The sequence below is a fragment of the Sediminicoccus sp. BL-A-41-H5 genome, from assembly GCF_050632405.1.
Taxonomy (GTDB): Bacteria; Pseudomonadota; Alphaproteobacteria; order Acetobacterales; family Acetobacteraceae; genus Roseococcus.
Genome location: NZ_CP192601.1, coordinates 1654335 through 1763476, shown reverse-complemented (window position 1 = coordinate 1763476; position 109142 = coordinate 1654335). Strand labels below are relative to the sequence as shown.

Sequence of the window (109142 nt, the reverse complement as noted above, 5' to 3'; positions counted from 1 at the left end):
CCCTTCACCGATCCCATGGCCGATGGGCCGATCATCCAGCTCGCCGGGCAGCGCGGGCTGAAGGCGGGTGCGACGCTGGCCGGCACGCTCGCCATGGTGCGCGACTTCCGCGCCGAGGATGACGCGACGCCCGTGATCCTCATGGGCTACCTGAACCCCATCCTCTCCTACGGCGCGGATCGCTTCGTCACCGATGCGGCGGCGAGCGGCGTGGATGGCCTGATCGTCGTGGACATGCCGCCCGAAGAGGCGGAGGTGCTGGCCCCGGCCGCGATGGCGGCGGGCATGGACATCATCCGCCTCGTCGCCCCCACCACGGATGACGCGCGGCTGCCGCTGGTGCTGAACGCCTCCTCAGGCTTCGTCTATTACGTGGCGATCACCGGCATCACCGGCACGCGCAGTGCGGACCCGGAGGCGCTGCGCGCCGCCATCCCGCGCATCCGCGCCCATACCGACCTGCCCATCGCCATCGGGTTCGGCGTGCGCACGCCGGAGCAGGCGGGCTTCGCGGCCAAAGTCGCCGATGGCGCGGTGGTGGCGAGTGCGCTGATCGATACGCTCGCCAAGTCGCTGGACGAGCAGGGCCGCGCCAAGCCGGACAGCGTCCGCCAGGTGCTGGACCAGGTGCGCGAACTGGCCGCCGCGGTCCGGGGCTGAGCATGGCCCTGGCGGCCCCCCACCCGATCGGGGGGGCGCTTTGGAACTGACCCTTCCGACCCTGGTCGCGCTGCTGCTGGCGGGCGCCGGGATCGGCCTGGCCGGGGGGCTGCTCGGGATCGGCGGCGGCGTCATCGCGGTGCCGGCACTGCTCGAAATCCTGTCCCATCTGCCGGTGGAACAACGTCTCCCGCTCGCCATCGGCACAGCGCAGGGGGTGATCCTGCTCTCGGCCATCACGGCCGTGCACGCGCATGCGCGGGCGGGCAGCGTGGAACGTGGTCTGCTGCGCGCCTGGCTGCCGGCGATGATCCTCGGCGGGCTGGTGGGCGTATTCGCCGCACCCTTCGCGCCGGTGGTGCTCTCGCTGCTGGTCTTCGCCGCCCTGGCCGCCGGGCTCGCCACAACGCTGGTGCTGGGCTTGGGCGTGCCGGCGGAGGGGGGCTTGCCGCGAACCCCCTGGGGCTGGCTGCCGCCCGGCCTGATCGGGTTTGCCTCGGCCGCGCTGGGGGTGGGGGCAGGGACCTTGAGCGGGCCTGTGTTCGGGCTCCTCGGCATCGGGCTGCACCGCGCGGTGGGGGCGGGCGCGGTGTTCAACCTGGCCATCTCGACCCCCGCCACGCTGGCGGCCCTGGCGGGCGGGCCGTGGTCGATCGCCGCGCTGGGGCAGGTCAGCCTGCCGGGTCTCGTGCTGCTGGCCGCGCCGGCCATGCTGGTCGCACCCGCCGCGGCCCGGCTGAGCCGGCGCCTGCCGCAACGCGCGCTGGCCTGGGGTTTCGGGCTGTGCCTCTACGCGATCGCCGCCCGTGTCGCTTGGCGGGCACTGGTGGGCGTTTGAACGCCGCTACCCGCCCACGAACTCGCTCGCCTTGTAGCCCTGCGCAAACAACAGGCCCCGAAGATCCCCATGCTCGATGCGGTGCCGTGCCGCCGCGGCCACGCTGGGCTTGGCGCGATAGGCGACACCCATCCCCGCCGCCTGGATCATCGCCAGGTCATTCGCGCCATCGCCGATGGTCGCGGCCTCGGTCAGCGCCAGCCCATGCGCGGCGGCGAGGCGCTTCAGCGTGGCGAGCTTGGCGTCGCGGTCCAGGATGGGCTGGCCCACCTGGCCGGTGAGCTTGCCGTCTTCGAGCAAGAGCGTATTGGCGTGGTGCTCATGGAACCCCACCAGCTCCGCCACGCGGCCCGTGAAGAAGGTGAAGCCGCCCGAGACCAAGGCGGTGCGCGCGCCATGATGGCGCATGGTCGCCACCAGCTCGCGCGCGCCCGGCATGAGCTCCGTGGCCTTCCAGGTTTCCTCGAGCGCCGAGGCGTCCAGGCCCTTCAGCATACCGACGCGTTCGGTCAGCGCCTGCTTGAAATCGAGCTCGCCATTCATCGAGCGGGCGGTGATCTCGGCGATCTTCTCCTTGAGGCCGGCGAAGGCCGCGATTTCGTCCAGCGTCTCGGTGGTGACGATGGTGCTGTCCATGTCGGCCAGCAGCAGCTTCTTGCGGCGCCCGGCGCGGGGTTGCGCGATGAGGTCCAGCGCTGCCTCGCCCAGCGCGCCGCGCACGGCGGCGATGGCCTGTTCGGCAGCGAGTGCCTGGAAGGGCAGGTCAGCTGCCTCGTCCTCGGCGAGCCATTCCACGGCGTCGCAATCCGCGCCAAGCGCCATCAGGGCGGCGCGGGCGGCGTTCACATGGGCAGGTGCCAGGGCACCGGGCGGGGCGATCAGGGTCAGGACATGGGGCATGGCGGCCGGACCATGCCGGGGGCGCGCGCATGACGCAACCGGACCCCGCGCCTCTGCGGAAGGCCCTGATCATCGCGGGGCCCACCGCCTCCGGGAAATCCGCGTTGGCGCTGGAACTGGCCGAGCGCTTCGGCGGCACCGTGATCAATGCCGACGCCATGCAATGCTATCGCGAGCTGCGCATCGTCACCGCCCGCCCGCCGCCGGAGGATGAAGCGCGTGCGCCGCATGCGCTTTACGGCGTGCTGCCGGCGGCCGAGGCGGGCTCCGTCGCCTGGTGGCGCGAGGCGGCGCTGGCCGAGATGGCCAAGGCCCGCCTGCCCATCCTCTGCGGTGGCACGGGGATGTATTTGCGCGCCCTCACCCAGGGGATTTCGATCCTGCCGGAGGTGCCCGCCGAAGCCCGCGAGGAAGCCCGCGCCCGCTTGGCGGCGTTGGGCTCCGAGCAGTTGCATGCGCAACTCCACCCCGAGGATGCGGCGAAGCTTCGCCCCTCCGACAGCCAGCGCATCGCGCGCGCGCTGGAGATCTTCCTCGCCACCGGGCAGAGCCTCGCCGCCTGGCACGGCGCCGCCCCCCGCCTGCCGCCCGCCCGCTACGACTTCCGCGCCATCCTGCTGACACCCCCGCGCGAGCAGCTGCACCCGGCCATCATCGCCCGCTGGGCCATCATGCGCGCGCAGGGCGCGCTGGAGGAGGTGGGCGCTCTGGTGGACCAGGGGTTGGACGCCCGCCTGCCCGCCATGCGCGCCCATGGCGTACCCGAACTCGCGGCCGAATGGCGCGGCGAGATCAGTCGCGCCGAGGCCGACCGCCGCGCCATCGCCGGCACCTGGACCTATACGCGCCGGCAAGCGACCTGGTTTCGGCACCAGGAATTGGTGGCCCCCTCAGCGACGCATAGGATCAATGCGCGAATTGCGGGTCTGACGCAACTTTCAGAAAGAAATCACCCCGAAATCTTCGCGTTTCTTCAATCTGGCGGTTGACGCGCCGGGTCCAGGCCCGTAAGCCTCCGCCGTCAGATCACAAGAGAGTGCCATGTCCACGACCGCAGCCCCCGCCGCCGACACCGCCCTGCAAAGCGGCGCCGAGGTCGTCCTCCGCGCGCTGAAGGACCAGGGCGTGGATGTCATCTTCGGCTATCCGGGTGGCGCCGTCCTGCCGATCTATGACGCGCTGTTCCAGCAGAATTCCATTCGCCACATCCTGGTGCGGCACGAGCAGGCGGCGGTGCACGCGGCCGAGGGTTATGCACGCTCCACCGGCAAGGTCGGCGTCGTGCTCGTCACCTCCGGCCCCGGCGCCACCAATGCGGTGACGGGCCTCGTGGATGCGCTGATGGACAGCATCCCGGTGGTCTGCCTCACCGGCCAGGTGCCGACGCACCTGATCGGCAATGACGCCTTCCAGGAAGCCGACACCACCGGCATCACCCGCCCCGCCACCAAGCACAACTACCTGGTGAAGCGCAGCGACGATCTCGCCCGCGTCATGCATGACGCCTTCTATGTGGCGAAGTCCGGCCGCCCGGGCCCGGTGGTGATTGATCTGCCCAAGGACATCCTGATCAAGCCCGCCCCCTATGTGGAGGCGCCGGCGCCGAGCGCGCCGCACCGCAGCTATCGCCCGGTGACGCAGCCTGACGCCGCACGCATCCAGGAAGCGGTGCGCCTGCTGAAGCAGAGCCATCGCCCCGTGATCTATGCGGGCGGCGGCGTCATCAATTCCGGCCCCGAGGCCTCGCGCCTGCTGCGCGAGTTCGTGCACCTGACGGGCATGCCCTGCACCAACACGCTGATGGGCCTCGGCGCCTTCCCGGCCACCGATCCGCAATTCATCGGCATGCTGGGGATGCACGGCACCTACGAGGCGAACCTCACGATGCATGGCTGCGACGTGATGCTCAACATCGGCGCCCGCTTCGATGACCGGATTACCGGCCGCCTCGATGCCTTCAGCCCCGGTTCGAAGAAGATTCACGCCGACATCGACCCCTCCTCCATCAACAAGAACGTGAAGGTGGACGTGCCGATCGTGGGCGATGCCGCCGCCGTCCTCGCCGCCATGATCGAGTGCTGGAAGAGCGACCCGACGCCGGTCGCGAAGGAGGCGCAGCTCGGCTGGTGGCGCCAGATCGACGAGTGGCGCAAGCGCGACTGCCTCGCCTATGTCCAGCAGGGGCCGATCATCAAGCCGCAGCACGCGGTCAAGCGCCTCTACGAGATCACGAAGGAGCTGGGCCGCGAGACCTTCATCTCGACCGAGGTGGGCCAGCACCAGATGTGGGCCGCGCAGTATTTCGGCTTCGACAAGCCGAACCGCTGGATGACCTCGGGCGGGCTCGGCACCATGGGCTATGGCCTGCCGGCCGCGATGGGCGTGCAGATCGCGCATCCCGATGCGCTTTGCATCGACATCGCGGGCGAGGCCTCGATCCTGATGAACATCCAGGAGATGGGCACGCTCGCGCAGTATCGCCTGCCGGTGAAGGTGTTCATCCTGAACAACGAATACATGGGCATGGTGCGCCAGTGGCAGGAGCTGCTGCATGGCGGCCGCTACTCGGAATCCTACAGCGATGCGCTGCCCGATTTCGTGAAGCTGGCCGAGGCGTTCCACGCCCGCGGCCTGCGGGCTGAAACCAGCGACCAGCTGGATGACGTGATCCGCGAGATGATCGCCCATCCCGGCCCGGTCATCGCCGATATCTGCGTGGCCAAGGACGAGAACTGCTTCCCGATGATCCCCTCGGGGGCCGCGCATAACGACATGATCCTGGGCCCGGGGCAGGAGAAGAACGCGGCCGCGGTCACCGATGCTGGCAAGGTGTTGGTGTAGGGCGCGCGATCGCTCTCGCAGGGAAATTCGGGCGCCGCGCGCCATGCGGTGCGCCCCTCAAGTCTCGGATGGATGACGGATGTCTGGAACGAATACGCGCACGGCCACGATCGCTGTGCTGGTGGAAAATGAGGCCGGCGTGCTGGCCCGCGTCATCGGCCTCTTTTCCGGCCGTGGCTACAACATCGACAGCCTGACCGTCGCCCCCGTGGATGACGAGGGGCGCCTCTCGCGCATCACCATCGTCACCTCGGGCACCGAGATGGTGATCGAGCAGATCAAGGCGCAGCTCGACCGCCTCGTCCCCGTGCACCGGGTGCATGACCTGACGATGGAAGGCCCGCACCTGATGCGCGAACTGGCGCTCATCAAGGTGGTGGGACGCGGCGAGCAGCGCGTCGAGGCGCTGCGCCTGGCCGATGCCTTCCGCGCCCGCGTGGTGGATGCGACGACCGAGAGCTTCGTCTTCGAGATGACCGGCAATGCCGACAAGATCGACGCCTTCTGCGGGCTGATGCGCCCGCTTGGCCTCAGGGAAGTTTGCCGCACGGGGGCGGTTGCCATCGCGCGCGGCACGGCGCACATGGCGGCGTGATTTTTTTCTATCTGGACTGACAGCGAAGAGGAGCGCCCAAGATGCGCGTCTATTACGATCGTGATGCCGATGTGAACCTGATCAAGGCGAAGAAGGTCGCCGTGATCGGCTTCGGCTCCCAGGGCCATGCCCATGCCATGAACATGCGCGACAGCGGCGTGAAGGAGGTCGTGATCGGCCTGCGCCCGGGCGGTTCGTGGAAGAAGGCCGAAGCGGCCGGCTTCAAGGTGATGTCGCCGGCCGATGCCGCCAAGTGGGCCGATGTCGTCATGGTGCTGACGCCGGACGAGCTCCAGGGCGACCTCTACCGCGAGCATCTGCACGAAAACCTGCGCCCCGGCTCCGCGCTCGCCTTCGCGCATGGCCTGAACGTGCATTTCAACCTGCTCGACCCGCGTCCGGACATTGACGTGTTCATGATCGCGCCGAAGGGCCCCGGCCACACGGTGCGCGGCGAATACCAGAAGGGCGGCGGCGTGCCCTGCCTTGTGGCCGTCGCGCAGAACCCCTCGGGCAATGCGCTCGAGATCGCGCTCTCCTATGCGTCCGCCGTCGGCGGCGGCCGTTCGGGCATCATCGAGACGACCTTCAAGGAAGAGTGCGAGACCGACCTCTTCGGCGAGCAGGTGGTGCTCTGCGGCGGCCTGGTCGAGCTGATCAAGGCCGGCTACGAGACGCTGGTCGAGGCCGGCTACGCCCCCGAGATGGCCTATTTCGAGTGCCTGCACGAGGTGAAGCTCATCGTGGACCTGATCTACGAGGGCGGCATCGCGAACATGAACTACTCGATCTCCAACACGGCCGAGTACGGCGAATACGTGACCGGCCCGCGCATCATCACCGCCGAGACCAAGGCCGAGATGAAGCGCGTTCTGGATGACATCCAGACCGGCAAGTTCGCCCGCGACTGGATGCTGGAGAACAAGGTCAACCAGGCGAGCTTCAAGGCCACCCGCCGCCGCCTGGCCGAGCACCCGATCGAGGAAGTGGGCGCCAAGCTGCGCGCCATGATGCCCTGGATCACCAAGGGCCAGCTCGTGGACAAGGCGCGGAACTGAGCCAGAGGCTCAGTTCGCAAGCTCCTCGGCGATCTGGCGCGTGCGCCCGATCGCCGTCGAGACCTGGCCGATGGCCCTCTCGATCTCGCTGATCCGGCCATCGGCGTCTTCCATCGCGGCCAGCGCGCTGCCCATCGTGTTGGCCATGCCGGCCGAGACGGCCCGCTGTTCCTCCACGGCCGCGGCCGTGATCCCCACGCTCTCCGTGATCGTCGTCATCGAGCTGCGGATGCCGGAGACGGCGCCAGCCACGCTCTGCGATGTCGTCTGAAGGCCGTCGATCTCCGTCCGGATCTGCTCCGTCGCGCGGGCCGCCTGCAAAGCCAGGCTCTTCACCTCCGAGGCGACGACGGCGAACCCCTTGCCCGCTTCACCGGCGCGCGCGGCCTCGATGGTCGCGTTCAGCGCCAGCAGGTTGATCTGGCTCGCGATGCTGCGGATCAGGTCCACGATGCCGGTCATCGCCTGGGCCGCTGCGGCGAGCTCATCCGCGCTCTTCGCCACCTGCACGGCCTGGTCCAGGCCCGAGGCCGCCGCCTCGCGCGTGCGCGCCATGGTCTGCGCGATCTCGCCGGTCGAGCTTGCCAGCTCCCCGCTGCTCGCCTCCGCATCGCGCAGGTTCCCCACCGTGGCGGCGGTGGCGGCGGACGCCCCCGTGGCCGATTGGGTGGATTGCCCGACCGCGCCCTCGATCTCGGCGATCTGCTCGCGGAGGTTCTGCTGCATCTTGACCTTGCGCGACGCGTCCACCGCGAACTTCACGACTTTCGTCACCTGGCCCTTCTCGTCCACGATCGGGTTGTAGGCCCCCTCGATCCAGACGACGCGCCTGTCCTTGGTGATGCGGCGGAAGCGGGCCGCGCGGAACGTGCCGGTTTGCAGCGCCTCCCAGAGCGCGGCGTAGTCCGGCAGGTCCGCCTCGCCCGGCGGCATGAAGATCCGGTGGTTCTGGCCGACCACCTCGGCCTCGGTGTAGCCCATGACCTCCAGGAAGATCGGATTGGCGCGCAGGATCGTGCCGTTGGTGGCGAACTCGATCACCGCCTGGCTGCGGTTGATCGCCGCCAGTTGCGCTGCGTAATCGAGGTTGAGCAGGCGGTGCCGAGCATCCGCCCATTCGACGACGAAGCCGAGCCTGGCGCCCTTGTCGGAGAGGGGGGAGACCAGCAGGTCGAACTTGCGCGTACCGACCGTGATGGTGGCCGCATGCGGCTTGGCCAGCGCGGCCAGCATGCCGCGTTGATGCGCCGGCTTCTTGTGGAAGATGTCGATGTTGCTGCCGATCAGCCGGTCCGGGTCGAAGCGCGGCAGCTCCCGCTTCAGCTCGGCCGCCGCCTCTTGCATCAGGGACATGGCGGCGGGGTTGACGTAGGTGATGTTCAGCTCGGGATCGGCGAGCATGACACATGCGCCCAGGGCTTCCAGGACAGCGATCTTGGGTGCCGCATTCTCGACGGCGGGCGCTCTCAGGAACATGCTCGTTTCTCCGGCATCGTGCAGCCCGCGAGGGCTGACCCCGCCCGATAGGCGGACGACGTAAAGAAAGGGCTAACCGGCGCCGGCTAGCGCACCCTGATCTGGACCACATCCGGGTCCACCCCCGCCACCATGCCCGCATTCACGACGCGGATGCGCCGCGCCGCGATGCCCTGGCCCATGATCGCGCGCCGAACCGCCGCAGCCCGGGCGCGAGCGATCCCGAACGCCATCCGTTCGGCGTGGCTGGTGATGGTGACGATGGCGCGCGGCTCTGCCCTCAGGCGTTCCAGGATCGGGGCGAGTTCCGCGTATTGGTCCGCGTCGAGCCCCGTAACGCCGCGCGCGAAGCGCAGCAGCACCTGGCGGCGGTCGGGCTCGGGCAACTGGATCAGGGACGTCCGCGACAGGGGCCGAGGCAGCGACGCATCGCGTTTCGCCGGTACCGCGAGAGAAGGCGCGAGGAAAAGGCCGGCGGCCATGGTGCCGGCGATGAGCCTGCAAGGCATGGGAAACTCCGGGCGTGTGCAGACCAACACCCGGAGGCGGGGGCGGTTTCCCGCCCCCACTGGAATTACCGCTGGCCGCGGTCCACGCGGACCTCGACGCGCCGGCTCTCCAGGCTTTCGAAGCCTGGGGTGGCGCCGCGGTAGAGGATGCGGATGCGGTTCCGCGGCACGCCGTTCTCGACCAGCGTGTCGGCCACCACGCGCGCCCGCAGGCGCGAGAGGATCATGTTGGCCTCGGCCGAGCCGCGCGGGTCGGCATAGCCCACCACCAGGACGGGCACCCGCGGGTTGGCCTTGATATAGGTGGCGACTTCGGCGAGGGCGACGCGCGCCGGCTCCTCGAGGAATGCGGACCAGGCCTCGAAGAAGATCGGCAGGGCGCGGTTCGGGTCCACCTGCGGGGCGGGCGCGGCGGGGGCCGGCGCGGGCGGGGCGGCGGTGACGGCCGGGGCCGGGGTCTCGGCGCAGGCGGCCAGGGCCAAGAGGGCGGCGCCGAAAGCGGCTGGGGTGAGGCGGCGGGACATGGGCTCTTCTCCTGGATCGTCCGGCGAATCGGCGGCGGTCCCGTGTCTTTTGCTACAGTGGCGCGCCGCTGTCACCGCTTGACCCCGTCCGCGCGCCGTTGAAGCTGTGCCTCATGAGCAAGACGCCCGCCCCCGACCCCGTTTCGCCCCATGTCATGGCGCCCGGAACCACCTATCCGCGCGACCTGCGGGGCTATGGCGCCAACCCGCCCGACCCGCGCTGGCCCAATGGCGCGAAGCTCGCCCTCTCCTTCGTGCTGAACTACGAGGAGGGCGGCGAGAACACCGTGCTGAACGGCGATGCGGGCTCCGAGCTCTATCTGCATGAGGTGCCGGGCGGCAGCCCCACGCTGGGCGAGCGCAACCGCACGGTGGAGACGCAGTTCGACTACGGCGCCCGCGCCGGCGTCTGGCGCGTCATGCGCCTCTTTGCGCAGCGGGGCCTGAAATTCACCGTCTATGGCGTGGGCCGGGCGCTGGAGCTGAACCCGGAGGTGACGCGCGCCTTCGCGGCGGCGGGCCACGAGGTGGCGAGCCATGGCTGGCGCTGGATCGATTACCATGGCATGCCTGAGGACGAGGAGCGCGCCGAGATCGCCCGCTGCGTCGAGACCATCGAGCGGCTGACCGGCAGGCGCCCGGTCGGCTGGTACACGGGGCGCATCAGCCCCAACACGCGCCGCCTCGTCGCCGAGCATGGCGGCTTCCTCTACGACAGCGATTCCTACGATGACGACCTGCCCCACTACATCGAGGTGGCGGGCAAGCCGCAGTTGATCATCCCCTACACGCTCGACGCCAACGACATGAAATTCGCAGTGCCGCCGGGCTTCGGCGATCCGGATGGCTTCGAGCGCTACCTGCGCGATGCGGTGGAGATGCTGCGGGCGGAGGGGGCGGCCGGCGCGCCCAAGATGATGAGCGTGGGCCTGCATTGCCGGCTGGTGGGCCGGCCCGGGCGCGCCGCCTCGCTCGCCCGTTTCCTGGACCACTTGGTGGCCTGCGGCGATGTCTGGGTAGCGACGCGCGAGGAGATCGCGCGGCATTGGTGGGCGACACATCCGCCGAAATGAGGGAAGGGGGGCAGTGCCCCCCTTCGGAGGCGACTAATCCTCGTCGCTGAAGCGATGCGCGAGGCCGGCGAGGGCCGCGCCGATCATCGGCGCCACCCAGAAGAGCCAGAGCTGGTGCAAGGCCGTGCCGCCCAGGACGATGGCCGGGCCGGTGCTGCGCGCCGGGTTCACCGAGGTGTTGGTGACCGGAATGCTGATCAGGTGGATCAGCGTCAGCCCCAGGCCGATGGCGATGGGCGCGAAGCCAGCCGGCGCCCGCTTGGAGGTGGAGCCCAGGATGATCATCAGGAACATGAAGGTCATCACCAGCTCGGTGACGAAGCCGATGGCCATGCTGTAGCGGCCGGGCGAGGCATCGCCATAGCCATTGGCGGCGAGGCCCTTGCTGACATCCCAGCCCGGCGCGCCGGAGGCGATGGCATAGAGCAGCATGGCGGCCAGGATGGCGCCGCCCACCTGGGCGACCATGTAGGGGATCGCCTCGTCGGCGTCGAAGCGGCCGGCGCAGACGAGGCCCAGCGTCACCGCCGGGTTCAGGTGGCAGCCCGAGACATGGCCGATGGCATAGGCCATGGTCAGCACGGTGAGGCCGAAGGCGAGGGCCACGCCCAGCAGGCCGATCCCCACCTCGGGAAAGGCCGCGGCGAGCACGGCGCTGCCGCAACCGCCGAGCACGAGCCAGAACGTCCCCAGAAATTCAAAACCGAGCCTTGTCGGCATACCATGCCTCCTCGTGGATTATTCGTCCCAGCCGGGACCACGCTACACGTCATTCACGCCCAGAGAGAAGAGGGCATGTAAATGGCTGATTCCGCTACTCGGTGATACGCTCGATCCGGTTCACCCGCACCACCTCGCGCCAGCGGGCGACTTCGCTCTGCACATGCTGCACGAAACGCTCGGGCGGACCGCCCTCCGGCCGCGCGCCGAGATCCTGCATCCGGGCCTGAACCGCCTCATCCGTGAGCGCCATGTTGAGGAGCTGGTTGAGGCGCGCCACCACGGCCGGCGGGGTGCCGCGCGGGGCCATGTAGCCGAACCAGGGCTCGATCACCGCATCGCTCATGCCCGCCTCCTCCAGTGTGGGCACATCGGGCAGAGCCGCGTCCCGTGTGCGGCCGCTGACGACGAGCGCGCGCAGTTGCCCGCCGCGGATGGCGCCGATCAGGGTGGGGGTGTTCTCGAAGAACATCTGCGTGTCGCCGGAGATCACGGCCTGCATGCCCGGCGCGCCGCCGCGGAAGGGAACGTGTGTCATCTGCAGGCCGAGGCGGCCGTTCAGGAACTCGCCCAGCAGGTGGTTTGAGGCGCCGAAGCCGGAGGAGGAGAAATTGACGCGCGGCCCCTCCCGCTTCGCCCAGGCGACAAACTGCTGGAAATCGCGCGCCGGGTGGTCGGGGCGGACCACCAGGGCGTTCATCACGCTGGCACTCCAGAAGACCGGCACCAGGTCGCGCTCGATGTCGAAGGGCATGCGGGCGTAGATCGCGGCGTTGATCGCGCAATTGCCGATGGTGCAGGCGCCGAGCGTATAGCCATCCGGCGCCGACTGCGCGGCCGCCGCCATGCCGATATTGCCGTTGGCACCGGAGCGGTTCTCCACCACCCAGCGATGCGGCAGATCGCGGCTGGCGCGCTCGGCCAGGATGCGGGCAATGAGGTCGGTGGCGCCGCCCGGCGGGAAGGGGAGGATGATGCGGACCGGCCGGTCGGGCTGCCATTCCTGGGCCTGGGCGGCGGGCAGGGCGAGCATCAGGGCGCAGATCGCCATCAGGCTGCGGCGCATGGTGTTCCTCCGGTTTTGTTGCCGTGCAGCTTGGCCGGCCTCGCGCCCCGCGTCCATCGCCGATATCCCCGGCTTGATCCGCCCCCCGTCGCACCCTATGCTGATCCGATGGCGATGATGACCGCATGCGTGATGCTGTCCGCCGGGCTCCTGGCTCTCCAGGCCCGGGCGCTTCCGCTCGCCCTTCTTCCGCTTCGACTTTCCCGCCCCTGGGTGTGACACGCGGCCGCGCTCGGCCCGCACCACTCAGGGGACCCTGAACCATCAGGGGCATGCACCGGAAAACGTCGAACCTTCACGAGATCGCCATGAGCATCAATCATCCCTCCTTCGGCAAGCTCGAAGCCGGCCGCATCATCATCTTCGACACGACACTGCGCGACGGTGAGCAATCGCCCGGCTTCTCCATGAACCTGGACGAGAAGCTCCGCATGGCCGAGGCCCTGCATGAGCTGGGTGCCGACGTGCTGGAGGCGGGCTTCGCCATCGCGAGCCCCGGCGATTTCGAGAGCGTGCAATCCATCGCCAAGCGCTTCTCCAAGGATGGCCCGGTCATCGCGTCCCTGAGCCGCGCGAACGCGGCCGACATCCTGGCCTCCGCTGAGGCGACCAAGCCCGCCGCCCGTCCGCGCATCCATATCGTGCTCGCGACCAGCGACCTGCACATGCGCGTGAAGCTGCGCATGACGCGCGAGGAGGTGCTGGAGCGCATCACCGAGAGCGTGAGCCTGGCCCGCAACCACGCGGCCGATGTCGAATGGTCCGCCGAGGACGGCTCGCGCTCCGACCTCGACTTCCTGTGCCGCTGCGTGGACACCGCCATCAAGGCCGGCGCCACCACCATCAACATCCCCGACACGGTGGGCTATTCGCTTCCCGCCGATATGGGTCTCATCTTCTCGACCCTGATCAACAAGGTGCCGGACGCGGACAAGGTCATCTTCTCCGCGCACAACCACAATGACCTGGGCCTGGCCGTCGCCAATACGCTGGCCGCCATCCAGGCGGGCGCGCGGCAGATCGAGTGCACCATCAACGGGATCGGCGAGCGCGCGGGCAATGCGAGCCTGGAAGAGGTCGCGATGGCGCTGCGCACCCGGCATGACGCGCTGAAGCTTCGCACGGGCATCGAGAGCAAGCGCATCCTGCGCACTTCGAAGCTGCTGGCCACCATCACCGGCTTCGATGTGCAGCCGAACAAGGCCATCGTCGGCCGCAACGCCTTCGCGCATGAGAGCGGCATCCACCAGGATGGCGTGCTGAAGGATGCGAGCACCTACGAGATCATGACGCCGGAATCCGTGGGCTGGACCACGAATTCCATCGTGCTCGGCAAGCATTCCGGCCGTGCCGCCTTCCGCGACCGGCTGAAGACGCTGGGCTACGAGGTGGGCGACAACCAGCTGAACGACGCCTTCAAGCGCTTCAAGGATTTGGCCGACCGCAAGAAGGTCGTCTACGACGAGGATATCGCGGCCCTGGTGGATGACGAGGTCGGCCGCGGCAATGACCGCATCAAGCTGACCGGCCTCAACGTCTCGACCGGCATGGGCACCAAGCCCATGGCGACCATCGCGCTGGATGTGGATGGCGAGCGTCGCGACGGCATGGCGATGGGCGATGGCGGCGTGGACGCCACCTTCAACGCCCTGCGCGCCGCTTTTCCGCATGAGGTGAACCTCAAGCTCTTCGCCGTGCAGTCCGTGACCGGCGGCACCGACGCCCAGGCCCGCGTGACCGTGCGGCTGGAAGAGGCCGGCAAGCTGGTGGACGGGCAGGGGGCCGACACCGACACCATCGTCGCCGCCGCGCGCGCCTATGTGCATGCGCTGAACAAGCTGCTGGTGAAGCGCGAACGGACCGAGCCGCCGCCGGTCGCGGCCATGGCGGCCTCGGGCGACTGAGGCCGGGAGCCGGGGCAGGGGGGGCTGAAGCGGGGCCACCGCTTGCCCCGGGGGGCGCTTGGCGCTACGCCACTTCCTCACTCCCCCCTCCCCCACCCGCTGGAAGGCACTCGCATGTTCTCACGCCTGTTCGGCTTCCTCTCCGCCGACATGGCCATTGACCTCGGCACCGCGAACACGCTCGTTTACGTGAAGGGCCGGGGCATTGTGCTGAACGAACCCTCCGTCGTCGCGATCTCGGACAATCGCGGCCGCAAGCAGGTTCTGGCCGTGGGCGAGGAAGCGAAGCAGATGCTGGGCCGCACACCCGGCAACATCGCGGCCATCCGCCCGCTGCGGGACGGCGTCATCGCCGATTTCGAGGTGGCGGAGGAGATGATCAAGCACTTCATCCGCAAGGTGCACAACCGCCGCAGCTTCACCTCGCCCCTCATCATCGTCTGCGTGCCCTCCGGCTCCACCGCCGTCGAGCGCCGCGCGATCCAGGAGAGCGCCGAGAGTGCCGGCGCCCGCAAGGTGCTGCTGATCGAGGAGCCGATGGCGGCCGCGATCGGCGCTGGCCTGCCGGTGACTGAGCCTTCGGGCTCCATGGTGGTGGATATCGGCGGCGGCACCACGGAGGTGGCGGTCATCAGCCTGGGCGGCATCGTCTATGCGCGCTCTGTCCGCGTCGGCGGCGACAAGATGGATGAGGCGGTCATCAGCTATATTCGCCGCACCCATAACCTGCTGATCGGCGAAAGCTCGGCCGAGCGGATCAAGATGGAGATCGGCGCCGCGGCGCCTCCCTTCGACGGCGAGGAAGGCCCGCTGACCGAGGTCAAGGGCCGGGACCTGATGAACGGCGTGCCCCGCGAGGTGGTCGTGAGCCAGCGCGAGATCGCCTATGCGCTGCTGGAGCCGGTCACGCAGATCGTGGACGCGGTGAAGGTGGCGCTGGAGAACACGCCGCCTGAGCTGGCTGCCGACATCGTGGACAAGGGCATCGTGCTGACCGGTGGCGGCGGATTGCTGTACCGGCTGGATGAAGTGCTGCGCGATGCGACAGGTCTGCCCGTTGTGGTGGCAGAGGAGCCGCTGAACTGCGTGGCCATGGGCACCGGCCGCGCCCTGGAGGAGCTGAAGCGGCTTCGCCAGGTGCTCACATCGATGTACTAAAGCTCTGGACTCCCGTTCCGAGTCCTGCTGACTGGTCCTGAGCCATATCGGTGCCACGGGGCATGATGTCGCCGTGTGCCAAGTCCTGATCCCCCAAGGGGCGGAGCTGCCGTGATCCGTCTGAGTATCCCGTTGCGACAGGCATTGGCCCGGCTGTCCCTGCCGGTGCTGATCGCTGCTGCGTTCGGGATCATGCTGCTGGGAAAGGCGGATGCCGTTCTGATCGAGCGCGCGCGAATGGCGCTGGCCGACGCGCTTTCGCCCATCTGGAGCGCCGTGCAGGAGCCCGTCTCGGCGGTGCGCGGCGGGGTACAGGAAGCCCAGGCCCTGTGGAACATGCGCGCCGAGAACGCCCGCCTCACCGAGGAAAATGAGCGCCTGCGCCGCTGGCAGGCCACCGCGCTCGCGCTGGAGGCCGAAAACGCGCTGCTGCGCCGGCAGCTCGCCTGGGTGCCGGACCCCGCGCCGCAATTCCGCACCGCCCGCGTGGTGGCCGATGCCGGCGGCACCTATGCCCGCGCCGTGCTGCTGGCGACCGGCCCGCAGCACAATGTCCGCAAGGGGCAGATCGCGCTGGATGAACGTGGCTTTGCCGGCCGCGTGACCGAGGTGGGCAGCCGCTCGGCCCGTGTCCTGCTGGCGACCGACATCAACAGCCGCGTGCCCGTGACGCTGGAGGGCAGCCGCGCGCGCGCCATCATGGTCGGCAACAACACCGCGCGCCCGCGGCTGCAGCATTGGCCCGAGGGGATGCTCCCGCGCGAGGGTGATCGCGTGGTCACGAGCGCCCAGGCCGGTGCCTTCCCGGCCGGCCTGCCGGTCGGCGTGGTGCGCTGGACCGAGAGCGGGGCGGTCGAGGTTGAGCTTTTCGCGCATCTGGAGCGGCTCGACGTGCTGCGTCTTTTCGATTTTGGGCTCTCCGGCATCCTGCCGCCGGAAGCGGTCGCCCGGCCCGAGCCGCGCGGACGGCGCTGAGGCCATGGTCTCCAAGGGCCGGCCGGAGCCGCCCATGGGCCTGCTCCGCCGCCTCGACGCGGCGGCGCGGGCGGGGTTTCCGGGAATGTTCACCGCCCTGCTGATCATCTTGGCCGCGGTGCCGGTCGGGATGCCGGGGATCGTCGCCGCCGTGTCGCTGCCCTGCATTTTCTTCTGGACGATCTTCCGCCCGGCTGCCATGCCCGCGCCCGTGGTGTTCGCGCTCGGCCTCCTGCAGGATCTGCTCTCCTTCGCGGCGCTTGGCACGGGCGTGCTGACGCTGCTGATCCTGCATGGCGTGACGCTGCGCCTTCGCGACATCCTTGCGCGGCAATCCTTCCTGGCGAATTGGCTGGTCTTCTGCGGTTTTGCCGCCTGCGCCGTGGCGTTGGGCTGGGCCTTGCAAGCGATCCTTGGCTGGATGCTGCCGCCGGCCGCGCCCGGCCTGCACCAACTCGGCATCGCGGCTGGGCTCTATCCTGCACTGGCCTGGGTGCTGTCCCGCGTGCACACGGCGATGCAGCGCGCGGAGACGGCGCTATGACCCAGGCGAAGGGGGTCTTCATCGAAGCGGCCGGCCGCAGGACGGCCGGCCCCCGGCGCTTGAGGGCGCAATGAAGTTTCCGCGCATCTTCCGTCGGACCAAGGGCGGCATTGAGAACTTCTCCATGCGCGGCGTGAAACGCGAGGAGGAGGAGCGCCGCGGCGTCTTCACCCGGCGCGCGCTGCTGCTGGGCAGCGTGCAGCTCGGCGCCTTCGGCTTCCTCGGCTACCGGCTGCACAAGCTGCAGGTCGAGCAGGGCGAGCGCTATGCGACCCTGGCGGAGGAGAACCGCCTCTCCGCCCGGCTGATCTCCCCGCCGCGCGGGCGTGTGCTGGACCGCAACGAGCGCGTGGTGGCCGGCAACCGCCTGAACTGGCGCGCCCTGCTGGTGGCCGAGCACACGGCCGATGTGGGCGCCACGCTCGAGACCTTCAGCCGCATCGTCCCGCTCGCCGACCACGAGCGCGCCCGTGTGGAGCGTGACGTGCGCCGCCGCCGGCGCTTCGTTCCCGTCATCGTCCGCGAATTCCTGACCTGGGAGGAAATGGCGCGCATCGAGGTGAATGCGCCCGACCTGCCCGGCATCCTGATCGACGTCGGCACCACGCGCATCTATCCGGAGGCGGAGCACCTGGCCCACATTGTGGGCTATGTGGCGCCCCCCGCCGAGCGCGACATGGATGGCGACCCCCTGTTGCAGCTGCCCGGCATCCGCGTCGGCCGTGCCGGCATCGAGCGCCACCACGACCAGGTGCTGCGTGGCCGCGCCGGCGCGGTGCAGCTCGAGGTGAACGCGGTCGGCCGCGTGATCCGGGAGCTGGACCGCCGCGAGGGCATGCCGGGCCAGGACATCGAGATCAGCGTCGACGCCGAGCTGCAGAAGGCGCTGCGTGGCAAGATCGAGGAGGGCACCTCGGTCGTCGTCATGAACGCCCGCAACGGCGAGGTGCTGGCCATGGCGAGCCAGCCGAGCTTCGACCCCAATGTCTTCAACTCGGGCGTGAGCAGCGCGCAGTGGCGGCAATGGACCGCGAACCGCGCGACGCCGCTGATCAACAAGGCGACGAACGGCCTCTATGCGCCGGGCTCCACCTTCAAGATGGTGGTGGCGCTGGCGGGGCTCGAGGCGCGCGTGATCACGACGGGCGAGCGCATCAGCTGCCCCGGCCATTTCGATCTGGGGGACAGCCGCTTCCATTGCTGGAACCGCAACGGCCACGGCGCGGTGGACATGCGCGCCGCCATCAAGGTGAGCTGCGACGTCTACTTCTACGAGCTCGCCAAGCGCCTCGGCATCAACCGGATCGCCGCCATGTCGCGCCGCTTCGGCCTGGGCGTGGATCTCGACATCGAGTTGCCGGGCGCGCGGCGCGGCCTGGTGCCCACGCGTGAATGGCGCGAGGCGCAGGGGCGGCCCTGGGCGCTGGGTGACACGGTGGTGCACGGCATCGGCCAGGGCTTCTACCAGCTGACGCCGCTCAGCCTCTGCACCATGACGGCGCGGCTCGCCACGGGGCGCGCGGTGCAGCCGCATCTCACGCGCAGCATCGGTGGTCGCCCGGTGCGCGGCAGCCGGCACGAGGATTGGCCGAGCATGGGTATTCCCGATCGCGACATGCGCCTCGTGCGCGAGGCGATGTGGGCGGTGGTGAACGAGCAGGGCGGCACGGCGCTGACCTCGCGCCTGCCCGGCGGCTACGGCATGATGTCGGGCAAGACGGGCACGACGCAGGTGCGGCGCGTGACGCGCGAGCAACGCGAACGGGGATTCAACGTCAGCCAGGTGCCGCGAGAATGGCGCCCGCACGCGCTCTTCGTCGGCTATGCCCCGCACGACAATCCGCTTTATGCGGTGAGCGTCATCGTCGAGCACGGCACCTCGGGCTCCGGCACGGCGGCACCCTTGGCGCGGGACGCGCTGGTCGAGACCTTCAATCGCTTTCGCCAGGCCCCGCCAGGGCCGCGCGTGGCGGATACGGGACGGCGGACGTGATGGAGGAGCGGCCGACAAGCGCGGTTGGCCACGCTCTCGCGCGTCTCCCCGGCATCCGGCCGCAAGGCGGCGTCCGGCCCCTGAGGGCAAAATAATGTCCACCGTCTTCGAGAAGCGGCTGCTCACGGGCGATCGCGGTGCCGGAATCCTGCAGAAGCTCTGGCAGATCCCATGGCTCTTCGTACTGCTGCTCTGTGCGGTCGGCAGCATCGGCTATGTTGCGCTGTATTCGGCCGGGAGCGGCAATCCGGATCTCTATGCCACCAAGCATGCGCTGCGCTTCGGCTTCTGCCTTGTGCTCATGCTTTGCATCGGCTTCGTGGACATCCGGCTGATCGCGAAGCTGGCCCCCGTCGGCTACATCGTCGGCGTCGGCCTGCTCGTGCTCGTCGCGCTGCATGGCGAGGTGGGGAAGGGCGCGCAGCGGTGGGTGGATCTGGGACCGCTGCAGCTGCAGCCCTCGGAACTGATGAAGATCATGCTGGTGCTCGCGCTGGCCGCGTGGTTCCACCGGGCGAGCTGGGATCGCGTGGGCAATCCCTTCTTCCTGGTGATCCCGGCCATCCTGGTGCTGGTTCCGGTGGGGCTGATCTTCAAGCAGCCCAATCTCGGCACCTCGCTGATCACCGCGGCGCTGGGCGGGGCCATGTTCTGGGCGGCGGGCGTACGCTGGTGGAAATTCGCGGCCATCATCGGGGCGGCCGTGGCCGCCGCCCCCATCGTCTACGACAACCTGCGCGACTACCAGCGGGCGCGCATCACCACCTTCCTCGATCCCGAGAGCGACCCGCTGGGTGCGGGCTACAACATCATCCAGTCGAAGATCGCGCTGGGCTCCGGCGGTCTCTGGGGGAAGGGCTTCCTGCAGGGGACGCAGGGCCACCTGAACTTCCTGCCCGAGAAGCAGACCGACTTCATCTTCACCATGATCGCCGAGGAATTCGGCCTGGTGGGCGCCATGGGCACGCTCGCGCTGCTCATGGGCATCGTCGCCTTCTGTTTCCTGGTCGCGCTGCGCTGCCGCCACCAGTTCGGCCGGCTGCTCGCGATCGGGCTCGGGATGAACTACTTTCTCTATATTTTCGTGAACGTCGCCATGGTCACGGGCAGCATTCCTGTGGGCGGCGTGCCGCTTCCGCTCATCAGTCATGGCGGCAGCGCCATGCTGACCACCATGATCGGGTTCGGGCTTCTCATCAGCGCCTGGGTGCACCGGGACGCCGAATTCGGCCCGGCGCAGGATTGAGGACCAATCCGCGCCGGCGCCGTGGGCTTACTGCGCGGTGCTGGCGCGCTGCAGATAGGCGAGCAGGTCGTTCAGCTGCTGCTCATTGCGGATGCCCGCGAAGGACATGGAGCCGCCGGGAACCACCGCCTTCGGGTCCGTCAGATAAGCGCGCAGGTTGGCCTCGTTCCAGGCCAGGCCTTCACCCGCCTTGGTGCGCATCGGCGCGGAATAGCGGAAGCCTTCCACCGCGCCCGCGGCCCGATCCCAGACGCCGTAGAGATTCGGGCCCACGCCGTTGCGGCCGCCCTGATTGATCGTGTGGCAGGCCCGGCACTGGTTGAACACCCGCTGCCCGGCATCCGCATCCTGCGCCATCGCGCCGCTCATCGGCGCCAGCGTCAAGGCAGCCGCCGCCATCATCCAAACCCGCATCAGAACATCCTCCATGCACGTGTGCTGCCGTGTTTAATGGGCATTCCTGACCTTCGTGCAATACCCTGGACATGCTGGCAAGTTCTTACTGGAAAAGGACCGGGCGGGGATGGACGGGCCACGGCATCCGTCGGATCACGGGCGGCGCATTCCAGCGGAGGCATTGATGCGGCCCGACACGACGACGCAGCGCCAAGGGGGGCGGTGATGGGTGAATTCTTCGCCTCGGGCCGCGTCGCGGACCTGATCCTGCTGATGCTGGCGCTGGAGGGCGTGGCGCTGGGCACCTATCACCGATGGACAGGGCGGGGCATCGCGTTGCGGAGGCTTCTGCCCTTCCTGCTGGCCGGGGCGGCCTTCGCCCTCAGCCTGCGCGCAGCCTTGACGGGGGCCGGCTGGCCCCTCGTCGCACTGCCGCTGATGGGTGCCTTCGGCGCCCATCTCTGGGACATCGCCGCGCGCTGGCGGCGATAGCCGGCCTTATTGGCCGCCGACCTGACGCAGATAGGCGATCACGTCGCTGATGTTCTGCGCATTATCCTTGAAGCCCGCGAAGGACATGGTGCCGGCCGGAACGACCGCCTTGGGGTCGGCCAGGTAGGCGCGCAGATTGGCCTCGTTCCAGACCAGGCCCTCGCCGGCCTTGGCGCGCATCGGCGCGGAGTAGCGGAAGCCCTCGATGGAGCCGGCCGCGCGGCCATAGACGCGGTAGAGGTTCGGGCCCACGCCGTTGCGGCCGCCTTCATTGGCGGTGTGGCAGGCGCGGCACTGGTTGAAGAGGCGCTGGCCGTTCTCGGCATTGCCGGCGGGCGCGTCCTGCGCCAGGGCGGCCAAGGGAGAGAGGGCCACAAAGGCGGCGGCAAAGATGATGGAGCGCATGCGCGGGAGTCTCCTCGGTGTGGGGCGTGGCCAAAGCCTAGCCAGCGCGTTGGAATAACGCCCCGAATTCGCCAGAGACAACTTTCGGTTGGATGACGTTTGCGCAACGGTCCTTGTGGCGTCAGCGCCACGCGCGGCGCACCCGCAGGAAACCGCGGTAGCCCAGCTCCAGCAGGGGCGCCACCACGGGCAGCGCCGCGATCCGGCCCAGCCAGGCCCAGCCGGGCAGGGCGCTCCAGAGCGCTGCGAAGGCGGCCGCTCCGCTGGCCATGCTGCCATCGGCGCGCCGCACATGCATGCGGGCCAGTGCCGCCTCGCGCGTCAGGCCTGGGGCGAGCGGCGCATCAGGCCGCGAGACATCCACGAAGCACAGCGCCTCCGCCCCCTCCGCGCGGCGATAGGCCGCGATCTCGCGCGAGCAGACCGGGCAGGCGCCGTCGTAATAAACCTCGGTGCGGGCGGTTTGATCCATGCCGCGCAGATGGTGGGCTTGCCGCTTCCCGCAACCGGGCGATATGGCGCGGCATGCAAAGCTACCCTGACTGGCTGATCGCCGAACTCCGCTCCGACCATGCCGGCGAGACCGGCGCCGTGATGATCTATCGCGGCATCCTGGCCTTCTGCCGGGACGAGACCCTGCGGGACTTCGCCCAGCGCCACATGGCGACCGAGCAGGGTCATCTCCGCCTGATCGAGGAGGTGCTACCGAAGCACCAGCATTCCCGGCTGCTGCCCATCTGGCGCGTGGCGGGCTGGATCACCGGGGCCCTGCCGGCGCTGTTCGGGCCCCGCGCGGTCTATGCGACCATTGATGCCGTCGAGACCTTCGTGGACCACCACTACCAGCAGCAGCTGGACCGCCTGGATGCGGAACAGATCTTCCCCGAGCTGCGTGCGATGCTGGCGCGGTGCCAGGAGGAGGAGGTGCATCACCGCGACGAGGCGCGGGAGATGCACGGCGGCGTGGTGGGCGCCCTGGTGCGCGGCTGGGGCAGGCTGGTCGGCTTCGGCAGCGAGGCGGCGGTGCATGCGGCGCGGCGCATCTGAGGCGTGTCGGGGCTGATCGCCTATCTCACCCTCGCGGCTTCCGCCTTCGTGGCGGCCACGGTTTTTCCCCTGCAGTCCGAGGCGGTTCTGGTGGGCCTCATGCTGGCGGGCGAGCAGCCGGTCTGGGCGCTGGTCCTGGTCGCCAGTGTCGCGAACACGGGGGGCTCGGTGGTGAACTGGTGGCTGGGCGGCGTGATCCACCGCTACCGGGACCGGCGCTGGTTCCCGGCCTCGCCCGAGAGGCTGGCCCGGGCCGAGGGCTGGTATCGCCGCTGGGGGCACTGGTCTCTGATGCTGAGCTGGGCGCCCATCATCGGCGACCCTCTGACGGTGATCGCCGGCGTGCTGCGCGAGCCACTCTGGCGCTTCCTGATCCTGGTGGCCCTGGCCAAGACCGGCCGCTACGTCACCCTGGCGCTGATCACGCTGGGCCTCACCTGAAGATTGCCTTGGGCGCGGCAAGTGTCACATGATGTTGACATGCTCCAGCGCTCTCCCGACTTACGCCCCCATGCCATCATCATCGGCTCCGGCTTCGGCGGCCTGGCCGCCGCGGTGCGGCTCGGTGCCAGGGGCTACCGCGTCACCGTGCTCGAGAAGCTCGATGGCCCGGGCGGGCGCGCCTATGTCTACCGGAAGGATGGCTACACCTTCGACGCGGGGCCCACGATCATCACGGCGCCCTATATCCTGGAGGAGCTCTGGACGATCTGCGGCCGCAAGATGTCGGACGACCTCGACCTGCGCGCGATCGACCCGTTCTATAAGATCCGCTTCGACGACGGCGAGAGCTTCGCCTGCACGGCCGACCTGGATGCGATGCGCGCAGAGGTCGGCCGCATCTCGCCCGGGGATGTGGAGGGCTTCGACCGCTTCATCCGTGACAGCGAGGCGATCTACAAGGTCGCCTTCGAGGAGTTGGCGGACCAGCCCTTCCACCGCTTCACCACCATGCTGCGCGCCATTCCGAACATGCTGCGGCTGGGCGGCTACCTCACCGTGCACCAGAAGGTCGCGACCTACTTCAAGAACGAGAAGCTGCGCATCGCCTTCAGCTTTCATCCGCTGCTGATCGGCGGAAACCCCTTCACCACGACCGCCTATTACTGCCTGATCGCCCATCTTGAACGGCTGCACCGCGTCCATTACGCGATGGGCGGCACGGGTGCCGTGGTGCGGGGCCTTGTCGGCCTGGTGGATCACGTCGGCGGCACCATGTGCTACAACGCCGAGGTCGCGCAGATCACGGCGGAGCAGGGCCGTGCCACCGGCGTGCGCCTGGCCTCGGGCGAGCACATCGCCGCGGATGTCGTCGTCTCCAATGCCGATGTGGCGTGGACCTACAGCAAGCTGCTCTCTGAGACGCCGCGCAAGCGCTGGACGGACCGCAAGCTGGGCCGCGCGCGCTACTCCATGTCGCTCTTCGTCTGGTATTTCGGCACGACCAGGCGCTTCGAGGATGTCTACCACCACACCATGGTGCTGGGGCCGCGCTATCGCGGATTGCTGAAGGACATCTTCACCACCAAGCGCCTGGCCAAGGATTTCAGCCTCTACCTCCATCGCCCGACCGCGAGCGACCCGTCGCTCGCGCCACCCGGATGCGATGCCTTCTACGTCCTGGCGCCGGTGCCGCACCTCGGCAGCGGCACGGACTGGCGCGCGCAGGCCGAGCCCTATCGCGCCGCCATCCAGAAGCGCCTGGAGGAGACGGTGATGCCGGGGCTGGGTGACGTCATCGCCACCTCGCACATGCTCACGCCGCAGGATTTCCAGGACCGGCTGTCCTCGGTGAATGGGGCGGCCTTCTCGCTGGAACCCCAGCTCTTCCAAAGCGCCTGGTTCCGCCCGCACAACAAGAGCGAGGAGTTGGAGGGGCTCTACCTGGTGGGCGCGGGCACGCATCCCGGTGCCGGGGTGCCGGGCGTGATCTCCTCGGCGCGGGTGCTGGACGAGATCGTGCCCGATCCGGTTCCGTTGCGTCAGCCCGCGTAGCCTGCCGTCGCCGCGCGCCGCGCGCGGAACTGCAGCGCCACCTTGCGCTGGTGGTACAGGATCAACGAGATGCCCGTGACGAGCGGGATGGACCAGAGCCCTGGGTGCAGCGCGAGTTCAGGGAAAATCCGCACCGAGCCGAAGGCGAAGAAGGCCGTGTAGACCGAGATACCAGCGCCGACGAGCGCCTTGATATGCTCGTCCAGCCAATCCTTCTCGCCGCGCACCGGCTTGTAGAGGAAGCGCAGGTTGGTCCCCGCGGTGGCGAGACCCACCACCGTCAGCCCGATCATCAGGAACTGGCCGATGAGCCAGCCCTGGATGGCGCAATTTACCGCCGCCGCGATCAGGATGTACTGCAAGGCGATGTTGAGCGGCGTCAGGTTCTTCGCGTGGTCGCGCCGGTTCTGCACGCAAAGCCAGCCATACCAGGCGAGGTTGATGGTGAGGATGCCCATGTGCAGCATCAGCCAGCCGAAGATGCCGCGGATGAAGGGCGCGTCGAACATGCCCTCCAGATGCGGATGCGTCGCCATCGGGTCGGTGATGGTGAGCAGGCTCATGCAGACCGCGAAGCTGCCGGTGAAGAGCATGCAGATGGTGAAGACCTTGCCCCAGCGCTTATGGTTCACCCCGCCTTTGCGGCCTGCAACCGGCACCCAGAAGGCGATGGCGCCGATGCTGCCGGTGATGATGTGCAGCGCGATAAGCACGTGGAAGACATCGAGCATGGATGGGCGACCCTGACCTTCACAATGACAATGCGACTTGACACATAGGCTTGTAAAGCGGGAACGTCATGTTGTTCGCGCGCGTCGGGGATGGCTTTGAATGGTTTCAGAATCAGTGCTTTATGAGCCCCCGCGCCCGAAGCCCCTCTCGCCCGTCCTGGCCCTGATCCGCGCCGCGGCGCGCGGCGACGGCGATCTTCTGAGCCTGCTGCCGGCCGAGGCCTATCGGATGGCGATCGGCCCGCTCGGCTATTCGCGGCGCTCCATCGTCATCGTGAATGCGCCGGAGCTGGTCCGCACCATCCTCTACGACACCAAGGACATCTTCCCGAAGAATGACCTGATGGTGGATGCGCTGGAGCCGCTGGTGGGCAATTCCATCTTCGTCTCCAGCGGCCCCGAATGGCGCCGCCAGCGCGCGATGATCGACCCCGCCTTCTCCATGATGCGCGTGAACCGGGCCTTCGCGCCGATGCGCGCCGCCGTGGATGATTGCGAGGCGAAGCTGGACGAGGAGGGCAACCTCTTCTCGCTCGATCTGCTGATGAGCCATCTGACGGCGGATGTGATCTGCCGCACCGTCTTTTCGACCTCGCTCGCGACCCAGACGGCGCATGATGTGTTCGAGGCCTTCACCGTCTTCGAGCGCAGCGTGGCGCAGGTGGAGTATCGCCGCCTCATCATGGACCCGGCCTTCAAACCGGTGGCGCAGAAGCCCGCGGTGCTGGAGGCCTGCGCCAGAATCCGCGGGCATCTGGGCGACCTGGTGGATACGCATCTCGCCGAGGGCCACAGCTTCGATGACATCGCGACGGCGGTGATCGCGGCGCGCGACAGCTTCGACCAGAAGGCTTTCACGCGGAAGGAATTGCTGGATCAGTTGGGCGTGCTCTTTCTGGCCGGGCACGAGACCTCGGCCAGCGCCCTCACCTGGGTCTTTTTCCTGATCGCGACCCAGCCCGATGTGGTGCGCCGCATCCGCGCCGAGGTGGCGGAGGTGGTGGGCGATGGCGAGGTGGAGTTCGAGCACACGCGCCGCATGCCGTACATCATGAACGTCTTCCGCGAGACGCTGCGCCTCTACCCGCCCATCACCTTCCTGCCGCGCGTTGCGCTGGAGGACACCATGCTGGGGGAGCGGCGCATCAAGCGGGGCGCCATGCTGATGGTCGCCCCCTGGATCCTGCACCGGCACGATCTCTACTGGCGCAACCCGCATGTCTTCGACCCCGACCGCTTCCTGCCCGAACGCAAGGAGGAGCTGACGCCCGGCGCCTATCTGCCCTTCGGCATCGGCCCGCGCGTCTGCGTGGGTGCCGCCTTCGCGCAGACGGAAGCCGCGCTGATCGTGGCGCGGCTGATCCGCCGCTACGACTTCCATCTGGAGGAGGCGGACAAGGTGCGCCCGGCCGCGCGCCTCACCACGCGGCCAACGAAGCAGATCATGTGTCGCGTCACACGCGCGGGACAAACCTCGTGACCCGCGCCGGATGACGCGGACGGTCCTGCTCACGCTGGGCCGCCTGCCCAAGGCGCTCGACATCGCGCGCAGCTTCGCGATGAACGGCTGGCGCGTGGTGATCGCGGAGCCCTTCAAGCGGCATCTGGCCGGCGCCTCCAACATGGTGGCGAAGAGCATCCAGGTCACGGCGCCCGCCATCAGCAAGCGGCGCTACCTGGAGGAACTCGCCGCCATCGTGGCCGCCGAGGGCGTGGAACTGGTCGTGCCCGTCTCGGAGGAGACGATGCATGTCACCTTCCTGCGGGAATTGGTGCCGGATCACGTCCGCATCTTCACCATGCCTCCGGACGCGTTGCTGCCAGCCTATGACAAGCACGGCTTCATCCACCTCGCCGAAGCGGCGGGCGTCAGCGTGCCCGAGACGCATGCCATCGGCACGGCTGGCGCCGATGCCCTCGCCGCCGGCGGCCCCGTGGTGGTGAAGCCCGTGCATTCCTGCTCCGGCCGTGGGGTGCGCATCCTGCCCGCGGGCGGCGCCCTGCCCGATGAGACGGGGAGCGTCGTCCAGCGCTTCATCCCGGGTGAGGTGCATTCCTCCTGCTCCGTGGCGCATGAGGGGCGGGTTCTCTCCACCGTGATCTATCACGGCTCCCTCTTTTCCGGTTCCGTCGCCATCGCCTTCGCGCGCCTGCGGAATCCGGCGCTCTTCGAGGCCTGGATCGAGCGCTTCGTCGCCCATGTGAACTGGACGGGCTTCATCTCCTTCGACTTCGTGCTGGATGAGCATGGAATTCCGCACGGCATCGAGTGCAATCCACGCACGACGAGCGGCCTGCACTTCTTTGAGACGGCGGATATCGCGCCCGCTATCCTGGAAGCCCGGCCGCCGCGCCACCGCGCTGCGCCGCAGCTCCAGCAGTTCTATTCCTGCCTGACCGAGACGCAGAAATCCGTCCTCACGCCGCGCAAGTTCCCGCACAACCTGAAGGCTTTGCTCACCACGCCCGACGTCACCTGGGATGCCCGCGACAAGCGCCCTTTCCTGACGATGACCTGGACCTCGTGGGAGATCATCCAGCGCGCGATGAAGGCGGGGACGACCTTCGGCGAGGTCGCGACGCTGGATGTGGGCTGGTACGAGGGATAGAGCGTCATCGCCTCTGGTCGCTTCACCAGAGGCGTGCATCAGTCTCTCGACAGTTTTTAACCCAAGGCCGCGATCACCCGCCGCGCCACTTCCGTGGTGCCGTCTCGCCCGCCAATGTCGGGTGTGCGCAGCCCTTGGACGAAGGCCTGGTCGACCGCTGTGCGGATCTCGCCCGCCGCCTCACGCAGCGCCTGGCCACCGCCGCGCATCGCCAGCCATTCCAGCATCATCGCCCCCGAAAGGATCATCGCCGTGGGATTGGCCAGGCCCTTGCCCGCGATGTCCGGCGCCGTGCCGTGGCTCGGCTGGAACACCGCATGCTTCGCGCCCAGATCGGCCGAGGGCGCGAAACCCATGCCACCGATCAGCCCCGCCGCGAGGTCGGAGAGGATGTCGCCGAACATGTTCTCGGTCGGCAGCACGTCGAAATCCCAGGGGCGGCGGATCAGGTCCAGCGCCATCGCATCCACGTAATGCGCGTCGAACGTCACGGTCGGGTATTCGACCGCGACTTCGCCGAAGACCGCGCGCAGCCAGGCGAAGGCGCGGAAGACATTGGCCTTGTCCACCAGCGTGACGCGCCCCGGGCGCCCAAGCCGCGCGGCGCGCTCGGCGGCCAGCTCGAAGGACATGCGCGCGAGGGCAAGCGAGGTCGGGCGCGTCAGCCGCAGCGTCTCCTCGGCCATGTCAGGGGTGACAAGCCCCTGGTCCTTGGAGAAGAACAGACCCTCGGTGCTCTCGCGCAGGATCACGAAGTCGATCCTTTCCGCGCGCGGATCGCGCAGGGGCAGCGGCACGCCCGGAATGGCGCGGATCGGCCGCACGCCGCCGAAGAGGCCGAGGCGCATGCGCAGCGTGATCTGCGGCGCCAGCTCCGTCCCATCGTCCCGGCGGATCCCCGGCCAGCCCATCGCACCCAGCAGGATCGCATCCGCATCCCGCGACCGCGCGAAGACCTCCTCCGAGAGGTCTTCGCCCGTGTCGCGATAGGCCATGGCGCCGGCCCGATGCGCGGAGAAGCGCAGGCCGAGCTTGTGGCGCCGGTCCACCGCCTCCAGCACGGCGAGGCCCGCTTGCATGACTTCCGGCCCGATTCCGTCGCCACCCAGGACCGCGATCTCCAAGCTGTTCATCGGCTTGCCCTTCCCCTCAACCTGTCGCCAAGCTACGCCCCTCCGAAGGGGCGGCAAGCCCCATCGCCTGGAGGAGACACCGATGATCGCATCCCGCCGCGCCCTGCTGGCGGCGCCCGCCTTGCTGCCGCTCACCGCGCGTGCCCAGGGCGCCTGGCCTGATCGGCCGGTGCGCATCATCGTGCCCTTCCCGCCCGGCCAGGCGGCGGACACCTTCACGCGCCTCGTGGCGGAGCAGCTCTCGCAGCGCTGGCCGCAGCGCGTCGTGGTCGAAAATCGCGGCGGCGGAGCGGGTGCGCCGGCGCTGGAGGCCGGGGCGCGCGCCGCACCCGACGGCTACACATTGACCGCCGGCACCTCGGGCACGCTCGGCGTCAACCCTTCGGTGCTGCAGCGACTGCCCTATGACGCGGAGCGCGACTTCGCCGCCGTCAGCAACATCGCCATGGTGCCCCTGCTGCTGGTGGCGCACCCGAGCTTCCCGGCCCGCACCGTGCAGGAGATGGCGGCCATGGTGCGCGCCAAGCCCGGCGAGGTGAACATTGCCTCGGCCGGGCCGGCCACCAGCCAGCACATGGCCACCGAGCTGCTGCAGCTGCGCACCGGCCTGCGCTTCAACATCGTGCATTACCGTGGCTCGGGCCCGGGGATGGCCGACCTGCTGGCCGGCAATGTGCCATTGATGATGGACAGCGTCGCCAGCGCGCTGCCGCAGATCCAGGGCGGGCGGGTGCGTGCGCTGGCCGTGGCGCAGCCGCGCCGCGTGCCCCAGTTGCCCGATGTGCCGACCATCGCGGAAACCCTCGCGCCCGGCTATGAGGCGGCGGGCTGGAGCGGCCTCGTGGCGCCGGCCGCGACGCCGGCGGAAATCGTCCGCCGCATCTCCGCCGATGTGGGCGCCATCCTGCGCGAGACGGCGATGCAGGAGCGTTTCCTCTCGATGGGCGCCATCGCGGACCCCGGCACCCCCGCTGAGTTCGCCGCCTTCATCCGCGCCGAGATCGTGAAGTGGCGTGAGGTGGCGCGCGCCGCCAATGTCAGGCTGGACGGATAGAACATGATCCGCCGGAGCGGGATCGCTGAAGCGGTGGATCATCCGGTCGGCAAGGTCAGATCGTGATCCCGCTGCGACGGATCACGATCTGAACCTCAACGGGCGTCCAGCAGCCGGTCGATGTCGAGCGTGGAGCGCCGGCCCAGCTCGGCGCCGCGCTCGGCCAGGAAGGCGTTCATCGCGCGGCGCCCCTCATCGCGCAGCATGGTCAGGAAGGGCCACTCGGCGTTGAGCTTCGAGGATGCGCCGAGCTCGGCCACGCGGTCCGAGCGGACGAGGTGCAGGCGCATGCTGGCCCAGTGCCGCGCTTCCGGGTCATCGATGCGCGCCGCCGCGCGCCGCAGCAGCGCGATCATCTCCAGCTCCTTGAGCAGCACCGCGTTGAAGGAAACCTCGTTCAGCCGGTTCAGGATGTCGCGTGCCGCGCGCGGGATGCCCGGGCGCTGCACCGGATTGATGCCGACCAGGATGGTGTCGTCCGAGACGCATTCGCGGATCAGCGGCGTCATGGTCGGGTTGCCGGCAAAGCCGCCATCCCAGTATCCATCGCCCTCGATCTCCACCGCCTGGAACATCTGCGGCAGGCAGGCGGAGGCCATGAGCACCTGCGGGCTGATCTCGGCATTGCGGAAGACCCGGCCACGCCCGGTGCGGACATTGGTGGCCGTGATGAAGAGCTTGATCGGCGCTTCCGAGAGGCGCCCGAAATCCAGGTTCTCCGCCAGGATCTCGTCCAGCGGGTTGGCGGCGGCGAAGGGCGTGTCATAGGGGGAGAACAGGCGCGACATCACGTCCATCGCCACATAGGCAGGCGAGGAATCGAGCGTCCAGCGGTCCAGCATCATGTCGAGGGGGCCGCGCTTGAGAGGGCTGAATGTCGCGGCGCGGGAAACACTGCGCCAGAATTTCTCCAGCGCCTCCCGCGCGCCCAGCGCCCCATCCACCGCATGGCCATGCGCCAGCACGGCCGCGTTCATCGCACCCGCCGAGGTGCCGGAGATCGCCTCGATCTTCAGCCAATCCTCCTCCAGCAGGCGGTCGAGCACGCCCCAGGTGAAGGCGCCGTGGCTGCCGCCGCCCTGCAGGCCGAGATCGATCAGCAAGGGGTCGCGCCTCGCAGCCGGCGCAACGGCGGGGGCGGGCTTGGCGTTCGGGGATCGGGCCATGAAGTCCTCGTGTCAGGCGGGGCCGGGGTCGCGGCCGGAGAGCAGGTCGGCCACCCAGCGGGAGCGGGGGAATTGCTGGCAGATGGTGAGTGCGGCGATCAAGACCGGAACGCCGATGAAGGCTCCTGGAATTCCCCAGAGGAAGGAGCCGAGGAAGACCGCCAGCAGCACCATGAAGGAGGAGACCGCCAGCGTCTTTCCGGCCAGCAGCGGCTCGATATAGCTGCCCGAGACGGTCTGGATCAGGTTGAGGCTGACGAAGACCACCAGCGCCACCTCCCAGGAGGCGAATTGCAGGATGGCGAAGATCGTCGGGAAGAGGGTCGCCACCAGCGGCCCGATGAAGGGAATGTAGTTCAGCACGAAGGCGATGACGCCCCATTCGGCCGCGAGGTCGAGCCCCATGAAGCTCGCGAAGCCCCAGACGCAAAGCCCGGTGACGACGCTCATGATGCTGCGCACCAGCATGTAGACGCGGAACTTCTGCGCGGTGAGTGCCGCGGCGCGCAGCAGGGCGGCGGGCGTCTCGCCCGGCATGCGGGCGATCTGACGCTGCACCACTTCCACCTCGAGCAGGCCGAGCACGAGGAAGACCACGGTGACGATGGTGAAGCTGACGATGCCCTGAAGCTGACCCGTCACTTCCTGCGCGATCCGCACCAGCCAGCGTGTGTTGAAATTCTCGGCGAAGACGCTGGCGACTTCGATGCCCTGCGCCGCCAGGAAGGCGAGCTTCTGCGCGTAGAGGGCCTGCAGTTGCGCGGAATTGGCGACGACCCATTGCGCCACGCCCCCGAAGGCCCAGGCGATCAGCAGCGCCATGCCGACCAGCGTGACCAGCGCCACGGCCATGGTGAGAAGCATAGCGACCGGCCCGGTCAGCAGCCCGGCGAGGCGCCGTTGCAGCGGCCAGACCAGCGCGATGGCAAAGACCGCGAAGAGGATCGGCACGACGAGCGACTGCGCCAGCACCATGGCGCCCGCCACCAGGATCGCCGCGCATAGGCCGAGCAGCATGGGAGGCTCCTTCCGGCCGCGGGAAGCCGCCGGCCCGACGAAGGTTTGTATCGCATGGCTTTTTCGCGCTGCACAACAAGCGCGCAACAGGCTGGGATGCTGGGTTCAGCGCGGGGACGGACTTTCCTGGCGCCAGCCGGTTCATTGAGGCATAGTGATGAAATAAATTCCACAATAACAAGGAGACCCGACATGGGCGTGGAATTCGCCGCCGAACGCCGGCTGCTCAGCGAGGAGGAATTCGCTCCCGTCGTCAGCAGCCACTACCCCGAGCTCGCCGCCCTGGCGCATGAGGATCTGGTGGGCCTGGCGCGCTGGCTGCGCGGCCAGCATGCGCGCGCGCGGGACATCATCCGCGGCCGGCGCCGCGTCCATCGTGGCAAGACCGAGGCGCGCGGCACGGCGGGCGAGACGGCGAGCGACCGCGGCCTGCTTGAGAAGAAACAGGTCTTCGCGCGCGGGCTGAAGCGGGTGAATGCCCGCCTGGCCGCGATCCGCGCCGAGGCGAAGCGGGCCGAGGCGACGTCGGCGCTGCAAGCCGCGCTGGCCCGCCGCCAGGCCACGCAGCCGCAGCATCCGGGCGCGGGCGCCACGCCGGCCGCCGGCGCCGCCTCGTTGCCCAACCGGAAGCGGCGCGGCATCATCACCGGGGGGCGCGTGGGCAGCGTCTCCCAGGCGGGGCGCGACGCACAGGCGGCACGGGACGCGCGGGGCTGACGCCCCTACTGCATGAACCAGCCATGGCTCACCACCAGCGACTGGCCGGTGAGCGCGTTGGAGCCGAAGGCGGCGAAGAACAGCGCCGTCTCGGCCACATCCTGGACCGTGGTGAACTCCCCATCCACGGTCTCCTTCAGCATGATGTTCTTCACCACCTCCGCCTCGGAGATGCCGAATTCCTTGGCCTGCTCGGGGATCTGCTTCTCCACCAGCGGCGTGCGCACGAAGCCCGGGCAGATGACATTGGCGCGCACGCCGTGCTTGGCCCCTTCCTTGGCCACGGTCTTGGCGAGGCCGATCAGCCCGTGCTTGGCGGTGACATAGGGCGCCTTGAGCTGTGACGCCTCCTTCGAATGCACCGAGCCCATGTAGATGATGCTGCCGCCACCCGGCCGCGCATACATGTGCCGCAGCACCGCGCGCGTGGTGAGGAAGGCGCCGTCCAGGTGGATGGCGAGAAGCTGCTTCCACTTGTCGAAGGGGAATTCCTCCAGCGGCGAGACGACCTGGATGCCGGCATTGCTGACCAGCACGTCAATGCGGCCGAAAGTCGCCAGCGCCTCGGCCACGCCCGCTTCCACCTGCGCCTCGTTCGTCACGTCCATCGCGACGCCGATCGCGCGGTCCTGCCCGCCCATTTCCAGCGCGGCCGCATCGGCTGCCGCCTTGTTGAGATCGGCGATGACGACCTTCGCACCTTCCCGCGCGAAAGTGGCGGCGATCTCCTTGCCGATGCCGCTCGCAGCCCCGGTCACGATGGCGACCTTGTCCTGCATCCGCATGGTCAGCTTTCCTTTCCCGGGTTCAGGTAGTCATGCACCACCCGGCCGAGGCCGAGCGTCAGGTCGGCCAGGATATGCGTGGCCGAGACGATCTCCAGCACGGGCAGTTCGGCCACCGGCGCCAGCGCATGCGGCATGAGGGAGAGCGCGCCGGGGCCGCTCCAGGCGCCCTTCAACGTGACATCCTCCAGGGCATATTCCACCAGCTCGCAGATGCGGGGCGTGCCATCCACATGCGGGATGATCTTCAGCAGGAAATTCGGCGTGAGCATGGAGGCCAGCACCGCCGCATGGTCCGCCGCGCGATGCTTGAAGCCCATGGTGCCGGTGGCGATCCGCACCGGCCCGTAGTCGAGCGTGCCGATAAGCGTATCCACCTCCGCCTTCAGGCGCGGCTCGGCCAGCTTCTTGGGGAAGCCCCAGAGCTCGCGGCCACCGGCGATCGGCCCTTCGTCGTTGAGGAACATGCAATGGGTGTAGCCACCCTGCCGGCCCTGAAAGGAGACGGGGATCACCTGCCCGCTCTCGGTATAGTCGCCGAAGCCGGTCGAATCGGGCATGCGGATGAACTCGTACTTCACCAGCGGCGCCTCCACGACCAGCGGCGCGGGTACGAGCGCCCGCAGCTTCTCGGGGTCGGTGCGGTAGGTGATGATGAGGTATTCGCGGTCCACGAAGCGATAGGGCCCGGGCGGGTAGGCGGGGCTCGTCAGCGGCATGGCGAAGGCCTTCGCCCGCACCTCGTCCTCATTCATGGTCAGACCTCTCCCTGGTCGGTGGGGGCGCGGGGCGGGATGTCCTGCGTGTGGCGGAAATCGAAGGCCTGGAAATGCAAGTCGCCCGGCGGGCGCTGGAAGATCTCGGGGTGGCTCAGCGCCAGCTCCGCATCGGCGCGGCCCGTCTGCCAATGCTCCACCATGCTGCGGCGGGAGAAGTTGTAGTCCTTCGAATCCGCCTCATAGGAGGGTGAGCGGTAGATGAGCTGCACCACGTTGTAGACCTTCCGGTCGGCGAATTCGCGCAGCATCTGCGCCTCCTCGCTCTGGCAGGCCTCGGGCGGCACGTCGCGCAGCAGCACGGAGAGCGCGCCGCGGATGTTCTGCAGGCGCTTCAGGTGATCCGTGCTGGCGCGGGTGCGGCTGGAGAACTGGATTTCCTTCTGCCGCACCGCGACCTCCGTCAGGTCGCGCGGCAATTCCCCGCGCGCACTCCAGAGGTCCACCTGGAAGGCCAGCGTGTCGCGCCGCTTGCGCGCCTCCACCAGCCATTGCAGCGGCGTGTTCGAGACCAGGCCGCCATCCCAATAGAATTCGCCATCAATCTCGACGGCGGGAAAGCCAGGCGGCAGCGCGCCGCTTGCCAGGATGTGCTCGGCGCGGATCGTGTCGGTCTCGGTGTCGAAATAGGTGAAGTTGCCGGTGCGGACATTCACCGCGCCGACGCTGAAGCGCATCCCGCCCGCGTTGATCCGGTCGAAATCCACCATCTCTTCCAGCGTGGATTTGAGCTTGCCCGTGTCATAGAAGCTCGTCGCCCCATCGCTGCCGGGAAACTGCGCGAAGGGCGGCGGGAAGCGTGGCTCGAAGAAGCCGGGGGCGCCCGTCACCAGCGCCTGCGCGGCGCCCCAGCGGTCCATCGCCTGGTGCAGGATGTTGCCGGCCTTGGGCGGCGTTTCGCCGAAGATGGCGCGCGAGAGGTTGGAGATGGGGCGCTCGGTCACACGCTCCCAGAAGGCGTGCAGCCGCGCCACGCGCGTCTCGGGTGGGTTGCCGGCGATCAGCGCCGCATTCACCGCGCCGATGGAGATGCCGACCACCCAGTTGGGCATCACGCCTGCCCCGGCCAGCGCTTCATAGACGCCGCCCTGATAGGCGCCAAGCGCGCCGCCGCCCTGCAGCAGCAGAGCGACACAGGCGAAGCCCTGGGGTGTCGGCACGGCCTGGATTTTGGGGGCGGTCGGGGATTTGCGCTTCCGGCTGGGCGCAGCGGCCATGGGGTCATCCTTGCCTGCGTGGGCAAGTATTGAGCCACGCCCTGCGGCGGATGTCACGGCATGATCCGGGTCAGTCCCGTGACAGCTGGCCTGACTCGCGTGCGGCATAGACATCGCCGCTATTGGCCTCGGCCGGCAGGTCGGAGAGCCATTGCGCCATCGCCTCCGCACCCACCGCGTGAGGGAAGACCCATGCCATGCTCTCGCCAAGGCAGGCGTTGAAATGGCTGAAGCCAAGGGTGGAAAGGCGCTCCAGGCTTGTTTGCGCCACGCCACGCTGGATGGTGGTGAACTCGAAGGACAGCGCGCGCGGCGCGTGGGACAGGCCGGCCAGCACCTCCGCCTCCCAGCCCTCGACGTCGATCTTCACGAAATCGGGCATGCCGTGGGCTGCGATCAGCGCATCCAGCGTGGTGCGGGGCAGGGCGATTTCCGCATCCCAGACCTGGCCTTCCCAGCCCGGCGCGCCATCCGCGGCGGCGATGAAATCCGTGCTGGCGGTGGCGACGGTGGGGTTGGCGCTGTTCAGGCGCAGCACCGCCTCGCCCTCGCTCGCGCCGATCAGGGTCTGCACGAGGGTGAAGCCCGGCGTGCCGCTGAACATCAGGCGCAGCGCGCGGGCCAGGCGGGGCTGCGGCTCCACCGCGACCACGCGCGCGCCAAGGCGCAGGAAGCTGGCCGCACGGTCCCCCACATGGCAGCCGACATCGAAGGCGAGGCCGCCCGGGCCGAGGAAGCGCTGGTAGAAGCCGTCCAGCACGGGCCGCCGCTCGGGCGCGTGATAGAGGCGCAGGCTGCGCCCGATGGCGGCGGCGTGGCTCACGGGTGGAAGACGAGCGCCGCACCAGCCGCATGTGCGGGCGGCACCATCAGCGCGCCGCCGGGCAGCTCCACCAGCGGCAGATGGGCCAGCAGGCGGCGCACGGCGGCGTTGCCGTCGCTGGTCTGCACCCAGAAGCCCGCCATGAAGGGCAGGTCAGGGATCGCGACGCCCGGCAGCGTGGCCGGAAGATCCTCCGGCGCGGAGATCGAAACCCGCGTCTCCATCGCCGGCGCCTGCGGGCCGGCGACACCCGCGCCGCCCGGGAAGCGCAGCAGGAAGCCGCCCGCGCCGCGCGGCTCGATGACGAGGCCGGTCAGCTTGGACAGGCGCGCCGCCGTCACCGCGGGCTCCGCGCTTACCAGCAGCAGCTCGGTCAGCGCCACCGCCTGATTGGCGTGGTCCATCCAGCGCTCCTGCCAGATCAGCCCGGGCGTGTGGTGGGTGATGAGCTGAAGCCGCCCCTCCGGCGCATCCGGATAGGGCAGGCGCGAGAATTTCGCGCGCGGCCCGTCGGGCTTGTCCACGGGGCGCTCCAAGTGGGCGACGCCGGGGATGGGAATGCCCGCGCGCCGCATGCGCGCGAGATTGGCCTCCGCGTCGTCCATCCCCATGGCGAGGATGTGCAGCCCCTCGTAGCGGGCGATGAACTTCGACAGGCCGTTGTCGAAGCGGCCTGGCTCCAGGATCGCCAGCAGCTCGATATAGCCGTGCTTCAGGAAGGCGCAGCGATTGCCGGTGGCGTAGAGCTCGACCGGCGCATCCGGCGTCGGCCGTCCCGATTGCTGCGCGATGGGCGAGAGCGAGAAGCCCAGCGCCTCGAACTGCGCCGTCATCGGCCCGAGATTTTGCGCGCAGATGCCCACATGGTCGAGCGCGAGGGCGGTGCTGGTCATGCCGGATTCTCATATTTGGGCAGGAGCCATTCGGCAGGTTCGGCCATGGCGCCCCGATACCACTCATCCACGAGGGGATGCGCCCGCACCGCCGCCATATAGGCCTGGCTCGTCGCCGAAAGCTCCGGCTGCCAGGTGAGGAAGCGCGCGACCACGGGGGCGTACATCACATCCGGGATGGTGAAGGCGCGGCCCATCAGGAAGGGGCCGCCATGCGCGGCCAGCGCCTCGGCCCAGATGGCCTCGATGCGGGCGATGTCGGCCAGCGCGCCCTCGGTGCGGCCCCGGCCGGGGAAGGTGCGGCCCAGGTTCATCGCCATGGCCATGCGCAGCTCGCGAAAGCCCGCATGCATCTCGCTCGCGATGCTGCGGGCATGGGCGCGCGCCTTCCGTTCGGCCGGCCAGAGGGCAGGGGCGAACTCCGCGCAGTATTCGGCGATGGCGAGGCTCTCCCAAATGCGTGCACCCTGGTGCTCCAGATAGGGCACGAGGCCGCTGGGCGAGTTTTCCTGCACGGCGGGGCTGCCCTTGCCGCCGGTGCCCGCGAGCGGGAGGACCACCTCCTCCACGTCGAGCCCGGCCAGCTTCACGGCCAGCCAGCCGCGCAACGACCAGGAGGAATAACGGCGATTGCCGATGAAGAGGCGACCTTCGGCCATGATGCAGTCCCTGATTCCGTCCAGGCATTTTCGCATGCAAGCGAAAGGCTGGCGACACCCCCGCGCCACCCGTTACCAAGGCGCGTGATCCGTCCGCTCGCCCTGCTCCTGCTGCTGATGGGCCCTGCGCTGGCGCAGGATGTCCCGGCCGCCCGCCGCGCCGCCGAAGCCGAGCGCGCCGCCGCCGCCCAGGCCGCTGAGCGCGCAAGGGAGGCAGCGGCACAGGCCCAGCAATTGGCGTCCGAGCGCATCGCCGGCGCCGCCCGTGTGCAGGCCGCCGAGCGCGCGGCGCTGGCCGCCGGAACTCGCGCCGAAGCCGCCCGCCGGGCCGAGGCGGAGGCGCGGACCGAGCAGGAGCGCATCGCGGCCGAACTCGCTCCCCTCATGCCGCTGCTGATGCGGCTCGCCGCGCAGCCCGCGCCCATCCTGCTCGCCGCCCCCCTGCCGCCAGCCGAGGTGGCGATGGGCCTCGCTGCCCTGCGCGCCATGCTGCGCGAGGCGCAAAGCATGGCCGAGGCGCTGCGGGCGGCCGAGGCGCGGGCGGCGGAGGAAGCGCGACGCTTCGCCGAGGAGCGCCGCCAGCGCGGCTTGGCCGAGGCCGAGGCGCGCCAGGCCTCGATCCAGCTCGACCGGCAGCTCGATGCGGCACGGCAGCAACTCGCCGAGCGTAGCGCCGCCGAGCGCGCCGCCGCCGCCCGGGCCGAGGAGGCGGTGGCGCGCGCGCAAAGCCTGGAGGAGGCGATGGCCCGCCTTGAGCGGGAGCAGGCGCGCCGGGCCGAGGCCGAGCGGCGCGCGGAGGCACGGCGGCAGACCGCGGCCGAACGGCGGCTTGCCGCCCGTCGCCCGGCCGAGCCGCCGCCGGAGCCCGCGCCCGTGCCCGTGCCTTCGGCCGGCTCGTCCCAGCCCGTCGCCGGCCGGCTGGTACGCGGCTTCAACAGCCCGGGCGAGGGCGGGCCGGCGAAGGGCCTGACCTTCGCCGCCTCGCCTGGCGCGCGCGTCACCGCGCCCTGTGGTGGCAGCGTCGCCTTCGCGGCGCCCTTCCGCAGCTATGGCCGCATGGTGATCCTGGATTGCGGGCAGGGGCAGCATCTGGTGCTGGCGGGGATGGAGCGGCTGGACGTGTCAGCCGGCCAGCGCGTCCAGGCCGGTGAGCCGCTCGGCGTCCTGCCCGGCGCGGGTAGCCCCACCCTCTATGTCGAGCTGCGGCGGCGCGGCGAGGCTGTGGACCCGCGCCCGCTGGTGCGCGCGGGCGCTTGACGGCTCCGGCCGGACGGGCCATCCGCCACCGAAACCACAAGGATCGCCCCATGCCGCAGCCCGCCCACCCCGCCGCCGTGAACGGCCTCACCCTCGCCCAGGCGGAGGCCATCGCTGATGCCGCCCTCGCCAAGGGGCGCGAGATCGGGCTGCTGCCGCTCTGCGTCGTCGTGCTCGATGCGGGCGGGCATGTGAAGGTGACCAAGCGCGAGGATGGTGCGAGCCTGATGCGGCCCGAGATCGCCATGGGCAAGGCCTATGGCGCGCTGGCCATGGGTTTCGGCACGCGTGAACTGGCGCGCCGCGCCCAGGCCATGCCGGGCTTCACCAATGCCCTCTCCGACCTGACGGGCGGCCGCGCCGTGCCCGTGCCGGGCGGCGTGCTGGTGCGCGACGCGGCGAACATCCTGCTGGGCGCCGTCGGCATCTCGGGCGACGCCTCCGCGCAGGACGAGGTCTGCTGCATGGCGGGCATCGAGGCCGCGGGGCTGGTGCCCGACAACGGCGACCCGGCCTGAGCTTCGTCCAGCGGCTGATTCACGTCTTTGGTGATCTCACCAAAGACGATCAGGCGCCTACCTGTCCGGCTGCCCGGGCGCGAATCCGCCGCCATCCGTCGGGCGCAGCGCCTCGAACATCTCGGTGACGGCAGAATAATCGCGATAGCCGCAGCGCGCGAGCGGCACCGCCGCCAGCGTGTCGAACCGGCCATCGCGCAGATAGGCGTCGGCGATGTGCACGCCCACCACTTCGCCGATGATCATCCAGCCCTCCAGCGCGCGGCCCGAGGCATCCCTCAGCTGAAAGGACTGCGCCACGCGGCATTCGAGCGAGGCGGGCGAGGCCGCGACGCGCGGCGCCTTCACGATGCGGCAGGGCGCCGTCTCCAGCCCCGCCGCCTCGAACTCGCTCTCGCCTGCCGCCAGCGCGCCGGAGGAGATGTTCATCGCGTCGAAGAGCGGCCGGGTGCAGAGGTTGAACACGAACTCGCCGGTCGCGATCGCATTGGCCGCGCTGTGCTTCATCGTCTCGCTGGTGAAGCAGAGCATGGCGGGGCGGGAATGCACCGCGTTGAAGAAGCTGTAGGGCGCCAGGTTGGGCCGCCCCTCGGCATTCAGCGTGGAGATCCAGCCGATGGGGCGCGGCGCCACGATGGCCTTGAAGGGATCATGCGGCAGGCCGTGGCCGAGGCGCGGTTCATAGAACATGGCAAGTCTCCAAAACTGGCAGTGCGCCCGCAATCTGGCCCCGGGCGCGACGCCTGGGAAGCGGGTTGCGCGGAGCGGAAATCGGGCCCATCTCCTCGCCGCGCCAACTGGTGGCGCGAATCCGCGTTAGGCTTGGGGTGGCTTCTCCCGAAGAGACGCTCTGGAGGACGATCCGTGTTCAAGGTTCTGTACCGCTTCTCGGGCCACAACTACGCGACGCGCATGGAAGGCGGCGGGAAGTTCTCCGAGGGGCAGCTGCAATTCCTCACCATCCCGCGCGTCGGCGAGCATGTGCAGATCCTCGACCACAAGAGCATGTCGGTCGCCAATTCCCGCACCATCGATCCGCAGCACAACGGCACTTATGTGGTGGAGCGCGTGACGCACAGCCTCGTTGAGAACACGAACGAGATCGTGCTCAGCCTGCGCCGCGACTGGTGACGAGCCCCGCCTCGCGCGCCTTGATCTGCATCGCAAGGAATTTCGAATAGATCCGGCACTGGGCGAGGCTGCCGGCGGTGAACCACAGCCCTTCCTGCGCTGTCGGCCGCCACATGTTGCGGAGTTCTCCGCCTTCATCGAAGCCCCAGACGGGGCCCGCGCGCTCGGCCACCGCATCGCCCAGATAGGCGCGCACCGTCTCCTGCTGGTTCTTGTAGCCGGTGGCGAGCACAAGCAGTTCCGTCGGCACCACGCGCCCATCCTTCATGCGAAGCCCCTCGGGCACGAAGCGGTCCACATCGGCGTCGTGCACCAGGCCGATTTCGCGCCGGGCTATGAGGTCCGAGCAGCCGACATTGAAGTAGTAGCCGCCGCCGCGCTCCAGGTACTTCATCTGGAAGCCCATCGAGCCCTCGTCATTGTCCAGCCGGAAACCCACGGCGGCCAGCGAATCCAGCAAGGGCTGGTCAAGCTTGCGCGAATGCGTCGTGGCGCGGCGATAGGCCTCGCACAGCACGGGATAGGGCATGGCGGTCGCCAGCAGGTCGCAATCGCGGATCGGCAGGCCTTCCGTGTAGATGGCATAGACGCGCTGCGCTTCCGCGAGGCTCACGATATAGGTCGGACTGCGCTGGATCATGCTGACCTTGGCACCCGAGGCGTGCAGATCCTGCGCCACGTCATGCCCGGAATTGCCGGTGCCGAGCACGAGCGCGGGCCGGCCCTTCCACTCATGCCCCGCGACATACTCGCCCGAATGCATCACGGTGCCGGCGAAATCCTCGAGGCCCGGCAGCTTCGGGCGGATTGGGATGCTGCTGACGCCGGTCGCGAAGACGATGTGCCGCGGCCGCATCACGCGCATGCTGCCATCGGCGCGCTTCAGCATCACCTCCCAGGCGTCGCCGACGCGCTGGCCCGAGACCAGCTCGGTGCCGGTCCAGAAGTTCAGCTCCATCGCCTCGACATAGAACTCGAACCAGTTGGCGAGCTTGTCCTTGGGGATGAAGACCGGCCAGGTGTCGGGGAAGGGCAGATAGGGAAGGTGGTTGACCGAGGTCTCGTTGTGCAGCGTCAGCGCGTGGTAGCGTTTGCGCCAATTGTCGCCGATGCGCGCGGCGCGATCCACGATCAGCGTGTCCACGCCCATCTGGCCGAGGCGGGCCGCGATGGAAAGGCCGGCCTGGCCGCCGCCCACCACCAGCACCGCCGGGTCACGGTCTTCATAGGCGCGGGCGCGGTTGCGCTTGTCGAGCCAGTTCTCGCCCCCGAATTCGCGGCTGTAGTCGGGCAGTTCCACCTGGCCTTGCCCGGTCATCTCCTCCAGCGCGGTGAGCAGCGTCCAGGCCCGGCCCTCGACCAGCCGGGCGACGCCCGAGCCCGCGCCATGTTCCGCATCGAAGGCGAAGATCACCTCCAGGCAGTCCACGCCGGCGCGCTGCACGCGGCGCGGGGCCGATCGGGCCGGGTCGAGCCGGAAGTTCTTCGCCCGCGCGCCCTGGAGGGCCTTGGCGATGGCGGCGGTGCCGGAGGTGGTGCGGATATCCCAGCCGAAGGCCAGCAGGTCCCGCCAATGGCCATCGGGCTGGAACACGGCGCCGAGATCGCCCGAGGCGAGTGCCGCCTCGAAGGCGCCGAGCCAGGCGGTGGCGCTGGCGGTGTGGTCCATGGCGTTCATGGCATTCTCTCCCTCGTTGGAGAGGAAGCCCACAGGCTTGAGGGCGTCGCGTCAAGCCGCGCGGCCCCGGCTGTGCCTCCACCAGCGCCGCGAGCTGTTGCATCTCGCGGCGCATCGGCGGTGTTCAGCCGACTTCGAGCAGTTCCACGTCGAAGACGAGCGTCGCGTTGGGGGGGATCACGCCGCCCGCGCCACGCGCGCCGTAGCCGAGCTCGGGCGGCAGGACCAGGCGGCGATGCCCACCCACCTTCATGCCGACCACGCCGCGGTCCCAACCCTGAATCACATGGCCTGCGCCCAGCGGGAAGCGGAAGGCCTCGCCGCGATCGCGCGAGCTGTCGAACTTGCGGCCCTTGTTCTCGGGCGCGGCGGCATCAAAGAGCCAGCCGGTGTAGTGCACCGCGACGGGGCGCCCGGCAGTGGCCTCGGGGCCCGTGCCCAGCGTCACGTCGGTGAAGAAGTCGGTCATGTGGAATCTCCAGGTGGGGCGGGGGCCAGCTTCAACAGCGAATGGGCCCCCGCGCGGAGGCCTGTATCAGCGCGGCGCTATTTCGGAAATCAGCAGCTGCGCCGGCACGCCGGAGCCGCGGCCGTAATGGCCGATCCAGATATCATACTGCCCGGATTGCGGGCGGGTGAAGACGATGCCCGGATCCGTGCCGCGGAAGTCGTCGTTGCAGATCCACTTCCCGTCGGGAAGGTTGATCACGAGCGTGACATCCGTGCGCGCCGTGGCCGAGATGTAGAGTGGCAGCCCACCGCCCGCGCGATAGTTCAGGCGCACATCGGGCGGGGTCGCGATGGAGCCGACGCAGCCCGGGCCACCGATGCGCTCGGCCGGGATGTTGCCGCCGGCGGTGATGTTCACGACCGTCGGATCGGGCGCGAAGTTGAAGTTGAGGTTCAGCGTGCCGAAGGATGGGCGGCGGTTCACATCCTGCGCGACGACGCTGCCCGCTGTCATGGCGAGGGCGGCGGCCGCGATGGCCAGGGCGCGTGGAAACATGGAAGGGGCTCCCTCGGGGTTGTTGGCGAGCGGTCGCTGTTGTTGGCAAGGCGAGCGTCCATCGCCGCGCGCGATCTTGCAAGACGAAGCTTGCCGCCCGGTGAAGGGCGGGCCAGCTTCAGCGCGCCTCGCGCCGCCAGGCGAGGATGGCAACGCCCAGCAGCAGAGGCAGCATGAGCCAGGGCGGCAGCAAGGGGAGGGCCGCGATGCCGGTGACGGTGTGGTCCTCGCGCTTGCGCAGCCCGATCCAGCCTGAGCCCTGCGCGTCCCGCCCAGCGGCGACGGCGCGAATCTCTGGCAGGCTCGTGCCCTCGCCCACCCAGCGTGCGGCGCCGCCCGTGGCGTTCACCACCGCCTGCAGCCGCGTGGGATCGGAGCGAAGATCGGCGAATTCGGGCGGATTGGCGGGCATGGCGGCGGCGAAGGCCTGGCGGCGGCCGTCACTGACCTGCCAGAGGCCCGGCGACTCGGCCGGCGCCTCGGTGCCGGCGCGGCCGCCCGTGCCCGGGTTGAGCGGCACGCGGGAGCTGGTGCCGTCGGGCGCTGTGATCGTGACCTCGGGTGGAGCCGCGGCATCGAGGCTGCGGCGCGCGATGAAGAGGCGCCCGGCTTCGATTCGCGCCGTGAGGTCCTCCTCCTCCAACTCCGGTTCGCGCATCAGCCAATGCGCGGTGCGGCGGAGCAGTTCCTGTTGCGGCCCGCCGCCATCATGTCCGCGCGACCAGAGCCAGATATGGTCGGACAGCATCAGCGCCACGCGCCCTTGGCCCACGCGGTCCAGGATGAGCAGCGGCGCGCCGCCGGCCCCTTCCATCAGCGTCGCCCCCGCGCGCGGGTCTGTGCGGATCGTCCGGTACCAGCGGCCCCAGCTTGGCTCCGCCGTTTCGGTGTTGCCGCCGGGCATGCCCTCCGTCACTGGGTGCCGCGCGCCGGCGCCGCTGATGCGCGGGCGATAAGCCTGCTCGATGATGGCTTGCTGCGGGTTCAGGGGACGCGCGGGCAGCACCGCGCCCAGAGGTGTCGCAGCGAGGCTGGTCGGGCCCACGAATTCCGGGCCGACCGAGAGCAGCAGCGCGCCGCCAGCGCGGACATATTCCGCGATGTTGCGCATGTAGCTGGGCGGCAGGATGCCGCGATTGGCGAAGCGGTCGAAGATCACGAGGTCGAATTCGCGCAGCTTCACCTGGAAGAGCTCGCGCACCGGGAAGGCGATCAGCGCGAGTTCGTTCAGTGGCGTCAGGTCATCCTTCTCGGGCGGGCGGAGGATGGTGAAGTGGACGAGATCCACGCCCGGATCGGCCTTGAGCAGGCGGCGCCAGGTGCGTTCGCCCGCATGCGGCTCGCCCGAGACGAGGAGCACGCGCAGCCGGTCCCGCACGCCATTGAGCGCGACGACGACGCGGTTGTTGACGTCGCTCACCTCGCCCGGTCGCGTCTCGGCGACGAGGTCGATCACGGAGGGGCCGGCGCGTTCGATGGGGAGCGTGATGCGGTGCTCGCGCCCGATGGGTACGGCCTCGGTGATGGGGGCGGCGCCGTCGCGGCGGAGTGTCAGTTGCGCAGTGCCTTCCCCGCCGCCGCGCACGCCCAGGTCCTCGATGATGAGGCGCAGTTCGACCGTGCGGCCGACGATGCCGAAGCCCGGCGCCTCGATCAGGCGGATGCGGCGATCCGTCTCGCCTGCGCGGCCGGGCATGAGGAGATGGAGCGGCACGCCCTCGCCGGGTGCCCAGGCTCCATCGGCGGGCACGTCATGCACCTGTCCGTCGGAGAGCAGCAGCACGGCGGCGAGGCGCGCGGCCGGGATGTCGGCGAGCGCGCGTTCCAGCGCGGCGAAGGCGCGGGTGCCCTGGTTGCCGCCCTCGGGGATGTCCACCACCCGGAGTTCCACGTCCCGCATGCGGCCGATCCGCGCCTCGATCTGCCGGCGCGCGGCCTCGATGCCAGCGGCGTGGGTGCTGGCCGCGCGCGTGCTGTCGCTGCGGTCCACCAGCAGCAGCGCGATGTCTGGCCGCGTCTCGCGCGTTTCCTCGACGAGGCGCGGCTGCGCCAGCGCGCCCAGGATCAAGGCGAAGGCGAGCGCCCGCCACCAGACGCCCCGCGCGCGGCGCAGTGCGGCCGGCAGCAGCGCGAGTGCGCAAAGTGCCGCAAGCCCGCCCAGCAGCCAGAGCGGCAGGATCGGCGCGAAGTCGAAGGCGAGCGAGGTATTCACGAAGAAGCCCTCACGATGCGCGAAGCCCCATCAGGTTCATGACGCCCTCCCAAGGTTCCGCCCCCCGGCAAGGCGTGCGGCTCCGCCGCGCGCCCCGCGAAGTCCCCCCAGGCACAAGCGCCCGGCCGGGGCCCCGCGAAGACGCGCAGCGGCTTTGTGGGGAACGCAGTCGGGGCCCCCGCGAAGACGCCGAAGGCGGGTTCGTGGGGAGCATCAGTTTCCGAGCCTTTCCAGGATGGCCGGCACATGTACCTGGTCGCCCTTGTAGTTGCCGGTGAGCGCGTACATCACGAGGTTCGCGCCGAAGCGATAGGCCAGGATGCGCTGGCGCGCGCCACCCGGCACCGCCGCGTGCAGGTTCTGCCCGCGCGCATCCACCGCCCAGGCCCCCGCCCAGTCATGCCCGCCGATGACGACGGGCGAGACGCTGTCATTGGCGCGGTCCTGCTCGCGGCTGACCCAGACCGTGCCGCCGGCGAAGCGGCCGGGCAGTTCGGCCAGCAGGTAGAAGGCGCGGCGCAGGACGTGTTCTTCGGGCACGGGCATGAGCGGCGGGATGGCGAGGCCCTGCGTCACGCGGCGCAGAGCCTGGCGCGCACCGGGCGCGAAGCCCTCGCCTGAGCCCTCGTCGCGCGTGTCGAAGAGGATGATGCCGCCGTTGCGCATGAAACCGTTCAGCGCCGTGGTCGCCGCGGGGTCCAGCGCGGGTGCGTCGGGCCGTACCGCGAAGTAGAGCAGGGGGTAGAAGCTGAGGTCGTCGCGGCCCGGCGTCACGCCCATGGGCTCGGCCAGGGTGGCGGCGGTGCGGCGGTTCACGAAGTCGGACAGGCCGACCAGCCCCTGGCGGGTGGTTTCGTCCAGCGCCGCATCGCCGGTCAGGACATAGCCGAGGCGGGTGACGAGGGCGGATTGCCCATCCTGCTCCTGCGCGATGGCGGGCGCTGCGACCAGCAGCAGGGCGAGTGCGGCGGCGCGGGCCGGCAGCAGCAGGCCCCGCAGCCGGAGCGAGACCAGCAGGTCGGCGGCCAGGATCAGCAGGGCGGCGGCCAGCAGCCAGGGGCCGAGGTCGCGCTCGGCCGGGATGGTGGCGATGCTGCGCAGCGTGGTGCCGGCGGGCGGCTGCGCGTGCAGCGTGGGCGCGGGCAGGGTCTCGCCCAGGTTCACGGCGCGGCGATAGCCCTCGCCGCCCGCCGTGCCATACCAGCCGGGTGGGTGGCGCGCGGAGATCACCACCTCGCCCGTGGCAGGCAGGGGCTGCGCGCCGGGCGGCGGCGGCACGGCGCGGCCGAAGCCGTCCAGAGCCTCCAAGGGCGCCAGCATCGCCTCGCCTTCCGTCCCCGCCACGCCGCCCGAGAGGGCAACGAGGCGACGCAGCATCTGGACGAAGAGGCCGGAGAGCGGCAGGTCCGACCATTCGGCGGTGGCCGTCACGTGAAACAGCACGATCCGCCCCGCGCCGCGCGTCTCTGCCGTCACCAGCGGCGTGCCGTCCGCGAGGCGCGCCCAGACGCGTTCGGCCAGGCGCGGCGAGGGTTCGGCCAGCACCTGGCGCTCGATGGTGACCTCGGCCGGCACGGCGAGGCCGGCGAAGGGCGAGCCCTCGGGGAAGGCGGCCAGGCGCTGCGGCTGCTCCCAGGAGAGGGAGCCGCCCAATTGCCGCTCGGCGCGGAGTTGCACGGGCAGCAGCGGATCAGGCCGCTCGGCCAGGCGCGCGCCGGCGAAGCGGATCAGCAGGCCGCCCTGCTGCACGAAGCGTGTGAGGGCGGCGAGCTCCGGCCCCTCGGCCACCGGCCGGTCTGCCAGGATGAGCACGGAGATGGGGCGTGCCAGAAGGCGCTCCACATCGCCGCGCCGCAGCTCGGCGAAGGGGTTGAGGGCGCGCTCCAGGTAGAAGAGGTCGCCGATCAGGGGCGCGTCCGCGCCTTGCTCGGCGCCGGGCAGCAGACCCACGGGCCGGCGGCGGAAGCGCTCATCCAGCAGGACCACGGCGCCGGGGCCGTTCTCCTCGGCGAGGTCGAGGCGATGGACGCGGTTGCGGATCTCGGTTGGCAGTTCCAGCACCGCCTGCGCTTCTGTGGCGCCGGCGCCAAGCGCGAAGCTGGTGCGGGCGAGCGCCCGGCCATCCTGGGCGCGGGCGATGAGGTTCGCCTCGCCCGGGACCAGGACGGGGGATTGGCGGAGCGTGGCGATGAGCCGGTCGCCCTCGGCGCGGGGCGGGGTGAGCAGCCGGACCGGGCGTTCCTCGGCGCGGGCGAGGGTGAGGTTGGGGCCGAGGCGCGCCATCAGGGCGTCGGCCGCCGGTCGGTCGTGATGGGCGAGGCCGTCCGAGAGGTAGAGCGCGGAGAAGCGCCCCGGTTCGTTGCGCGTCCAGGCTTCGAGGGCGGCCAGCGCCGCGGCGCGCTCCGGTGGCCAGGCGCGCGGGCGGAGCGCGGCGAGGCGGGGGGCGAGGTCGCCCACCGGCATGGGGCCGATGACGCGGGGCGGCGCGGCGCCCTCGCCGGGTGCGGTGGTGAGCAGCGCACCCGGCCGACCCTCGCGCCCCGCCCGCTCCAGCTCGGCCTGGGCAATGGCGATCCGCAGTGGCCAGTCGGGGCCGGAGGCCCAGCCATCATCCACCACCAGCAGCAGCGTGCCCGCCCCCCCGGCATCGCCGCCCGGCCCCAGCACGGGGCGGGCGAGGCCCAGGATGAGCAAAACGGCGGCGGCGATGCGCATCAGCAGCACCCACCAGGGCGTGCGGGCGGGCGTTTCCTCGGCCAGCGGCAGATCGCGCAGCAGCATGGCGGCGGGGAAGTCCATCCGGCGCGGCTGCGGCGGCGTCACGCGCAGCAGCCACCAGAGCAGCGGCAGGGCCGGCAGGGCGAGCAGCAGCCAGGGGGCGGCGAAGCTGATCATTGCGGAGCCAGCGCCTGCCACAGCGCCAGCAAAGCGGCATGCGGCGGATGGTCGGTGCGGTGCGTCGAAAAGCCCCAGCCGGCGGCGCGGGCCATGGTGGCGAGGCCCGCGCGATGCGCGGCCAGGCGTTCGGCATAGAGTGGGCGGATGGTCTCCACCCGGGGGATCAGCAGGGGCGCCTCGCCCTCCAGCCCATCGAAGCGGATGCGCCCGGCATAGGGCAGGGTTTCCTCGGCCGGATCCATCACCTGCAGCATCTGGCCGCGCACCGGCCGCGCCGCGAAGCTGGAGAGCGCCGCCTGGATCTCGGGGATGGGCTGCAGGAAATCACCGATCATGACGAGGCGCGCATGGCGCGGCACGGAGAGATCGGGCGTTTCCTCCGCCTTGCCGCGCAGCAGCGCCATGGCCAGGGCCGGCAGGGCCGCGCGGCCCATGAAGGCACGGCGGTCCCCCTGCAGCAGCCGCACCCGCTCGCCACCACGCAGCAGCAGGGACGCCAGCGCCAGCAGCAGCAAATCTGCCCGCTCCGCCTTGGTCTCCAGATCACGCCCCGAGCGCCATTGCATGGAAGCGGAGGGATCACGCCAGAGCAGCACGGTCTGTGCCGCCTCCCATTCCGTCTCGCGCACGAAGAGGCGGTCCGCCTTGGCGCTCTGGCGCCAATCCACGCTCGTCGCCGCATCGCCCGTCGTATAGGGCCGGAATTGCCAGAAGGCGTCGCCATGGCCGGAGCGGCGGCGGCCATGCACGCCCTGCATCACGGTCGCTGCAATCCGCTCGGCCGCCACGATGAGGGGCGGGAGACGTGCGGCGGCCGCTTCTGCGCGGGCCGGGGTCGCCAGCTCAGCCAAGGCTGGCCTTCAGCTCGGCGATCACATCGGCGAGCTTCACGCCATCGGCGCGCGCGGCGAAGGAGAGCGCCATGCGGTGGCGCAGCACGGGCGCGGCCAGCGCCAGCACGTCATCCAGGCTGGGCGACAGGCGGCCATCCAGCACGGCGCGGGCGCGGGTGGCCAGCATCAGTGCCTGCGCGGCGCGCGGGCCGGGGCCCCAGGCCAGGTTCTCCCGCACGCTGGGCAGGCCGTCGGCGCTGGGGCGCGCGCCGCGCACCAGCTTCATGATGGCACCCACCACCTGCTCGCCCACCGGGATGCGGCGGATGAGTTGCTGTGCGGCGATCAGCTCCTGCGCCGTCATGGCGGGCGTGGCGCGGGCCTCGCTGGCGCCGGTGGTGGCGAGCAGCATGGCGCGCTCGGCCTCCTCGCTCGGGTAATCCACCTCGATCTCCAGCAGGAAGCGATCGAGCTGGGCTTCCGGCAGGGGGTAGGTGCCCTCCTGCTCGATCGGGTTCTGTGTCGCCAGCACGTGGAAGGGCTCGGGCAGGGCCATGACCTGGCCGCCGATCGCCACCTTGTGCTCCTGCATGGCCTGCAGCAGGGCGGACTGGGTGCGGGGCGAGGCGCGGTTGATCTCGTCGGCCATCAGCAGCTGGCAGAAGACCGGGCCGGGCAGGAAGCGGAAGGCGCGCTTGCCGTCGGCGCCTTCCTCCAGCACCTCGCTGCCCAGGATGTCGGCCGGCATCAGGTCCGGGGTGAACTGCACGCGGCGCTCGTCGAGGCCCATCACCGTGCCCAGCGTCTGCACCAGCTTCGTCTTGCCCAGGCCGGGCACGCCCACCAGCAGCACATGCCCGCCGGAGAGCAGGGTGATCAGCACCTGATCCACCACCTCCTCCTGGCCGAAGATCACGCGCCCGATGGAGGCGCGCGCCTTCTGGAGGCGGGCGCCCAGGGATTCGATCTCCTTCATCAACGAATTGCTGTCTGCCACTTCACCCATGTGGTTGCTCTTCCCATATTGACGAGGTGCGGGGGGCGATGCTGCGCTGGGTGTCATCGCCGAACCACACGGTGGATTGCCAGGGAAGACTATGCCGCCCCATCGCCGGATCAAAGCATCGAAAATGACACCCGCCCCGGAATGGGCGCGCCGGAGTGATGTTTCCGTGAGCAACCCACCATGCGATGCCCCGCAGCGGCCGCCGGCTGGCGCGAAGCGCGACTGCGGCAATCTGGACATGCGGATCGCGCGTGACGGCACCTGGTTCTACAAGGGCAGCCCGATCGGCCGGAAGGAGCTGGTCTGCCTCTTCGCCAGCGTCCTCAAGCGTGAGGAAGACGGCAGCTACATGCTGGAGACGCCCGTGGAACGCGGGCGTATCGAGGTCGAGGACGCGCCCTTCATCGCGGTCGAAATGGTCTGGCGCGATTGCGAATGCGGCGGCGCCGTCCGGCAGTGCCTGAGTTTCCGCACCAATTGCGACGAGGTGGTGCCGGCCAATGCCGAGCATCCGATCCGCGTGCAGCTCTGTCCCCGCACGCGCGAGCCGCGGCCCTACATCATGGTCCGTCCGGGACTCGAGGCGAAGATCAACCGCGCCGTCTTCTACGAGATGGTCGCCCTCGCCGTCACCGAGACGGTGGATGGACGGGACCTCATGGGCGTCTGGAGCGAGGGCGTCTTCTTCCCGATCGATGAGGCAGTGGCGGACCCCGTGCTGGCGGCGGAGTGAACGCCGCCTCGCTCCGCGCGCGGCTGAGCCACCCTGGTTTCCTCGATTCCCTGCCGCCCACCACCAGCGATGACGGCGTCCTGCCGGGGGGGAGCGCGATCAAGCCGGCGGCCGTGCTGGTCCCGCTCATCCTGCATGACGACGCGCCGTCCGTGCTGCTCACGCATCGCGCGGCGCATCTCACCAATCACGCCGGACAGGTGAGCTTTCCCGGCGGCCGGATCGAGCCGGGCGAGACGCCGGAGGCCGCGGCCTTGCGCGAAAGCGCCGAGGAGATCGGCCTCGATCCGCGCCTGCCGCAACTGGCGGGGCGCATGCCCAGCCACCGCACCGGCACGGGGTATGAGATCACGCCCATCATCGGCCTGCTGGAGCCGGGCTTCACCCTGACACCCGACCCGGCCGAGGTCGCCGCTGCCTTCGAGTTTCCGCTGGCCATCCTGCTCGACCCCGCCGCCCCCCGCCGCGAGCGGAAGGAGTGGAAGGGGCGCATGCGCGAATACTGGGTCTGGCCACATGGCGAATATTTCATCTGGGGTGCCACGGCCACGATCCTGGTGAACCTGGCGCGCGGCCTCAGGGAGGCCTGATGGCCGTTCTCCTGGAGTTCTCGCTCTTCGCGCTGCCCTTCCTGGCCTACCTGGTCTGGTGGCGGGTCTCGGGGCGGAAGCCGGGCCATGAGCCCTCGCGCCGGCTGCTCGTGCTGGCCGCGATCGGCGTGGCATGCGGCGTGGCCGGGGCGCTCTATTATGGCCTCTCCCGCAGCTTCGAGCGCGGTGAGACCTACGTCCCGGCGCGGATCGAGGGGGGCGTGATCACCCCGGGCGAGGGCGTCTCGCGGTGAGCCTGCCCGGCTATCTCCGCGCTGAGGGTCCGCAGCGTGTCTTCGCCGCCCTGCATGGCGCCCGCGCGGTGGGCGGCTGCGTGCGGGACGAACTGGCCGGCCTGCCGGTGCATGACCTGGACATGGCCGCCCCCTTCCCGCCGGAGGTGATCGCCGAACGGTTGGCGGCAGCCGGATTCCGTGTCTTCGAGACGGGGTTGAAGCACGGCACCGTGACGGCGGTGCTGGGCGGCTCGCCCATCGAGGTCACGTCGCTGCGCCGCGACGTGGCCACGGATGGCCGCCACGCCGAGGTCGAATGGACCACCAACTGGAATGAGGACGCCGCCCGGCGCGACTTCACCATCAACGCGATGTCCATGGGCGGGGATGGCGTGCTGCACGACCCCTTCGGCGGCCAGGCGGACCTCGCCGCGCGGCGTGTGCGCTTCGTTGGGGAGGCGGACCAGCGCCTGCGCGAGGATTACCTCCGCGCCCTGCGGTTCTTCCGCTTCCAGGCGCGCTATGGCGGGCCGGTGCCGGATGCCGAGGCGGTCCGCGCCATCCGCGCCGCCGTGCCTGGCCTCGCCCGCCTCTCGGCCGAGCGGGTCTGGAGCGAGATCAAGCGCCTGATGGCCGCCCCCGACCCGCGCGAGGCGCTCAATCTGATGGCCGAGATCGGCGTGCTGCCCGCCGTGCTGCCCGAGGCGGGCGCGGCCGCGCGGCTGGACTTCGCGCTGGCGCGCGGCGTGGCCGATGTGATCCTGCGCATCGCGCTCCTGCTCCCGGTCGGCACCGATCTCACGGCGCTGGCGTCCCGGCTGCGCCTCTCGGGCGAGGAGGCGGCACGCCTGCGCGCGCTGCACGCCATCGCCGAGGCGCCCGCGCCATCCGAGCGCGATCCGGACGCGCTGCGGCGCTTCACCGCCCGCGCGCGCATCCGAAGCGAGGCCGCAGGGCCTTCCGAAATCCTGCTGGTGGCGGCCGCCGCGAACCCCGGCGCCGACTACACCGGCCTGCTCGACGCCATGCCGCCCGGTCTCGGCCCCGCCTTCCCCTTGCAGGGGCGCGATGCGCTGGCACTCGGCCTGCCGCGTGGCCCACGCATCGGGCAACTGCTCGCCGCCGTACGGGACTGGTGGCTCGCGGGCGGCGCCCGGGCGGATCACGCCGCCTGCCTGGAGCGGCTCCGCCAACTGGCCCTCCGGGAAACTTCCTGATAGCGGGTCGCCGCATGAGCAAGCCCGCCGCCTCCCTCCCGCTGATCCGCCGCTTCTGGCGGGAGCACCTGTTCGAGCAGAAAAAGCGCCTGGCGCTGGCCGTGCTGTTCACCATCGGGCTCGCGGGCATCACGGCGCTCTATCCCATCATCATCCAGCAGAGCTTCGACAAGTTCGGCCAGGGCGACACCAGCGTCCTCTGGATGCTGCCGCCGCTCATCATCCTGGTGACGGCGCTGCGCGGCGGCTTCATGTATCTCCAGCAGATCACGATGCAGGGCGCCGTGCTGCGCAGCATCGAGCATCTGCAGAACAGCCTCTTCGTCGCACTCACCCGGGCCGACTACGCGACGGTGGCGGCCGAGGCGCCGGCGCGGCACGCCAGCCGCTTCACCACGGACGCCACCCAGATCCGCGAGGCGCTGACGCGCAGCGTGAACGGCATGGGCGATGTGCTGACCATCATCGGCCTCGTCGCCTCGATGATCTGGCTCGACTGGGAATTGGCGCTGATGGCGGCCCTGCTCTACCCCATCGCCGCCTGGCCGATCATCACGCTCGGCAAGCGCATCCGCCGCGCCTCCTCCGGCATGCAGGACCGCGTGGGCGAGACGAATGCCCTGCTGAACGAGAGCTTCGCGGCCGCCCGCGTGGTTCGCACCTATCGCCTGGAAGCGCAGGAGGAGAGCCGCGCGCAGAAGGCCTTCGCCGAGCTGCGCGCCAGCCTCTACCGCATCACCTCGACGCGCGCCCGCGTGGACCCGATCCTGGAGGTGCTGGGCGGGATGACCGTGGCGCTCGTGCTGGCCTTCGTCGGCTGGCGCGTCTCCAGCGGCATGGGGACGGTCGGCGAATTCACCGGCTTCGTCGCCGCCGTGCTGATCGCGGCGCGGCCGGTGCGTTCGCTGGGCTCGCTGAACGCGGCGCTGCAGGAGGGCCTGGCCGGCCTCGCCCGCGTGTTTTCCATCATGGACGAGAAGCGGACCATCACCGAGGCGCCGGACGCCGTGGCGCTGCCCGCCGGGAAGGGTGAGGTGGTCTTCGACCGCGTGGCCTTCCGCTACGCCGGGAGCGCGGCCAGCGCCATCACGGAGCTGAGCTTCACGGCACAGCCTGGCCAGACGGTCGCCCTGGTCGGCCCATCGGGCGCGGGAAAATCCACCGCCATCACCCTGCTGCCGCGCCTCTTCGACGCGACGGGCGGGCGCATCACGCTGGATGGCGCCGACCTCAGCGCGCTGAAGATCGCCTCGCTCCGCGACTCCATCGCCTATGTGGGGCAGGAGGCGGTGCTCTTCGACGACACGGCCTTCGCCAATATCGGCTGCGGACGCCCGGGTGCGACGCGCGCCGAGGTCGAGGAGGCCGCGCGCGCCGCCCAGGCGCATGGCTTCATCGCCGCCCTGCCGCAGGGCTATGACACGCCGCTCGGCCCCTCCGGCGGGCGGCTCTCGGGCGGGCAGCGCCAGCGCGTGAGCCTGGCCCGCGCCCTGCTGCGCAACCCGCGCGTGCTGCTGCTGGACGAGGCGACCAGCGCGCTGGACGCCGAGAACGAGGCCGCTGTGCAGGCCGCGCTGGAGACGCTGCGCGCGGGCCGCACCACGCTGGTGATCGCCCACCGCCTCGCCACCGTGCAGAAGGCGGACCGCATCGTGGTGATGGAGGAAGGCCGCGCCATCGAGCAGGGCACGCATGCCGAGCTGATGGCGATGGACGGGCTCTACGCCCGGCTGGTGCGGACGCAGGCCTTCGTGGCTGAGTGACGATGACTGCGAGAGGGCGCTGCCCTCTCGCGCTCTCCCGCCAAGAAACTCGTTTCTTGGATCTTCAGGCGCTAGGCCGCGACGATCCCCTCAGCGCGGGCCATCGCCACCCAGTGGTCACGGAAGCCGGCCACGAAACGCGCGAAGTCCGGGCCATAGAGCGCGGGGCTGCGCGGCGTCGAGGCGAATTCCGCAAGCCGCGCCTGGATGGCGGGCGTGGCCGCGATGGGCGGCACGGCGGCGATGATGCGCTCGGCGATGGCAGGCGGCAGGCCGCGTGGGGCGCTGATGCCGATCCATTGCGTGTGAGTCGCCTGGCCATAGCCCAGCTCCGCCAGCGTCGGCACATCGGGGAAGCCCGGCACGCGCGCCTCGGCGGAGGTGGCGAGCATGCGCAGCGAGCCGTCGCGCAACTGGCCGACCAGCGTGGTGATGGGCGCGTTCAGGCAGTCGGTCTGCCCGGCCATCAGGTCCTGCAGCGCTGGCGCCGTGCCGCGATAGGGGATGTGGTCAAGCTGCGTGGCCCGCGCCGCGCGCGCCACTACGGCGCCCGTGATGTGCTCGGCCGAGCCGACTCCGGACGAGCCATAGCGCACGGGGCGCGAGCGTGCGGCCTCCAGCAATTGCGCCATGCTGGTGAAGGGCGAACGCCCCAGCACGACGGTGACCGTCGGCGCCTCGGCCAGCATGGCGAGATGGGTGAAATCGGCCACCGGATCATAGGGCATGCTGGGCAGCACGCCCGGCGCGAAGCCGAAGGGAATGGCGTGGGAGATGGCCAGGGTGAAGCCATCCGGCGCGGCCTTGGCCACCACATCGGCGCCCAGCGTGCCCGAGGCGCCGGTGCGGTTCTCGACGACGACGGAGGTGCCGAGCGCCTCGCCCAGCGGCGCGGCGTAGAGGCGGCCGATGGCATCCGCGAGGCCGCCCGCCGGGAAGCCGGCCACGAAGCGGATGGGCTGGCGGTTGGGCCAGGCGGCGGTCTGGGCCTGCGCGGCGGTCGCGGCCAGCAGGGCCGGGGCAGCAAGGAAAAGGCGGCGTTGCATCAAGTTTGGGCTCCTGGAGGCGGCATTGCCTGCCCCGCGCGCCGTCCTGCCTGTCTGAGCGGGGCGCTGGGGCATTCGCGGCAAGGGGGGAGCAAGCGGCATGCCGCCGGGCTAGGATGGCGCCATGCCTCCCCCGCCCGACTCCCTCATGGCCCGGCTGCTCGATGGGCCGATGGCCCCCGGCCGTCTCGCCTGGATCGGCCTGCGCCCGGCGCGCCGCGCGCCTGTGCATGCGGTGGAGGTCGCCACGCTGGCGCCCGGCCAGGGCCTGGACGGGGATCGCTGGAAGGGTGCGATCACGGGCGGGCGGCAGGTGACGTTGCTCGCCGCCGCGCATCTCGCCGCCATCGGCGCCTTCCTGGGCCGCGCGCCGCTGCCGCCGGAGGTGCTGCGGCGCAACCTCGTGATCGAGGGCGTGAACCTGTTGGCGCTGAAGGGCCGCCGCTTCCGGATCGGTGATGCGCTGCTGGAATACAGCGGCGAATGCCACCCCTGCTCGCGCATGGAGGAGGTCCTGGGCCCCGGCGGCTACAACGCCGTGCGCGGCCATGGCGGCATCACCGCGCGCGTGATCGAAGGTGGGGCGATCCGGCTGGGCGATGCGGTCGCCCGCGTGGAATAGGCGCTACTTCGCCGCCACGCCCTTGGCGATGGGCGGGATGAACTGCGCTTCCGTGTCCCAGGGAAAGAGGATCCAGGTGTCCTGGCTCACCTCTGTCACGAAGGTGTCCACCAGCGGCTTGCCGGCCGGCTTGGCGTAGATCGTCGCGAAATGGGCGCGGGGCAGCATGGCGCGCACCACCTTGGCGGTCGTGCCCGTATCCACCAGGTCATCGATGATCAGCCAGCCCGCGCCATCGCCCGCGGCGGCGGGCGGCTTCTTCACCTGCGGCTCGCCCTTCGTCTCCTCGTCATAGGTGACGATGCTCACCGTCTCGATGATCCGGCATTCCAGCTCGCGCGCGATGATCGCGGCCGGGATCAGCCCGCCGCGGGTGATGGCCACCACGCCCTTCCAGGGGCCAAGCTCCAGCAGGCGCCAGGCCAGCGCCTTGCTGTCGCGGTGCAGCTGGTCCCAGGTGACGGTGAAATAGCGCTGCGCCATCAGAACATCCTTCCGCCATCGGGCACGTGAAGATCGGGCTTGAGCAGGACGACCGCGCCATTCTCATCGGGCACGCCCAGCACCAGCACCTCGCTCATGAAGGGGCCGATCTGGCGGGCGGGGAAATTCACCACCGCCACGACCTGCCGGCCGATCAGCCGGTCCGGCGAGTAGTGCACCGTGATCTGCGCCGAGCTTTTCTTCACGCCGAGCGCGCCGCCGAAATCCACCCAGAGCTGGATGGCCGGCTTCTTCGCCTCCGGGAAGGGCTTGGCCTCCACGATGGTGCCGACACGAATGTCGATCCTCTCGAAATCGAGGTAGGTGATCGTTTCCATGGGCGGGCGCTATCGCATTTCCGCCCGGGAGGCGAGAGGGGGCCGGGTTCCCTGAAGAGCCGGGTTCGGCCAGAATAGACGCGAAACGTTTTGCCTGTTCGAGGAAATGTCCTGATGCGCGACTTACACGCCCCCGGCCGCAGCCCTGTCATCGCGGCGCGCGGGATGGCCGCCACCTCCATGCCGGCGGCCACGCTGGCCGCGCTCGACATCCTCCGTTCGGGCGGCAATGCCATGGACGCGGCCATCGCCGCCGTCGCCGTGCTGGGCGTGATCGAGCCGCAGAGCACGGGCATCGGCGGCGACTGCTTCTGCCTCTACAGCCCGGCGGGATCGGGCAAGGTCTATGCCATCAACGGCTCCGGCCGGGCGGGCCAGAACTACTCGATGGAGAAGCTGCACGCGGCCGGCGTCACTTCGCTCGTGGACACAAGCCCGCATGTGGTGACCATCCCGGGAGCGGTTTCGGCCTGGGAGGCGCTGAACGCCGCGCATGGCCGCAAGGGGCTGGATGCGCTACTGCAGCCGGCCATCCGTTTCGCCGAGGAGGGCTTCCCCGTGCTGGAGCGGGTGGCGGCCGACTGGGCCGATGCCAAGGGCAAGCTGGCGGCGAATGAGGCCTCCGCGCGCCACTACCTGAAAAACGGCGCCGCCCCGGTCGAGGGCGACATGATGCGCTTCCCGGCGCTGGCCAAGACGCTGCGCGCCATCGCCGCCAAGGGGGCGCGCGGCTTCTACGAGGGCGAGGTCGCGGCCGACATCGTGAAGAGCCTGAACGCACTCGGCGGCATGCAGACGGAGGAGGATTTCGCGAACGCGCTGCGCGGCGCCGAATTCGTCGAGCCGATCAAGCGCGCCTGGAAGGACATGGAGATCTACGAGTGCCCGCCCAACGGCTCGGGCATCGTGACGCTCATGATCCTCGGCATGCTCGAGACCTTCAAGGCGCCGGAAGCCGGTCCCATGTCGGCCGAGCGCCTGCACCGCCACATCGAGGCCGCGCGCCTCGGCTATCGCGACCGCGACACCTGGATCGCCGACCCGACCCAGGTGGATGTGCCGGTCGAGACGCTGCTCTCCGACGCCTATCTGCACGGCATGGCGAAGAACATCAGCGACGCCAGGGCGATGGCTGAACTGCCCTGGTCCGACACGCTGATGCCCAAGCACAAGGACACGGTCTATCTCTGCGTGGTGGATGAGGAGGGCAATGCCTGCTCCTTCATCAACTCGCTGTTCAAGAGCTTCGGCTCGGGCATCCTGGCCGAGGGTTCGGGCGTGATGCTGCAGAACCGCGGCTTCGGCTTCCGCATGCAGGAGGGGCACCCGAACTGCATCGCGCCGGGCAAGCGCCCGATGCACACCATCATCCCCGGCATGGCGATGAAGAATGGCCGCGCCGTCATGCCCTTCGGCGTGATGGGCGGGCATTTCCAGCCCATGGGCCAGACGCTGCTGCTCTCCAACATGTTCGACTACGGGATGAACCCGCAGGCCGCGCTCGATGCGCCGCGCCTCTTCCCCGAGGACGGCAAGATCCAGGTCGAGCGGCACATCCCGGCCGAGACGGTCGCGAAGCTGAACGCGCTCGGCCATGTCTGCGAGCCGATCGCGAAGCCGCATGGCGGCGGCCAGGCGATCTACATGGACCATGAGCGCGGCGTGCTCATCGGCGGCAGCGATCCCCGCAAGGATGGCTGCGTTTTGGGGTATTGATTTTTCCGCCCTCAAGCGCCGGGCGCCGCCTCCGGCAGCTTGGCTGCGCGCCTCAGGCATGGCGCGCTGGGCCAATAAGTCAGTCGCCGCGCGCCGGCCGCTTTGCGGCCGGATCCTGTGAAGGCGGCTTGCATTCTGGGAAGTGGAGACTGTCTTGACCGAGCCCTGTGATCTCACCGCCCTTGAGGCCCGCCGCATGATCGGCGCGAAGAAGCTCTCCGCCGTGGAGCTTCTCGATTCCTGCCTCAAGCGCATCGATGCGGTGAACCCCGCCGTGAACGCGATGACGGCGATGGATGCCGACGCCGCCCGCGCCACCGCCAAGGCCGCCGATGCCGCCACCATGAAGGGCGGGAAGCTCGGCCTGCTGCATGGCCTGCCGCTCGGCATCAAGGATCTGGAAGCGACGAAGGGCCTGCGAACCACCTGGGGCAGCCCGCTCTTCGCCGACCATGTGCCCGATCATGACGAGGGCATGGTCCGCCGCCTGCGCGAGGCGGGCGGCAATGTGCTCGGCAAGACCAACGTTCCGGAATTCGGCCTGGGCGCCAATAGCCGCAACGTCGTCTGGGGCGCCACGGGCAACGCCTTCAACCCGGTCTACAACGCCGCCGGCTCCTCCGGCGGTTCCGCCGTGGCGCTGGCCACCAACATGATCCCGCTCGCCTCGGGCAGCGATACGGGCGGCTCGCTCCGCAACCCCGCGGCCTTCAACGGCATCGTGGGCTACCGTCCCTCCAGCGGCCTCGTCCCCAGCGAGCGGCGCGGCCATGGCTGGTCGCCCCTGCCCATGCTGGGCCCAATGGCGCGCAACGTGCCCGACCTCGCCCTCATGCTCGGCGCCATGGCGAGCGACGATGTGGCGGATCCTCTCGCCTACAGCTTCCCCGGTGTCGCGATGCGCGAGCGGCCGGAGCTCTTCCACCCGGTCCGCTCGGCCGACCTCGCTTCCATGAAGCTCGCCTTCACCGAGGATTTCGGCTTGGCGCCGACCGAGAGCATCGTCCGCCGCGCCTTCCGGAAGGTGGTGGCGGCCGTGGCGCCGATGTTCGCCCGCGCGGTGGAAGCGACGCCCGACGTGTCGGGCGGTGACGAGGCCTTCGAGGTGCTGCGCTCGGTCAATGTGCTGGCCGCGCATGGCGAGAAGGTGGACAAGACGCCGCATCTCTGTGGCCCCAACATGCACGCCAATGTCGAAGAGGCGCGGCGCTATACCTTCGCCGACAATTCGGCGGCGCTGACGCGGCAGACGCAGATCTACCGCAACTTCCAGGCCTTCTTCGCCGAGCATTCCGTGCTGATCAGCCCTGCCATCTGCTGCTCGCCCCGGCCCTGGCGTGAGCTGTATCCGGCGCTGATCGACGGCAAGCCGGTGCGCACCTATTTCCACTGGCTCAGCCTCGCCTACTACGTGACGCTGACGGGCCATCCGGCGATGAGCCTTCCTGTGGGCGTGGACGAGAAGGGCTTTCCCTTCGGCCTGCAGATCGTGGGCCCGCGCGGCGGCGATGCCGTGGTGCTGCAGGTGGCCGCCGCGATCGAGGCCGCCTTCGCGGGCGATGCCGAATTCGGCCGGCCGGTGCCCGATGTGGCGGCGCTCGCCAAGGCGCCGCCCATTGCCGGCATGGAAGCCTTCAGGACCTGGGACTGAGGCGCGCCTACCAGTAGGCGCGGCGCGGCGGGCGATAGCCGCCGTAATACACCGGCCGGCCGTAATAGGGCCGACCATAGGCGGGGCGCCCGTAATAGGCCGGGCGGCTCGGCTGGCTGGCCGCGACGCCGACGGCCACCGCCGCCACGGCGGCGCCGGCGGCGAGAAAGCCGGTGGCGACCGGGTCATAGCGGCCATAGGCGTCGGTGCAGGCGGTGAAGCCGAGAAGGCCGGTGAGGGCGAGGGCAGGCAGGAGCTTGCGCATCGTCAGGGCTCTTTCCAGAGCATCAGCCTGGCGTTTTCGGGCGCCGGGCCGGGAGGGGGGTCCTTGGTCCTCTGGCGTGCAGGAAACAGCCGCTCCGTGGCGGGAGCGGGGAGCAATCAAGGCATTTCCGCCACAAGCATGGCGTGATTGCCTTGGATGGCGGGGCGCCTCGCGCAAGTTTCCTCCGCGCGCACCAGAAAGCGCCCCGAGGCGAGCGCTCTATCCGCGCGCGCCGGAGAAGGCCCCGAGGCGGGCGCTCTATCCGCGCGCGCCGGAGAAGGCGTTGAACGTTTGCAGCGTGTAGGTGTCCTTCACGCCCTTCACGCTCTGCACCCGCTCGACCACGAAGAGGCCGATATCCTGGTCGGGCTCCAGGTAGAATTTCCCCAGCAGGTCATATTGGCCGGAAACCGAGTGCATCTCGGAGAGTTCGGGGATGTTGTCCGCCATTTCGCGCGCCACGCGATAGGCCTGCCCCATCTCGCATTTCACCATGACGAAAATCGCGCGCATGCCGCCGGCCTCCCGAAGAGTGCCTCAACATGGGCGAGGCGCCGGCGGGCGTAAAGGCACTGCACCAGACGGCCTGGTTTGCTAGAGAATTTCGATGAGCCGACCAGCATCCGCCCAACCTTGATGGGAACGCAGATTCTCCTGCTGCTGATGGGCAGCGTGGCGCTGCTGGTCTGGGGCGTGCGGATGGTCCGTACCGGCGTGCTGCGGGCTTTTGGCGCCCCCCTGCGGCGGCTGCTGGCCGGGGCCGCACGGCAGCGCGCGGGGGCCTTCGCGGGCGGCGTCCTGGCCGCGGCTGCGCTGCAATCCTCCACCGCCGTCGCCGTCATCATCGGCGGCTTCGCGGGGCAGGGGCTGATCGGCACGGCACCCGCGCTCGCCGTGCTGCTGGGCGCCGATGTCGGCACCGCGCTGGCCGCGCAACTCCTCGCGGCTGATGTGAAGTGGCTCTGGGCCGTGCTGCTGGCCTTGGGCGTACCGCTTTTCCTCACCGCCAACGGCGAACGCCGAAAGGGCGTCGCACGGCTGATGATCGGCCTCGGCCTCGTGCTGCTGGCCCTTTCCCAGATGGGGCTTGCCGCCGTGCTGCTGCGCGAATCGCCCACCGTGCGCCTGGTGCTGGCGACATTGGGGGCGGAGCCGCTGCTGGCCTTCCTGCTCGCGGGATTGCTGACCTGGCTGGTGCATTCGAGCCTCGCCATCGTGCTGCTGGTGATTTCGCTCGCCGCCTCGGGGCTGGTCGGGCCTGGGCTCTCGGTCGCGCTGGTGCTCGGGGCCAATGCGGGCGGGGCGGCGGCGCCCTTGCTGGCGCTGGTGGGTTCCGGCCCGGCGGCGCGGCGCGTCGCGCTGGGCAATCTGGGCATGCGCGGCGGCGTCGCCGTGCTGGCGCTGCCGCTGGCCACGCCGCTGGGGCAGGGGCTGGAGTGGCTCCTCGCCGCGCCGGGCCTGCGTGTCGGCATGGCGCATCTGGGCTTCAACCTGCTGGTTGCGCTTGTTTTCCTGCCTCTGGTCGGCCTCGTGGCGCGGCTGCTGGAGCGCCTGCTGCCCGCTGCCGCATCTGGCCCCGATGCGGATCAGCCCCGTCACCTCGACCCGAGCGTGCTGGATTCCCCCGCCGAGGCTCTGGGTTGCGCCATGCGTGAGGCGATCCTGTTGGGCGAGCGGGTGGACGCTATGCTGGCGCAATCCTGGGCCGCCATCGAAACCGGCGAAGATGAGCGCATCCGCGCGGTCGAGCGTGCTGATGACGCGGTGGACCGGCGGCACGAGGCGATCAAGCTCTATCTCGTCCAGGCCTCGCGCGCCGAGATGTCCGCTGAGGAAAGCACCCTGGCCGTGGGGATTCTCGGTTTTGTCATGAACCTCGAGCATGTGGGTGACATTCTCGACAAGAACCTGATGGAACTGGCGGCCAAGCGCGGCCGCCTCGGCCTCTCCTTCTCCGAGGAGGGGCTCGAGGAACTGCGCGCGCTGCATGCCCGCATCATGGAGACGATGCGCCTCGCCCTGAACGTCTTCACCACGCGGGACCTCGGCCTCGCGCGGCGTCTCTTCGCCGACAAGGCGGGGCTGCGCGCATTGGAGCGCGAGGCCGCGGGGCGGCATTTCGACCGGCTGCGCGAGGGCCGCTCGGAATCGCTGGAGACCAGCGCCATTCATCTCGACATGATCCGTGACCTGAAGCGCATCCATGGCCACTTGACCGCCGTCGCCTATCCCATCCTGGAGGCGGCGGGGGAGCTGGCGGAGAGCCGGCTCCGGGCGAGATCGGAATGACCCGGGCGCGGGCTCGGGCCGGGTTGGACTGCCCAGGATTGCGGCATCGGCCGCGCCATGCCCTGCTATGCGCGGCCGGCGGTGCGTTACACCCGGTTGCAGGAGGAGTTAGATTGCCCTGATGGACGCTCTCGATCCCAAGCCCGACCGCGGTGGTCCCGCGCAGCCCCTCCTCGCCGTGAAGGGGCTGGTCAAGCATTTCCCGCTGAAAGGGGGGCTGCTCGGCCGCACCCAGGCGGTGGTCCGAGCCGTGGACGATGTGGAATTCGACGTGGTGAAGGGCGAGACGCTCGGCATCGTCGGCGAATCCGGCTGCGGCAAGTCCACGACGGCGCGCCTTCTGATGCGCCTGCTGGAACCCAATGCCGGCACCATGATCTTCGACGGCGAGGCGGTGGGGGAGAATGCCCAGGCGGGCGGCCTGACGCTGCGCGAGTACCGCCGCCAGGTGCAGATGGTCTTCCAGGACAGCTACGCCTCGCTCAATCCCCGCCTGCCGATCGAGGAGACGATTGCCTTCGCCCCGCGCATCCATGGCCTCTCGGCCGATGAATCGGTGGTGCGCGCGCGGGAATTGCTGGCCGCGGTGGGCCTGGCGCCCGAGAGCTTCGCCCGCCGCTATCCGCATGAGCTTTCGGGTGGTCAGCGGCAGCGCATCAACATCGCGCGCGCGTTGGCGCTGCGCCCCAAGCTGGTGATCCTGGACGAGCCGGTCTCCGCGCTGGACAAGTCGGTCGAGGCGCAGGTGCTGAACCTGCTGGTGGACCTGAAGGCCGAGTTCGGCCTGACCTATGTCTTCATCAGCCACGACCTGAACGTGGTGCAGTACATCAGCGACCGCGTGCTGGTGATGTATCTGGGCGAGGTGGCGGAGATGGGGCCGGTGGGCGCCATCTATGACCGCCCGGCGCACCCCTATACCCGCGCGCTTCTGGACAGCCGCCCCTCCATGGACCCCGCCAAGCGCCGCACCAAGCCGCCGCTGACGGGCGATCCGCCCAATCCGGTGAACCCGCCCTCCGGCTGCCGCTTCCGCACGCGCTGCGGCCATGCCGAGGAGGTCTGCGCCGCCCGCAAGCCACTCATGGCGGATCTGGGTGGCGGGCATATCGTTTCCTGCCACATGGCCACGCCCGGCAGCGGGCATTCGCAGGCCGGGAGTCTGGCGGCATGAGCGCGGCGCTGAAGCCCAACACGCCGCCGCTGGTGAAGCTGCGCGACCTGCATGTGACCTTCAAGACGCGCGACCGCACGGTGCATGCGGTGAACGGCGTTGATCTCGACCTTGCCGCCGGCGAGGTGCTCTGCATCCTGGGCGAGTCCGGCTCGGGCAAGTCCGTCACCCTGCGCGCGCTGATGCGGCTGCTGCCCAAATTCGCGCAGATCAGGGGCGGCATCGAGGTGAATGGCCGCGACGTCAACGCCATGAGCAACAGCCAGCTCGCGGATTTCCGCGGTGGCGAGGTGGCGATGATCTTCCAGGAGCCGATGACGGCGCTGGACCCTGTCTTCACCGTCGGCCGCCAGATCGCCGAGACGGTGCAGCGGCACGAGGGCGTCTCCCGCGCCACGGCCGATGCCCGCGCGCTGGAACTGCTGGAGCTGGTGCAGATTCCCTCGGCCAAGCGGCGCCTCGCCGCCTATCCGCATGAGCTCTCGGGCGGGTTGCGGCAGCGCGCGATGATCGCGGTGGCGCTGGCCTGCCGCCCCAAGCTGCTGCTGGCCGACGAGCCAACCACGGCGCTGGACGCGACCGTGCAGATCCAGGTGCTTCTGCTGCTGCGCGAGCTTCAGGAAAAGCTCGACATGGGGGTGATCTTCGTGACCCATGACCTCGGCGTGGCGGGCGAGATCGCGGACAAGGTGGCCGTCATGTATGCCGGCCGCGTGGTGGAGGAGGGGCCGGTCTCGGGCCTCATGGCCGGTCCGCTGCACCCCTATGCCCAGGGCCTGCTGGGCGCCACCGTGCATCCGGGCATGCGCGGCAAGCGGCTGACGACCATCCCGGGCGCGCCCCCCATGCTGGACGTCGCACCCACCACCTGCGCCTTCAGCCCGCGCTGCGAATATGCCGAGGCCGCGTGCACCGCCGGCGTTCCGCCGCTGGTCGAGGCGTCGCCCGGCCGTTTCGCACGCTGCGTCCGCGTGCAGAAGGGCGTGTGATCCATCGCAGCAGGCGCGGCGTCCGCCGCGTGGAGTGACGAGCGCGCGCGCCTGATCTAGCCTCCCCTCCGATTCCAGAGGGGAGCAAGCAGGATGGCGAAGGCGCCGAAACCGAAGACCACCGAAAAGGCGAGCGAGCGCAGCGGCGGCAAGCTGCTGGCCGACGCCCTGGTGGCCAATGGCGCGACGCATGTCTTCGCCGTGCCCGGCGAGAGCTATCTCGACCTGCTGGACGGGCTCTACTCCGTCCGCAACCGCATCGAGCTGATCACCTGCCGCTTCGAGGCCGGCGCCGTTCATATGGCCGAGGCCCATGGCAAGCTGACGGGCCGGCCCGGCGTCTGCATCGTGACCCGCGGTCCGGGCGCCTGCCATGCCGCCATCGGCGTGCATGTGGCGCAGCAGGACAGCACTCCGATGGTGCTGTTGGTCGGCCAGATCCCCCGCGAAGAGACGGATCGCGAGAGCTTCCAGGAGGTGGATTACCGCCGGATGTTCTCGCCCATCGCCAAGTGGGTGACGCAGATCGACGACGCGCACCGCATCCCCGAGATCATGGCGCATGCCTTCGACGTGGCGGTCAGCGGCCGCCCCGGCCCGGTGGTGGTCGCCATCAGCGAGGAGATGCAGAAGCACCTCTCCGCCGTGCCGGACATCGGCCCCGCCGATGTGGCGCCGGCGCACCCCGCGCCGGATTCCATCCCCAAGCTGATGAAGCTGTTGGCCAAGGCCGAGCGCCCGCTCGCCGTACTCGGCGGCAGCCGCTGGAGTGCGGAGGGCCGTGCCGCCATCCGTGACTTCCTTGTGGGCAACGACATCCCGACGGCCGTTTCCTTCCGCCGGCAGTCGCTCTTCGACGGGACGTCCAAGCACTATGCGGGCGATCTCGGCGTCGGCGCCGATGCGGCGCTGGTGGCGGCCGCCAAGGAATCCGACCTCATCCTCGCCTTCGGCACCCGCATGGGCGAGCCGGTGAGCCAGGGCTACACGCTGCTCGACATGGCGGGTGCCACCCCCATCGTGCAGGTCTATCCGGAGCAGTCGGAGATCGGCCGCGTCTATCGCCCCGCGCTCGGCATTACCAGCGACGTGAACGCCTTCGCGCTGGCCATCCAGAATGAGAGGGTGAAGAAGCCCAAATGGGCGGCCTGGCGGAAGCAGGTCCGCGCGGCGCGTGAGGCGCAGGCGGTGGCCCCCGAATATGAGGGCCCGCTGAACCTGGCGCGCGCCCTGCAGGCGCTGGAGAAGCTCCTGCCCAAGGACACGATCTTCACGACGGATGCGGGCAATTTCGCCACCTGGCCCAGCCGCTTCATGCATGTGAAGGAGGCGCAGGAATTCCTCGGCCCGACCAATGGCGCCATGGGGTATGGCGTGCCGGCGGCCATTGGCGCGGCCATCACCTACCCGGATCGGCAGGCGATCTGCTTCGTGGGCGATGGCGGATTCCTGATGACGGGCCAGGAGATCGCGACCGCCTTCCACCACAAGGTGGCGCCCATCATCATGGTCTTCAACAACGGGATGTACGGCACCATCCGCATGTACCAGGAGCGCGTCTATCCCGAGCGCGTCTCCGGCACGGAGCTCACCAACCCGGACTTCGCCCGCTTCATCGAGGCCTTCGGTGGCCATGGCGAGGTGGTGACCGCGACGGAGGAGATGGTGCCGGCCTACAAGCGCGCGGTGGCCAGCGGCAAGCCGGCCATCATCGAGGTGCGGATGAACCCGCAGCAGGTGACGAACCGCGCCACCATCGCGGAGTTGCGGGCGCAGTCCACCGGCAAGAAAAAGTAGTCCAGGGGCGCTGCCCCTGGACCCCGTCGAGGGGCCTGCCCCTCGGAACCCGCCTTTGGTGATGCCACCAAAGGCGATCAATCGCTGGTCAGTCCAGATGCGCCTCCAGCATCCACAGCGCCTTGTCGAGCATGCGCGAGGCGCCGGTGAAGAGGTCCGCCGTGTCGGCGTCGCCGGCTTCGGCGGCGGCATCAATCGCCTTGCGGGTGGTCTCGGCCAGCGCGGCGTAGCGCTCGGCCAGCGCCGCCACATGGGCCATGCCATCCCGCAGATCGGCCGGGTAGGGGGCGAGGCGCGTGGCGGTGCCCACCGCCTGGGTGGTGCCATTCGGCGTACCGCCGAGCTGGACGATGCGCTCGGCCACGTCATCCACCGCCTCGCCCATCTGGCCGTAGAATTCCTCGAACTTGGCGTGCAGCGCGGCGAAATGCGGGTCGCGTACGGTCCAATGCGCCATGCGCACGCCGTTGGTCAGGTCCATCAGGTCCGCCAGGGCGGCGTTGAGCAGGTCCACGCTGGTCAGGCGGGAATTCTCGCCCAGGGTGTTGCGGGTGCGGGCAAGCTTGGCCATGCATCGAATCTCCATCCTGCGATGGCATGGATATGGGGAGCGTCGCGTCGCTTTCAGATGACAAGCGCGTCATGTCGTGGCAGCGTCCCGGCATGGCTACGCGCATCTCGACCTATGCGGAGTTCTGGCCCTGGTACCTCAGCGAACATGCAGCGCCGCTGACGCGCCGGCTGCATGCGGTGGGCACGGGGCTTGGCCTGCTGCTGCTCCTCGCCGCGCTCCTGATCGGCCCGTGGTGGCTCATCCTCGTCGCGCTGGTCGCGGGCTATGGCTTCGCCTGGGCCTCGCACATGGTGGTCGAACGGAACCGCCCGGCGAGCTTCCGCCATCCCTGGTGGTCCCTCATCTCCGATTTCCGCATGGCCTGGTGCATGGTGAGCGGAACACTGGACGAGGAGCTGCGGAAGGCCGGCGTCACACCCGCACGTTGACGTAGCGCACCGCCTCCGGCCCACCGTCGCCCACATGGAAGGCGGCGGCGCGGGCCAGCGTCACGCGGTCCTCATCGGAGAGCCGGCCGGCTTCGCGCAGATGCTCGGCCCAGCTCTCGATGGCCCAGAGCTCCACCCAGCGATCGGGATTGGCGATGTCTTCGTAGAGCCGCCAGGTGGCCGCCCCCCCGCGCAGGCGCACGAGGCGGCACTGGGCCATCACGGCGAGGAAGGCGTCGCGGTCTGCGGCCGGCACCTGGTAGCGCACCACCTCCAGCACGCGATTCGCGCCCTCATGCAGCAATTCGCGCAGTTCGGCCGCGGCCGGGGCGGGGCGGACGAGCTCGACCGCGGGCGGTGCGCTCGGCGCCTCGGCGTCGAGCGTCCAGTGCCGCACGAGTACGGCGCCGATGGCGGCACCCAGCGCGAAGAGGAACATCGCCCAGGTGACGCCGACCTGCCCCGCGATCCAGCCCGAGAGGGCGGAGCCCGCGGCCAGCGCCCCGAAGAAGCACATCTGGTAGATGCCGATGGCCCGCGCCCTCACCCAGGCCGGGGCCGCCATCTGCGCCGAGGCCTGGAGCGTGGAGGCGGCCGAGATCCAGGACACGCCGTAGAGCATCATCCCGAGGGCGGCGAAGCTCCAATGGTGCAGCAGCGCCAGGATCGCCATGGCCAGCGCCCCGATCAGCGAGGCCCAGAGCACCATGCCGGAACGGTCCAGCCGCCCGCGCAGGGCCGGCAGCAGGAAGCCCGCCGCCACCGCGCCCACGCCCATGCAGCCCAGCAGCAGGCCGAAGGATTGCGGCCCGAGGCCCAGCGTGTCCCGCACCAGCAGCGGCAGCAGCCCCCAGACGGCCGAGCCGAAGAGGAAGAACACGACCGCGCGGATGATCGCCGCATGCATGGCCGGTGTGGCGGCCACGAACCGCGTGCCGGCCCGCACGGCGGAGAGGAAATGCTCGCGCGGCATGCGCGACGAACTGGGCGCGCGCTTCCAGGCGAAGAGGGCGGCCACCATCACCATCAGGCAGGCGGCGTTCAGCGCGAAGGCGGCCCCCATGCCGAACCAGGCGATGGTGAGCCCGCCGATGGCAGGGCCGATGGCGCGCGTGATGTTGAAGCCGATGCCGTTCAGCGCGATGGCGCTGACCAGGTCGGTGCGGGGCACGAGTTCGGGCGTCGTCGCCGCCCATGCCGGGAAGGTCATGGCGAGGCCGGCGCCGAGCGCGAAGGTCAGCGCCACCAGCCCCCAGGGCCCCAGCGCGTCAAGGCCGCTGAGGATGCAGAGCAGCAGCGCCGTCCCGGCCATCCAGAGCTGCGCGCCGATGAGAAACAGGCGCCGGTCCATGATATCGGCCAGCGCGCCCGCCGGCAGCGCCAGCAGGAAGACCGGCAGCATGGAGGCGGCCTGGACCAGGCTCACCATCATCGGCGAGGGGTCGAGGCTGGTCATCAGCCAGCCCGCCGCCGTGTTCTGCACGAAGAGCCCGATGTTGGAGGCGAGGTTCGCCAGCCAGAGCATCCGGAAGGCCGGATGGCGCAGGGGCGCCAAGGCGGCCGGGTTCTTCATCAGCTGACGGCGAATTTCACGGCACACAGCGCCGAGAGCACCCAGACGGCGCCGTGCACCTCCCCCGCGCGGCCGGCCAGCGTCTTGATGCCGGCATAGGCCAGGAAGCCGAGGCCGATGCCGGTCGCGATCGAGAAGGTGAAGGGCATCGCCAGCACGGTGAGCATGGCAGGGAGGTACTCGGTCTCATCCCCCCAATCCATGGATTTCAGCGCCTGCGCCATCAGGCAGGCGACAAAGATCAGCGCCGGCGCCGTGGCGAAAGCGGGCACCGAGGCTGCGATGGGGGCCAGGAACAGCGCCAGCAGGAAGAGCGCGGCGACGGTGAGCGCGGTGAGCCCGGTGCGCCCGCCCTGCTGGATGCCGGCGGCACTCTCGATGTAGCTGACCGTGGGCGAGGTGCCGAGCGCAGCACCCCCCATGACCGCCCCGGAATCCGCCAGCAGCGCGCGGCCGAGCTTGGGCACGCTGCCATCGGGCCGCATCAGCCCCGCGCGCTGCGTGGTCGCGATCAGCGTGCCGGTGTTGTCCAGCAGGTCCACCAGGAAGAAGACGAAGACGATGCTGACGATGCCGAGCGAGAGCGCGCCGGCGATGTCCATCTGCAGGAAGCTCGGCGCGAGCGAGGGCGGCGCGGCCACGACGCCGTGGAAGGTCGTCAGCCCGAAGGGAATGCCGGCCGCGGCGGTGACCAGGATGCCGATGACGACCGAGCCCTGCACGCCGCGCGCGGCCAGCGCCGCGATCAGCAGCAGCCCCCCGCAGCCCAGCAGCACCGGCGTGGAGCCGAGGTGCCCCATCGCCACCAGCGTCTCCGGGTTGGCGACGACGAGGCCGAGATTCTTCAGCCCGATCAACCCAAGGAACATGCCAATCCCGGCCGCGACGCCGAGTTTGAGCGAGACCGGGATGCCGCCGATCAGCCATTCGCGGATGCGCAACAGGCTGAGGATCATGAAGATCACGCCCGAGATGAAGACGGCGCCCAGCGCCACCTTCCAGTGGATGCCCATCGCGCCGACCACGCCGAAGGCGAAATAGGCGTTGATGCCCATGCCCGGGGCGAGGGCGATGGGATAGTTCGCCAGCAGCCCCATCAGCGCCGAGCCGAGGGCCGCGGCGAGGCAGGTGGCGACGAAGGCGGCACCCGGATCCATGCCAGCGGCGGCCAGGATCTGCGGGTTCACGATCAGGATATAGGCCATGGTGAGGAAAGTGGCCGCCCCCGCCGCCATCTCGCGCCGTACGGTGGTGCCGTTTTCCGTGAGGGCGAAGAATCGTTCCATCTCGGTGCTCCGCGTGAATCCGGGTTCGCTCTGTTTACGCGGAATTGCGCCGCATGCCTCCTGGGCGAAGCGGATGCCCGCGGCCCCGGGACGGCATCGCTGCGCGGATGTGCAGCCGGCCCGGTGCCGTGCCTGCGCCTTGGGCGGTGCCTAGGCGTCAGGCGGGTTCGGGCAGGCCGAGCAGCCCGCGCAAGGCCGTGGCCGGCGCGGCCAGTTCGGCAAGGGTGGTGGCGTCCAGGACGGCGAGGAAGGCTGACCGCGCCTCTGCCAATCGGTGTTGCAGCACGCAGGCGGGGGTGATGGCGCAGTTGCCGCCGGCGAAGCAGGGCACGAGGTCGAGGTCCGGCTCCATTCGGCGGACCACCTCGCCCGCGGTGATGCTCGCCGCGTCGCGGGCCAGGACCAGGCCGCCGCCGCGCCCGCGCAGGGTCCGGACGAGTCCCGCCTGGCCCAGCCGGTGCGCCACCTTCATCAGATGCGCCTCCGAGATCGCGTAGGCGTGCGCCACCTCGGCGATGGTGGCACGGCCTTCGGGCTGCACGGCCAGATGGATCAGCATGCGGAGGGAGAAATCGGTGAGGGAGGTCAGGCGCATCGCAAAAAGATACATGTTCGATGTTGCTTTGCAAGGCGTCGGGAGGATAAGGTATATTTTACGTAGATCTTATGAGGCTCCCATGACCCCCGTCACCCTGTTCCTCCTGCCCGGCAACCTGGTCAGCGATGCGCTGCACATCGAGGCCGAAGACAGCCGGGTCATGACCCGAACGCTGGTCAACATGCTGTTCTGGAACCTCTGCGCCGTCCTCGTGGTGCTTCCCTTTGTCTGAGGTGCGCGTGGCGCCCGGGGCGGTGAGCGAGGCCGAGATCGCGCGCCTCGTCGCCCGTTTCTATGAGCGGGTCCGCGAGCACCCGACCCTCGCCCCCGTCTTCGCCGCGGCGATCGGCGAGGGTGCGGCCGAATGGGCGGCGCATGAGGCGAAGCTCTGCCGCTTCTGGTCATCGCTGATGCGCCGCAGCGGTGCCTATCACGGCGACCCCTATGGCGCGCATCTGCGCCTGCCCGGTCTGACGCCCGGCATGTTCAGCGATTGGCTGGCGCTGTTCGAGGCCTGTGCCGCCGAGACGCTGCCGCCTGAGGCGGCGTCCGCCTTCGGGGAGCGCGCCGCGCGCGTGGCGCGGAGCCTGCGAATGGGCATCTTCGAGCGCATCGGCGCCTGAGAGACCCTCGCCGAGGAGAGGTGCGTCCCAACGCGGCACGCCCATTGCATGCCAGCAATGCGCATTGCGAATGGGAGATCGCCTCATGCTGGACATCCGCCGCCGCTCACTGCTTGCGGCCCCCGCCCTGATCGGTGCCCTCGGCGCCAGCGAGGCGGAGGCGCAGCAGGCCCAGCCGCTTCGCATCGCCATGTCCATCGGTGATGTGCCGCGCCTCTGGGGTGGGCCGGAGGCCGGCTTCGAGGGTGTGCGCTTCGGCTCCTACTTCGTCTATGACAGCCTGACCTTGTGGGATCTCTCCCGCGCCGACGCGCCCTCCACCCTGCGCCCCGGGCTCGCCACCTCCTGGCGGGTGGACGAGGCGGATCGCCGCCGCTGGATCATCGAATTGCGCCAGGGCGTGAAGTTCCATGACGGCTCGCCCTTCGACGCCGATGCCGCGATCTGGAACCTGGACAGCATCTTCAACGGCAACGCCCCGCAATTCGAGGGCACGCGCTCGGGCCTCGTGCGCGGCCGCGCCACCTCGGTCGGCAGCTATGAGAAGCTCGACACGCACCGCATCGCCATCACGACGCGCGAGGTGGACGCGACCTTCCCCTACCAGATGGCCTTCCTCTGGTTCGCCTCGCCCGCGCATTGGCAGGCGATGGGCGGCGACTGGCAGCGCTTCGCCATGAACCCTTCCGGCACCGGCCCCTACAAGGTCACCTCTGTGACGCCGCGCCAGCGCGCCGAACTGGAAGCGAACCGCGATTACTGGGAGCCCGGCCGCGTGCCCAAGGCGCCGCGCACCGTTCTGCTGCCCATCCCGGATGGGCCGGCGCGCGTGGCGGCCTTGCGCGCCGGCCAGGTGGACCTCGTCGAATCCCTCCCCACCGACACCATCGCGCCGCTGCGCGCCGCCCGCTTCCAGATCGTGCAGAACGCCTATCCCCATATCTGGGCCTGGCGCCTGAACGTGACGGAGGGTTCTCCGTTTGCCGATCTCCGCGTGCGTCAGGCGGCCAATCTCGCGGTGGATCGCGATGGCATCGTCTCCCTCCTCTCGGGCGCCGCACAGGCCGCCCGCGGCAAGGTGACGCCGGATGACCCCTGGTTCGGCAACCCGCAATTCCGCCTGCGGCATGATGTGGCCGAGGCGCGGCGGCTGATGACGGCGGCGGGCTATTCCGCCACGCGGCGCTGCGCCATCAGCGTCATCATGCCCATCTCGGGCGGCGGCCAGATGGTGCCCCAGCCGATGAACGAGGCGGTGCAGGCGGGCCTGCGCGAGGCCTTCTTCGACGTCAGCTTCCTGCCGGTGGATTTCGCCACCGCCATCAATCAGATGCGTGCCGGCGCGCGCGACCCCGCCTCGCGGGGCGCGCATGCCATCAACGTCGCCATCCCCTCGATGGAGCCCAACACCGGCTGGCTGATCTATGACAGCCAGCTCTCCAACCCGCGCGGCATCAACTGGGGCTACTACAATTCCCAGGCGGTGGACGCGCAACTGCGGGTGGTGCGCAACAGCTTCGATCCGGCCGAGCAGAGCCGCCAGATGGCGCAGCTGCACAATATCCTGATCGACGAAGCGGCGCTGCTCGCCGTGGTGCATGACCTCAATCCGCGCGCGCTCAGCCCGCGCTGCCGCGGCTTCGTGCAGGCGCGGAGCTGGTTCCAGGACTACACGCAGATCAGTCTGGCGTAACGCGCATTTGCCCGGGGCGCGCATTGATCTTGCGCATGTCCCGGCGCGCCAAACTTGGCATGATGCGGGGGCCGCCTCCCATTCCGGGGGGCGGTCCCTGTCTGCACGAGGAAACGCGCGAACATGTCCGCCGCCATCCGCCTGAAGGCCCTCTGACCCATGGCCGAGATCGACCACATCGTCCTCGGCGCCCGCACCCTCGAAGAGGGGGCGGATTTCGTCACGCGCCTGCTGGGCGTGAAGCCGCAGCCCGGCGGCAAGCATGAGGGGGCGGGCACCCACAACATGCTCCTGGGCCTCGGCCCCGATTGCTACCTCGAGATCATCGCGCCCGACCCAAGCCAGCCCGAGCCCGCCCAGCCCCGCCTCTTCGATCTGGACGACCCGGCGACGAAGCTGATGCTGGAGGCGGAGCCCCGGCTGCTCGGTTGGGTCGCGCGTACGCCGTCCATGGATTCCGTGATGGCGCGCCTCGGCCCGCGTGGCGGGACCGTGCGGGACATGAAGCGGGGTGACCTCTCCTGGCGCTTCGCCGTGCCGCCGCAGCGGCAGGACATGGACAACCTCATCCCGCCGATGATCGAGTGGCGGGGCGAACGCGCCGGCCGCCACCTGCACGACAGCCATTTCCGCCTGACGGCGCTGGAGGCCGAGCATCCTGAGGATGAGGCGCTGCGCCGCGCGCTGGACGACCGCGGTCTCGGCGCCGCGCTCAAGGTCAAGCGCGGGCCGCATCCGCGCCTGATCGCCCATTTGCATGGGGCGGATGGCAGCGAGCACACGCTGACCAGCGCCTGAGAGGGGCGGGAGGCCCCTCCTCGCCGCGATCAGGTCGTGCTATTTTGCGTTTGATGTCATTTTGGGCGCAGAAATCCGATATGAGGCGCCTGCGTCGGGCGGTAGCGCCAGACGCTGGCCGGCGGGAAGTTGGCCATCGTAAAGGCCAGGCGGCGAGCCGTGAGGCCCAGCCGCCTGTACGGCAGTGGCGAGGTGGCGCAATAGGAATAGAGCAGGAAGCCGCGCCCTGGCGCCACGCTTTCCACCGCGTCGCGGAAGGCCGCCTGACGCTCCAGCGGCAGCAGCACCAGCGGTATGCCGCAGATGGCGGTGCCGATGCGGCCGTGCATATGGGCGGGCAGCGCGCCCTTGAGGTCGAAGGCGTCGCCGCAGATCACGTTCACGCCGGGCAGGCTCTCCCGCAGGAATTCCGCCATCTCGGGCACGATCTCGACGACGACCAGCCTCTCGGCCGGCACGCCGGCGGCCAGCAGCGCCGCCGAGATGACGCCGGTGCCCGCGCCCAACTCCAGCACGTAATCGTCCGGCCCCCGTTCCACCGCCGCCGCGATCCTCTGGCACAGCGCGGGCGAGGAGGGGATGATCGAGCCCATCTGCAGCGGGTTTCGCAGCCAGCGGCGGAAGAACAGGCTTTTGTTCGCGTCCGGCGCCGGCCGGTCCAAGGTCATATCAGACACATCACGCTCCTGTTGCGTTGCGTGCCTGACCTGAGGGGAAGCACTGACCGATGACCGCCCGCGTCCTTGCGGTGGATGACATCGCGGCCAATCTCCGCCTGCTCGAGGCCAAGCTTCAGGCCGAGTATTACGAAGTCCTGCTTGCCTCCAGCGGCCAGGAGGCGTTGACGACAGCTTTCACGCAACTGCCAGACGTCATTCTCCTGGATGTCATGATGCCGGGGATGGATGGCTATCAGGTGTGCAGCGCGCTCAAGGCGGATGCACGCACGCAGCACATTCCCGTCGTCATGGTGACGGCGCTGACCGACAGCAGCGAGCGCGTGCGCGGACTCGAGGTCGGCGCGGACGACTTCCTCTCCAAGCCGGTTGATGACGCGACGCTCTTCGCCCGGCTGCGGGCGCTGCTGCGCGTGAAGCAGGTCCAGGATGCCTGGCGCCTGCGCGCCGAGACGGCGCGCGAGCTGGGCCTGGAGAGCGGCGCGCCGGAGCCCGCGATCTCGGTCGCCAATGCGCGCGCCATGATTCTGGCCGAGGTGCCGGAGGAGATGGCCGCGGTCCGCCAGGCGCTGGAGGCGGATGCCATCAAGACAGTCTGCGTGACCAGCATCGAGGACGCGCAGAAGCAGCTGGCAAAGGGCGAGTTCGACCTTGCCCTGCTGGCCCTGCCGCCGGATGCGACCGAGGTGCTGCGCCTCGCCTCACGCCTGCGGGCGCAGAACAACACGCGCGACCTGCCGTTGCTGCTCCTGGCCGACACGGCCCAGAAGACGCAGGTGCTGCGCGGCTTCGACCTCGGCGCCAATGACCATGCCTTCCGCCCGCTCGACCCCAATGAGCTGCGCGCCCGCGCCCGCAACCAGATCCGCCGCAAGCGCTACCAGGAGCGGCTGCGGACCGAGCTGGACCGCTCGCTGGAGATGGCCGTCACCGACCAGCTGACGGGGCTGCGCAACCGCCGCTACGTCCGCCGTCACCTGGACGGGCTGCTGCGCACCGAGGAAGCGGCGGTGCTGCTGGTGGACATCGACAAGTTCAAATCCATCAACGACACCTATGGCCACAATGTCGGCGATGTCGCGCTGCGCGAGGTGGCCGAGCGGCTGCGCGTGCAGCTGCGCGCGGCGGACGTTGTGGCCCGCTATGGCGGCGAGGAATTCCTGGCCGTGCTGACCGGCGCGCCCAGCGCCTATGCGCTGATCGTGGCCGATCGCCTCCGCGAGGCCATCGCGGCCGAGCCGATCCGCACGGGGGATGTGGTTCTGCCGGTGACCATCAGCATCGGCGTGGCCGTGGGCGGGCCTGGCGTGCCGGCGGACCAACTCATCGGCGCGGCGGATGAGGCGCTGTACCGAGCCAAGCGCGATGGCCGAAACCGGGCCTATCTCGCGGATCCCGACCTCGACAAATCCGCCCAGTAGCGGGTCACGAAAAAAGGCGGCGCCCGGTCCGGGCAGCCGCCTTTTTCATGGGCTGGCGCGGGTCTAGGCCCGCGCCCAGGCCTTACTTGATCTTGCCTTCGCGATAGACGACGTGCTTGCGCGCCTTCGGATCATACTTCTTGAGCTCGAGCTTGCCGGTGGCCGTGCGGGTGTTCTTCTTCGTCACGTAGAAGTGGCCCGTATCGGCGCTGCTGATCAGCTTGATGAGGATCGTATTGGCCTTGGCCATGGTCTTGTCTTTGCTCTGCTCTGCGTTGGGTACGCGTGAGTGCGCCGGGCCGGGGGCCGGTGCTGGAATGAAGTCGCGGTTCTAGCGCCCTCGCGCCGGGCGTCAACCCTTTCGTTTGCGCCCGCCCCGCATGCGGGCCGGCGCGCCGCCCATCATCAGTTCGAAGACGAGGCTGCCGGTCTGGGCATTGGCCTCGCGCAGGCGGGCCTCCACCTCGTCGGCCAGGCGGATCACCTGGCGGGAGTGGCGGCCCACCACGCTGCGCTTGTCCTCCGCCACGATCCAATGGTCCTGCGGCAGCGCCTTCATCGGCACGAATCCCGAGGCGCCTGTCTCGTTCAGGGTGACGAAGACACCGAAGGCATGGATGCCGGAGACCCGGGCCGCGAAGGTCGCCCCCACCCGGTCCGCCAGATAGGCGGCGAGGTAGCGGTCCACCGCGTCCCGCTCAGCGGCGGCGGCGCGGCGCTCGGTGGCGGTGATGTGCTCGGCGGTTTCGGGGAATCGGGCGGTCTCGGGCTCCGACAGGCCATCGGGGCCGAGTTTCAGCCCGCGGATCAGGGCGCGATGCACCAGCAGGTCGGCATAGCGGCGAATGGGCGAGGTGAAGTGGGCGTAGCGCGGCAAGGCCAGGCCGAAATGCCCGATATTGTCCGGGTCATAGGCGGCCTGGGACTGGCTGCGCAGCACGGTCTCATTGACCATCCTGGCCTCCGGCATCTCCTTCACGCGTTCCAGCAAGCGCTGGAAATCGCGCGGCTGGAGCTGGCCGACCGGGTTCAGCGAAAGGCCCAGTGTCGCCAGGAATTCCTTCAGGGAATTGTACTTCTCCTCCGAGGGTGGTGCATGGACGCGGTACATGCAGGGCTGCCCGAGCCGCTCCAGCTCCTCCGCCGCGCAGACATTCGCGGCGACCATGAACTCCTCGATGAGGCGATGGCTGTCGAGCCGCGCGCGGGGGATGACGGCGGTGACATTGCCTTCGGCGTCCAGCATCACGCGCCGTTCGGGCAGGTCGAGGTCCAGCGTGCCGCGCCGCTCACGCGCCGAGAGCAGGGCGCGGAAGGCGCCATAGAGCCGGCCGACATGGCCCTCGGGCAGGCCCTCCAGCTCCTCCTGGCCATCATGCAGCGCCTGGATCTGTTCATAGGTGGTCCGCGCGAAGCTGCGCATCAGGCCGCGGCCGAATTTGTGGCGCGTCTTGGCGCCCGCGCCGTCGAAATGCATCTCGACGAAGAGGCAGCCGCGCTCCTCCTGCGGCTTCAGGCTGCACCAGCCATTGGACAGCGCCTCGGGCAGCATGGGCACGACGCGGTCGGGGAAATAGACGGAATTGCCGCGCGCCCAGGCATCCCGGTCCAGCGCGGAATTGGGTGTCACGTAATGCGCCACGTCGGCGATGGCGACGATGATCTTCCAGCCATCCCCTTCGGGCTCGGCGAAGACGGCGTCGTCGAAGTCGCGTGCGTCCTCGCCATCAATCGTGATGAGCGGCGTCTCCCGAAGATCGGTCCGCTTGGCGAGCGGTACGGCGCGGGCGCGCTCGGCCTGGTCCTCGGCTTCCGCGGTGAAGAGCTCTGGGATGCCATGGGCGTGGATGCAGATGAGCGAGACGGAGCGCGGCTCGCCCAGCTTGCCCAGGCGCTCGACGATGCGCGCCGGGCGCAGGCCGAAGCCGGTGGAGGGCAGCGACTCCGCCAGCACGATCTCGCCGCCATGGGCGCCGCCGGTCTCGCCGGGGGGGACGGTCCATTCAGCCTTGTGGCGCCGGTCGGTCGGGATGATGCGGCCATCCTGGAAGACGCCGAGGATGCGGCGCTGCTCCTCGCTGCGGCCCAGGCGCTTCAGGGTGCGGCCCGCATATTTCTCGCCGGTGATGTGGCGCAGCTTGGCCAGCACGCGCTCGCCCGGCGCCAGCGCCGTCTGGCCGCGCCGCTCGGGGTGCATGTAGATCACCGGCCGGCCCTCGCCCTCCCAGCCGATGGGGCGCGCGATCGGGTCGCCATCCGGATCGGTGCCGAAGACCTCAACCACCATGGTCTCGGGCAGGCGGGTGGGGCGGGGCGCCTCGGGCCGCCCGGGTGCGGCGGGTCGGAAGCGGGCGCCGGGGGCGAGGTTGGGCGGCGGCGTGGGCACCGGAACCGGCGCTCCGGCGGCCTCACCCGCGAAGGTGCGCTTGCCGACGGGCTTGGCGCTGCCCTCGATCTTCATCTCCGAGAGCAATTGCCGCAGCGCCGGCCGCTGCTCGGTCGCCAGGCCGAAATGCCGCGCGATCTCGGTCTTGCCGATGCGGCCGCCGGTGGTGGCGAGGAAGGCCTTGATCTCAGCCTTGGAGGGCAGGGGGGCCCCCTTGGGCGCCGCCTTGCCCTTGGCGCGCCCGGCTTTTTTCGGCTTCGCCGCCTTGGGGGGCGGAGGCGCCAGGCTCAGATCATCCGCCCGGCGCTTCGCATTCGACTTGCGGGCCTTGTGCCCCTTCGCCGGAGGCCCGCTGCGCGGCATCTCAGCTGCCCGCCTTGGTCTTGGCTGCAGGCTTTTTCGCGGGCGCCTTCTTCGCGGCGGGCTTCTTGGCGGGGGCCTTTTTGGCCGGAGCGGCCTTGGCTGCCGCCTTCGTCGCGGGCGCCTTCTTCGCAGCGGGTTCGGCCGCCTCGGACTTCTTCGGCGCGGCCTTCTTCGCCGGCGCCTTGCGGCCGCCCTTGCCCTTCATGGGCGGCAATTCCTTGCCCTTCTCGGCCAGCAGCGTCACCGCCTCATCCAGCGTCACCGCCTCCATCTCCGTGCCACGCGGGAGATTCGCCACGCGCGTGCCATGCATCAGGAAGGGCCCGAAGCGGCCGCGCCGCACCTCGACCGTGCCGCCCTTCGGGTGATCGCCCAGCGTAATGCCGCGCGGCTTGGCGTTCGCCAGCAGGTCCACCGCGCGGTTCAGGCCGATGGTCAGCGGGTCATCGTCGCGGTCCAGCGATTTGCTGAGCGCGCCCATCTTCAGATAGGGCCCGAAGCGGCCAAGGTTGGAAGTGATCTCCTCGCCTGTCTCGGGATGGACCCCCACCACGCGCGGCATGGAGAGCAGCACCAGCGCCGTCTCCAGAGTCATCACCTCGGGGTCCATCCCGCGCGTCAGGCTGGCGCGCCTGGGCTTGGTGGGCTTGCCCTTTTCATCCACGCCGGCCTCGCCGAGCTGCGCGTAGATGCCGTAGGGGCCACGCCGCAGCGAGACTTCCAGGCCCGTCACCGGGTCAGTTCCCAGCACGCGCACGCCATCGGCCAGAACGCCGCCGCCCTCGCCCTCGGCGCCCGGCACCGCGAGCGGGCGTGTGTAGCGGCATTCCGGATAGTTCGAGCAGCCGATGAAGGCGCCCGTGCGGCCGAGCCGCAGCCCGATCCGACCCGTCGAGCAGGAGGGGCAGGCGCGCGGGTCGCCGCCATCGGCGGGCTTGGGGAAGAAATGCGCGCCTAGCTCGGAGTCGAGCCTGTCGATCACGTCGCTGATCTTGAGATCCTTGGTGGCGTCCACCGCGGCGCGGAAATCGTTCCAGAAGGCGTGCATCACCGCGCGCCAATCGGCGCGACCGCCGGAGATGTCATCCAGCTGTTCCTCCAGCCCGGCGGTGAAGCCCGTATCCACGTAGCGCTCGAAGAAGGCGACGAGGAAGGAGGTGACGAGCCGCCCGCGGTCCTCTGGGATGAAGCGGCGCTTGTCGAGCTTCACATATTCGCGGTCCTGCAGGACCTGCAGGATGCTGGCATAGGTGGAAGGCCGGCCGATGCCGAGCTCCTCCATCTTCTTCACCAGCGAGGCCTCGGAATAGCGCGGCGGAGGTTGGGTGAAGTGCTGCGTCGCCTCCACCGATTGGCGCTTCACCGGGTCCTTCTCGCGCATCGGCGGCAGGATCCGGCTGTCTTCATCCGCATCATCGGCCGCATCGTCGGTGTCCTCGCGGTAGAGCTTGAGGAAGCCGTCGAAGGCGATGACGCTGCCGGTGGCGCGCAGCCGTGTCTTGCCGCTGGGCTCCACCAGCTCGACCGTCGTCTGGTCCAGCTCGGCCGATTGCATCTGGCTGGCGACGGCGCGCTTCCAGATCAGCTCATAGAGCTTGCGCTGCGGCTCGCTCAGATAGGGCGCGACCGCTTCCGGCGTGCGGGTCACGTCGGTCGGGCGGATGGCCTCATGCGCCTCCTGCGCGTTCTTGGCGCGGCTGGAATATTCGCGCGGCGCGACGGGCAGGTATTCCTCGCCGAAGGCGCGCTTGATGTGGCCGCGCAACTCCTGGATGGCCTCGCGCGCCATCTGCACGCCGTCCGTCCGCATATAGGTGATGAGGCCGACCGTCTCGCCGCCGATCGTGACACCCTCGTAGAGGCCCTGCGCCGTGCGCATCGTGGCCTGGGCCCCGAAGCCCAGCTTGCGACTGGCTTCCTGCTGCAAGGTGCTGGTCTGGAAGGGTGGCGGCGGGTTGCGCTTGACCCGCTTCTTCTCGACCGAGCCGACCGTGAAGGATGCGGCCTCGACCTCGGCCTTGGCCGCCATGGCCGCGGCCTCGTTGTTGAGGTCGAACTGCTCGAGCTTGCGGCCCTGGTGATGCGTCAGCCGCGCCGAGAAGGGCGCACCGGCCGGCGTCAGGAAGCGGCCCTGCACGGTCCAGTATTCCCGGGCGATGAAGGCCTCGATCTCGCTCTCGCGCTCGCAGATCAGGCGCAGCGCCACCGACTGCACGCGCCCGGCCGACTTGCTGCCGGGCAGCTTGCGCCAGAGCACGGGGGAGAGGGTGAAGCCCACCAGGTAGTCGAGCGCGCGGCGGGCGAGATAGGCCTCGATCAGCGGCGTGTCGAGCTGGCGGGGATGCGCCATGGCGTATTGCACGGCGCGCTTCGTGATTTCGTTGAAGGTGATGCGCTGGACGTTCACGCCCTTCAGCGCCCCCGAACGCTCCAGCATGTCCTTCACATGCCAGGAGATCGCCTCGCCCTCGCGATCCGGGTCGGTGGCAAGGTAGAGGCGCTTGGCGCCGCGCAGCGCGCTGCTGATGGCGCGCATCTGCTTCTGGCCGCGCTCATCCGCCTCCCAGTCCATGGCGAAGTCTTCTTCGGGCCGGACCGAGCCATCCTTGGCCGGCAGGTCCCGCACATGGCCGAAGGAGGCGAGGACGCGGAAATCCCCGCCGAGATATTTCTCGATGGTCTTTGCCTTGGCGGGGCTTTCGACGACGACGATGTCCGTCACTTCTGGTCCTTCGGGGCCTGGATTCAGGCCAGTGCCACCCGGTTCCCGGGCAGGGTTTCGATGCGCCCGGCCAATTCCAGTTCAAGCAATATGGCCGAGAGCTGAGAGGCCGATAGCTGGCAGCGCCTGCCCAACTCGTCAACCGCTATCGGAGTTGCACCTATCATTTCAAGGACTTGTGCCGATGGGCCGGTCTCGGGAGGCGGTTCTTCCATGGCATCGGGGGGTGTTTCCGGCAATTCGGCGAGGCGCAGGATGGGCAGCGCGGCCGGCGCCTCGGGCAGAAAGGCCAGCACATCCTCGGCCGTTTCGGTGAGCCGCGCGCCCCGCCGGATGAGGTCGTTGGAGCCGCGGCAGCGCGGGTCGAGCGGGCTGCCGGGCACGGCGAAAAGCTCGCGCCCCGCCTCGGCGGCGAGGCGGGCGGTGATGAGCGTGCCCGATTGCAGCGCCGCCTCGATCACGACGACGCCCAGCGACAGCCCGGCCACGATGCGGTTCCGGCGCGGAAAGTGCCGGGCGAGGGGGGCGGTGCCGAGCGGCGCCTCGCTGAGAACGAGGCCGCCCTCGGCCACGATGCGGGCCTGGAGGGACGCATTCTCGCGCGGGTAGGGCCGGTCCAGCCCGCCGGCGATGGCGGCGATGGTGGTGCCGGAGCGTAGCGCACCCGCATGGGCGCCGGCATCAATGCCGCGCGCCAGGCCCGAGATGACGGCGATGCCGCGCACCGCCAGCGCATCGGACAGGTCCTCGGCGAAGCGGCGGGCCATGCCGCTGGCATTGCGGGCGCCCACCACGGCGACGCCGCGCTGGCCGAGTGGGGCGAGGCTGCCCTGTGCGGCGAGGACCAGCGGCGCATCCTCGACCAGCGCCAGCAAAGGCGGGTAGTCGGCGTCATCCTGGAAGAGGAGGCGGGCGCCCATGGCCTCCAGTGCCTCCATCTCACGCAGCGCCGCATCGCGCGGATGGGCGCGGGGGCCGAGGGCCTCCAGCGCGGCCTCGGCGCCGCCATGCCGGGCCAGCAGGCGGCGATGCAGCGCGGGGCCCACACCCTCGGTCCGGGCCAGGCGCAGCCGCGCGAGGGACATTATTTCCCCTGGCCGATGCGCGGCTCGGTGCGGGCGATCAGGCGCTGGATGTTCGCCTCATGCCGCATGATGACATAGACGGCGATGATGGTGATCGAGACCGCCGCATCGAAGCGCAGCACGGCGAAGGCGGTGATGGCGGCGACCACCATGGCCGAGAGCGCGCCGACGGAGGAGATGCGGGACGTCGCCGCTCCCACGATCCATCCCGCCGCCGCTGCCACGAAGACCCCCCAGCCCAGGCCAAGGAAGACGCCGAGCGCGGTGGCGACCCCCTTGCCGCCCTTGCCGCCCAGCCAGGGCGGATGGCAATGGCCGAGCACGGCGGCGAGGGCCGCCATCGGCGCATTCGCCGCGCCGAAAAGCCAGGTGACCAGCACCACCGCCAGCACGCCCTTGCCGAAATCCAGCAGGAGCGTCGCCGCCGCCAGCCATTTCTTGCCGGTGCGCAGCACATTGGTCGCGCCGATATTGCCCGAGCCGATGCTCCGGATGTCCCCCAGCCCGGCAGCGCGCGTCAGCAGCAGGCCGAAGGGGATGGAGCCGAGCAGGCCCGCCAGCAGGGCCGCGAGGCCGGTGGAGAGGATGCCGTCCATCAGCCGAAGACCTTTCGCCCGGCTTTGATCGTCGCCATCACGCGGCCCTCCAGCGCTCGGCCGTCGAAGGGCGAGTTCTGCGCCTTGCCCGGCAACTGGCCGGCCTTCACCTGCCAGGCGCGGTCCGGCCAAAACAGGCAGAGATCGGCCGGCGCACCCACGGCGAGGCGCCCCGCCTCGATGCCGAGCAGCGCGGCGGGCCGGTGCGTCATCAGCCCCAGTGCGGTCAACAGCGGCAGGTTGCCGCCATGGACCTGCGCGAGCGTCACCCCCAACAGGGTGGCGAGGCCGACGCCGCCCGCCTCGGCCTGGGCGAAGGGCAGGCGCTTGTCATCCGCGTCGCGCGGCTGGTGGTCTGAGGCGATGGCGTCGATCGTGCCATCGGCGAGCGCGGCCAGCACGGCGAGCCGGTCCTGCTCCCGTCGCAGTGGCGGGCTGAGCTTGGCGTAGGAACGGAAATCGCCGATCGCCGTCTCGTTCAGGTCGAAATAGGGGGGCGCGGTGTCGCAGGTGACGCGCAGCCCCTCGGCCTTGGCGGCGCGGATCAGGTCGAGTGCCGCGCCCGTGCTGACATGGCCGAAATGGACATGGCCGGAGGTGAGGCGGGCGAGCGCGATATCCCGCGCCACCATGATCGCCTCGGCCGCCGCCGGAATGCCGGGCAGGCCGAGCCGCGTGGCGAGCTCGCCCTCGGTGGCGGAGCCGGTGCCGGCCAGCGAGGGGTCCTCCGGGTGCTGCACCACCATGGCCCCGAAGGCCCGCGCATAGGACAGCGCCAGGCGCATCAACCGCGCCGAGCCGATGGCCTTGGCGCCGTCGCTGAAGCCGGCGGCACCGGCCTCGCGCAGCAGGCCGTATTCGGAGAGGTCCTTGCCGGCGCAATGACGCGTCGCGGCCGCGTAAGGCAGCAGGGTCAGGCTGCCCGTCGCCTCGCCGCGGCGGATGATGAATTCCACCAGCGCCGGGTCATCCAGCGCTGGCTCGGTGTCGGGCAGCAGGGCGAGGGTGGTGATGCCGCCGGCCGCTGCCGCCTGGGCCGCGCTGGCGATGGTCTCGCGGTGCTCGGCGCCCGGCTCGCCGATGCTGGCGCGCATGTCCACGAGGCCGGGGCAGAGGCAGGCGCCGCCGGCATCCAGCACCGGCACGCCCTCTGCCGGCGCGCCGGTCAGGCTCGCGATGCGGCCATTCTCGATGAGGAGGGCGCCGGGGGCATCGAGGCCGCTTGCGGGGTCGAGCAGGCGGGCATTGGTGATGAGGAGGTTTGCCATCGCCCCCGTTATAGCCGGGGCCGCGCGCGCTGCCACGGGGCTGGACGGCGTCTCAGCCAAGGGTCTTTTCCATGAAGACGCGCCGGTGGCCATGCTGCTCGGCCCGGTGCGTCTCGCGATAGCCGAGACGCGTGTAGAGCAAAATGTTCTCCACCATCTTCTCGTTCGTGTAGAGCCAGATCCGCGCATGGCCGCGGCGCCGCGCCTCGTCTTCCGCGAAGACCATCAGGTGGCGGCCCTGGCCGGTGCCGCGCGCCTCGGCCGCGATGGCGATGTTGTCGAGCAGGAGGCCCTCATCCGTGTCCTCCAGCACCAGCGCGCCGATCGGCTTGTCATCCACTTCCAGAAGCCAAGCCTCGCCGGCGGCGATGCGCGCCGCGTAGTCATCGGTCATCGGCGCGGGTTCCCGGCCGAGGCGTGGGACGTAATGGGCATAGGCGGCGCGGACCAGGCTGCGAAGCGTCTCCGCCTCGCCCTCCCGAGCCAATCGAATCAAGCGTTCCGCCGAAGATCGCGTGAGAGCACGTCCAGCACCGCCATGCGGACGGCCACACCCATCTCCACCTGCTCGCCGATCACGCTGCGCTCGGGGTCATCGGCGATCGCACTGTCGATCTCGATGCCGCGGTTCATGGGGCCGGGATGCATGACGATGGCATCCGGCTTGGCGCGGGCGAGCTTGGCGGCGTCCAGCCCATAGAAGCGGAAGAACTCGCGCGGGGAGGGGACGAGGCCGGCATTCATTCGCTCCTTCTGCAGGCGGAGCATCATGACCACATCGGCGCCTTCCAGGCCCGAGCGCATGTCGTGATGCACCTCCACACCGAGGCGCGCGCATTCGGAAGGGATCAGCGTGGGCGGGCCCACCACGCGCAGCCGCGCCCCCATGGCCGAGAGCAGGTGGATGTTGCTGCGCGCGACGCGCGAATGCAGCACATCGCCGCAGATGGCGACGATCAGGCCCTCCAGCCGTCCCTTGCGGCGGCGGATGGTGAGAGCATCCAGCAGCGCCTGGGTCGGGTGCTCATGCGTGCCGTCGCCGGCGTTGATCACGGCCGCGTCCACCTTCTGCGCCAGCAGCGCCGGCGCGCCGGACTGTGCGTGGCGGATCACCAGCAGGTCCGTGTGCATGGCGTTCAGCGTGGAGGCCGTGTCGAGCAGCGTCTCGCCCTTGTTCACGCTGCTGGTGGAGACCGACATGTTCACGATGTCGGCGCCCAGGCGCTTGCCGGCGAGTTCGAAGCTGGTGCGGGTGCGGGTGCTGTCCTCGAAGAAGAGGTTGATCAGCGTGCGGCCCTTCAGCAGGTCCCGCTGCGTCTTTCCCTGGCGGTTCAGCAGCGCGTAGTTCTCGGCGAGGTCGAGCAGGCCCGCGATATGCGGCGGCTCAAGCCCTTCGATGGCCAGGAGGTGCCCCGTGGGCAAGAGGGGATAGGAAAAGCCGCTCATGGGCCTCTCATGTAGCCCGGGGGACGCTTGCATCCAAGGCGGCCTGGAGCATGTAGGCCGCCGCCGCCGAATCCACCGCCGCCGCGCGCCGCTTCCGGGTCAGGTCGGCCTCCGCGATCATCATCCGGTTCACCGCGGCGCTCGACAGGCGCTCATCCCACATGGCGCAGGGCAGGCCCGCCGCCTCGCTCAGCGCCAGGGCCCAGTCGCCGGCGGCCTGGGCGGCCGGGCCGCGCGTGCCGTCCATGGAGAGCGGCAGGCCCACCACCAGCCCGCCCACGCCCTGTTTCTCTGCGATGGCCCGGATTTCGGCGGCATTCGTGGCCAATTTGGCGCGCTTCAGGCTGCCATAGGGGCTGGCCAGCATCAGCGTCACGTCGCTCAGCGCCAGGCCGATCACCTTCGCCCCCGGGTCGAGCCCGAGCAGTCGCGCGTGGCGGGGCAGCAGGGCCCGCAGATCGGCCATGTTGATGAGAGGCATGCTGGGCCTTATGGTCCGCCCCCTTCACGAACGGAAGAGTGGTTTCCCATGTCGCTTGATGCCGCGACGGTGCGTCGCGTCGCCAATCTTGCCCGGTTGCGCCTGGATGATGCCGAGGTTCCCAAGCTCCAGGCCGAGATCAACGGCATCCTGGGCTGGATCGAGCAATTGCAGGCGGTGGACACGGAAGGCGTCGAGCCCATGGCCGGCGGCTCGCCCAACCCCGTGGCGCTGCCCTGGCGCGCCGATGCCGTGACCGATGGCGGCCAGGCGGATGCCGTGCTGCGCAACGCGCCCGACCGCGAGGGCGAATATTTCGGCGTGCCGAAGGTGGTGGAATGATGCGCGCGACCGACCTGACCATCGCCGAGGGCCTGAGCGCGCTCGACAAGCGCGAGATCAGCGCCGTCGAGCTGACGGAGGCCTTCCTCTCCGGCATCGAGCGGCTGAACCCGCGCCTCAACGCCTATATCACCGTGGCCGGCGAGAGCGCGCTGGCCTCGGCCCGCGCCTCGGATGCGCGCCGCGCCAAGGGCGAGGCGGGGTCGCTGGAGGGCATCCCCCTCGGCATCAAGGACCTGTTTGCCACCGAGGGGCTTCGCACCACGGCAGCCAGCAGGATCCTCGGCGAGTTCGTGCCGCCCTATGAGAGCACGGTCAGCGCGAACCTGAAGCGCGATGGCGCGGTCTTCCTGGGCAAGCTGAACCTGGACGAGTTCGCCATGGGCTCCTCCAACCTCACCAGTGCCTTCGGCGGCGTCGAGAACCCCTGGTCGCGCGCCAATGACCCGGAGAAGCGCCTGGTGCCGGGCGGCTCCTCGGGCGGTTCGGCGGCAGCGGTGGCCGCGCGGCTCGCCATGGGCGCCACGGCGACGGATACCGGCGGCTCCATCCGCCAGCCGGCGGCCTTCTGCGGTATCGCCGGCATCAAGCCGACCTATGGGCGCTGCTCGCGCTGGGGCATCGTGGCCTTCGCCTCCTCGCTCGATCAGGCGGGGCCGGTGGCGCGCTCCGTCGAGGATTGCGCGATCCTGCTGCGCAGCATGGCGGGCCATGACCCGAAGGACAGCACCAGCGCCAACCTGCCCGTGCCCGATTTCGCCGCCGCCTGCGGGCGTTCGGTGAAGGGTCTGCGCATCGGCGTGCCGGCGGAATATACGCTGCCGGGCCTGGCGCCTGAGATCGACGCGCTGTGGCAGCAGGGGCTCGACTGGCTGAAGCAGCAGGGGGCCGAGATCGTGCCCATCAGCCTGCCGCACACGAAATACGCGCTGCCCACCTATTACGTGGTGGCGCCGGCCGAGGCCTCCTCCAACCTCGCGCGCTATGACGGCGTGCGATACGGGCTGCGCGTGACGGAGCGCGACTCCGATCTGCGCGACCTCTATGAGCGCACGCGCGCGGCGGGCTTCGGCGCCGAGGTGCGGCGGCGCATCATGATCGGCACCTATGTGCTGAGCGCCGGCTACTACGACGCCTATTACCTCAAGGCGCAGAAGGTCCGCGCGCTGATCGCCCGTGACTTCACGAATGCTTGGGAGAAGGTGGACGCCATCGTCACGCCGGCCACGCCCTCTGCGGCCTTCCCGATGGATGAGAAGCAGGATGACCCTGTGACCATGTATCTGAACGACGTCTTCACCGTGACCGCCAACCTGGCGGGCCTGCCCGGGCTTGCCGTGCCGGCCGGTCTGGACGCGCAGGGGCTGCCGCTGGGCCTGCAGGTCATCGGCCGGCCCTTCGATGAGGAAACCGTGTTCGCCGTCGGTGCCGCGATCGAGCGCGCGGCGAACTTCACCGCCAAGCCGCAGGTGATGGCATGAGCTACACGATCCAGGGCGAGACGGGTGAGTGGGAGGTCGTCTGCGGCCTCGAGATCCATGCCCAGGTGCTGTCCAAGTCGAAGCTCTTCTCGGGTGCGGCGACCGCCTTCGGCGCCGAGCCGAACAGCCAGGTGAGCTTCGTGGACGCGGGCTTCCCCGGCATGCTGCCCGTGATCAACGAGGAGTGCATCGCGCAGGCGGTCCGCACCGGCCTCGGGCTGAACGCGAGGATCAACCTCTGGTCCCGCTTCGACCGGAAGAACTATTTCTACGCGGACCTGCCGCAAGGCTATCAGATCAGCCAATACGCCCACCCCATCGTGGGCGAGGGCGTGGTCGAGATCACGTTGGGCGATGGCAGCGTGAAGAAGATCGGCATCACGCGCCTGCACCTGGAGCAGGATGCGGGCAAGTCGCAGCATGACCAGCACCCGGCCAAGTCCTTCATTGACCTGAACCGCAGCGGCGTGGCGCTGATGGAGATCGTGAGCGAGCCCGACATCCGCTCGCCGGAGGAAGCCGGCGCCTATCTGGCCAAGATCCGCCAGATCACGCGCTACCTCGGCACCTGCGATGGCAACATGGATGAGGGCTCGATGCGGGCGGACGTGAACGTCTCCGTCCGCCGCCCGGGGGAAGATTTCCGTACGCGCTGCGAGGTGAAGAACGTCAATTCCGTGCGCTTCGTCATGCAGGCCGTGGAGGCCGAGGCGCGGCGACAGATCGAGGTCTGGGAATCGGGAGGCACGGTCGAGCAGGAGACGCGCCTCTTCGACACCGCGCGCGGTGTCACACGCTCCATGCGGAGCAAGGAAGACGCGCATGACTACCGTTACTTCCCCGACCCCGACCTCCCTCCGCTCGTCTTCACCCAGGATTGGGTGGACCAGCTCAAGGCGACGCTGCCTGAACTGCCGGATGCGCGGCGCGCGCGCTACATCGCCTTGGGTCTCTCGCCCTATGACGCGCATGTGCTGACCATCGAGCGCGAGACGGCGACCTATTTCGAGGCGGTTCTGGGCCCAGAGGGAGGCACCCGGCGGGATGCCAAGACCGTCGCCAACTGGCTGACGGGTGACGTCTTCGGCCACCTGAACAAGCGCGGCCTCGGCATCGAGGAGAGCCCTGTCGGGCCCGCCGCGCTCGCCGAACTGCTGGACCTGATGGCCAACAAGACCATCAACGGCAAGATCGCCAAGGATGTCCTCGAGATCATGTTCGAGGAAGGCAAGGGGGCTGCCGCCATCGTGGATGAGCGCGGTCTGCGCCAGGTTGTGGACTCCGGCGCGATCGAGGCGGCGGTGGATGCCGTACTCGCGAACAATGCCGCGCAGGTCGCGCAGTATCGCGGCGGCAAGGCGGGGCTCTTCGGCTTCTTCGTCGGCCAGACGATGAAGGCCATGGGCGGCAAGGGAAATCCCGCCTTGGTGAACGAGGTGCTGAAGGCGAAGCTGGGCGAGCCGGGCAGCTGAGGCTGCGCCCCGCCGTTCAGTTGGCGGGGCCGTCCTCTTCCTCGCCTTCCTCTTCCTGGTCATCCTCCTCGATGTCGTCGAGGTTCATCACCTCGGCGTCGCGCACCACGGCCATGCAGGCCGCGAAGGTTTCCAGGAACCACTCGCGGTCGCCATCCTCGTTCTTGCCCTCCGCGGTGGAGATCATGCGGAGCAGGGCCAGCGCCACGGCGGCGTCGCTGTCGCCCTCGATTTCGATCTTCACATCCGACATGCGGCATCCCTCCCGGTTGGTGCGCGAAGGGTAACGCCCGGGGCGGGCCCGCGTTACCGCAGCCCGATGACAATTCAGCGCGTGAGGCGATCGATCAGCCGGTGATTGGCCCGCCGCGTCATGCCCGGGATCAGCAGCGCATCCACCAGCCACCAGAGGAGGATGAGGCCGATCCCGGCATAGCCGATCAGCACCAGCGTGAAGAGCGCCGAGACCGCGAAGAGCGCCAGCATGATGAGACCGCTGACCCAGTAGCCGAGATACATGCGGTGCACCCCGCCATAGCCCAGGAAGAACCAGATCAGATAGGCGACGAGGGCCGAGCGCTTGTCCGCGTCGTAGCGCAGACGGGTCAGCGTGTCGTCGGAGGGACGGGAGGTCATGCGGTCTTCCAGGGCTGGGGGATGCTTCCGGGGCGGCGAAGTGGCATTCTGCCGGCAACATCCGTCCGAAAAAAGGCACACCGATGACGATCGAATTCCACACCTGGAACACGCCCAACGGCCGCAAGATCAGCGTGGCGCTGGAGGAGATGGGCCTGCCCTATACGGTGGTGCCGGTGGACATCAGCAACAAGAAGCAGTTCGAGCCGAGCTTCCTCGCCTTCTCGCCCAACAACCGCATCCCGGCCATCAAGGACCCCGACGGGCCGGGCGGGCAGCCCATCACGGTCTTCGAGAGCGGCGCGATCCTCTACTATCTCGCCGAGAAGACCGGACGCTTCATGCCGAGGGATTTGCGCGCCCGCGTGCCGGTGATGGAATGGCTGATGTGGCAGATGGGCGGCTTCGGCCCCATGCCCGGCCAGGTGCATCACTTCCTGATGCAGCCCGAGGGGCCGGCCCGAGACTACGGCTTCAATCGTTACCACGCCGAGACCAAGCGCCTCTATGGCGTGCTGGACCGCCGCCTCGCGGGGCGCGACTTCGTGGCGACGGAGGGCGAACCCAGCATTGCCGACTTCGCCATCCTTGGCTGGGCCTGGCGGCATGAGCGGCACCAGGTGCCCTTCGACGACCTGCCGCATGTGGCGGCCTGGTATGAGCGCATGATGGCCCGCCCGGCGACGGCCCGCGGCTTCGAGGTGGCGCTGAGCTGAGACCGTTTGACGGCGGGGGGCTTGGCCTGTATCAGGCCTCTTGCATACGCCGTGTGAACTTCAAACTCCTGCGGAGGGGTGGCCGAGTGGCCGAAGGCGGCGGTTTGCTAAACCGTTAGAGGGAGATAATCCCTCTCGTGGGTTCGAATCCCATCCCCTCCGCCAGTTCCCTAGGTTTTCTGCGGGTTTTCGGGTCGTTTTGTTCCGTTCCCCACGAAATTCCCCACTACACCTGCTCGGCTAGGTCGCATGGACAAACCGGGTCCATAGGCGGATCGAGGCGAGAGCGGCGAAGCCGAGGAAGCTGTCGGCGGTCTGGTCGTAGCGGGTGGCGATGCGGCGGCTGTTCTTCAGGCGGTTGATGAAGCACTCGATGCGGCTGCGGAGTGCGGATAGGGGACGGCTGACGCTGGGCTGGACGTGGCGGTTCCGCTTCGTCGGGGTTTCCGGCACGGCACCACGGTCGCGCAGGTTCCGCCGTATCGGGTCGCTGTCGCGCGCCTCCGTCAGCGCCTCGTAGTTCGCGCGGTCGGCCTCCTGCCCAGCGGTCACATGCAGGGCGATGGGCAGGCCATGCGCGTTGCCGCGGCTGTGGAGCTTGTTCGTGAAGCCGCCTCGTGAGCGCCCAAGACCCTGGCGATGAGTCCCGCCCCCCTTCCGCCGGCGGCGCAGTGGTGCGCCCGGATGCTGGTGCTCTCCATCATCTGCGGCAGGTCGGCATCTCCACCGCCATCGGCCAAGGCCACCAGCATCACGTCCCACGAGCCGGATGCAGTCCAGCGCCGGAACTGGCGGAATGCCGAGTTCCAGTTGCCGAGTTCAGCGGGCAGGTCACGCCACGGCACGCCGGTGCGCGCCACTCAAAAGATGGCGTCCAGCACCCGCTGGTGATCGCGGGCGGGCCTGCCGCCAAGCGGGCCGGCCGACACCACAAAAGATTCGAAGAAAGACCGCTCCTCGTCCGTCAGCAGCCCGCGGATCAACGCCGATCTCCATGCCTGAGATCAGCCTGGAATCACGCCCGAGGCGCGATGGGAATCCTCAAGTCGCCAGTTGGTCCACGCGACCCATGCCAGCGCGGAATGCGGCCGTACCCGGTTGTCGTGCCGGTGCTGGTTCTCGATCAGCACCTCAGCCTGCCGCAGCTTCGCGCCAATCTCCTCGGGCGTTTGCGTCTTCTTCCGCATCATCCCAGAACCTCCCCCCGCTGCCACCGGACGACATAACCGGCGAACCGCTTTTAGGGGGCAGGCCAGCCGCCACGCGCCGCCGCGTCTTCGACATGGCGGTGGCGGACTGGCTGCTGCTCGCCGGGATGCACATGAACGTCCGGGGCTTCGGCCACATCCGACGCAACGCAGCGGGCCATCACCCGGCCAGCGCGCCATGGCATCCCTTCCTCTGGCCGCGAGGCTGATTCACGCCTTTGGTAATGCCACCAAGGGCGATCAGGCTCGGACCTAAAACAGTCCCTCGATCCGCCCGGCCTCATCCAGCCGGATGGTCTCGGCCGCCGGCACGCGGGGCAGGCCGGGCATGGTCATCACGTCGCCCGTGATGGCGACGACGAAGCCCGCGCCCGCCAGCAGCCGCACGTCCCGCACCGGCAGCACATGATCCACGGGCGCACCCAGCGCGGTCGGGTCGGCCGAGAAGCTGTATTGCGTCTTGGCGATGCAGATGGGCGCCGCGCCGAAGCCCATCGCCTCGAAGCGCTTCAGCTTCGCCAGCACCGCATCCGGGATCGCCACGTCCCGCGCGCGGTAGATCTCGCGCGCGATGGCGCCGACCTTGTCCGCCAGCGGCATCGCATCCGGGTAGAGCGGCTGGAACGCCGCCTCCTTCGCATCGAGCCGCCGCATCACGGCATGCGCCAGCTCCACCGTGCCGGCCGCACCGTCCGACCAATGGGTGCAGAGGATGGCCTCGGTGCCGAGTGCCGCCATCGCCTCCTGCACGGCCTTGATCTCGGCCTCCGTGTCCGCGGTGAAGCGGTTCAGCGCCACCACCGGCGGCAGGCCGAATTTCTTGATGTTCTCCACATGGCGGGCGAGGTTCGCGACCCCGCGCTTCACGGCCCCCACATCCTCGCGGCCGAGATCGGCCTTGGCCACGCCGCCATGCATCTTCAGCGCGCGGATGGTGGCGACGATCACGCAGGCATCGGGGGAGAGGCCGGCGAGTCGGCACTTGATGTCGAGGAATTTCTCGGCGCCGAGGTCGGCGCCGAAGCCAGCCTCCGTCACCACCACGTCTGAGAGATGCAGGCCCAGTGTCGTCGCCATCACCGAATTGCAGCCATGCGCAATATTGGCGAAAGGCCCGCCATGCACGAGGGCCGGCGAGCCCGCGAGCGTCTGCACCAGGTTCGGCGCCAACGCATCGCGCAGCAGCACCGCCATCGCGCCATCGGCCTTGAGGTCGGCCGCCGTCACCGGCTTTCCGTCGCGGGTGGAGGCCACGATGATCCGCCCCAGGCGCTTCTGCAGGTCGGCCAGGTCATAGGCGAGGCAGAAGGCCGCCATCACCTCGCTGGCCACGACAATGTCGAAGCCATCCTCGCGCGGGAAGCCATTGGCGGTGCCGCCGAGCGAGCCCACCACGCTGCGCAGCGCGCGGTCGTTCATGTCGAGCGCGCGGCGCCAGGTGACGCGGCGGGCGTCAATGCCCAGCGCATTGCCCCAGTAGATGTGGTTGTCGATCATCGCGGCCAGCAGGTTGTTGGCGGCCGTGATGGCGTGGAAATCCCCGGTGAAATGGAGGTTGATGTCCTCCATCGGCACCACCTGCGCATGGCCGCCGCCGGCGGCACCCCCCTTCACGCCGAAGCAGGGGCCGAGCGAGGGTTCGCGCAGGCAGATCATCGCGCGCTTGCCGATGTGGTTCAGCGCATCGCCGAGGCCCACGGTCGTCGTCGTCTTGCCCTCGCCGGCCGGGGTCGGGTTGATCCCGGTGACGAGGACGAGCTTGCCGAGCGGTCGGTCGTGCCGGGCGCGGGCCACGAAATCGAGGCCGATCTTGGCTTTGTACTTGCCGTAGGGCTCCAGCGCCTCGTCCGGGATGCCGGCGCGCGCCGCGATCTCGGCGATGGGGCGCAGCGTGGCGGCGCGGGCGATTTCGAGGTCAATGGACATTCATGTTCGCTCCCGTAACGCGGCGGATATGACCGGAAGAGGTTGTTTGGACAAGCCGGGCCTGAGCCGGCAGGATGCGGCCAAACAGGAGGAGCCCCGCATGCTGAACCGCCGCACCCTGCTCGCTAGCCCCGCTTTGCTGCCCGCGCTGGCTCAGGCGCAGCCCTCGGCCGATTGGCCGCAGCGCCCCGTGACCATGATGATCCCCTTCGTGGCGGGCGGGCCCTCCGACATCACCGGGCGCGTCATCGCGGCGCGTCTGGGCGGGCTGCTGGGGCAGACGGTGGTGGTCGAGAACCGGCCCGGCGCCAATGGCGCGGTGGCGGCGCAGGCCATGGCGCGGGCGGCGGCCGATGGCCACACGATCATGACCGGCTCGATCGGCGTCTATGCTATCAACAAGGCGCTGCGCCCCAACCTGCCCTATGACCCGGTGCGGGATTTCGCGCCGATCACGCTCGCGGTCACCACGCCCAATGTGATGGTGATCAACCCGCAGCAGGTGCCGGCGACCGACTATGCCGGCGTGCTCGCCTGGCTGCGCGCCAATGGCGGCCGCGCCTCCTACTCCACCTCGGGCGTCGGCTCCTCCGAGCATCTGACGATGGAACTCTTCAAGCTGCGCACGAACACCGAGGCGACGCACATCCCCTACCAGGGCGGTGCCGCGGCCGCGACGGCGCTGCTGGCGGGCGATGTGCAGCTCACCTTCCAGAATCTCGGCACGGTGGCGCCGCACATCGCGGCCGGCCGGCTGCGCGCCGTGATGGTGACGAGCGCGGCGCGCAACGCGACCGTGCCCGATGTGCCGACGGCGGCCGAACTGGGCCTGTCGGATTTCGTCGTCACCTCCTGGCAGGCGGTGATGGCGCCGGCGGGCGTGCCGGCGCCCATCCTGGCGCGGCTCGAGGCCGCCTGCATCGAGGCGCTGCGGCACCCCGAAAGCCGGCAGCGGCTGAACCAGATCGGCTTCGACGTCGTCGCATCCAGCGCCGCCGAGTTCCGGCGCTTCCAGGAGGCGGAGCTGACGCGCTGGCGCGGGGTGGTGGAACGCGCGCAGATCCGCGCGGAATAGGGCCGCCGCGTCCCGGTCCTGGGGCGCCCGCAACCTTCCCACGCTCCCTTGAACCAGCGCAATGCAACATGCGTTCGCCTCGGTAAATTTTGCCTCAGCGGCAGGGGCTGCACAGAGGAAGAGGCAATGAAATCCTGGGGAAAATGGGCTGCAGCCGCGATGATGCTGGCGGGGGCCGGCACCGCGATGGCGCAGGAGGTCGAGCTGCGCGGCAAGCGCACGGGCGACTTCATGATCGGCTTCGGCGCGGTGGGCGTGCTGCCCACCAATGGCGGCAATGTCAGCCTGATCGGCGGCACGCCGCAGGCCAGCAACGCGGCGAGCCCGCTGCTGGACGGCACCTATTTCTTCACGCCGAACATCGCGCTGAACCTGATCGCCGCCACCACGCGGCACAAGCTGACGGTGACGAACTCCGCGCTGGGGACGGTCAATCTCGGCACGGTCTGGGCGCTGCCGCCGACGCTGACGCTGCAGTACCACCTGATGCCGCAATCGCGCATCAGCCCCTATGTGGGTGTCGGCCTGAACACCACCTTCTTCTACGGCTATGGCGGCAATCCCTCCGCGCCGGTCAACCGCGTGCGGGTGGATGCCACCGTGGGTGTCGCGCCCAATATCGGCGTGGACTACGAGATCGCGCCGAACTGGCTGCTGAACCTCGATGCCAAATGGATCCTGATGCAGCCGGATGCGAGCGTGAACAGCGGCTTGATCCGCGCGCAGGCGAACATCAATCCCTTCGTGATCAGCGCGGCGGTCCGCTACCGCTTCTGAGTGATCTCACAGGGGCAGTCGAGCCAGGCTGCCTCCCGGATGCGGGCGGAGAGCGCCCGCATCACCTCGGGCGGCGTCGCACCCGCCGCCCGCAATTCCTGGCGCTGCCGCGCCAGTACATCCAGGTGCGATTCCCACTCCGGGCCGAAGCGCCGCTCGAGCCAGGCGCGCAGCGCGGCCGCCATGGCCGGCGCGCCGCCGCCCGTCGAGACTGTCAGCAGCAGGTCGCCACGGCGGATGAGCGCCGGCACATGAACGTCGCAAAGATGCGGCACATCCTCGATATTGACCGGGATGCGGCGCGCGCGCGCCGCGGCGGCGAGCGCCTCGCCCTCCGCCTCGTCGAGGCCGGCGCCGAAGACGAGGCGCGCGGCGTCCAGCGCTGCGTCATCGGGCTGCGTCGCATGCAGGGTGAGCGGCAGCCCCGCCGCGTCGAGCAGGGCGCGGCGCTTTTCGAAGGCCGGGCCGCGGCCCACCAGCAGCACCGGCGTGGCCTTGGTGAAGACCAGCGGCATCATGCGGCGAGCGCCGTCTCCGTCAGCGCGCGGCAGGCTTCCGGCCCCTGGCGCGTGCAGAAATCGCCGAAGCCCTCGCCGGCGACGCGCCAGGCCGCCCAATGCGCCAGCAGCGGCGCGAGGGTGGCGCCGACGGCCTCCATCGGCACCTTGTCCGCCACCGCGAAGCTGAGCCGCGTGCCGGCCAAATCCCCACCGACAAAGAGCGTGTAGAGCCCGGGCGCGCGGCCCACCACGCCGATGTCGCCCTGGTAAGGGCGGGCGCAGCCATTGGGGCATCCGGTCAGGCGCAGCGAGATGCGCTCGCCCAGCAGGTCCAGGCGCTCCAGCTCGCGCTCCACCTGGGCCAGGATGGGCTGGCGTACGCGCTCGCCCTCGGCCAGCGACTGGCCGCAACTGGGCAACGCCACGCAGGCCATCATGGCGCGGGCGATGGGGGTGAAGGCCGCAGGCAGGGGCACGGCATTGTCGCGCAGCAGCGCTTCGAGCGCGGCGCGATCGGCCTCGGCCACGTCGGAGAGGAGCAGGTCCTGCCCGGGGGTGGCGATCGGGTTCACGCCGAAGCGCTTCATCGCCTCGCGCAGCGTGGCGCGCAGCGCGCCCGCGATGCGCCCGGAGGGAATGTGCAGGCCGAGCCACCAGCGGCCATCGCCCTGGGGGTGCCAGCCGAGGTGATCGGGCACCGTCAGGCGGGGCAGGGGGGGCGCGGGGCGCAGGGGGCGGCCCAGATTCTCGGAAAGCCGGGCGCGGGCCCATTCCACGCCGCGCTCGGCCAGCACGTATTTCAGGCGGGCATGCTTGCGGTCGCTCCGGTCGCCATGATCGCGTGAAAGGCGGACGACGGCCTCCGCCATTTCCAGGACTTCCTCGGGGCCGATCAGCGCGGCGGCGTCGGCCAGGCGCGGGAAGGTGGCGGGCTTGTTGTGCGTCATCCCCATGCCGCCGCCGATGGTCACGATCCAGCCCTCGGGATGCATCACGAAGCCGAGGTCGTTCGCCAGCACATCGGCGCTGTTGTCGTCGGGGTGGATGAGGGCGATCTTGAATTTCCGGGGCAGATAGGTGGGGCCGTAGAGCGGCTCCTCCTCCGGGGCGGATGCGGCTTCCTCGCCCAGGAAGATCTCGTGATGGGCGCGGCTCTTCGGCAGCAGTGCGTCCGAGAGGCGGCGGGCCTCCGCTTCCAGCCGGGCGTGGATGGCGTCACGCCGGGGCGCGGGCGAGGTGATGACGTTGCGCACCACGTCGCCGCAGGCGGCCAGCGTTGTCAGGAGCGTCGCGTTGATGACCGCGACGGAGGCACGCAAATTTTCACGCAGGATGCCGTGAAATTGCACGCCCTGGCGGGAGGTGAGGCGCAGCGTGCCGTCGGCGAAGGCGCCGGCGAGGTCATCCAGCGCGAGCCATTGCTTCGCCGTCAGCCGCCCGGCGGGGGCACGGACGCGGACCATGAAGGACCAATCCTTGTCCTCGCCCGCCTGCTTGCGTGCGGTGGCGGTGTCGCGGTCGAATTGCTCGTAGGTTCCGTGGAATTTCAGCAACGTATAGGCAGCCTCGGAGAGGCCGCCCTTGGCGGCTTCCGCGCCCAGTTCCGCGTCGAGCGGGCCGCGCAGACCGCGGCTCGTGGCCTTGATGGTCTCGGCTCCACTGGGTTTGGCCTGCGTCATTTTCCAAAATCCTGCCGTAAAACACCTGGACCCGCTTTCCGCATTTATTTACGTTGACGTCAAGCAGAATTTCAGGAATCAATCGCTTATGATCGTGCAATCATCCTCCGCCCTCGCCGGATCGCATTTCCCGCCGGGCGAAGTCTGGCTCTGCGGCGCCGGCCCAGGAGATCCGGAACTGCTCACGCTGCGCGCCGTTCAGGCGCTGGGCCAGGCGGATCTGATCCTGCACGACTCGCTGCCTGGCCGAGGCGCGCTGCGCCATGCCCGCCGCGCAGCCGAGATCGTGGCGGTGGGCAAGCGCAAGGGTGCGGCCCCGGTGCCTCAGGCCAAGATCAATGCGCGCCTGGTCGCCGGCGCGCGGGCCGGGCTGCGCGTGCTGCGGTTGAAGGGCGGCGATCCCTTCACCTTTGGCCGCGGCGGTGAGGAGGCGCTGGCCTGCGCGGGCGCCGGCATTCCCTGGCGGGTCATTCCCGGCATTTCGGCTGGCATGGCGGCGCCCGCCGCGGCCGGTATCCCGATCACGCATCGTGGAATGGCCTCCGCCGTCACCTTCGTGACCGCGCATGACGAGACGGGCGCGCTGCCGGATCTGAACTGGACGGCGCTGGCGCAATCGGGGGGGACCATCGCGGCCTTCATGGCCGTGTCGCGCCTCGATGAACTGGCGCTGCGGCTGCTGGCCGGCGGGCTGCCTGCCGCGACGCCCGTGGCCCTCATCTCGCAGGCCAGCCTGCCCGGGCAGGCGGTGCTGCACAGCACGCTCGGCCAATGCACGCTGGAGGCACGGCGCGTCGGCCTGCCCACGCCCGCGATGATCATCATCGGCGCCGTCGCCACCCTTGGCCGTCCGGCCCTCACCCAGACCCTGGAAGGATTGCGCCATGCGCATGGTTGATTGGAGCGAGGCCCAGAATATCGAATTCTTAACCCCGGAACCGCCGCCGCCGGTTCAGGATTTGCCCGAGGAACCCTGGCTGCCCGCCTGGGATGTGACGCTCATGACTGTCGCGGCCTTCGCCCTCATTGCGCTGGCCGCCCTTACGGAGATTGGATGATGACTTTGCAATACGGTGCCCCGCTCTCGCTCGGCCAGATCGCGCCCGATTTCGAGGCAGAAACCACCGACGGCCCCATCCGCTTCAGTGACTGGGCGAAGGACAGCTGGGTGGTCTTCTTCTCCCACCCGCGCGACTTCACGCCGGTCTGCACCACCGAACTCGGCGAGGCCGCGCGCCTCAAGCCGGAATTCGACAGGCGTGGCGTGAAGGTGATTGGCCTGAGCGTGGACCCGCTCGACAAGCATGACGCCTGGGCCGAGGACATTCACCAGACCCAGGGCACGGCGCTGAACTTCCCGATGATCGCCGACCAATCGAAGCATGTCTCGCAGCTCTACGGGATGATCCATCCCGAGGCCGATCCCTCCATCACCGTCCGCACCGTCTATGTGCTGGACCCGGCGCGGAAGGTGCGCCTCACGCTCACCTATCCGCCGAGCACGGGCCGCAACTTCCACGAGGTGCTGCGCGTGATCGACAGCCTCCAGCTCACCGACAGGCACAAGGTGGCGACGCCGGTGAACTGGCAGCCGGGCGATCGCGCCATCATCGTGCCTTCGCTGTCGGACGAGGAGGCGGCGAAGCGCTTCCCGCAGGGTTGGAAGGCGGACCGGCCCTATCTGCGCTGGGTTGAACTCAAGGAATAGCCGCGTCGCACGAAACGCCCGCCTCGCGTCCTTGCAACCCTGGGGTGGGTGTTCCGGCGTGCATGCGCGGGAGCGTTGTGCGGTTTCGCTTTGCGCGCGGTGCAGCGGGCGTTAATATTTAAACGCGACATCAAAAAACCTTGAGAGGCACCGCCATGACCCGACTGCTCGTGCCGGGAAGCGTCAGGTCCGACCGTCTGGGCGGCCCCCTCGACGACCCGTTCCGTCCGCTCGACATCTGGGGCTTCGGCGGCAATGACACGCTGGTGGGTGGTCTCGCGGCCGACATCCTGCGCGGCGGCACCGGCCATGACGAACTCTCCGGCGACGCCGGGGGCGACCTCCTTCTGGGCGAGGACGGGCAGGATACGCTGGCCGGCGGTTATGGCGATGACACGCTGGATGGCGGCAACGGGCATGACGTTCTGCAGGGCGGCGAAGGCGCCGATCTCCTGCTGGGCGGCGCCGGGCAGGACACGCTCGATGGCGGCGCTGGCGATGACGCGCTCCATGGCGGCGATGGGCATGACCAGCTCACCGGTGGCGCCGGCGCCGACCTCCTGTCGGGTGGCGCCGGGCAGGACACGCTGGCCGGCGGTGACGGGAACGACACGCTCGATGGCGGGGACGGGCACGACCAGCTCTCCGGCGGCGCGGGGCAGGACGAGCTTTTCGGCGGCGCGGGCCAGGACACGCTGACCGGGGGCGCGGGCGATGACCTGCTGGATGGTGGCGATGGCCACGACCTGCTCTCGGGCGGCGAGGGTCATGACATCCTGCGCGGCGGCGCGGGAAATGACAGCCTGAATGGCGGCAGTGGCCGCGACACGGCCCGGTTCGACGGCAACCTTGCCGGTTATCGCATCACCGATCTGGGCCAGGGCCAGGTCGAGGTGCGGAACCTGACCGGCGCCGAGGGCCGGGATGTCCTCACGCGCGTCGAACTGCTGAGCTTCGCGGACACCACCATCGAGGTGACCGGCGTGCCGGCCCCGCCCAGCATCACGGGCTTTTCCGAGGATACCGGCCTCGCGGGCGACGGGCTGACGGCGGATCGCAGCATCACGCTGACCGGTAGCGCGGCGGCCCATGCGCTGGTCGAGGTCTTCGCCCAGGGCGTGCTGCTCGGCGAGGCCACGGCCGGGGCCGATGGCGCCTGGTCCTTCACGACGGCGCCGCTGGCCGATGGCACGCAGGATTTCACCGCGCAGGCGACGCGGGGCGGGCTGACCAGCGCGGCCTCCGCGCCGCTTTCGCTGGTGATCGACGGCACGGCGCCCATCGTCTCGGCGCTGGACCTGCTCGCCTCCTCCGACAGCGGCGTACGCGGTGACGACATGACCGCCTTCCGCTGGGTGGATCTGGTGGGCCAGGGCGAGGCGGGGGCGACGGTCACGCTGCTCGGCACCGGCATTACCACCACGGTGGGCGCCGATGGCCGCTTCCAGTTCGGCAATGTCGCCCTCGATCTCGGCCTGAACAGCTTCACCGTCGAGATCACCGATGCGGCGGGGAACAGCAGCCTCGCCGATTTCGGCATCACCCGCGTGGATGATGGCACGACCGACCCGATCCAGGGTTGGAACTGGGTGATGCTGGAGGCGATCCGCATCGGCGGCCTGGTGACGGCGAATGCCTCGCGTCTGCTGGCCCTGGAGAGCATCGCGACCCTCGATGCGATCGCTGCCATCGACGGAACCAGCCCCTTCATGGTCGCGCTTGACGCGCCGGAGGGGATCTCGGCCCCCATCGCCGCCGCCGCGGCGGCACATCGCGTCCTCAGCGTCTACTTCACGGGCAATGCGCAGTCGGCCGTGCTGCAGGCCAGCTTCGACGCGCGCCTGGCGCAGGATCTGGCGCAGCTGGCGCCGGGGGCGGACCGCGATGCGGCGGTCGCCTTCGGCCAGGCCGTGGCCGATGCCGTGATCGCGATCCGCGCGGGCGATGGCCATGACGCGGTGGTGAGCTATGTGCCCGGCACCGATCCCGGGGATTGGCGCCCCACCCCACGTGTCGGCCCGGGGGGCACGGAACTGCCGGGCCGCCCCGCGCAATTGCCGCAATGGGGCGAGATCACGCCCTTCCTGATGGAGGATGGCGGGCAGTTCCGCCCGGACGGCCCGCCCGCGCTGGACAGCGCGCAATGGGCGGCTGAGTTCAACGAGGTGAAGTCGCTGGGCGCCATCGACTCGACGACCCGCACCGAGGAGCAGACAGAAATCGCCTTCTACTGGCGGGACCTGACCAACACCTATACGCCGGCCGGCCGCTGGGCCCAGATCGCCGGCGAGGTGCTGGAGCAGCTCGGTCATTCCAGCGCCTCGGCCGCCCGCATCATGGCCGGCCTGAACCTGGTGGGTGCCGATGGCGCCATCGCCGCCTGGGATGCGAAATACGAGTATAATTTCTGGCGCCCCATCGCCGCGATCCGCGAGGCGGACACGGACGGCAACCCGGACACCATCGCCGATCCGAACTGGCGCCCGCTCTTCGAGACGCCGCCGCATCCGGACTACACGTCCGGCCATGCGACCTGCAGCCTGGCCGCCGCCTGGGCGCTGACCCACCTGCTCGGCGACAACATCGCCTTCACCAATGCCAGCGTTGGCCTGCCGGGCGTCTTCCGCAGCTTCGACAATTTCGTGCAGGCAGGGATGGAGGCGGGCGACAGCCGCATCTATGGCGGCATCCATTTCAGCAGCGCCAATATCGAGGGCCAACAGCTCGGCAAGGCCGTGGCCGATTGGGGCATCGCCGAGTTCCTGCGCAGCGAGGGCGAGGACATCTACGCGCCCATCATCCTGCTGAACACGGCGACGGGCACCCCGCTCAGCGCGCCGCCGGTGCTGAGCGGGCTTGCCTTCGACAACCGCGACGGACTGGACGTGATCCATGCGCGGCTGGATGGCGGGGCGGCGGCGGAGATCGCCCTCGATGCGCTGGGCCGGTTCAGCTTCGACGTGGCCGACGTGTTCGGCCCCATCGCGGATGGCGCCTACAACATCACGCTGGAGGCGGAGGATGCGGTGGGCCTCAATGCCACTCCGGTCACCTTCGCCTTCACCCTGATCGCGTAGCGCCTACGCCCCCTTGCGGTAGGCGAAGGCCTTGGCGAAGCAGTCGAGGATATGGCTGCCCGCCGTGGTCTGCGCGTAGAGCGGCGCCGCGGCGCCCAGGGCGCGCGGATCGATCGGCGCGTTGAAGTTGGGGTCGTGGAAGGTCGCGATGGACATGCGCTCATGGCCCGAGCGGTTGACCACGCGATGCGGCGTGCTGGCGAAGCGGTCATTGCTCCAGCGACCCAGCAGGTCGCCCACATTGACCACCAGCGTGCCCGGCAGCGGCGGGGCGGGAATCCAGGCGCCGGATTGGCGTTCCTTCACTTCCAGCCCGCCGCTGTCATCCTGCCAGAGCAGCGTGATGCAGCCGAAATCGGTATGCGGCGCCACGCCGAACCCTTCGGTGTCGTCGGGCGGCTGCGGCGGATAGAAGACGGCCTGGGTGCGCTGCAGTGGCAGGGTGTAGTGCGGGGTGAAGAAATCCTCCGGCAGGTCCAGGCTGATGGCGATGGCGCGCATCAGGCCGGCGCCGCAGCGCATCATCTCCGCGTAATAGGCCTCCATGGCCGGTTGCAGTTCCGGCACCTCAGCCGGCCACTGGTTGGGGCCGCGCAGCTTTTCGCCGGCGAGCACCACCGGGTGATCGGCTGGCAGGTCGAGGCCGAGGGAGAAGAACTCCTTCAGGTCGGGCTTGGTGGCGCCGGCCATCACCGCGCCGCCGGCCGCATGCCAGCCGCGATGGGCGAGGTTGGCGCGGGTGCGGGCCTTGATCTCGGGGGGCAGGTGGAAGAAGCGGCGCGCGGCGGCGACGGCGGCGGCGATGGTCGCCTCCGGCACGCCGTGATTGCGGATGTAGAAGAAGCCGGGCCCGGTGCAGGCGGCGCGGATCTCGGCCGCGATCTCCCGCAGCCGGTCGCCGCTGCCAAGGCCCGCGATGTCGATCACGGGCAAGCTCTGTCCAGACATCGTCTTTTCTCCTGATCGGGGCGAGGGGTCAGGCAAAGCCCACGCCCTCAGCGCGCAAGCGCTCGGCCAGCAGCGTCTTGGGCACCTTGCCATAGGCGGATTTGGGCAGCGCCTCCCACACCACGAAGCGGCGCGGATGCTTGTAGCGCGCGAGCCTGCCTTCGAGATGCGCGAGAAGTTCCTCTGCCGGTGTCGGCGCGCGCAGCACGAGGCAGGCGACGCCGGACTCGCCCCAGCGCGGATCGGGCATGCCGACCACGGCGCATTCGACCACGGCGGGGTGCGTCAGCAGTGCCTCCTCCACCTCGCGCGGATAGATGTTGGAGCCGCCGGAGATGAACATGTCCGACGCACGGCCGGTGATGTGCAGGAAGCCATGCGCGTCGAGGAAGCCGAGATCGCCCGTGTGGAACCAGCCCTGCCGGAAGGCCTTTTCATTGGCCGGGTCATTCTGGAAATAGCCGGCGAAGACGCCAGGCCCGCGCACGCAGATCTCGCCGCGCTCGGCATGCTGGCCGTCCTCGTCCAGGATCGCGATGTCCATCCCGGTGCGCGGCGCGCCGACGCTGAGCGCGCCGGGGGCGGCGTCGTCGGTGCTGTGCTGGTCGGGGCGCAGGACGGTGATGCAGCCGGTCACCTCGCCGAGCCCGAAATACTGCACGAGGCAGGGGCCGAGCCGTTCCATCGCGCGGAGCTGGTCGGCGCGGTACATGGGCGCGCCGGCATAGATGACGTGGCGCAGCTGGTGCGGCGCGGCGGCGGGGTCGGCCACCAGCATGTTCAGGATCGTGGGCACGGTGAACATGTTCGTCACCCCATGCCGCGCGATCAGCTCCCAGGCGATGGCGGTGTCCAGCCGCTCGCCAGGCAGCAGCACCGAGCGGGCGCCGCGCGCCACCTGGCAGAGCGCATGGATGCCGGCGCCATGGCTCAGCGGTGCGACCACCAGAGAGGCGTCGCGCTCCGTCAGGCCGGGCATGAGATCGGCCAGATGGTTGGTGATGATGAAGCCCATCTGGCCATGCGTCAGCACCGCGGCCTTGGGCCGGCCTGTGGTGCCGGAGGTGAAGAAGAACCAGCAAGGGTCGTCGCGTCCGACCTCGGCCTCGTGGTTCAGCGGCGGGGGCGTCGCCTCGTTGAGCAGCGTCTCGTAATCCGCCTCATGGGCGCGGGCATCGCCCACCGCGATCACCAGGCGGCAACCGGGCGCGGCCTCCTGCACCGCGTCGGCGTGATCCGCGAAGCCATGGTCGCGCAGCAGCGCGCGGGCACCGCTGGCCTCCGCCAGGTAGGCGACCTCGGGCGGGGTCAGCCGCACATTGGTCGGCACCCAGACTCCGCCGATCTTCCAGGTGGCCCAGAGGCTTTCGAACATCGCGTTGCCGTTGCGCGCATGGACCAGCACGCGGTCGCCCTGGCCGATGCCATGGGCGCGGAGTGCGGCGGCCAGCCTGTCCACGCGGGCGTTCAGCTCGGCCCAGCTCCAGCGCTGCTCGCGCCAGATCAGCGCCGGCGCATCGGGCAGTCGGCGTGCCGTCTGGCTCAGCAGGCGGCCGAGATTGGTGGCGGGGATCATGCCCGCACCCCCGCGCCCGCATAGCCGCCATCCACGGGCAGCGCGTGGCCGGTGATGTAGGAGGAGCGCGCGGGATCGAGCAGGAAGAGAGCAGCTTCTGCCACCTCCTCCACACGGCCATAGCGCGCGGCCGGGATGCGGCTGAGCCATTGCGCGCGGGTCGCGGCATCATGCAGGGCCATGACCATCGGCGTCTCGATCGGCGCGGGGCAGATGGCGTTCACGCGGATGCCGTGGGGGGCGAGGTCCATCGCCATCACCTGCGCCATGTTGATGACGGCCGCCTTGGAGGCACCATAGGCGACGCGCCCTTCCACGCCGCGCAGGCCGGAGACCGAGGCGATGAGCACGATGCTGCCGCCCTTGCCACCTGCCACCATGGCGCGCGCCGCCGCCTGCGCGGCCAGGAAGCAGCCCGTGACGTTCACGTCGAGAATCCGCCGGAAGGTCTCCGGCGCGGTGTCGAGCAGGGGCGTGGCGGCCGAGATGCCGGCGGAGCAGACCAGGCCCTGCACATCGGTCAGCCCGCCGATCCATGCGGCCACGGCGCCGGCATCCGTCACGTCGAGCACGTCGCACCCCTCTGCCGGGTTGCGGTCGGCCAGCGCCGTCTCCCAGCCCGCGGCGCGGGCGGCGGCGCCGATGGCCGCCCCGATGCCCGAGGCCGCGCCCGTGATCGCCAGTCGTTTCGCCATCCGTCTCCCTGGCGGGGCGTCTTGCGCGCCCGCCTCCCTCGGCGGCATTGTGGCATCCGAAACGCGGCATGCAAAAGCCGCCTGGAGGAGATGACCCGCATGAGCCTGAAGACCCCCCGTCGTGTTCTTTTGGGCCGCGCCCTCCTGGCCGGTGGCGCCGGCGTTCTTGCTGCGCCGCGCATCGGTGGCGCGCAGCCGGCCTATCGGCCGGAGTACAAGCTCTCCGTCGTCGGCAACCGGCCCATCCCCTTCGCCGAGGGCGCCTTTCAATGGGCCGAGCTGGTGACGCAGCGCTCCAATGGACGCATCAATGTGCGCGTCTATCCCGGCAGCCAGCTCGTGGGCGGCGACCAGACGCGCGAGCTCTTGGCCATGCGCCAGGGCATCATCGACTTCGCGGTGTTCAGCACCATCAATATCGCGCCGCAGGTGCGCGAGGCCGGCATCTTCCAGCTGCCCTTCCTGATGCCCGACCATCGCGCCTTCGACGCGCTGATCAATGGCGAGGTGGGGCGTGACCTCGTCGGCATCATGGACCGGCGCGACGTGACGGCGGTGGCCTTCGGCGAGAACGGCTTCCGCGAGATCAGCAATTCCCGCCGCGCGATCAGCGCCCCGGCCGATCTGCGTGGCCTGAAGATCCGCTTCGCGGCCGGCGCCATCTTCAACGACATCTACAATGGCCTGGGCGCCAACCCGCTGCAGATGTCCTTCGCCGACCTGCAGCCCGCGCTCAGCACCGGCGCGGTGGATGGGCAGGAGAACCCGGTCAACCTCTTCCTCGCCTTCCGCATGGACACGCTGGCGCAGCGCCACATGACCATCTGGAACTATGTGAATGACGCGCTGATCTTCGGCCTTTCCAAGTCCGTGATGGCGAGCTTCACGCCCGCCGACCAGGAACTGGTGCGCGAATGCGCGCGTGAGGCGGCGCGCAACAATATCGCGCTGGCCCGCCGTGGCCTTGGCATCCCCGGCACGGATGACAGCGCGCTGGTGGAACTGCGCAACCGCAATGTGGAGGTGACGACGCTGACGCCCGCGCAGAAGCAGGCTTTCGCCACCGCGCTGCGCCCGGTCTATGAGCGCTGGTCCGGCACCATCGGCAACGAACTGGTGCGCAAGGCGGAAGCCGCCATCCGCGCCGCATCGTGACGCCCGGCTGATGGCCGCCGATTTCGACCCGACGGCCACGCCGCCCGACCCGAAGACGCGCATCCCGCTGACGCTGGAGCGCGTGCTGCTGGCCGCTGCGATGGGCGCCATGGCGCTGATCACAGCGGCGAATGTGGTCACGCGCTACCTCTCCAACATCTCGCTCGCCTTCACCGAGGAATATTCGGTGGCCCTGATGGTGGTGGTGGCGCTGGTGGGCACCGCGCTCGCCACCGCCTGCGGGCGGCATATCCGCATCGGCTTCTTCGTGGACAAGATGAACCCGGGCCGCCGCCGCGTGGCGGAGATCATGGCGCTCGGCCTGCTCATCCTCTGCTTCGGGCTGATCCTCTGGTTCGGCGCCCGCATGGTCTGGGACGAGTATGATTTCGAGGTCCTCTCGCCCGGCCTCGGCCATCCGCAATGGCTCTACACCATCTGGCTGCCGTTGCTGGCCATCCTGGTGATCGGCCGTGCGCTGGGCCGCATCATCCGCCTGGCACGGGGGGAAGAGGGATGATCGGGACCATCCTCTTCCTGATGTTCATGATCCTGCTGCTGGGCGGCGTGCCGATCGGCGTGGCGCTGGGCCTCGCCGGCGCGCTCGCCATCGCGCTGGCCGACCAGACGCTGATGGCGATGCCGACCAACGTCTATGCCGGCATCGCGAAATATCCGCTGATCGCAATCCCGATGTTCGTGCTGGTGGG

The 109142-nt window shown here is 69.7% G+C and carries 110 protein-coding genes, 1 tRNA gene and 1 pseudogene (2 of these 112 cut by a window edge); 56 read left to right on the top strand and 56 right to left on the bottom strand.

Features of this window, described 5'->3' with window-relative positions; translation table 11 throughout:
- Both trpA and ACQ860_RS08805 read left to right on the top strand, forming a co-directional pair.
- Window positions 1-660, top strand: the 3' portion of a protein-coding gene (gene trpA, locus ACQ860_RS08810) for a tryptophan synthase subunit alpha (protein WP_431303008.1). 156 nt of this gene lie to the left of the window's left edge; the window shows 660 of its 816 coding nt (coding positions 157-816); its start codon lies off the left edge, out of view; it ends in the stop codon at window positions 658-660.
- Between the two features lie 40 nt (window positions 661-700).
- Window positions 701-1498 (top strand): sulfite exporter TauE/SafE family protein, encoded by a 798-nt coding sequence (locus ACQ860_RS08805; RefSeq protein ID WP_431303007.1) that lies wholly within the window; start codon window positions 701-703, stop codon window positions 1496-1498.
- Between the two features lie 6 nt (window positions 1499-1504).
- Here the strand turns inward: ACQ860_RS08805 and serB are convergent, their stop codons facing one another.
- Window positions 1505-2398, bottom strand: coding sequence for a phosphoserine phosphatase SerB (gene serB, locus ACQ860_RS08800; RefSeq protein ID WP_431303006.1), 894 nt, complete (start codon window positions 2396-2398; stop codon window positions 1505-1507).
- A 29-nt stretch (window positions 2399-2427) separates the two neighbouring features.
- On the opposite strand from serB, the gene miaA reads away from it, so the two are divergent.
- The 4 genes from miaA (at window position 2428) to ilvC (ending at window position 6892) form a co-directional block, all read left to right on the top strand.
- Window positions 2428-3387 carry a tRNA (adenosine(37)-N6)-dimethylallyltransferase MiaA gene (miaA, locus tag ACQ860_RS08795; protein WP_431303005.1) on the top strand — a complete coding sequence of 320 codons (960 nt, stop codon included), beginning with the start codon at window positions 2428-2430 and terminating at the stop codon, window positions 3385-3387.
- Window positions 3388-3439: 52 nt separating this feature from the next.
- A complete protein-coding gene (locus ACQ860_RS08790; protein WP_431303004.1) occupies window positions 3440-5239 on the top strand; it encodes an acetolactate synthase 3 large subunit in 1800 nt (599 codons plus the stop codon).
- A gap of 79 nt (window positions 5240-5318) precedes the next feature.
- Complete coding sequence (ilvN, locus tag ACQ860_RS08785) at window positions 5319-5834, top strand: acetolactate synthase small subunit (protein ID WP_431303003.1); 516 nt, start codon at window positions 5319-5321, stop codon at window positions 5832-5834.
- Between the two features lie 41 nt (window positions 5835-5875).
- Window positions 5876-6892 (top strand): ketol-acid reductoisomerase, encoded by a 1017-nt coding sequence (gene ilvC / locus ACQ860_RS08780; protein WP_431303002.1) that lies wholly within the window; start codon window positions 5876-5878, stop codon window positions 6890-6892.
- Between the two features lie 9 nt (window positions 6893-6901).
- On the opposite strand, the gene ACQ860_RS08775 is transcribed toward ilvC, so the two are convergent.
- The 3 genes from ACQ860_RS08775 to ACQ860_RS08765 all read right to left on the bottom strand — a co-directional run bounded on the left by ACQ860_RS08775 (window position 6902) and on the right by ACQ860_RS08765 (window position 9401).
- Window positions 6902-8368, bottom strand: coding sequence for a methyl-accepting chemotaxis protein (locus ACQ860_RS08775; protein WP_431303001.1), 1467 nt, complete (start codon window positions 8366-8368; stop codon window positions 6902-6904).
- Between the two features lie 86 nt (window positions 8369-8454).
- On the bottom strand, window positions 8455-8850 hold the full coding sequence (locus tag ACQ860_RS08770) for an OmpA family protein (RefSeq protein ID WP_431303000.1): 396 nt from the start codon (window positions 8848-8850) through the stop codon (window positions 8455-8457).
- A gap of 92 nt (window positions 8851-8942) precedes the next feature.
- Window positions 8943-9401, bottom strand: a complete 459-nt coding sequence (locus tag ACQ860_RS08765) for an OmpA family protein (protein ID WP_431302999.1) — start codon at window positions 9399-9401, stop codon at window positions 8943-8945.
- A 113-nt stretch (window positions 9402-9514) separates the two neighbouring features.
- Between ACQ860_RS08765 and puuE the strand changes: the two genes are divergently transcribed.
- The gene (gene puuE / locus ACQ860_RS08760) at window positions 9515-10474 is read left to right on the top strand and encodes an allantoinase PuuE (protein WP_431302998.1); all 960 of its coding nucleotides are present in this window, start codon (window positions 9515-9517) and stop codon (window positions 10472-10474) included.
- 33 nt (window positions 10475-10507) lie between these two features.
- Here the strand turns inward: puuE and aqpZ are convergent, their stop codons facing one another.
- Together aqpZ and ACQ860_RS08750 are read right to left on the bottom strand one after the other, a co-directional pair.
- Window positions 10508-11194: an aquaporin Z gene (aqpZ, locus tag ACQ860_RS08755; protein WP_431302997.1), complete on the bottom strand. Its 687-nt coding sequence runs from the start codon at window positions 11192-11194 to the stop codon at window positions 10508-10510.
- Between the two features lie 94 nt (window positions 11195-11288).
- Window positions 11289-12260: a Bug family tripartite tricarboxylate transporter substrate binding protein gene (locus ACQ860_RS08750; protein ID WP_431302996.1), complete on the bottom strand. Its 972-nt coding sequence runs from the start codon at window positions 12258-12260 to the stop codon at window positions 11289-11291.
- A gap of 308 nt (window positions 12261-12568) precedes the next feature.
- Between ACQ860_RS08750 and ACQ860_RS08745 the strand changes: the two genes are divergently transcribed.
- The 6 genes from ACQ860_RS08745 to rodA all read left to right on the top strand — a co-directional run bounded on the left by ACQ860_RS08745 (window position 12569) and on the right by rodA (window position 20080).
- Complete coding sequence (locus tag ACQ860_RS08745) at window positions 12569-14164, top strand: 2-isopropylmalate synthase (RefSeq protein ID WP_431302995.1); 1596 nt, start codon at window positions 12569-12571, stop codon at window positions 14162-14164.
- 114 nt (window positions 14165-14278) lie between these two features.
- Window positions 14279-15322 (top strand): rod shape-determining protein, encoded by a 1044-nt coding sequence (locus tag ACQ860_RS08740; protein ID WP_213616110.1) that lies wholly within the window; start codon window positions 14279-14281, stop codon window positions 15320-15322.
- Window positions 15323-15433: 111 nt separating this feature from the next.
- Window positions 15434-16297 (top strand): rod shape-determining protein MreC, encoded by an 864-nt coding sequence (mreC, locus tag ACQ860_RS08735; protein ID WP_431302994.1) that lies wholly within the window; start codon window positions 15434-15436, stop codon window positions 16295-16297.
- A 34-nt stretch (window positions 16298-16331) separates the two neighbouring features.
- Complete coding sequence (locus ACQ860_RS08730; protein WP_431302993.1) at window positions 16332-16841, top strand: rod shape-determining protein MreD; 510 nt, start codon at window positions 16332-16334, stop codon at window positions 16839-16841.
- Window positions 16842-16911: 70 nt separating this feature from the next.
- A complete protein-coding gene (gene mrdA, locus ACQ860_RS08725) occupies window positions 16912-18834 on the top strand; it encodes a penicillin-binding protein 2 (RefSeq protein WP_431302992.1) in 1923 nt (640 codons plus the stop codon).
- Window positions 18835-18928: 94 nt separating this feature from the next.
- Window positions 18929-20080, top strand: a complete 1152-nt coding sequence (gene rodA, locus ACQ860_RS08720) for a rod shape-determining protein RodA (protein ID WP_431302991.1) — start codon at window positions 18929-18931, stop codon at window positions 20078-20080.
- A gap of 27 nt (window positions 20081-20107) precedes the next feature.
- Here rodA and ACQ860_RS08715 read toward each other — a convergent pair whose 3' ends face one another.
- Window positions 20108-20494: a c-type cytochrome gene (locus tag ACQ860_RS08715; RefSeq protein ID WP_431302990.1), complete on the bottom strand. Its 387-nt coding sequence runs from the start codon at window positions 20492-20494 to the stop codon at window positions 20108-20110.
- 207 nt (window positions 20495-20701) lie between these two features.
- Here ACQ860_RS08715 and ACQ860_RS08710 point away from each other — a divergent pair, with 207 nt between their 5' ends.
- Window positions 20702-20968, top strand: coding sequence for a hypothetical protein (locus tag ACQ860_RS08710; RefSeq protein ID WP_431302989.1), 267 nt, complete (start codon window positions 20702-20704; stop codon window positions 20966-20968).
- A 6-nt stretch (window positions 20969-20974) separates the two neighbouring features.
- Here ACQ860_RS08710 and ACQ860_RS08705 read toward each other — a convergent pair whose 3' ends face one another.
- On the bottom strand, window positions 20975-21373 hold the full coding sequence (locus tag ACQ860_RS08705; RefSeq protein ID WP_431302988.1) for a c-type cytochrome: 399 nt from the start codon (window positions 21371-21373) through the stop codon (window positions 20975-20977).
- Window positions 21374-21494: 121 nt separating this feature from the next.
- The gene (locus tag ACQ860_RS08700) at window positions 21495-21845 is read right to left on the bottom strand and encodes a thiol-disulfide oxidoreductase DCC family protein (RefSeq protein WP_431302987.1); all 351 of its coding nucleotides are present in this window, start codon (window positions 21843-21845) and stop codon (window positions 21495-21497) included.
- Window positions 21846-21898: 53 nt separating this feature from the next.
- Between ACQ860_RS08700 and ACQ860_RS08695 the strand changes: the two genes are divergently transcribed.
- From ACQ860_RS08695 to ACQ860_RS08685, 3 genes are read left to right on the top strand one after another with little or no spacing between them, the layout of a single operon-like run.
- Window positions 21899-22420, top strand: coding sequence for a demethoxyubiquinone hydroxylase family protein (locus tag ACQ860_RS08695; protein WP_431302986.1), 522 nt, complete (start codon window positions 21899-21901; stop codon window positions 22418-22420).
- A 3-nt stretch (window positions 22421-22423) separates the two neighbouring features.
- A complete protein-coding gene (locus ACQ860_RS08690; RefSeq protein ID WP_431302985.1) occupies window positions 22424-22861 on the top strand; it encodes a YqaA family protein in 438 nt (145 codons plus the stop codon).
- Between the two features lie 39 nt (window positions 22862-22900).
- A complete protein-coding gene (locus ACQ860_RS08685) occupies window positions 22901-24415 on the top strand; it encodes a phytoene desaturase (RefSeq protein ID WP_431302984.1) in 1515 nt (504 codons plus the stop codon).
- Here ACQ860_RS08685 and ACQ860_RS08680 read toward each other — a convergent pair.
- The gene (locus ACQ860_RS08680; protein ID WP_431302983.1) at window positions 24403-25146 is read right to left on the bottom strand and encodes a hypothetical protein; all 744 of its coding nucleotides are present in this window, start codon (window positions 25144-25146) and stop codon (window positions 24403-24405) included. The two genes, ACQ860_RS08685 and ACQ860_RS08680, sit on opposite strands and share 13 nt — an antisense overlap.
- Window positions 25147-25246: 100 nt before the next feature.
- On the opposite strand from ACQ860_RS08680, the gene ACQ860_RS08675 reads away from it, so the two are divergent.
- Both ACQ860_RS08675 and ACQ860_RS08670 read left to right on the top strand, forming a co-directional pair.
- Window positions 25247-26626: a cytochrome P450 gene (locus tag ACQ860_RS08675; protein WP_431302982.1), complete on the top strand. Its 1380-nt coding sequence runs from the start codon at window positions 25247-25249 to the stop codon at window positions 26624-26626.
- Between the two features lie 10 nt (window positions 26627-26636).
- A complete protein-coding gene (locus ACQ860_RS08670; RefSeq protein WP_431302981.1) occupies window positions 26637-27755 on the top strand; it encodes an ATP-grasp domain-containing protein in 1119 nt (372 codons plus the stop codon).
- A gap of 56 nt (window positions 27756-27811) precedes the next feature.
- Here ACQ860_RS08670 and ACQ860_RS08665 read toward each other — a convergent pair whose 3' ends face one another.
- Window positions 27812-28888 carry an isocitrate/isopropylmalate dehydrogenase family protein gene (locus tag ACQ860_RS08665; protein ID WP_431302980.1) on the bottom strand — a complete coding sequence of 359 codons (1077 nt, stop codon included), beginning with the start codon at window positions 28886-28888 and terminating at the stop codon, window positions 27812-27814.
- 82 nt (window positions 28889-28970) lie between these two features.
- Between ACQ860_RS08665 and ACQ860_RS08660 the strand changes: the two genes are divergently transcribed.
- The gene (locus ACQ860_RS08660) at window positions 28971-29942 is read left to right on the top strand and encodes a Bug family tripartite tricarboxylate transporter substrate binding protein (RefSeq protein WP_431302979.1); all 972 of its coding nucleotides are present in this window, start codon (window positions 28971-28973) and stop codon (window positions 29940-29942) included.
- Window positions 29943-30037: 95 nt separating this feature from the next.
- Here the strand turns inward: ACQ860_RS08660 and ACQ860_RS08655 are convergent, their stop codons facing one another.
- Window positions 30038-31045 carry a patatin-like phospholipase family protein gene (locus tag ACQ860_RS08655; RefSeq protein ID WP_431302978.1) on the bottom strand — a complete coding sequence of 336 codons (1008 nt, stop codon included), beginning with the start codon at window positions 31043-31045 and terminating at the stop codon, window positions 30038-30040.
- 75 nt (window positions 31046-31120) lie between these two features.
- Window positions 31121-32125, bottom strand: coding sequence for an AI-2E family transporter (locus ACQ860_RS08650; protein ID WP_431302977.1), 1005 nt, complete (start codon window positions 32123-32125; stop codon window positions 31121-31123).
- Window positions 32126-32317: 192 nt separating this feature from the next.
- Between ACQ860_RS08650 and ACQ860_RS08645 the strand changes: the two genes are divergently transcribed.
- Window positions 32318-32842 (top strand): hypothetical protein, encoded by a 525-nt coding sequence (locus tag ACQ860_RS08645; protein WP_431302976.1) that lies wholly within the window; start codon window positions 32318-32320, stop codon window positions 32840-32842.
- Between the two features lie 5 nt (window positions 32843-32847).
- Here ACQ860_RS08645 and ACQ860_RS08640 read toward each other — a convergent pair whose 3' ends face one another.
- The 6 genes from ACQ860_RS08640 to ACQ860_RS08615 all read right to left on the bottom strand — a co-directional run bounded on the left by ACQ860_RS08640 (window position 32848) and on the right by ACQ860_RS08615 (window position 37995).
- Window positions 32848-33627, bottom strand: a complete 780-nt coding sequence (locus ACQ860_RS08640) for a 3-hydroxybutyrate dehydrogenase (RefSeq protein ID WP_431302975.1) — start codon at window positions 33625-33627, stop codon at window positions 32848-32850.
- A 2-nt stretch (window positions 33628-33629) separates the two neighbouring features.
- Window positions 33630-34382, bottom strand: coding sequence for an acetoacetate decarboxylase (locus tag ACQ860_RS08635; RefSeq protein WP_431302974.1), 753 nt, complete (start codon window positions 34380-34382; stop codon window positions 33630-33632).
- A gap of 2 nt (window positions 34383-34384) precedes the next feature.
- Window positions 34385-35620: a patatin-like phospholipase family protein gene (locus ACQ860_RS08630; RefSeq protein WP_431302973.1), complete on the bottom strand. Its 1236-nt coding sequence runs from the start codon at window positions 35618-35620 to the stop codon at window positions 34385-34387.
- A gap of 70 nt (window positions 35621-35690) precedes the next feature.
- A complete protein-coding gene (locus ACQ860_RS08625) occupies window positions 35691-36443 on the bottom strand; it encodes an FkbM family methyltransferase (protein ID WP_431302972.1) in 753 nt (250 codons plus the stop codon).
- Entirely contained in the window at window positions 36440-37336 is an 897-nt protein-coding gene (locus tag ACQ860_RS08620) for a VOC family protein (RefSeq protein WP_431302971.1), read from the bottom strand. The genes ACQ860_RS08625 and ACQ860_RS08620 overlap by 4 nt, the downstream gene beginning before the upstream one ends.
- Window positions 37333-37995 carry a glutathione S-transferase family protein gene (locus tag ACQ860_RS08615; RefSeq protein ID WP_431302970.1) on the bottom strand — a complete coding sequence of 221 codons (663 nt, stop codon included), beginning with the start codon at window positions 37993-37995 and terminating at the stop codon, window positions 37333-37335. Before ACQ860_RS08615 ends, ACQ860_RS08620 begins: the two co-directional genes overlap by 4 nt.
- A gap of 84 nt (window positions 37996-38079) precedes the next feature.
- On the opposite strand from ACQ860_RS08615, the gene ACQ860_RS08610 reads away from it, so the two are divergent.
- Both ACQ860_RS08610 and ACQ860_RS08605 read left to right on the top strand, forming a co-directional pair.
- On the top strand, window positions 38080-39252 hold the full coding sequence (locus ACQ860_RS08610) for a murein hydrolase activator EnvC family protein (protein ID WP_431302969.1): 1173 nt from the start codon (window positions 38080-38082) through the stop codon (window positions 39250-39252).
- A gap of 50 nt (window positions 39253-39302) precedes the next feature.
- Window positions 39303-39770, top strand: coding sequence for a GlcG/HbpS family heme-binding protein (locus tag ACQ860_RS08605; RefSeq protein ID WP_318650524.1), 468 nt, complete (start codon window positions 39303-39305; stop codon window positions 39768-39770).
- Window positions 39771-39827: 57 nt separating this feature from the next.
- On the opposite strand, the gene ACQ860_RS08600 is transcribed toward ACQ860_RS08605, so the two are convergent.
- A complete protein-coding gene (locus ACQ860_RS08600) occupies window positions 39828-40460 on the bottom strand; it encodes a flavin reductase family protein (RefSeq protein WP_431302968.1) in 633 nt (210 codons plus the stop codon).
- A 174-nt stretch (window positions 40461-40634) separates the two neighbouring features.
- Between ACQ860_RS08600 and ACQ860_RS08595 the strand changes: the two genes are divergently transcribed.
- Window positions 40635-40901, top strand: coding sequence for a hypothetical protein (locus ACQ860_RS08595; RefSeq protein WP_431302967.1), 267 nt, complete (start codon window positions 40635-40637; stop codon window positions 40899-40901).
- Here ACQ860_RS08595 and ACQ860_RS08590 read toward each other — a convergent pair.
- The 7 genes from ACQ860_RS08590 to ACQ860_RS08560 form a co-directional block, all read right to left on the bottom strand.
- A complete protein-coding gene (locus tag ACQ860_RS08590) occupies window positions 40879-42579 on the bottom strand; it encodes a flavin-containing monooxygenase (protein ID WP_431302966.1) in 1701 nt (566 codons plus the stop codon). The two genes, ACQ860_RS08595 and ACQ860_RS08590, sit on opposite strands and share 23 nt — an antisense overlap.
- Before the next feature lie 124 nt (window positions 42580-42703).
- Window positions 42704-43048 (bottom strand): FKBP-type peptidyl-prolyl cis-trans isomerase, encoded by a 345-nt coding sequence (locus tag ACQ860_RS08585; protein WP_431302965.1) that lies wholly within the window; start codon window positions 43046-43048, stop codon window positions 42704-42706.
- Between the two features lie 66 nt (window positions 43049-43114).
- Entirely contained in the window at window positions 43115-43585 is a 471-nt protein-coding gene (locus tag ACQ860_RS08580) for a hypothetical protein (RefSeq protein WP_431302964.1), read from the bottom strand.
- A 118-nt stretch (window positions 43586-43703) separates the two neighbouring features.
- Window positions 43704-45797, bottom strand: coding sequence for a hypothetical protein (locus ACQ860_RS08575; protein ID WP_431302963.1), 2094 nt, complete (start codon window positions 45795-45797; stop codon window positions 43704-43706).
- A 213-nt stretch (window positions 45798-46010) separates the two neighbouring features.
- Window positions 46011-48692, bottom strand: coding sequence for a DUF4159 domain-containing protein (locus ACQ860_RS08570; protein ID WP_431302962.1), 2682 nt, complete (start codon window positions 48690-48692; stop codon window positions 46011-46013).
- A complete protein-coding gene (locus ACQ860_RS08565; RefSeq protein WP_431302961.1) occupies window positions 48689-49546 on the bottom strand; it encodes a DUF58 domain-containing protein in 858 nt (285 codons plus the stop codon). Before ACQ860_RS08565 ends, ACQ860_RS08570 begins: the two co-directional genes overlap by 4 nt.
- The gene (locus tag ACQ860_RS08560) at window positions 49539-50534 is read right to left on the bottom strand and encodes an AAA family ATPase (RefSeq protein ID WP_431302960.1); all 996 of its coding nucleotides are present in this window, start codon (window positions 50532-50534) and stop codon (window positions 49539-49541) included. Before ACQ860_RS08560 ends, ACQ860_RS08565 begins: the two co-directional genes overlap by 8 nt.
- A gap of 166 nt (window positions 50535-50700) precedes the next feature.
- Between ACQ860_RS08560 and ACQ860_RS08555 the strand changes: the two genes are divergently transcribed.
- The 5 genes from ACQ860_RS08555 to ACQ860_RS08535 are packed head-to-tail and all read left to right on the top strand — an operon-like array spanning window position 50701 to window position 55073.
- Window positions 50701-51267, top strand: coding sequence for a DUF1285 domain-containing protein (locus ACQ860_RS08555; protein ID WP_431302959.1), 567 nt, complete (start codon window positions 50701-50703; stop codon window positions 51265-51267).
- On the top strand, window positions 51264-51857 hold the full coding sequence (locus ACQ860_RS08550; protein WP_431302958.1) for an NUDIX hydrolase: 594 nt from the start codon (window positions 51264-51266) through the stop codon (window positions 51855-51857). The genes ACQ860_RS08555 and ACQ860_RS08550 overlap by 4 nt, the downstream gene beginning before the upstream one ends.
- On the top strand, window positions 51857-52111 hold the full coding sequence (locus ACQ860_RS08545) for a hypothetical protein (protein ID WP_431302957.1): 255 nt from the start codon (window positions 51857-51859) through the stop codon (window positions 52109-52111). The genes ACQ860_RS08550 and ACQ860_RS08545 overlap by 1 nt, the downstream gene beginning before the upstream one ends.
- Window positions 52108-53310, top strand: a complete 1203-nt coding sequence (locus tag ACQ860_RS08540; protein ID WP_431302956.1) for a CCA tRNA nucleotidyltransferase — start codon at window positions 52108-52110, stop codon at window positions 53308-53310. The genes ACQ860_RS08545 and ACQ860_RS08540 overlap by 4 nt, the downstream gene beginning before the upstream one ends.
- A gap of 14 nt (window positions 53311-53324) precedes the next feature.
- Window positions 53325-55073, top strand: a complete 1749-nt coding sequence (locus ACQ860_RS08535; protein WP_431302955.1) for an ABC transporter ATP-binding protein — start codon at window positions 53325-53327, stop codon at window positions 55071-55073.
- Between the two features lie 71 nt (window positions 55074-55144).
- Here ACQ860_RS08535 and ACQ860_RS08530 read toward each other — a convergent pair whose 3' ends face one another.
- Entirely contained in the window at window positions 55145-56119 is a 975-nt protein-coding gene (locus ACQ860_RS08530; RefSeq protein ID WP_431302954.1) for a Bug family tripartite tricarboxylate transporter substrate binding protein, read from the bottom strand.
- A 124-nt stretch (window positions 56120-56243) separates the two neighbouring features.
- Here ACQ860_RS08530 and ACQ860_RS08525 point away from each other — a divergent pair, with 124 nt between their 5' ends.
- Window positions 56244-56741: an MOSC domain-containing protein gene (locus ACQ860_RS08525; RefSeq protein ID WP_431302953.1), complete on the top strand. Its 498-nt coding sequence runs from the start codon at window positions 56244-56246 to the stop codon at window positions 56739-56741.
- Between the two features lie 3 nt (window positions 56742-56744).
- Here the strand turns inward: ACQ860_RS08525 and gpt are convergent, their stop codons facing one another.
- On the bottom strand, window positions 56745-57224 hold the full coding sequence (gpt, locus tag ACQ860_RS08520; protein ID WP_431302952.1) for a xanthine phosphoribosyltransferase: 480 nt from the start codon (window positions 57222-57224) through the stop codon (window positions 56745-56747).
- Window positions 57224-57562: a tRNA-binding protein gene (locus ACQ860_RS08515; RefSeq protein WP_431302951.1), complete on the bottom strand. Its 339-nt coding sequence runs from the start codon at window positions 57560-57562 to the stop codon at window positions 57224-57226. The genes gpt and ACQ860_RS08515 overlap by 1 nt, the downstream gene beginning before the upstream one ends.
- 114 nt (window positions 57563-57676) lie before the next feature.
- Here ACQ860_RS08515 and ggt point away from each other — a divergent pair, with 114 nt between their 5' ends.
- Both ggt and ACQ860_RS08505 read left to right on the top strand, forming a co-directional pair.
- Window positions 57677-59278, top strand: a complete 1602-nt coding sequence (gene ggt / locus ACQ860_RS08510; protein WP_431302950.1) for a gamma-glutamyltransferase — start codon at window positions 57677-57679, stop codon at window positions 59276-59278.
- A gap of 154 nt (window positions 59279-59432) precedes the next feature.
- The gene (locus ACQ860_RS08505; RefSeq protein ID WP_431302949.1) at window positions 59433-60929 is read left to right on the top strand and encodes an amidase; all 1497 of its coding nucleotides are present in this window, start codon (window positions 59433-59435) and stop codon (window positions 60927-60929) included.
- A 7-nt stretch (window positions 60930-60936) separates the two neighbouring features.
- Here ACQ860_RS08505 and ACQ860_RS08500 read toward each other — a convergent pair whose 3' ends face one another.
- Complete coding sequence (locus ACQ860_RS08500; protein WP_431302948.1) at window positions 60937-61194, bottom strand: hypothetical protein; 258 nt, start codon at window positions 61192-61194, stop codon at window positions 60937-60939.
- 258 nt (window positions 61195-61452) lie between these two features.
- On the bottom strand, window positions 61453-61707 hold the full coding sequence (locus ACQ860_RS08495; RefSeq protein ID WP_213614786.1) for an Lrp/AsnC ligand binding domain-containing protein: 255 nt from the start codon (window positions 61705-61707) through the stop codon (window positions 61453-61455).
- A gap of 123 nt (window positions 61708-61830) precedes the next feature.
- Between ACQ860_RS08495 and ACQ860_RS08490 the strand changes: the two genes are divergently transcribed.
- From ACQ860_RS08490 to ACQ860_RS08475, 4 genes are all read left to right on the top strand, one after another.
- Complete coding sequence (locus ACQ860_RS08490) at window positions 61831-63483, top strand: Na/Pi cotransporter family protein (protein ID WP_431302947.1); 1653 nt, start codon at window positions 61831-61833, stop codon at window positions 63481-63483.
- Window positions 63484-63604: 121 nt separating this feature from the next.
- On the top strand, window positions 63605-64657 hold the full coding sequence (locus ACQ860_RS08485; protein WP_431302946.1) for an ABC transporter ATP-binding protein: 1053 nt from the start codon (window positions 63605-63607) through the stop codon (window positions 64655-64657).
- Entirely contained in the window at window positions 64654-65646 is a 993-nt protein-coding gene (locus ACQ860_RS08480; protein WP_431302945.1) for an ABC transporter ATP-binding protein, read from the top strand. Before ACQ860_RS08485 ends, ACQ860_RS08480 begins: the two co-directional genes overlap by 4 nt.
- A gap of 93 nt (window positions 65647-65739) precedes the next feature.
- Window positions 65740-67443: a thiamine pyrophosphate-dependent enzyme gene (locus ACQ860_RS08475; protein ID WP_431302944.1), complete on the top strand. Its 1704-nt coding sequence runs from the start codon at window positions 65740-65742 to the stop codon at window positions 67441-67443.
- An 88-nt stretch (window positions 67444-67531) separates the two neighbouring features.
- On the opposite strand, the gene dps is transcribed toward ACQ860_RS08475, so the two are convergent.
- Window positions 67532-68014, bottom strand: coding sequence for a DNA starvation/stationary phase protection protein Dps (gene dps / locus ACQ860_RS08470; protein ID WP_431302943.1), 483 nt, complete (start codon window positions 68012-68014; stop codon window positions 67532-67534).
- A gap of 92 nt (window positions 68015-68106) precedes the next feature.
- Here dps and ACQ860_RS08465 point away from each other — a divergent pair, with 92 nt between their 5' ends.
- The gene (locus tag ACQ860_RS08465; protein ID WP_431302942.1) at window positions 68107-68445 is read left to right on the top strand and encodes an Mpo1-like protein; all 339 of its coding nucleotides are present in this window, start codon (window positions 68107-68109) and stop codon (window positions 68443-68445) included.
- On the opposite strand, the gene ACQ860_RS08460 is transcribed toward ACQ860_RS08465, so the two are convergent.
- From ACQ860_RS08460 to ACQ860_RS08450, 3 genes are all read right to left on the bottom strand, one after another.
- Entirely contained in the window at window positions 68429-70018 is a 1590-nt protein-coding gene (locus ACQ860_RS08460) for an MFS transporter (protein ID WP_431302941.1), read from the bottom strand. The genes ACQ860_RS08465 and ACQ860_RS08460 overlap by 17 nt on opposite strands.
- Window positions 70018-71304, bottom strand: coding sequence for an NCS2 family permease (locus tag ACQ860_RS08455; RefSeq protein WP_431302940.1), 1287 nt, complete (start codon window positions 71302-71304; stop codon window positions 70018-70020). The genes ACQ860_RS08460 and ACQ860_RS08455 overlap by 1 nt, the downstream gene beginning before the upstream one ends.
- A gap of 157 nt (window positions 71305-71461) precedes the next feature.
- A complete protein-coding gene (locus ACQ860_RS08450) occupies window positions 71462-71899 on the bottom strand; it encodes an Rrf2 family transcriptional regulator (RefSeq protein ID WP_431302939.1) in 438 nt (145 codons plus the stop codon).
- Between the two features lie 82 nt (window positions 71900-71981).
- Here ACQ860_RS08450 and ACQ860_RS08445 point away from each other — a divergent pair, with 82 nt between their 5' ends.
- The 4 genes from ACQ860_RS08445 to ACQ860_RS08430 all read left to right on the top strand — a co-directional run bounded on the left by ACQ860_RS08445 (window position 71982) and on the right by ACQ860_RS08430 (window position 75016).
- The gene (locus ACQ860_RS08445) at window positions 71982-72134 is read left to right on the top strand and encodes a hypothetical protein (protein ID WP_431302938.1); all 153 of its coding nucleotides are present in this window, start codon (window positions 71982-71984) and stop codon (window positions 72132-72134) included.
- The gene (locus ACQ860_RS08440) at window positions 72127-72525 is read left to right on the top strand and encodes a group III truncated hemoglobin (protein WP_431302937.1); all 399 of its coding nucleotides are present in this window, start codon (window positions 72127-72129) and stop codon (window positions 72523-72525) included. The genes ACQ860_RS08445 and ACQ860_RS08440 overlap by 8 nt, the downstream gene beginning before the upstream one ends.
- Window positions 72526-72610: 85 nt before the next feature.
- A complete protein-coding gene (locus tag ACQ860_RS08435) occupies window positions 72611-74218 on the top strand; it encodes an ABC transporter substrate-binding protein (protein ID WP_431302936.1) in 1608 nt (535 codons plus the stop codon).
- A gap of 159 nt (window positions 74219-74377) precedes the next feature.
- Entirely contained in the window at window positions 74378-75016 is a 639-nt protein-coding gene (locus tag ACQ860_RS08430; RefSeq protein WP_431302935.1) for a VOC family protein, read from the top strand.
- Between the two features lie 56 nt (window positions 75017-75072).
- Here ACQ860_RS08430 and ACQ860_RS08425 read toward each other — a convergent pair whose 3' ends face one another.
- On the bottom strand, window positions 75073-75684 hold the full coding sequence (locus ACQ860_RS08425) for a class I SAM-dependent methyltransferase (RefSeq protein WP_431305736.1): 612 nt from the start codon (window positions 75682-75684) through the stop codon (window positions 75073-75075).
- Between the two features lie 59 nt (window positions 75685-75743).
- On the opposite strand from ACQ860_RS08425, the gene ACQ860_RS08420 reads away from it, so the two are divergent.
- A complete protein-coding gene (locus tag ACQ860_RS08420; RefSeq protein WP_431302934.1) occupies window positions 75744-77114 on the top strand; it encodes a PleD family two-component system response regulator in 1371 nt (456 codons plus the stop codon).
- An 82-nt stretch (window positions 77115-77196) separates the two neighbouring features.
- Here the strand turns inward: ACQ860_RS08420 and rpmG are convergent, their stop codons facing one another.
- The 9 genes from rpmG to ruvX form a co-directional block, all read right to left on the bottom strand.
- The gene (rpmG, locus tag ACQ860_RS08415) at window positions 77197-77364 is read right to left on the bottom strand and encodes a 50S ribosomal protein L33 (RefSeq protein ID WP_213614760.1); all 168 of its coding nucleotides are present in this window, start codon (window positions 77362-77364) and stop codon (window positions 77197-77199) included.
- Between the two features lie 102 nt (window positions 77365-77466).
- Complete coding sequence (gene rnr, locus ACQ860_RS08410; protein WP_431302933.1) at window positions 77467-79863, bottom strand: ribonuclease R; 2397 nt, start codon at window positions 79861-79863, stop codon at window positions 77467-77469.
- Between the two features lies 1 nt (window position 79864).
- Window positions 79865-82585: a type I DNA topoisomerase gene (gene topA / locus ACQ860_RS08405; RefSeq protein WP_431302932.1), complete on the bottom strand. Its 2721-nt coding sequence runs from the start codon at window positions 82583-82585 to the stop codon at window positions 79865-79867.
- Between the two features lie 23 nt (window positions 82586-82608).
- Window positions 82609-83670: a DNA-processing protein DprA gene (gene dprA, locus ACQ860_RS08400; protein WP_431302931.1), complete on the bottom strand. Its 1062-nt coding sequence runs from the start codon at window positions 83668-83670 to the stop codon at window positions 82609-82611.
- Entirely contained in the window at window positions 83670-84266 is a 597-nt protein-coding gene (gene plsY, locus ACQ860_RS08395; RefSeq protein WP_431302930.1) for a glycerol-3-phosphate 1-O-acyltransferase PlsY, read from the bottom strand. Before plsY ends, dprA begins: the two co-directional genes overlap by 1 nt.
- Window positions 84266-85534: a dihydroorotase gene (locus ACQ860_RS08390; protein WP_431302929.1), complete on the bottom strand. Its 1269-nt coding sequence runs from the start codon at window positions 85532-85534 to the stop codon at window positions 84266-84268. The genes plsY and ACQ860_RS08390 overlap by 1 nt, the downstream gene beginning before the upstream one ends.
- Window positions 85535-85586: 52 nt before the next feature.
- Window positions 85587-86030: a GNAT family N-acetyltransferase gene (locus ACQ860_RS08385; protein WP_431302928.1), complete on the bottom strand. Its 444-nt coding sequence runs from the start codon at window positions 86028-86030 to the stop codon at window positions 85587-85589.
- On the bottom strand, window positions 86027-86980 hold the full coding sequence (locus ACQ860_RS08380; RefSeq protein ID WP_213614743.1) for an aspartate carbamoyltransferase catalytic subunit: 954 nt from the start codon (window positions 86978-86980) through the stop codon (window positions 86027-86029). Before ACQ860_RS08380 ends, ACQ860_RS08385 begins: the two co-directional genes overlap by 4 nt.
- 7 nt (window positions 86981-86987) lie before the next feature.
- The gene (ruvX, locus tag ACQ860_RS08375; protein WP_431302927.1) at window positions 86988-87461 is read right to left on the bottom strand and encodes a Holliday junction resolvase RuvX; all 474 of its coding nucleotides are present in this window, start codon (window positions 87459-87461) and stop codon (window positions 86988-86990) included.
- Between the two features lie 48 nt (window positions 87462-87509).
- Between ruvX and gatC the strand changes: the two genes are divergently transcribed.
- Genes gatC through gatB form a run of 3 tightly spaced genes read left to right on the top strand, consistent with a single transcriptional unit; the run spans window position 87510 to window position 90756 of the window.
- On the top strand, window positions 87510-87803 hold the full coding sequence (gene gatC / locus ACQ860_RS08370; RefSeq protein WP_213614740.1) for an Asp-tRNA(Asn)/Glu-tRNA(Gln) amidotransferase subunit GatC: 294 nt from the start codon (window positions 87510-87512) through the stop codon (window positions 87801-87803).
- Window positions 87803-89284: an Asp-tRNA(Asn)/Glu-tRNA(Gln) amidotransferase subunit GatA gene (gatA, locus tag ACQ860_RS08365; protein ID WP_431302926.1), complete on the top strand. Its 1482-nt coding sequence runs from the start codon at window positions 87803-87805 to the stop codon at window positions 89282-89284. The genes gatC and gatA overlap by 1 nt, the downstream gene beginning before the upstream one ends.
- Entirely contained in the window at window positions 89281-90756 is a 1476-nt protein-coding gene (gene gatB / locus ACQ860_RS08360; protein WP_431302925.1) for an Asp-tRNA(Asn)/Glu-tRNA(Gln) amidotransferase subunit GatB, read from the top strand. Before gatA ends, gatB begins: the two co-directional genes overlap by 4 nt.
- Window positions 90757-90772: 16 nt before the next feature.
- Here gatB and ACQ860_RS08355 read toward each other — a convergent pair whose 3' ends face one another.
- A complete protein-coding gene (locus ACQ860_RS08355) occupies window positions 90773-91009 on the bottom strand; it encodes a hypothetical protein (RefSeq protein ID WP_431302924.1) in 237 nt (78 codons plus the stop codon).
- A 74-nt stretch (window positions 91010-91083) separates the two neighbouring features.
- Window positions 91084-91392: a TM2 domain-containing protein gene (locus ACQ860_RS08350; protein ID WP_431302923.1), complete on the bottom strand. Its 309-nt coding sequence runs from the start codon at window positions 91390-91392 to the stop codon at window positions 91084-91086.
- An 83-nt stretch (window positions 91393-91475) separates the two neighbouring features.
- Here ACQ860_RS08350 and ACQ860_RS08345 point away from each other — a divergent pair, with 83 nt between their 5' ends.
- Complete coding sequence (locus tag ACQ860_RS08345; protein ID WP_431302922.1) at window positions 91476-92108, top strand: glutathione S-transferase family protein; 633 nt, start codon at window positions 91476-91478, stop codon at window positions 92106-92108.
- Between the two features lie 72 nt (window positions 92109-92180).
- Window positions 92181-92273: transfer RNA gene (locus ACQ860_RS08340), tRNA-Ser, on the top strand.
- A 75-nt stretch (window positions 92274-92348) separates the two neighbouring features.
- Here the strand turns inward: ACQ860_RS08340 and ACQ860_RS08335 are convergent.
- From ACQ860_RS08335 to ACQ860_RS08325, 3 genes and pseudogenes are all read right to left on the bottom strand, one after another.
- Window positions 92349-93091: pseudogene (locus tag ACQ860_RS08335) on the bottom strand (IS5 family transposase).
- A gap of 21 nt (window positions 93092-93112) precedes the next feature.
- The gene (locus ACQ860_RS08330; RefSeq protein WP_431302921.1) at window positions 93113-93298 is read right to left on the bottom strand and encodes a hypothetical protein; all 186 of its coding nucleotides are present in this window, start codon (window positions 93296-93298) and stop codon (window positions 93113-93115) included.
- 270 nt (window positions 93299-93568) lie between these two features.
- Window positions 93569-95242 carry a formate--tetrahydrofolate ligase gene (locus tag ACQ860_RS08325; RefSeq protein ID WP_431302920.1) on the bottom strand — a complete coding sequence of 558 codons (1674 nt, stop codon included), beginning with the start codon at window positions 95240-95242 and terminating at the stop codon, window positions 93569-93571.
- Between the two features lie 100 nt (window positions 95243-95342).
- Here ACQ860_RS08325 and ACQ860_RS08320 point away from each other — a divergent pair, with 100 nt between their 5' ends.
- Both ACQ860_RS08320 and ACQ860_RS08315 read left to right on the top strand, forming a co-directional pair.
- Window positions 95343-96317 carry a Bug family tripartite tricarboxylate transporter substrate binding protein gene (locus ACQ860_RS08320; RefSeq protein ID WP_431302919.1) on the top strand — a complete coding sequence of 325 codons (975 nt, stop codon included), beginning with the start codon at window positions 95343-95345 and terminating at the stop codon, window positions 96315-96317.
- A 126-nt stretch (window positions 96318-96443) separates the two neighbouring features.
- Window positions 96444-97094, top strand: a complete 651-nt coding sequence (locus tag ACQ860_RS08315) for an OmpW/AlkL family protein (protein ID WP_431302918.1) — start codon at window positions 96444-96446, stop codon at window positions 97092-97094.
- Here the strand turns inward: ACQ860_RS08315 and ACQ860_RS08310 are convergent.
- Complete coding sequence (locus ACQ860_RS08310) at window positions 97082-97612, bottom strand: NAD(P)-dependent oxidoreductase (RefSeq protein WP_431302917.1); 531 nt, start codon at window positions 97610-97612, stop codon at window positions 97082-97084. The genes ACQ860_RS08315 and ACQ860_RS08310 overlap by 13 nt on opposite strands.
- Window positions 97609-99273: an NADPH-dependent assimilatory sulfite reductase hemoprotein subunit gene (locus ACQ860_RS08305; RefSeq protein WP_431302916.1), complete on the bottom strand. Its 1665-nt coding sequence runs from the start codon at window positions 99271-99273 to the stop codon at window positions 97609-97611. Before ACQ860_RS08305 ends, ACQ860_RS08310 begins: the two co-directional genes overlap by 4 nt.
- 94 nt (window positions 99274-99367) lie before the next feature.
- Between ACQ860_RS08305 and cobA the strand changes: the two genes are divergently transcribed.
- From cobA to ACQ860_RS08285, 4 genes are all read left to right on the top strand, one after another.
- Window positions 99368-100171, top strand: coding sequence for a uroporphyrinogen-III C-methyltransferase (gene cobA / locus ACQ860_RS08300; RefSeq protein WP_431302915.1), 804 nt, complete (start codon window positions 99368-99370; stop codon window positions 100169-100171).
- The gene (locus tag ACQ860_RS08295; RefSeq protein WP_431302914.1) at window positions 100158-100331 is read left to right on the top strand and encodes a hypothetical protein; all 174 of its coding nucleotides are present in this window, start codon (window positions 100158-100160) and stop codon (window positions 100329-100331) included. The genes cobA and ACQ860_RS08295 overlap by 14 nt, the downstream gene beginning before the upstream one ends.
- Window positions 100331-100981 carry a peroxiredoxin gene (locus ACQ860_RS08290; protein WP_431302913.1) on the top strand — a complete coding sequence of 217 codons (651 nt, stop codon included), beginning with the start codon at window positions 100331-100333 and terminating at the stop codon, window positions 100979-100981. Before ACQ860_RS08295 ends, ACQ860_RS08290 begins: the two co-directional genes overlap by 1 nt.
- A 155-nt stretch (window positions 100982-101136) precedes the next feature.
- Entirely contained in the window at window positions 101137-104058 is a 2922-nt protein-coding gene (locus tag ACQ860_RS08285) for an Ig-like domain-containing protein (protein ID WP_431302912.1), read from the top strand.
- Window positions 104059-104061: 3 nt separating this feature from the next.
- Here ACQ860_RS08285 and ACQ860_RS08280 read toward each other — a convergent pair whose 3' ends face one another.
- From ACQ860_RS08280 to ACQ860_RS08270, 3 genes are read right to left on the bottom strand one after another with little or no spacing between them, the layout of a single operon-like run.
- Window positions 104062-105006, bottom strand: a complete 945-nt coding sequence (locus ACQ860_RS08280; RefSeq protein ID WP_431302911.1) for an isopenicillin N synthase family dioxygenase — start codon at window positions 105004-105006, stop codon at window positions 104062-104064.
- Window positions 105007-105034: 28 nt separating this feature from the next.
- Window positions 105035-106582, bottom strand: coding sequence for an acyl-CoA synthetase (locus ACQ860_RS08275; protein WP_431302910.1), 1548 nt, complete (start codon window positions 106580-106582; stop codon window positions 105035-105037).
- Complete coding sequence (locus ACQ860_RS08270; protein ID WP_431302909.1) at window positions 106579-107277, bottom strand: SDR family NAD(P)-dependent oxidoreductase; 699 nt, start codon at window positions 107275-107277, stop codon at window positions 106579-106581. Before ACQ860_RS08270 ends, ACQ860_RS08275 begins: the two co-directional genes overlap by 4 nt.
- Window positions 107278-107376: 99 nt before the next feature.
- Between ACQ860_RS08270 and dctP the strand changes: the two genes are divergently transcribed.
- The 3 genes in view from dctP to ACQ860_RS08255 are tightly spaced (at most 10 nt apart) and all read left to right on the top strand, a layout consistent with a single transcriptional unit that may run on beyond the window.
- Window positions 107377-108432, top strand: a complete 1056-nt coding sequence (gene dctP, locus ACQ860_RS08265) for a TRAP transporter substrate-binding protein DctP (protein WP_431302908.1) — start codon at window positions 107377-107379, stop codon at window positions 108430-108432.
- A 10-nt stretch (window positions 108433-108442) separates the two neighbouring features.
- Window positions 108443-108952, top strand: a complete 510-nt coding sequence (locus tag ACQ860_RS08260) for a TRAP transporter small permease (RefSeq protein WP_431302907.1) — start codon at window positions 108443-108445, stop codon at window positions 108950-108952.
- Window positions 108949-109142, top strand: partial view of a TRAP transporter large permease gene (locus tag ACQ860_RS08255; protein ID WP_431302906.1) — the 5' end (the start) only. Its footprint extends 1093 nt past the window's final position; only the first 194 of its 1287 coding nucleotides appear in the window; its start codon is at window positions 108949-108951; its stop codon lies beyond the right edge, outside the window. The genes ACQ860_RS08260 and ACQ860_RS08255 overlap by 4 nt, the downstream gene beginning before the upstream one ends.

Excerpts from the sequence above, each read along its gene's own strand:
- ACQ860_RS08695 (WP_431302986.1), top strand. The coding sequence starts at position 21,899 with ATGCAAAGCTACCCTGACTGGCTGATCGCCGAACTCCGCTCCGACCAT.
- ACQ860_RS08355 (WP_431302924.1), bottom strand. The coding sequence starts at position 91,009 with ATGTCGGATGTGAAGATCGAAATCGAGGGCGACAGCGACGCCGCCGTG.
- ACQ860_RS08525 (WP_431302953.1), top strand. The coding sequence starts at position 56,244 with ATGCCTCCCCCGCCCGACTCCCTCATGGCCCGGCTGCTCGATGGGCCG.
- ggt (WP_431302950.1), top strand. The coding sequence starts at position 57,677 with ATGCGCGACTTACACGCCCCCGGCCGCAGCCCTGTCATCGCGGCGCGC.
- ACQ860_RS08580 (WP_431302964.1), bottom strand. The coding sequence starts at position 43,585 with ATGTTTCCACGCGCCCTGGCCATCGCGGCCGCCGCCCTCGCCATGACA.
- ACQ860_RS08475 (WP_431302944.1), top strand. The coding sequence starts at position 65,740 with ATGGCGAAGGCGCCGAAACCGAAGACCACCGAAAAGGCGAGCGAGCGC.
- gatC (WP_213614740.1), top strand. The coding sequence starts at position 87,510 with ATGTCGCTTGATGCCGCGACGGTGCGTCGCGTCGCCAATCTTGCCCGG.
- ACQ860_RS08620 (WP_431302971.1), bottom strand. The coding sequence starts at position 37,336 with ATGACCAGCACCGCCCTCGCGCTCGACCATGTGGGCATCTGCGCGCAA.
- ACQ860_RS08295 (WP_431302914.1), top strand. The coding sequence starts at position 100,158 with ATGCGCATGGTTGATTGGAGCGAGGCCCAGAATATCGAATTCTTAACC.
- ACQ860_RS08320 (WP_431302919.1), top strand. The coding sequence starts at position 95,343 with ATGCTGAACCGCCGCACCCTGCTCGCTAGCCCCGCTTTGCTGCCCGCG.
- ACQ860_RS08740 (WP_213616110.1), top strand. The coding sequence starts at position 14,279 with ATGTTCTCACGCCTGTTCGGCTTCCTCTCCGCCGACATGGCCATTGAC.
- ACQ860_RS08495 (WP_213614786.1), bottom strand. The coding sequence starts at position 61,707 with ATGCGCGCGATTTTCGTCATGGTGAAATGCGAGATGGGGCAGGCCTAT.
- ACQ860_RS08460 (WP_431302941.1), bottom strand. The coding sequence starts at position 70,018 with ATGAAGAACCCGGCCGCCTTGGCGCCCCTGCGCCATCCGGCCTTCCGG.
- ACQ860_RS08350 (WP_431302923.1), bottom strand. The coding sequence starts at position 91,392 with ATGACCTCCCGTCCCTCCGACGACACGCTGACCCGTCTGCGCTACGAC.
- ACQ860_RS08530 (WP_431302954.1), bottom strand. The coding sequence starts at position 56,119 with ATGCAACGCCGCCTTTTCCTTGCTGCCCCGGCCCTGCTGGCCGCGACC.
- ACQ860_RS08345 (WP_431302922.1), top strand. The coding sequence starts at position 91,476 with ATGACGATCGAATTCCACACCTGGAACACGCCCAACGGCCGCAAGATC.
- ilvN (WP_431303003.1), top strand. The coding sequence starts at position 5,319 with ATGTCTGGAACGAATACGCGCACGGCCACGATCGCTGTGCTGGTGGAA.
- ACQ860_RS08275 (WP_431302910.1), bottom strand. The coding sequence starts at position 106,582 with ATGATCCCCGCCACCAATCTCGGCCGCCTGCTGAGCCAGACGGCACGC.
- ACQ860_RS08480 (WP_431302945.1), top strand. The coding sequence starts at position 64,654 with ATGAGCGCGGCGCTGAAGCCCAACACGCCGCCGCTGGTGAAGCTGCGC.
- puuE (WP_431302998.1), top strand. The coding sequence starts at position 9,515 with ATGAGCAAGACGCCCGCCCCCGACCCCGTTTCGCCCCATGTCATGGCG.
- ACQ860_RS08605 (WP_318650524.1), top strand. The coding sequence starts at position 39,303 with ATGCCGCAGCCCGCCCACCCCGCCGCCGTGAACGGCCTCACCCTCGCC.
- ACQ860_RS08790 (WP_431303004.1), top strand. The coding sequence starts at position 3,440 with ATGTCCACGACCGCAGCCCCCGCCGCCGACACCGCCCTGCAAAGCGGC.
- ACQ860_RS08665 (WP_431302980.1), bottom strand. The coding sequence starts at position 28,888 with ATGAACAGCTTGGAGATCGCGGTCCTGGGTGGCGACGGAATCGGGCCG.
- ACQ860_RS08680 (WP_431302983.1), bottom strand. The coding sequence starts at position 25,146 with ATGCTCGATGTCTTCCACGTGCTTATCGCGCTGCACATCATCACCGGC.
- ACQ860_RS08545 (WP_431302957.1), top strand. The coding sequence starts at position 51,857 with ATGGCCGTTCTCCTGGAGTTCTCGCTCTTCGCGCTGCCCTTCCTGGCC.
- ACQ860_RS08330 (WP_431302921.1), bottom strand. The coding sequence starts at position 93,298 with ATGATGCGGAAGAAGACGCAAACGCCCGAGGAGATTGGCGCGAAGCTG.
- ACQ860_RS08280 (WP_431302911.1), bottom strand. The coding sequence starts at position 105,006 with ATGTCTGGACAGAGCTTGCCCGTGATCGACATCGCGGGCCTTGGCAGC.
- serB (WP_431303006.1), bottom strand. The coding sequence starts at position 2,398 with ATGCCCCATGTCCTGACCCTGATCGCCCCGCCCGGTGCCCTGGCACCT.
- ACQ860_RS08630 (WP_431302973.1), bottom strand. The coding sequence starts at position 35,620 with ATGGCCGCTGCGCCCAGCCGGAAGCGCAAATCCCCGACCGCCCCCAAA.
- ACQ860_RS08705 (WP_431302988.1), bottom strand. The coding sequence starts at position 21,373 with ATGCGCTCCATCATCTTTGCCGCCGCCTTTGTGGCCCTCTCTCCCTTG.
- ACQ860_RS08260 (WP_431302907.1), top strand. The coding sequence starts at position 108,443 with ATGGCCGCCGATTTCGACCCGACGGCCACGCCGCCCGACCCGAAGACG.
- ACQ860_RS08310 (WP_431302917.1), bottom strand. The coding sequence starts at position 97,612 with ATGATGCCGCTGGTCTTCACCAAGGCCACGCCGGTGCTGCTGGTGGGC.
- ACQ860_RS08730 (WP_431302993.1), top strand. The coding sequence starts at position 16,332 with ATGGGCCTGCTCCGCCGCCTCGACGCGGCGGCGCGGGCGGGGTTTCCG.
- ACQ860_RS08535 (WP_431302955.1), top strand. The coding sequence starts at position 53,325 with ATGAGCAAGCCCGCCGCCTCCCTCCCGCTGATCCGCCGCTTCTGGCGG.
- gatA (WP_431302926.1), top strand. The coding sequence starts at position 87,803 with ATGCGCGCGACCGACCTGACCATCGCCGAGGGCCTGAGCGCGCTCGAC.
- ACQ860_RS08390 (WP_431302929.1), bottom strand. The coding sequence starts at position 85,534 with ATGGCAAACCTCCTCATCACCAATGCCCGCCTGCTCGACCCCGCAAGC.
- ACQ860_RS08600 (WP_431302968.1), bottom strand. The coding sequence starts at position 40,460 with ATGTTCTATGAACCGCGCCTCGGCCACGGCCTGCCGCATGATCCCTTC.
- ACQ860_RS08420 (WP_431302934.1), top strand. The coding sequence starts at position 75,744 with ATGACCGCCCGCGTCCTTGCGGTGGATGACATCGCGGCCAATCTCCGC.
- ACQ860_RS08685 (WP_431302984.1), top strand. The coding sequence starts at position 22,901 with ATGCTCCAGCGCTCTCCCGACTTACGCCCCCATGCCATCATCATCGGC.
- ACQ860_RS08670 (WP_431302981.1), top strand. The coding sequence starts at position 26,637 with ATGACGCGGACGGTCCTGCTCACGCTGGGCCGCCTGCCCAAGGCGCTC.
- ACQ860_RS08425 (WP_431305736.1), bottom strand. The coding sequence starts at position 75,684 with ATGACCTTGGACCGGCCGGCGCCGGACGCGAACAAAAGCCTGTTCTTC.
- ACQ860_RS08490 (WP_431302947.1), top strand. The coding sequence starts at position 61,831 with ATGGGAACGCAGATTCTCCTGCTGCTGATGGGCAGCGTGGCGCTGCTG.
- ACQ860_RS08590 (WP_431302966.1), bottom strand. The coding sequence starts at position 42,579 with ATGAACGCCATGGACCACACCGCCAGCGCCACCGCCTGGCTCGGCGCC.
- ACQ860_RS08585 (WP_431302965.1), bottom strand. The coding sequence starts at position 43,048 with ATGACCGACTTCTTCACCGACGTGACGCTGGGCACGGGCCCCGAGGCC.
- ACQ860_RS08640 (WP_431302975.1), bottom strand. The coding sequence starts at position 33,627 with ATGCGGATGCAGGACAAGGTCGCCATCGTGACCGGGGCTGCGAGCGGC.
- ACQ860_RS08650 (WP_431302977.1), bottom strand. The coding sequence starts at position 32,125 with ATGCTGCTCGGCCTATGCGCGGCGATCCTGGTGGCGGGCGCCATGGTG.
- ACQ860_RS08765 (WP_431302999.1), bottom strand. The coding sequence starts at position 9,401 with ATGTCCCGCCGCCTCACCCCAGCCGCTTTCGGCGCCGCCCTCTTGGCC.
- ACQ860_RS08500 (WP_431302948.1), bottom strand. The coding sequence starts at position 61,194 with ATGCGCAAGCTCCTGCCTGCCCTCGCCCTCACCGGCCTTCTCGGCTTC.
- ACQ860_RS08270 (WP_431302909.1), bottom strand. The coding sequence starts at position 107,277 with ATGGCGAAACGACTGGCGATCACGGGCGCGGCCTCGGGCATCGGGGCG.
- ACQ860_RS08305 (WP_431302916.1), bottom strand. The coding sequence starts at position 99,273 with ATGACGCAGGCCAAACCCAGTGGAGCCGAGACCATCAAGGCCACGAGC.
- ACQ860_RS08325 (WP_431302920.1), bottom strand. The coding sequence starts at position 95,242 with ATGTCCATTGACCTCGAAATCGCCCGCGCCGCCACGCTGCGCCCCATC.
- ACQ860_RS08635 (WP_431302974.1), bottom strand. The coding sequence starts at position 34,382 with ATGAATGAGGACGAGGTGCGGGCGAAGGCCTTCGCCATGCCGCTGACG.
- ACQ860_RS08710 (WP_431302989.1), top strand. The coding sequence starts at position 20,702 with ATGGGTGAATTCTTCGCCTCGGGCCGCGTCGCGGACCTGATCCTGCTG.
- aqpZ (WP_431302997.1), bottom strand. The coding sequence starts at position 11,194 with ATGCCGACAAGGCTCGGTTTTGAATTTCTGGGGACGTTCTGGCTCGTG.
- ACQ860_RS08380 (WP_213614743.1), bottom strand. The coding sequence starts at position 86,980 with ATGAGCGGCTTTTCCTATCCCCTCTTGCCCACGGGGCACCTCCTGGCC.
- ACQ860_RS08645 (WP_431302976.1), top strand. The coding sequence starts at position 32,318 with ATGGGCGTGGAATTCGCCGCCGAACGCCGGCTGCTCAGCGAGGAGGAA.
- ACQ860_RS08485 (WP_431302946.1), top strand. The coding sequence starts at position 63,605 with ATGGACGCTCTCGATCCCAAGCCCGACCGCGGTGGTCCCGCGCAGCCC.
- ACQ860_RS08465 (WP_431302942.1), top strand. The coding sequence starts at position 68,107 with ATGGCTACGCGCATCTCGACCTATGCGGAGTTCTGGCCCTGGTACCTC.
- ACQ860_RS08290 (WP_431302913.1), top strand. The coding sequence starts at position 100,331 with ATGACTTTGCAATACGGTGCCCCGCTCTCGCTCGGCCAGATCGCGCCC.
- gpt (WP_431302952.1), bottom strand. The coding sequence starts at position 57,224 with ATGGCGCAGCGCTATTTCACCGTCACCTGGGACCAGCTGCACCGCGAC.
- ACQ860_RS08455 (WP_431302940.1), bottom strand. The coding sequence starts at position 71,304 with ATGGAACGATTCTTCGCCCTCACGGAAAACGGCACCACCGTACGGCGC.
- ACQ860_RS08450 (WP_431302939.1), bottom strand. The coding sequence starts at position 71,899 with ATGCGCCTGACCTCCCTCACCGATTTCTCCCTCCGCATGCTGATCCAT.
- ACQ860_RS08435 (WP_431302936.1), top strand. The coding sequence starts at position 72,611 with ATGCTGGACATCCGCCGCCGCTCACTGCTTGCGGCCCCCGCCCTGATC.
- rnr (WP_431302933.1), bottom strand. The coding sequence starts at position 79,863 with ATGCCGCGCAGCGGGCCTCCGGCGAAGGGGCACAAGGCCCGCAAGTCG.
- ACQ860_RS08570 (WP_431302962.1), bottom strand. The coding sequence starts at position 48,692 with ATGATCAGCTTCGCCGCCCCCTGGCTGCTGCTCGCCCTGCCGGCCCTG.
- ACQ860_RS08515 (WP_431302951.1), bottom strand. The coding sequence starts at position 57,562 with ATGGAAACGATCACCTACCTCGATTTCGAGAGGATCGACATTCGTGTC.
- dctP (WP_431302908.1), top strand. The coding sequence starts at position 107,377 with ATGAGCCTGAAGACCCCCCGTCGTGTTCTTTTGGGCCGCGCCCTCCTG.
- ACQ860_RS08775 (WP_431303001.1), bottom strand. The coding sequence starts at position 8,368 with ATGTTCCTGAGAGCGCCCGCCGTCGAGAATGCGGCACCCAAGATCGCT.
- gatB (WP_431302925.1), top strand. The coding sequence starts at position 89,281 with ATGAGCTACACGATCCAGGGCGAGACGGGTGAGTGGGAGGTCGTCTGC.
- ACQ860_RS08715 (WP_431302990.1), bottom strand. The coding sequence starts at position 20,494 with ATGCGGGTTTGGATGATGGCGGCGGCTGCCTTGACGCTGGCGCCGATG.
- ruvX (WP_431302927.1), bottom strand. The coding sequence starts at position 87,461 with ATGCCTCTCATCAACATGGCCGATCTGCGGGCCCTGCTGCCCCGCCAC.
- ACQ860_RS08660 (WP_431302979.1), top strand. The coding sequence starts at position 28,971 with ATGATCGCATCCCGCCGCGCCCTGCTGGCGGCGCCCGCCTTGCTGCCG.
- ACQ860_RS08745 (WP_431302995.1), top strand. The coding sequence starts at position 12,569 with ATGAGCATCAATCATCCCTCCTTCGGCAAGCTCGAAGCCGGCCGCATC.
- ACQ860_RS08770 (WP_431303000.1), bottom strand. The coding sequence starts at position 8,850 with ATGGCCGCCGGCCTTTTCCTCGCGCCTTCTCTCGCGGTACCGGCGAAA.
- ACQ860_RS08750 (WP_431302996.1), bottom strand. The coding sequence starts at position 12,260 with ATGCGCCGCAGCCTGATGGCGATCTGCGCCCTGATGCTCGCCCTGCCC.
- miaA (WP_431303005.1), top strand. The coding sequence starts at position 2,428 with ATGACGCAACCGGACCCCGCGCCTCTGCGGAAGGCCCTGATCATCGCG.
- ACQ860_RS08315 (WP_431302918.1), top strand. The coding sequence starts at position 96,444 with ATGAAATCCTGGGGAAAATGGGCTGCAGCCGCGATGATGCTGGCGGGG.
- dps (WP_431302943.1), bottom strand. The coding sequence starts at position 68,014 with ATGGCCAAGCTTGCCCGCACCCGCAACACCCTGGGCGAGAATTCCCGC.
- rpmG (WP_213614760.1), bottom strand. The coding sequence starts at position 77,364 with ATGGCCAAGGCCAATACGATCCTCATCAAGCTGATCAGCAGCGCCGAT.
- ACQ860_RS08560 (WP_431302960.1), bottom strand. The coding sequence starts at position 50,534 with ATGGGTGAAGTGGCAGACAGCAATTCGTTGATGAAGGAGATCGAATCC.
- dprA (WP_431302931.1), bottom strand. The coding sequence starts at position 83,670 with ATGTCCCTCGCGCGGCTGCGCCTGGCCCGGACCGAGGGTGTGGGCCCC.
- ACQ860_RS08700 (WP_431302987.1), bottom strand. The coding sequence starts at position 21,845 with ATGGATCAAACCGCCCGCACCGAGGTTTATTACGACGGCGCCTGCCCG.
- ACQ860_RS08615 (WP_431302970.1), bottom strand. The coding sequence starts at position 37,995 with ATGGCCGAAGGTCGCCTCTTCATCGGCAATCGCCGTTATTCCTCCTGG.
- ACQ860_RS08675 (WP_431302982.1), top strand. The coding sequence starts at position 25,247 with ATGGTTTCAGAATCAGTGCTTTATGAGCCCCCGCGCCCGAAGCCCCTC.
- rodA (WP_431302991.1), top strand. The coding sequence starts at position 18,929 with ATGTCCACCGTCTTCGAGAAGCGGCTGCTCACGGGCGATCGCGGTGCC.
- ACQ860_RS08285 (WP_431302912.1), top strand. The coding sequence starts at position 101,137 with ATGACCCGACTGCTCGTGCCGGGAAGCGTCAGGTCCGACCGTCTGGGC.
- plsY (WP_431302930.1), bottom strand. The coding sequence starts at position 84,266 with ATGGACGGCATCCTCTCCACCGGCCTCGCGGCCCTGCTGGCGGGCCTG.
- mrdA (WP_431302992.1), top strand. The coding sequence starts at position 16,912 with ATGAAGTTTCCGCGCATCTTCCGTCGGACCAAGGGCGGCATTGAGAAC.
- ACQ860_RS08430 (WP_431302935.1), top strand. The coding sequence starts at position 74,378 with ATGGCCGAGATCGACCACATCGTCCTCGGCGCCCGCACCCTCGAAGAG.
- ACQ860_RS08445 (WP_431302938.1), top strand. The coding sequence starts at position 71,982 with ATGACCCCCGTCACCCTGTTCCTCCTGCCCGGCAACCTGGTCAGCGAT.
- ilvC (WP_431303002.1), top strand. The coding sequence starts at position 5,876 with ATGCGCGTCTATTACGATCGTGATGCCGATGTGAACCTGATCAAGGCG.